Annotated in this window: 112 protein-coding genes, 16 tRNA genes and 2 rRNA genes (2 of these 130 only partly in view); 84 read left to right on the forward strand and 46 right to left on the reverse strand. The window is 43.0% G+C overall.

Annotation, left to right across the window (positions count from 1 at the left end; all coding sequences use genetic code 11):
- The 18 genes from LG330_RS06675 to LG330_RS06760 all read left to right on the forward strand — a co-directional run.
- Positions 1-458, forward strand: a 23S ribosomal RNA gene (locus tag LG330_RS06675); it begins 2,469 nt to the left of the window's first position.
- 239 nt (positions 459-697) lie between these two features.
- Positions 698-813: ribosomal RNA gene (gene rrf, locus LG330_RS06680) — 5S ribosomal RNA — on the forward strand.
- A 5-nt stretch (positions 814-818) separates the two neighbouring features.
- Positions 819-893: transfer RNA gene (locus LG330_RS06685), tRNA-Asn, on the forward strand.
- A 1-nt stretch (position 894) separates the two neighbouring features.
- Positions 895-986, forward strand: a tRNA-Ser gene (locus LG330_RS06690).
- Between the two features lie 15 nt (positions 987-1,001).
- Positions 1,002-1,076 (forward strand) — tRNA-Glu (locus tag LG330_RS06695).
- A gap of 18 nt (positions 1,077-1,094) precedes the next feature.
- Positions 1,095-1,170, forward strand: a tRNA-Val gene (locus LG330_RS06700).
- A 21-nt stretch (positions 1,171-1,191) separates the two neighbouring features.
- Positions 1,192-1,265 (forward strand) — tRNA-Met (locus LG330_RS06705).
- Positions 1,266-1,271: 6 nt separating this feature from the next.
- Positions 1,272-1,347 (forward strand) — tRNA-Asp (locus LG330_RS06710).
- A 62-nt stretch (positions 1,348-1,409) separates the two neighbouring features.
- Positions 1,410-1,485 (forward strand) — tRNA-Phe (locus tag LG330_RS06715).
- Between the two features lie 6 nt (positions 1,486-1,491).
- A tRNA-Thr gene (locus tag LG330_RS06720) sits at positions 1,492-1,567 on the forward strand.
- A 7-nt stretch (positions 1,568-1,574) separates the two neighbouring features.
- Positions 1,575-1,658 (forward strand) — tRNA-Tyr (locus tag LG330_RS06725).
- 5 nt (positions 1,659-1,663) lie between these two features.
- Positions 1,664-1,737, forward strand: a tRNA-Trp gene (locus LG330_RS06730).
- A 19-nt stretch (positions 1,738-1,756) separates the two neighbouring features.
- A tRNA-His gene (locus LG330_RS06735) sits at positions 1,757-1,832 on the forward strand.
- A 5-nt stretch (positions 1,833-1,837) separates the two neighbouring features.
- Positions 1,838-1,912, forward strand: a tRNA-Gln gene (locus LG330_RS06740).
- 7 nt (positions 1,913-1,919) lie between these two features.
- Positions 1,920-1,994, forward strand: a tRNA-Gly gene (locus LG330_RS06745).
- 11 nt (positions 1,995-2,005) lie between these two features.
- Positions 2,006-2,079, forward strand: a tRNA-Cys gene (locus LG330_RS06750).
- A gap of 62 nt (positions 2,080-2,141) precedes the next feature.
- Positions 2,142-2,226: transfer RNA gene (locus tag LG330_RS06755), tRNA-Leu, on the forward strand.
- 6 nt (positions 2,227-2,232) lie between these two features.
- Positions 2,233-2,306: transfer RNA gene (locus tag LG330_RS06760), tRNA-Gly, on the forward strand.
- A 133-nt stretch (positions 2,307-2,439) separates the two neighbouring features.
- On the opposite strand, the gene LG330_RS06765 is transcribed toward LG330_RS06760, so the two are convergent.
- Positions 2,440-3,090, reverse strand: a complete 651-nt coding sequence (locus LG330_RS06765; protein ID WP_404408457.1) for a B3/4 domain-containing protein — start codon at positions 3,088-3,090, stop codon at positions 2,440-2,442.
- A 63-nt stretch (positions 3,091-3,153) separates the two neighbouring features.
- Here LG330_RS06765 and queG point away from each other — a divergent pair, with 63 nt between their 5' ends.
- The 9 genes from queG to yhbH all read left to right on the forward strand — a co-directional run bounded on the left by queG (position 3,154) and on the right by yhbH (position 10,936).
- A complete protein-coding gene (gene queG, locus LG330_RS06770) occupies positions 3,154-4,281 on the forward strand; it encodes a tRNA epoxyqueuosine(34) reductase QueG (RefSeq protein ID WP_404408458.1) in 1,128 nt (375 codons plus the stop codon).
- Between the two features lie 17 nt (positions 4,282-4,298).
- Positions 4,299-4,757 (forward strand): amidase domain-containing protein, encoded by a 459-nt coding sequence (locus LG330_RS06775; protein WP_404408460.1) that lies wholly within the window; start codon positions 4,299-4,301, stop codon positions 4,755-4,757.
- Between the two features lie 46 nt (positions 4,758-4,803).
- Positions 4,804-5,277, forward strand: a complete 474-nt coding sequence (trmL, locus tag LG330_RS06780) for a tRNA (uridine(34)/cytosine(34)/5-carboxymethylaminomethyluridine(34)-2'-O)-methyltransferase TrmL (protein ID WP_404408462.1) — start codon at positions 4,804-4,806, stop codon at positions 5,275-5,277.
- A 298-nt stretch (positions 5,278-5,575) separates the two neighbouring features.
- Positions 5,576-6,325, forward strand: a complete 750-nt coding sequence (gene nfsA, locus LG330_RS06785; RefSeq protein WP_404408464.1) for an oxygen-insensitive NADPH nitroreductase — start codon at positions 5,576-5,578, stop codon at positions 6,323-6,325.
- A gap of 306 nt (positions 6,326-6,631) precedes the next feature.
- Complete coding sequence (locus LG330_RS06790) at positions 6,632-8,527, forward strand: PrkA family serine protein kinase (protein WP_404408466.1); 1,896 nt, start codon at positions 6,632-6,634, stop codon at positions 8,525-8,527.
- 50 nt (positions 8,528-8,577) lie between these two features.
- The gene (locus LG330_RS06795) at positions 8,578-8,748 is read left to right on the forward strand and encodes a hypothetical protein (protein WP_404408468.1); all 171 of its coding nucleotides are present in this window, start codon (positions 8,578-8,580) and stop codon (positions 8,746-8,748) included.
- Between the two features lie 338 nt (positions 8,749-9,086).
- The gene (locus LG330_RS06800; RefSeq protein ID WP_156129535.1) at positions 9,087-9,257 is read left to right on the forward strand and encodes a hypothetical protein; all 171 of its coding nucleotides are present in this window, start codon (positions 9,087-9,089) and stop codon (positions 9,255-9,257) included.
- Positions 9,258-9,391: 134 nt separating this feature from the next.
- Positions 9,392-9,697, forward strand: coding sequence for a hypothetical protein (locus LG330_RS06805; RefSeq protein WP_039808175.1), 306 nt, complete (start codon positions 9,392-9,394; stop codon positions 9,695-9,697).
- Positions 9,698-9,808: 111 nt separating this feature from the next.
- Entirely contained in the window at positions 9,809-10,936 is a 1,128-nt protein-coding gene (gene yhbH / locus LG330_RS06810) for a sporulation protein YhbH (RefSeq protein ID WP_404408470.1), read from the forward strand.
- A 71-nt stretch (positions 10,937-11,007) separates the two neighbouring features.
- Here the strand turns inward: yhbH and LG330_RS06815 are convergent, their stop codons facing one another.
- On the reverse strand, positions 11,008-12,312 hold the full coding sequence (locus tag LG330_RS06815) for an NCS2 family permease (RefSeq protein WP_404408472.1): 1,305 nt from the start codon (positions 12,310-12,312) through the stop codon (positions 11,008-11,010).
- 203 nt (positions 12,313-12,515) lie between these two features.
- On the opposite strand from LG330_RS06815, the gene LG330_RS06820 reads away from it, so the two are divergent.
- On the forward strand, positions 12,516-14,156 hold the full coding sequence (locus LG330_RS06820) for a M20/M25/M40 family metallo-hydrolase (protein WP_404408474.1): 1,641 nt from the start codon (positions 12,516-12,518) through the stop codon (positions 14,154-14,156).
- 305 nt (positions 14,157-14,461) lie between these two features.
- On the opposite strand, the gene LG330_RS06825 is transcribed toward LG330_RS06820, so the two are convergent.
- Both LG330_RS06825 and LG330_RS06830 read right to left on the reverse strand, forming a co-directional pair.
- The gene (locus LG330_RS06825; protein WP_404408476.1) at positions 14,462-15,088 is read right to left on the reverse strand and encodes a nitroreductase family protein; all 627 of its coding nucleotides are present in this window, start codon (positions 15,086-15,088) and stop codon (positions 14,462-14,464) included.
- A gap of 158 nt (positions 15,089-15,246) precedes the next feature.
- Positions 15,247-15,777 carry a flavodoxin family protein gene (locus LG330_RS06830; RefSeq protein WP_404408478.1) on the reverse strand — a complete coding sequence of 177 codons (531 nt, stop codon included), beginning with the start codon at positions 15,775-15,777 and terminating at the stop codon, positions 15,247-15,249.
- A gap of 181 nt (positions 15,778-15,958) precedes the next feature.
- Between LG330_RS06830 and wrbA the strand changes: the two genes are divergently transcribed.
- The gene (gene wrbA / locus LG330_RS06835; protein WP_404408480.1) at positions 15,959-16,570 is read left to right on the forward strand and encodes an NAD(P)H:quinone oxidoreductase; all 612 of its coding nucleotides are present in this window, start codon (positions 15,959-15,961) and stop codon (positions 16,568-16,570) included.
- Positions 16,571-16,610: 40 nt separating this feature from the next.
- Here wrbA and LG330_RS06840 read toward each other — a convergent pair whose 3' ends face one another.
- The 3 genes from LG330_RS06840 to LG330_RS06850 all read right to left on the reverse strand — a co-directional run bounded on the left by LG330_RS06840 (position 16,611) and on the right by LG330_RS06850 (position 18,456).
- Positions 16,611-17,477, reverse strand: a complete 867-nt coding sequence (locus LG330_RS06840; RefSeq protein WP_404408482.1) for an RluA family pseudouridine synthase — start codon at positions 17,475-17,477, stop codon at positions 16,611-16,613.
- Between the two features lie 77 nt (positions 17,478-17,554).
- Complete coding sequence (locus tag LG330_RS06845; RefSeq protein WP_404408484.1) at positions 17,555-18,028, reverse strand: thioredoxin family protein; 474 nt, start codon at positions 18,026-18,028, stop codon at positions 17,555-17,557.
- The gene (locus tag LG330_RS06850; protein WP_404408486.1) at positions 18,025-18,456 is read right to left on the reverse strand and encodes a disulfide oxidoreductase; all 432 of its coding nucleotides are present in this window, start codon (positions 18,454-18,456) and stop codon (positions 18,025-18,027) included. Before LG330_RS06850 ends, LG330_RS06845 begins: the two co-directional genes overlap by 4 nt.
- Before the next feature lie 200 nt (positions 18,457-18,656).
- Between LG330_RS06850 and LG330_RS06855 the strand changes: the two genes are divergently transcribed.
- The 5 genes from LG330_RS06855 to LG330_RS06875 all read left to right on the forward strand — a co-directional run bounded on the left by LG330_RS06855 (position 18,657) and on the right by LG330_RS06875 (position 25,236).
- The gene (locus tag LG330_RS06855) at positions 18,657-20,198 is read left to right on the forward strand and encodes a GNAT family N-acetyltransferase (RefSeq protein ID WP_404408488.1); all 1,542 of its coding nucleotides are present in this window, start codon (positions 18,657-18,659) and stop codon (positions 20,196-20,198) included.
- Between the two features lie 191 nt (positions 20,199-20,389).
- Positions 20,390-22,120 (forward strand): phospho-sugar mutase, encoded by a 1,731-nt coding sequence (locus tag LG330_RS06860; RefSeq protein WP_404408490.1) that lies wholly within the window; start codon positions 20,390-20,392, stop codon positions 22,118-22,120.
- Between the two features lie 250 nt (positions 22,121-22,370).
- The gene (locus LG330_RS06865) at positions 22,371-23,480 is read left to right on the forward strand and encodes a GAF domain-containing sensor histidine kinase (protein ID WP_404408492.1); all 1,110 of its coding nucleotides are present in this window, start codon (positions 22,371-22,373) and stop codon (positions 23,478-23,480) included.
- 11 nt (positions 23,481-23,491) lie between these two features.
- Entirely contained in the window at positions 23,492-24,145 is a 654-nt protein-coding gene (locus tag LG330_RS06870; protein ID WP_404408494.1) for a response regulator, read from the forward strand.
- Between the two features lie 110 nt (positions 24,146-24,255).
- Positions 24,256-25,236, forward strand: coding sequence for a zinc-binding dehydrogenase (locus tag LG330_RS06875; RefSeq protein ID WP_404408496.1), 981 nt, complete (start codon positions 24,256-24,258; stop codon positions 25,234-25,236).
- A gap of 36 nt (positions 25,237-25,272) precedes the next feature.
- Here the strand turns inward: LG330_RS06875 and LG330_RS06880 are convergent, their stop codons facing one another.
- Positions 25,273-25,872, reverse strand: a complete 600-nt coding sequence (locus tag LG330_RS06880) for a PepSY domain-containing protein (protein WP_404408498.1) — start codon at positions 25,870-25,872, stop codon at positions 25,273-25,275.
- A gap of 134 nt (positions 25,873-26,006) precedes the next feature.
- Between LG330_RS06880 and LG330_RS06885 the strand changes: the two genes are divergently transcribed.
- From LG330_RS06885 to LG330_RS06895, 3 genes are all read left to right on the forward strand, one after another.
- Positions 26,007-27,362, forward strand: coding sequence for a SpoVR family protein (locus tag LG330_RS06885; protein ID WP_404408500.1), 1,356 nt, complete (start codon positions 26,007-26,009; stop codon positions 27,360-27,362).
- A gap of 116 nt (positions 27,363-27,478) precedes the next feature.
- Positions 27,479-28,117 carry an FMN-dependent NADH-azoreductase gene (locus LG330_RS06890; RefSeq protein ID WP_404408502.1) on the forward strand — a complete coding sequence of 213 codons (639 nt, stop codon included), beginning with the start codon at positions 27,479-27,481 and terminating at the stop codon, positions 28,115-28,117.
- An 86-nt stretch (positions 28,118-28,203) separates the two neighbouring features.
- Positions 28,204-28,674 carry an NUDIX hydrolase gene (locus LG330_RS06895; RefSeq protein ID WP_404408504.1) on the forward strand — a complete coding sequence of 157 codons (471 nt, stop codon included), beginning with the start codon at positions 28,204-28,206 and terminating at the stop codon, positions 28,672-28,674.
- A 32-nt stretch (positions 28,675-28,706) separates the two neighbouring features.
- Here the strand turns inward: LG330_RS06895 and LG330_RS06900 are convergent, their stop codons facing one another.
- The 6 genes from LG330_RS06900 to LG330_RS06925 form a co-directional block, all read right to left on the reverse strand.
- On the reverse strand, positions 28,707-28,835 hold the full coding sequence (locus LG330_RS06900; protein ID WP_404408505.1) for a hypothetical protein: 129 nt from the start codon (positions 28,833-28,835) through the stop codon (positions 28,707-28,709).
- Positions 28,836-29,067: 232 nt separating this feature from the next.
- The gene (locus LG330_RS06905) at positions 29,068-30,543 is read right to left on the reverse strand and encodes a SulP family inorganic anion transporter (protein WP_404408507.1); all 1,476 of its coding nucleotides are present in this window, start codon (positions 30,541-30,543) and stop codon (positions 29,068-29,070) included.
- A gap of 250 nt (positions 30,544-30,793) precedes the next feature.
- The gene (locus tag LG330_RS06910; protein WP_404408509.1) at positions 30,794-32,476 is read right to left on the reverse strand and encodes an alpha-glucosidase; all 1,683 of its coding nucleotides are present in this window, start codon (positions 32,474-32,476) and stop codon (positions 30,794-30,796) included.
- Positions 32,477-32,879: 403 nt separating this feature from the next.
- Positions 32,880-34,235, reverse strand: a complete 1,356-nt coding sequence (locus LG330_RS06915) for a hemolysin family protein (RefSeq protein WP_404408511.1) — start codon at positions 34,233-34,235, stop codon at positions 32,880-32,882.
- A gap of 245 nt (positions 34,236-34,480) precedes the next feature.
- Entirely contained in the window at positions 34,481-35,383 is a 903-nt protein-coding gene (locus tag LG330_RS06920) for an aldo/keto reductase family oxidoreductase (RefSeq protein ID WP_404408513.1), read from the reverse strand.
- 1 nt (position 35,384) lies between these two features.
- Positions 35,385-35,666, reverse strand: a complete 282-nt coding sequence (locus LG330_RS06925) for a hypothetical protein (RefSeq protein WP_404408515.1) — start codon at positions 35,664-35,666, stop codon at positions 35,385-35,387.
- Positions 35,667-35,761: 95 nt separating this feature from the next.
- On the opposite strand from LG330_RS06925, the gene kynU reads away from it, so the two are divergent.
- Together kynU and kynB are read left to right on the forward strand one after the other, a co-directional pair.
- The gene (gene kynU, locus LG330_RS06930) at positions 35,762-37,039 is read left to right on the forward strand and encodes a kynureninase (protein ID WP_404408517.1); all 1,278 of its coding nucleotides are present in this window, start codon (positions 35,762-35,764) and stop codon (positions 37,037-37,039) included.
- A 12-nt stretch (positions 37,040-37,051) separates the two neighbouring features.
- Positions 37,052-37,669, forward strand: coding sequence for an arylformamidase (gene kynB / locus LG330_RS06935; RefSeq protein ID WP_404408518.1), 618 nt, complete (start codon positions 37,052-37,054; stop codon positions 37,667-37,669).
- Positions 37,670-37,698: 29 nt separating this feature from the next.
- Here the strand turns inward: kynB and LG330_RS06940 are convergent, their stop codons facing one another.
- On the reverse strand, positions 37,699-38,133 hold the full coding sequence (locus LG330_RS06940) for a low molecular weight phosphatase family protein (protein ID WP_404408520.1): 435 nt from the start codon (positions 38,131-38,133) through the stop codon (positions 37,699-37,701).
- A 177-nt stretch (positions 38,134-38,310) separates the two neighbouring features.
- Here LG330_RS06940 and LG330_RS06945 point away from each other — a divergent pair, with 177 nt between their 5' ends.
- Complete coding sequence (locus tag LG330_RS06945) at positions 38,311-39,561, forward strand: dicarboxylate/amino acid:cation symporter (protein ID WP_404408522.1); 1,251 nt, start codon at positions 38,311-38,313, stop codon at positions 39,559-39,561.
- A 76-nt stretch (positions 39,562-39,637) separates the two neighbouring features.
- Positions 39,638-39,811: a twin-arginine translocase TatA/TatE family subunit gene (locus tag LG330_RS06950; protein WP_404408524.1), complete on the forward strand. Its 174-nt coding sequence runs from the start codon at positions 39,638-39,640 to the stop codon at positions 39,809-39,811.
- A gap of 119 nt (positions 39,812-39,930) precedes the next feature.
- Here the strand turns inward: LG330_RS06950 and LG330_RS06955 are convergent, their stop codons facing one another.
- The 3 genes from LG330_RS06955 to LG330_RS06965 form a co-directional block, all read right to left on the reverse strand.
- A complete protein-coding gene (locus tag LG330_RS06955) occupies positions 39,931-41,331 on the reverse strand; it encodes a cryptochrome/photolyase family protein (protein WP_407936088.1) in 1,401 nt (466 codons plus the stop codon).
- A 12-nt stretch (positions 41,332-41,343) separates the two neighbouring features.
- A complete protein-coding gene (locus tag LG330_RS06960; protein WP_404408528.1) occupies positions 41,344-41,913 on the reverse strand; it encodes a TetR/AcrR family transcriptional regulator in 570 nt (189 codons plus the stop codon).
- 132 nt (positions 41,914-42,045) lie between these two features.
- Positions 42,046-42,195, reverse strand: a complete 150-nt coding sequence (locus LG330_RS06965; protein WP_404408530.1) for a hypothetical protein — start codon at positions 42,193-42,195, stop codon at positions 42,046-42,048.
- A gap of 669 nt (positions 42,196-42,864) precedes the next feature.
- On the opposite strand from LG330_RS06965, the gene LG330_RS06970 reads away from it, so the two are divergent.
- Together LG330_RS06970 and LG330_RS06975 are read left to right on the forward strand one after the other, a co-directional pair.
- A complete protein-coding gene (locus LG330_RS06970; RefSeq protein ID WP_404408532.1) occupies positions 42,865-44,622 on the forward strand; it encodes an ABC transporter ATP-binding protein in 1,758 nt (585 codons plus the stop codon).
- On the forward strand, positions 44,619-46,631 hold the full coding sequence (locus LG330_RS06975; protein ID WP_404408534.1) for an ABC transporter ATP-binding protein: 2,013 nt from the start codon (positions 44,619-44,621) through the stop codon (positions 46,629-46,631). The genes LG330_RS06970 and LG330_RS06975 overlap by 4 nt, the downstream gene beginning before the upstream one ends.
- Before the next feature lie 413 nt (positions 46,632-47,044).
- Here LG330_RS06975 and LG330_RS06980 read toward each other — a convergent pair whose 3' ends face one another.
- Positions 47,045-47,662 (reverse strand): NAD(P)-dependent oxidoreductase, encoded by a 618-nt coding sequence (locus LG330_RS06980; RefSeq protein WP_404408536.1) that lies wholly within the window; start codon positions 47,660-47,662, stop codon positions 47,045-47,047.
- Positions 47,663-47,808: 146 nt separating this feature from the next.
- Between LG330_RS06980 and fumC the strand changes: the two genes are divergently transcribed.
- Complete coding sequence (gene fumC / locus LG330_RS06985; protein ID WP_404408538.1) at positions 47,809-49,197, forward strand: class II fumarate hydratase; 1,389 nt, start codon at positions 47,809-47,811, stop codon at positions 49,195-49,197.
- Between the two features lie 67 nt (positions 49,198-49,264).
- Here the strand turns inward: fumC and LG330_RS06990 are convergent, their stop codons facing one another.
- The 4 genes from LG330_RS06990 to LG330_RS07005 all read right to left on the reverse strand — a co-directional run bounded on the left by LG330_RS06990 (position 49,265) and on the right by LG330_RS07005 (position 51,928).
- Positions 49,265-50,362 carry a sn-glycerol-3-phosphate ABC transporter ATP-binding protein UgpC gene (locus LG330_RS06990; protein WP_322422063.1) on the reverse strand — a complete coding sequence of 366 codons (1,098 nt, stop codon included), beginning with the start codon at positions 50,360-50,362 and terminating at the stop codon, positions 49,265-49,267.
- A 109-nt stretch (positions 50,363-50,471) separates the two neighbouring features.
- A complete protein-coding gene (locus LG330_RS06995) occupies positions 50,472-51,389 on the reverse strand; it encodes a helix-turn-helix domain-containing protein (RefSeq protein ID WP_404408540.1) in 918 nt (305 codons plus the stop codon).
- A gap of 98 nt (positions 51,390-51,487) precedes the next feature.
- Complete coding sequence (locus LG330_RS07000; protein ID WP_322422060.1) at positions 51,488-51,667, reverse strand: hypothetical protein; 180 nt, start codon at positions 51,665-51,667, stop codon at positions 51,488-51,490.
- Between the two features lie 54 nt (positions 51,668-51,721).
- Positions 51,722-51,928 (reverse strand): DUF5342 family protein, encoded by a 207-nt coding sequence (locus tag LG330_RS07005; RefSeq protein WP_404408542.1) that lies wholly within the window; start codon positions 51,926-51,928, stop codon positions 51,722-51,724.
- A gap of 158 nt (positions 51,929-52,086) precedes the next feature.
- Between LG330_RS07005 and LG330_RS07010 the strand changes: the two genes are divergently transcribed.
- Positions 52,087-53,241: a DUF445 domain-containing protein gene (locus tag LG330_RS07010; RefSeq protein WP_404408544.1), complete on the forward strand. Its 1,155-nt coding sequence runs from the start codon at positions 52,087-52,089 to the stop codon at positions 53,239-53,241.
- 70 nt (positions 53,242-53,311) lie between these two features.
- Entirely contained in the window at positions 53,312-53,674 is a 363-nt protein-coding gene (locus tag LG330_RS07015; protein ID WP_039808276.1) for a YlbF family regulator, read from the forward strand.
- A gap of 42 nt (positions 53,675-53,716) precedes the next feature.
- On the opposite strand, the gene LG330_RS07020 is transcribed toward LG330_RS07015, so the two are convergent.
- Complete coding sequence (locus tag LG330_RS07020) at positions 53,717-55,009, reverse strand: protoglobin domain-containing protein (protein WP_404408546.1); 1,293 nt, start codon at positions 55,007-55,009, stop codon at positions 53,717-53,719.
- Positions 55,010-55,265: 256 nt separating this feature from the next.
- Here LG330_RS07020 and LG330_RS07025 point away from each other — a divergent pair, with 256 nt between their 5' ends.
- Entirely contained in the window at positions 55,266-56,054 is a 789-nt protein-coding gene (locus LG330_RS07025) for an enoyl-CoA hydratase (RefSeq protein ID WP_404408548.1), read from the forward strand.
- Positions 56,055-56,089: 35 nt separating this feature from the next.
- Here the strand turns inward: LG330_RS07025 and LG330_RS07030 are convergent, their stop codons facing one another.
- Positions 56,090-56,275: a YhzD family protein gene (locus LG330_RS07030; protein WP_404408550.1), complete on the reverse strand. Its 186-nt coding sequence runs from the start codon at positions 56,273-56,275 to the stop codon at positions 56,090-56,092.
- A 140-nt stretch (positions 56,276-56,415) separates the two neighbouring features.
- Between LG330_RS07030 and LG330_RS07035 the strand changes: the two genes are divergently transcribed.
- The 4 genes from LG330_RS07035 to LG330_RS07050 all read left to right on the forward strand — a co-directional run bounded on the left by LG330_RS07035 (position 56,416) and on the right by LG330_RS07050 (position 59,941).
- The gene (locus tag LG330_RS07035) at positions 56,416-57,312 is read left to right on the forward strand and encodes an ABC transporter ATP-binding protein (protein ID WP_404408552.1); all 897 of its coding nucleotides are present in this window, start codon (positions 56,416-56,418) and stop codon (positions 57,310-57,312) included.
- Entirely contained in the window at positions 57,305-58,570 is a 1,266-nt protein-coding gene (locus LG330_RS07040; RefSeq protein ID WP_404408554.1) for an ABC transporter permease, read from the forward strand. Before LG330_RS07035 ends, LG330_RS07040 begins: the two co-directional genes overlap by 8 nt.
- A gap of 180 nt (positions 58,571-58,750) precedes the next feature.
- Positions 58,751-59,698, forward strand: coding sequence for a 3'-5' exoribonuclease YhaM (gene yhaM, locus LG330_RS07045; protein WP_404408556.1), 948 nt, complete (start codon positions 58,751-58,753; stop codon positions 59,696-59,698).
- 60 nt (positions 59,699-59,758) lie between these two features.
- Positions 59,759-59,941, forward strand: a complete 183-nt coding sequence (locus tag LG330_RS07050; RefSeq protein WP_404408558.1) for a sporulation YhaL family protein — start codon at positions 59,759-59,761, stop codon at positions 59,939-59,941.
- A 410-nt stretch (positions 59,942-60,351) separates the two neighbouring features.
- On the opposite strand, the gene LG330_RS07055 is transcribed toward LG330_RS07050, so the two are convergent.
- Positions 60,352-61,281, reverse strand: a complete 930-nt coding sequence (locus tag LG330_RS07055; RefSeq protein ID WP_404408560.1) for a peptidylprolyl isomerase — start codon at positions 61,279-61,281, stop codon at positions 60,352-60,354.
- Between the two features lie 178 nt (positions 61,282-61,459).
- Here LG330_RS07055 and LG330_RS07060 point away from each other — a divergent pair, with 178 nt between their 5' ends.
- Together LG330_RS07060 and LG330_RS07065 are read left to right on the forward strand one after the other, a co-directional pair.
- Positions 61,460-61,546: a YjcZ family sporulation protein gene (locus LG330_RS07060; protein WP_039808298.1), complete on the forward strand. Its 87-nt coding sequence runs from the start codon at positions 61,460-61,462 to the stop codon at positions 61,544-61,546.
- 30 nt (positions 61,547-61,576) lie between these two features.
- Positions 61,577-61,675: a YjcZ family sporulation protein gene (locus LG330_RS07065; protein WP_404408562.1), complete on the forward strand. Its 99-nt coding sequence runs from the start codon at positions 61,577-61,579 to the stop codon at positions 61,673-61,675.
- Between the two features lie 155 nt (positions 61,676-61,830).
- Here the strand turns inward: LG330_RS07065 and LG330_RS07070 are convergent, their stop codons facing one another.
- From LG330_RS07070 to LG330_RS07095, 6 genes are all read right to left on the reverse strand, one after another.
- Entirely contained in the window at positions 61,831-62,019 is a 189-nt protein-coding gene (locus LG330_RS07070; protein WP_404408564.1) for a hypothetical protein, read from the reverse strand.
- Positions 62,020-62,110: 91 nt separating this feature from the next.
- Positions 62,111-62,671, reverse strand: a complete 561-nt coding sequence (locus LG330_RS07075; protein ID WP_404408566.1) for a DUF3267 domain-containing protein — start codon at positions 62,669-62,671, stop codon at positions 62,111-62,113.
- A 169-nt stretch (positions 62,672-62,840) separates the two neighbouring features.
- Complete coding sequence (locus tag LG330_RS07080; protein WP_404408568.1) at positions 62,841-63,428, reverse strand: HTH-type transcriptional regulator Hpr; 588 nt, start codon at positions 63,426-63,428, stop codon at positions 62,841-62,843.
- Positions 63,429-63,642: 214 nt separating this feature from the next.
- Positions 63,643-64,020, reverse strand: a complete 378-nt coding sequence (locus tag LG330_RS07085) for a YtxH domain-containing protein (protein ID WP_404408570.1) — start codon at positions 64,018-64,020, stop codon at positions 63,643-63,645.
- A gap of 363 nt (positions 64,021-64,383) precedes the next feature.
- Positions 64,384-64,902 (reverse strand): tryptophan transporter, encoded by a 519-nt coding sequence (locus LG330_RS07090; protein ID WP_404408572.1) that lies wholly within the window; start codon positions 64,900-64,902, stop codon positions 64,384-64,386.
- Between the two features lie 101 nt (positions 64,903-65,003).
- A complete protein-coding gene (locus tag LG330_RS07095) occupies positions 65,004-65,426 on the reverse strand; it encodes an HIT family protein (RefSeq protein ID WP_404408574.1) in 423 nt (140 codons plus the stop codon).
- A gap of 287 nt (positions 65,427-65,713) precedes the next feature.
- Between LG330_RS07095 and LG330_RS07100 the strand changes: the two genes are divergently transcribed.
- Together LG330_RS07100 and LG330_RS07105 are read left to right on the forward strand one after the other, a co-directional pair.
- Positions 65,714-66,463 (forward strand): ABC transporter ATP-binding protein, encoded by a 750-nt coding sequence (locus LG330_RS07100; protein WP_404408576.1) that lies wholly within the window; start codon positions 65,714-65,716, stop codon positions 66,461-66,463.
- Complete coding sequence (locus tag LG330_RS07105) at positions 66,447-67,670, forward strand: ABC transporter permease (protein WP_404408578.1); 1,224 nt, start codon at positions 66,447-66,449, stop codon at positions 67,668-67,670. Before LG330_RS07100 ends, LG330_RS07105 begins: the two co-directional genes overlap by 17 nt.
- Positions 67,671-67,709: 39 nt before the next feature.
- Here the strand turns inward: LG330_RS07105 and LG330_RS07110 are convergent, their stop codons facing one another.
- Complete coding sequence (locus LG330_RS07110; protein WP_404408580.1) at positions 67,710-68,885, reverse strand: amidohydrolase; 1,176 nt, start codon at positions 68,883-68,885, stop codon at positions 67,710-67,712.
- A 129-nt stretch (positions 68,886-69,014) separates the two neighbouring features.
- On the opposite strand from LG330_RS07110, the gene LG330_RS07115 reads away from it, so the two are divergent.
- From LG330_RS07115 to LG330_RS07130, 4 genes are all read left to right on the forward strand, one after another.
- Positions 69,015-69,611, forward strand: coding sequence for a phosphatase PAP2 family protein (locus LG330_RS07115; RefSeq protein WP_404408582.1), 597 nt, complete (start codon positions 69,015-69,017; stop codon positions 69,609-69,611).
- Positions 69,612-69,704: 93 nt separating this feature from the next.
- Entirely contained in the window at positions 69,705-70,514 is an 810-nt protein-coding gene (gene liaF, locus LG330_RS07120) for a cell wall-active antibiotics response protein LiaF (protein WP_404408584.1), read from the forward strand.
- 9 nt (positions 70,515-70,523) lie between these two features.
- Positions 70,524-71,567, forward strand: a complete 1,044-nt coding sequence (locus LG330_RS07125) for a sensor histidine kinase (protein WP_404408586.1) — start codon at positions 70,524-70,526, stop codon at positions 71,565-71,567.
- A gap of 1 nt (position 71,568) precedes the next feature.
- Positions 71,569-72,207: a response regulator gene (locus LG330_RS07130; RefSeq protein ID WP_404408588.1), complete on the forward strand. Its 639-nt coding sequence runs from the start codon at positions 71,569-71,571 to the stop codon at positions 72,205-72,207.
- 152 nt (positions 72,208-72,359) lie between these two features.
- Here LG330_RS07130 and LG330_RS07135 read toward each other — a convergent pair whose 3' ends face one another.
- Positions 72,360-72,872 carry an antibiotic biosynthesis monooxygenase family protein gene (locus LG330_RS07135; protein ID WP_404408590.1) on the reverse strand — a complete coding sequence of 171 codons (513 nt, stop codon included), beginning with the start codon at positions 72,870-72,872 and terminating at the stop codon, positions 72,360-72,362.
- Positions 72,873-73,143: 271 nt separating this feature from the next.
- Between LG330_RS07135 and hemE the strand changes: the two genes are divergently transcribed.
- From hemE to hemY, 3 genes are all read left to right on the forward strand, one after another.
- Positions 73,144-74,175 carry a uroporphyrinogen decarboxylase gene (gene hemE, locus LG330_RS07140; RefSeq protein ID WP_404408592.1) on the forward strand — a complete coding sequence of 344 codons (1,032 nt, stop codon included), beginning with the start codon at positions 73,144-73,146 and terminating at the stop codon, positions 74,173-74,175.
- Positions 74,176-74,265: 90 nt separating this feature from the next.
- Complete coding sequence (hemH, locus tag LG330_RS07145) at positions 74,266-75,195, forward strand: ferrochelatase (protein WP_404408594.1); 930 nt, start codon at positions 74,266-74,268, stop codon at positions 75,193-75,195.
- A 41-nt stretch (positions 75,196-75,236) separates the two neighbouring features.
- Complete coding sequence (hemY, locus tag LG330_RS07150; RefSeq protein ID WP_404408596.1) at positions 75,237-76,643, forward strand: protoporphyrinogen oxidase; 1,407 nt, start codon at positions 75,237-75,239, stop codon at positions 76,641-76,643.
- Between the two features lie 24 nt (positions 76,644-76,667).
- On the opposite strand, the gene yhfH is transcribed toward hemY, so the two are convergent.
- Positions 76,668-76,796 carry a protein YhfH gene (yhfH, locus tag LG330_RS07155; RefSeq protein WP_404408598.1) on the reverse strand — a complete coding sequence of 43 codons (129 nt, stop codon included), beginning with the start codon at positions 76,794-76,796 and terminating at the stop codon, positions 76,668-76,670.
- 174 nt (positions 76,797-76,970) lie between these two features.
- Between yhfH and LG330_RS07160 the strand changes: the two genes are divergently transcribed.
- The 3 genes from LG330_RS07160 to LG330_RS07170 all read left to right on the forward strand — a co-directional run bounded on the left by LG330_RS07160 (position 76,971) and on the right by LG330_RS07170 (position 80,452).
- Positions 76,971-77,735, forward strand: a complete 765-nt coding sequence (locus LG330_RS07160; protein WP_404408600.1) for an MBL fold metallo-hydrolase — start codon at positions 76,971-76,973, stop codon at positions 77,733-77,735.
- Positions 77,719-78,711, forward strand: coding sequence for a lipoate--protein ligase (locus LG330_RS07165; RefSeq protein WP_404408602.1), 993 nt, complete (start codon positions 77,719-77,721; stop codon positions 78,709-78,711). Before LG330_RS07160 ends, LG330_RS07165 begins: the two co-directional genes overlap by 17 nt.
- Positions 78,712-78,898: 187 nt before the next feature.
- Entirely contained in the window at positions 78,899-80,452 is a 1,554-nt protein-coding gene (locus LG330_RS07170; protein ID WP_404408604.1) for a fatty acid--CoA ligase family protein, read from the forward strand.
- Positions 80,453-80,784: 332 nt separating this feature from the next.
- Here LG330_RS07170 and LG330_RS07175 read toward each other — a convergent pair whose 3' ends face one another.
- Together LG330_RS07175 and LG330_RS07180 are read right to left on the reverse strand one after the other, a co-directional pair.
- Positions 80,785-81,036, reverse strand: coding sequence for a hypothetical protein (locus LG330_RS07175; RefSeq protein WP_404408606.1), 252 nt, complete (start codon positions 81,034-81,036; stop codon positions 80,785-80,787).
- Positions 81,037-81,041: 5 nt separating this feature from the next.
- Positions 81,042-82,670, reverse strand: a complete 1,629-nt coding sequence (locus LG330_RS07180) for an ABC1 kinase family protein (RefSeq protein WP_404408608.1) — start codon at positions 82,668-82,670, stop codon at positions 81,042-81,044.
- Positions 82,671-82,815: 145 nt separating this feature from the next.
- On the opposite strand from LG330_RS07180, the gene LG330_RS07185 reads away from it, so the two are divergent.
- Positions 82,816-83,592 carry an enoyl-CoA hydratase-related protein gene (locus LG330_RS07185; protein WP_404408610.1) on the forward strand — a complete coding sequence of 259 codons (777 nt, stop codon included), beginning with the start codon at positions 82,816-82,818 and terminating at the stop codon, positions 83,590-83,592.
- A gap of 105 nt (positions 83,593-83,697) precedes the next feature.
- Here the strand turns inward: LG330_RS07185 and LG330_RS07190 are convergent, their stop codons facing one another.
- Positions 83,698-84,255, reverse strand: a complete 558-nt coding sequence (locus LG330_RS07190) for a helix-turn-helix domain-containing protein (RefSeq protein ID WP_404408612.1) — start codon at positions 84,253-84,255, stop codon at positions 83,698-83,700.
- Positions 84,256-84,366: 111 nt separating this feature from the next.
- Here LG330_RS07190 and LG330_RS07195 point away from each other — a divergent pair, with 111 nt between their 5' ends.
- The 4 genes from LG330_RS07195 (at position 84,367) to LG330_RS07210 (ending at position 86,671) form a co-directional block, all read left to right on the forward strand.
- Positions 84,367-85,086, forward strand: coding sequence for an AzlC family ABC transporter permease (locus tag LG330_RS07195; RefSeq protein WP_404408614.1), 720 nt, complete (start codon positions 84,367-84,369; stop codon positions 85,084-85,086).
- Positions 85,083-85,385, forward strand: a complete 303-nt coding sequence (locus LG330_RS07200; protein WP_404408616.1) for an AzlD domain-containing protein — start codon at positions 85,083-85,085, stop codon at positions 85,383-85,385. Before LG330_RS07195 ends, LG330_RS07200 begins: the two co-directional genes overlap by 4 nt.
- A 75-nt stretch (positions 85,386-85,460) precedes the next feature.
- Complete coding sequence (locus LG330_RS07205) at positions 85,461-86,279, forward strand: YihY/virulence factor BrkB family protein (RefSeq protein WP_404408618.1); 819 nt, start codon at positions 85,461-85,463, stop codon at positions 86,277-86,279.
- Complete coding sequence (locus tag LG330_RS07210; protein WP_404408620.1) at positions 86,279-86,671, forward strand: thiol-disulfide oxidoreductase DCC family protein; 393 nt, start codon at positions 86,279-86,281, stop codon at positions 86,669-86,671. Before LG330_RS07205 ends, LG330_RS07210 begins: the two co-directional genes overlap by 1 nt.
- Positions 86,672-86,840: 169 nt before the next feature.
- Here the strand turns inward: LG330_RS07210 and LG330_RS07215 are convergent, their stop codons facing one another.
- The 3 genes from LG330_RS07215 to LG330_RS07225 all read right to left on the reverse strand — a co-directional run bounded on the left by LG330_RS07215 (position 86,841) and on the right by LG330_RS07225 (position 88,125).
- A complete protein-coding gene (locus LG330_RS07215) occupies positions 86,841-87,242 on the reverse strand; it encodes a hypothetical protein (RefSeq protein ID WP_404408622.1) in 402 nt (133 codons plus the stop codon).
- Between the two features lie 126 nt (positions 87,243-87,368).
- A complete protein-coding gene (locus tag LG330_RS07220) occupies positions 87,369-87,743 on the reverse strand; it encodes a hypothetical protein (RefSeq protein ID WP_404408624.1) in 375 nt (124 codons plus the stop codon).
- Between the two features lie 142 nt (positions 87,744-87,885).
- Positions 87,886-88,125: an IDEAL domain-containing protein gene (locus LG330_RS07225; protein ID WP_039808385.1), complete on the reverse strand. Its 240-nt coding sequence runs from the start codon at positions 88,123-88,125 to the stop codon at positions 87,886-87,888.
- A 208-nt stretch (positions 88,126-88,333) separates the two neighbouring features.
- Between LG330_RS07225 and LG330_RS07230 the strand changes: the two genes are divergently transcribed.
- Positions 88,334-88,972 (forward strand): competence protein ComK, encoded by a 639-nt coding sequence (locus LG330_RS07230; RefSeq protein ID WP_404408626.1) that lies wholly within the window; start codon positions 88,334-88,336, stop codon positions 88,970-88,972.
- Here LG330_RS07230 and LG330_RS07235 read toward each other — a convergent pair.
- Positions 88,912-89,307, reverse strand: coding sequence for a hypothetical protein (locus LG330_RS07235; RefSeq protein ID WP_404408628.1), 396 nt, complete (start codon positions 89,305-89,307; stop codon positions 88,912-88,914). The two genes, LG330_RS07230 and LG330_RS07235, sit on opposite strands and share 61 nt — an antisense overlap.
- Positions 89,308-89,469: 162 nt before the next feature.
- On the opposite strand from LG330_RS07235, the gene LG330_RS07240 reads away from it, so the two are divergent.
- The 11 genes from LG330_RS07240 (at position 89,470) to LG330_RS07290 (ending at position 107,340) form a co-directional block, all read left to right on the forward strand.
- Complete coding sequence (locus LG330_RS07240; RefSeq protein ID WP_404408630.1) at positions 89,470-91,449, forward strand: S9 family peptidase; 1,980 nt, start codon at positions 89,470-89,472, stop codon at positions 91,447-91,449.
- Between the two features lie 412 nt (positions 91,450-91,861).
- Complete coding sequence (locus LG330_RS07245; RefSeq protein WP_404408632.1) at positions 91,862-92,566, forward strand: TVP38/TMEM64 family protein; 705 nt, start codon at positions 91,862-91,864, stop codon at positions 92,564-92,566.
- Positions 92,521-93,072 (forward strand): signal peptidase I, encoded by a 552-nt coding sequence (lepB, locus tag LG330_RS07250; protein ID WP_404408634.1) that lies wholly within the window; start codon positions 92,521-92,523, stop codon positions 93,070-93,072. Before LG330_RS07245 ends, lepB begins: the two co-directional genes overlap by 46 nt.
- A gap of 282 nt (positions 93,073-93,354) precedes the next feature.
- Complete coding sequence (gene addB / locus LG330_RS07255) at positions 93,355-96,798, forward strand: helicase-exonuclease AddAB subunit AddB (protein ID WP_404408636.1); 3,444 nt, start codon at positions 93,355-93,357, stop codon at positions 96,796-96,798.
- Positions 96,795-100,466, forward strand: coding sequence for a helicase-exonuclease AddAB subunit AddA (gene addA, locus LG330_RS07260; protein ID WP_404408638.1), 3,672 nt, complete (start codon positions 96,795-96,797; stop codon positions 100,464-100,466). The genes addB and addA overlap by 4 nt, the downstream gene beginning before the upstream one ends.
- A 31-nt stretch (positions 100,467-100,497) precedes the next feature.
- Positions 100,498-101,658, forward strand: coding sequence for a DUF418 domain-containing protein (locus LG330_RS07265; RefSeq protein WP_404408640.1), 1,161 nt, complete (start codon positions 100,498-100,500; stop codon positions 101,656-101,658).
- A 67-nt stretch (positions 101,659-101,725) separates the two neighbouring features.
- On the forward strand, positions 101,726-102,634 hold the full coding sequence (locus tag LG330_RS07270) for a fumarylacetoacetate hydrolase family protein (RefSeq protein WP_404408642.1): 909 nt from the start codon (positions 101,726-101,728) through the stop codon (positions 102,632-102,634).
- Between the two features lie 378 nt (positions 102,635-103,012).
- Positions 103,013-103,384 carry a YisL family protein gene (locus LG330_RS07275; protein WP_404408644.1) on the forward strand — a complete coding sequence of 124 codons (372 nt, stop codon included), beginning with the start codon at positions 103,013-103,015 and terminating at the stop codon, positions 103,382-103,384.
- Between the two features lie 158 nt (positions 103,385-103,542).
- A complete protein-coding gene (locus LG330_RS07280) occupies positions 103,543-105,057 on the forward strand; it encodes a phytoene desaturase family protein (protein WP_404408646.1) in 1,515 nt (504 codons plus the stop codon).
- Positions 105,054-106,532, forward strand: coding sequence for a phytoene desaturase family protein (locus LG330_RS07285; protein ID WP_404408648.1), 1,479 nt, complete (start codon positions 105,054-105,056; stop codon positions 106,530-106,532). Before LG330_RS07280 ends, LG330_RS07285 begins: the two co-directional genes overlap by 4 nt.
- Positions 106,510-107,340, forward strand: coding sequence for a phytoene/squalene synthase family protein (locus LG330_RS07290; protein WP_404408650.1), 831 nt, complete (start codon positions 106,510-106,512; stop codon positions 107,338-107,340). Before LG330_RS07285 ends, LG330_RS07290 begins: the two co-directional genes overlap by 23 nt.
- A 44-nt stretch (positions 107,341-107,384) precedes the next feature.
- On the opposite strand, the gene LG330_RS07295 is transcribed toward LG330_RS07290, so the two are convergent.
- The 4 genes from LG330_RS07295 to LG330_RS07310 all read right to left on the reverse strand — a co-directional run bounded on the left by LG330_RS07295 (position 107,385) and on the right by LG330_RS07310 (position 112,481).
- Positions 107,385-108,767: an ammonium transporter gene (locus LG330_RS07295; RefSeq protein ID WP_404408652.1), complete on the reverse strand. Its 1,383-nt coding sequence runs from the start codon at positions 108,765-108,767 to the stop codon at positions 107,385-107,387.
- A gap of 22 nt (positions 108,768-108,789) precedes the next feature.
- Entirely contained in the window at positions 108,790-109,131 is a 342-nt protein-coding gene (locus LG330_RS07300) for a P-II family nitrogen regulator (RefSeq protein WP_404408654.1), read from the reverse strand.
- Between the two features lie 200 nt (positions 109,132-109,331).
- Positions 109,332-110,672 (reverse strand): MATE family efflux transporter, encoded by a 1,341-nt coding sequence (locus LG330_RS07305; RefSeq protein WP_404408656.1) that lies wholly within the window; start codon positions 110,670-110,672, stop codon positions 109,332-109,334.
- 60 nt (positions 110,673-110,732) lie between these two features.
- Positions 110,733-112,481, reverse strand: coding sequence for a glycoside hydrolase family 13 protein (locus tag LG330_RS07310; protein ID WP_404408658.1), 1,749 nt, complete (start codon positions 112,479-112,481; stop codon positions 110,733-110,735).
- A 266-nt stretch (positions 112,482-112,747) separates the two neighbouring features.
- Here LG330_RS07310 and LG330_RS07315 point away from each other — a divergent pair, with 266 nt between their 5' ends.
- Together LG330_RS07315 and LG330_RS07320 are read left to right on the forward strand one after the other, a co-directional pair.
- The gene (locus tag LG330_RS07315; RefSeq protein WP_404408660.1) at positions 112,748-114,025 is read left to right on the forward strand and encodes an extracellular solute-binding protein; all 1,278 of its coding nucleotides are present in this window, start codon (positions 112,748-112,750) and stop codon (positions 114,023-114,025) included.
- Between the two features lie 93 nt (positions 114,026-114,118).
- Positions 114,119-115,343: the 5' portion of an ABC transporter permease subunit gene (locus tag LG330_RS07320; RefSeq protein ID WP_404408662.1), read on the forward strand. Its footprint extends 86 nt past the window's final position; 1,225 of the gene's 1,311 nt are visible here — the first part of the coding sequence; its start codon is at positions 114,119-114,121; the stop codon falls past the right edge of the window.

The raw sequence follows: 115,343 nt of genomic DNA on the forward strand, positions 1-115,343 counted from the left end.
CCCCGGGGATAACAGGCTTATCTCCCCCAAGAGTCCACATCGACGGGGAGGTTTGGCACCTCGATGTCGGCTCATCGCATCCTGGGGCTGTAGTCGGTCCCAAGGGTTGGGCTGTTCGCCCATTAAAGCGGTACGCGAGCTGGGTTCAGAACGTCGTGAGACAGTTCGGTCCCTATCCGTCGTGGGCGCAGGAAATTTGAGAGGAGCTGTCCTTAGTACGAGAGGACCGGGATGGACGCACCGCTGGTGTACCAGTTGTCATGCCAATGGCATCGCTGGGTAGCTATGTGCGGACGGGATAAGTGCTGAAAGCATCTAAGCATGAAGCCCCCCTCAAGATGAGATTTCCCACACGTAAGTGGTAAGATCCCTGAAAGATGATCAGGTAGATAGGTTCGAGGTGGAAGCATGGTGACATGTGCAGCTGACGAATACTAATCGATCGAGGACTTAACCAATATAAGAAAGTGGAAGCGACTGGTCAGCTTTGAGAGCTGGTGGAAGCCTGAATGGATGAGACGTCAGTCTCAAACAGGCAGGGTGAAGCAGCCGAAAAGCCAGGAGCTGAAACTGGACTAGGTTGATTCTCGGCAATCCCTTACTTTGATGAACGTATCCAGTTTTGAAGGCGCGAAAAAGTGTTGCATTAACCTTCAAAAAGTGTTATAATAGTACTTGTCGCCGAGTTGCGATATAGTCTAGTGATGATAGCGAAGAGGTCACACCCGTTCCCATGCCGAACACGGAAGTTAAGCTCTTCAGCGCCAATGGTAGTTGGGGGTTTCCCCCTGTGAGAGTAGGACGTCGCTAGGCAATATTCCACAGTAGCTCAGTGGTAGAGCAATCGGCTGTTAACCGATCGGTCGTAGGTTCGAGTCCTACCTGTGGAGCCAAGGAGAGCTGTCCGAGAGGTCGAAGGAGCACGATTGGAAATCGTGTAGGCGGCTACCGCTGTCTCAAGGGTTCGAATCCCTTGCTCTCCGCCATTGCATACATACTCTGGCCCGTTGGTCAAGCGGTTAAGACACCGCCCTTTCACGGCGGTAACACGGGTTCGAATCCCGTACGGGTCACCATTTAAAATTTAATCCCATGGAGAATTAGCTCAGCTGGGAGAGCATCTGCCTTACAAGCAGAGGGTCGGCGGTTCGAGCCCGTCATTCTCCACCATTCTTTTTAACTTTATATCGTCGCGGGGTGGAGCAGTTCGGTAGCTCGTCGGGCTCATAACCCGAAGGTCGCAGGTTCAAATCCTGCCCCCGCAATTACCTGGTCCCGTGGTGTAGCGGTTAACATGCCTGCCTGTCACGCAGGAGATCGCCGGTTCGATCCCGGTCGGGACCGCCATTTTCAACTCACAGTTGAAAAATACTTATTTACATAGTAAGATAGAAAATGCTTAAATATTTGGCTTTGTAGCTCAGTTGGTAGAGCAATGGACTGAAAATCCATGTGTCGGCGGTTCGATTCCGTCCAAAGCCACCATTTGTTGCCGGTGTAGCTCAACTGGTAGAGCAACTGACTTGTAATCAGTAGGTTGGGGGTTCAAGTCCTCTTGCCGGCACCATTCATATGGAGGGGTAGCGAAGTGGCTAAACGCGGCGGACTGTAAATCCGCTCCTTCGGGTTCGGCAGTTCGAATCTGCCCCCCTCCACCATCCATAGGGGCATAGTTTAAAGGTAGAACAGAGGTCTCCAAAACCTCCGGTGTGGGTTCGATTCCTACTGCCCCTGCCAATTTTAAAATTTCATTACGGCGATTGTGGCGAAGTGGTTAACGCACCGGATTGTGGTTCCGGCATTCGTGGGTTCGATTCCCATCAGTCGCCCCATATATTGGGCTATAGCCAAGCGGTAAGGCAACGGACTTTGACTCCGTCATGCGTTGGTTCGAATCCAGCTAGCCCAGCCATTTTTTTGCGGGAGTAGTTCAGTGGTAGAACACCACCTTGCCAAGGTGGGGGTCGCGAGTTCGAATCTCGTCTTCCGCTCCATTTTTATTTTCGGCGGTATAGCCAAGTGGTAAGGCACGGGTCTGCAAAACCCTTATCACCGGTTCGAGTCCGGTTACCGCCTCCAAATATATTAAATAATAGCGATTTGTAATATATGCATGAGTATGATAAGGTTCATACTATCATGCCGATGTGGCGGAATTGGCAGACGCGCACGACTCAAAATCGTGTTCCTTCGGGAGTGCCGGTTCGACCCCGGCCATCGGTACCAGCATACGCGGGTGTAGTTTAGTGGTAAAACCTCAGCCTTCCAAGCTGATGTCGTGAGTTCGATTCTCATCACCCGCTCCAACATACATAACCAACGCAGTGTTTCGTTTAACTAAAACGAAGCGTTGCGTTTTTTTATGTGTTTAAACCAAATATAAAAGCCCCATGCAGAATGAGGCTTTTTGATAGATCTAGTTTGGATGATATAATATATTTAAATAATTTGTGATGTGGCAGTACCGCCATTTACCTGTATAAACATATGCTTTAATGAATCAAGCAGCTTTTCCTGGTCCTCAGTTGGCAGGGAAGGTCTGAAGTAGATAATGTGTATTGCTTCAGTTGTCTCTTTGCTTACTGCAGTTCTGACTGAATCAACGCTTGGGCTGCCGAATGGTCCAAGATCATCAGCAGCGATAATCAGGTTTTCAGCAGAATTTTCTCTGCCGTTTAAGCCTTCAAACTGCTCCTGTTTGCTGCCGACTCTGATCTCAACTGGGCCTCTGATCTTTTCAGCATCATATATGCCTAGCGGCGTTTCGTATTGCAGGGAAAAAAAGTTGTTCAGATCGACTGCTGAGTTAGCACTCGGCAAATAGTTTTGTTTTGAAATTCTTCTGAGAAGTGCTTCGGTACTTGGTCTGTATCGGTTAGGATCTTTACCAAAATGTTTAAATAATTGTCTCCATTCAGTAATTCCTTCAAAGTCAGCCGGCTTTTTATCTTTCAGGTCAAAAAATAGTGATTCCTGAAATAATTGGAGCCGTCCTTTTAGCATTTGAGGTGATTCACTGACGGTGACGTTTCGATAATGAATAATGCCAAATGAATAAGATGATAGTGATGAATGAACTGAAACTTCCATACGGTGGTCAACTCCTTTTGTATGCATTCAGTTTAACATTTCCATATAGAAAGGGGGATTAGAATGAATTATGATGCGTTGAAACAGGAAATTATTGATCATGCTGATGAACTGGGCATTGATAAGATCGGCTTTACAAGCGCAGATTTCTTTTCCGATCTGAAAGGGAGGCTGATGAGACAGGAAGCGCTCAATTATCAGTCAGGTTTTGAAGAAAAGGATATTGATAAGCGCGTAACTCCCTCTTTATTAATGCATGAGCCTAAATCAATTATATCGATTGCGCTTGCTTATCCTTCTAAAATGAAGGATGCACCTAAAAGTAAAAAGGGAGAGCGCAGAGGGGTTTTCGCAAGAGCGTCGTGGGGAGAGGATTATCACACGGTTTTGCGAAAAGCGCTTGAGCGTCTTGAGCAGTTTATACAGGAGAGAGTGCCTGATGCGAGGATGAAGTCGATGGTTGATACAGGGGAGCTTGTTGACCGTGCTGTTGCTGAAAGAGCAGGGGTTGGCTGGAGTGCAAAAAACTGTTCCATTATCACGCCTGAGTTTGGTTCTTACGTTTTTTTAGGTGAGATGATTACAAATATCCCTTTCAGTCCGGATGAACCGATGGAAGATCAGTGCGGTGATTGTAACTTATGTGTCGATGTGTGTCCTACAGGTGCGCTTGTGCAGGGAGGGCAGCTTGATGCAAAAAAATGTATTGCGTTTTTAACTCAGACGAAGGATTTTCTCCCTGACGAATATCGTTCGAAGATTGGGAATAGACTCTACGGATGTGATACGTGTCAGACAGTATGTCCTAAAAATAAAGGAATTGATATGCATATTCATCCAGAGTTTGAGCCTGATCCGGAGATTGCCAAGCCGCTTCTTGAGCCGCTGCTGTCGATCAGCAACAGGGAATTTAAAGAGCAGTATGGTCATGTATCGGGTTCATGGAGAGGTAAAAAGCCGATACAACGTAATGCGCTGATTGGACTTGCTCATTTTAAGGAAGCTTCAGCACTGCCATCTATTTTTGAGGTGATGCAGCATGATGTGCGTCCGGTTATGAGAGGGACAGCTGCCTGGGCAGCAGGCAAGATTGGCGGGGAAGAAGCTGAACAGATGCTGTTAAAGCAAAAAGATGTTGAACAGGATGAAGAGGTGTTAGAAGAGATCGAAAAAGGCTTATCACTTTTGTAAGTGAAAGGTGTGAAGGGATGTATAATGGTGCACTTGCCGCTGCCTATGCTGAAGAGTGGTGGAACAGGAGAAATCCTGCATTCCCTGCTTTTCCGGTAGACTGTACGAACTTTGTATCTCAGTGCCTGCTTGCCGGAGGCCTTGAGATGAGAGGGTATCCTGACCGGTATAATGGGTGGTGGCTTCAGGGTGGACAGTGGAGTCTAAGCTGGGCTGTTGCACATTCGCTGCGGTGGTTTTTAGAAGAGGCGGCTGAGAGAGTGTCAGATGCTTCAATGCTTCAAGTTGGTGATGTCATTTGTTATGATTTCGAGGGTGACGGGGGAGTAGATCACACGACGATTGTGACGTATGTTGATCAGGGTGTACCTTATGTGAATGCACATACTAATGACAGCCGGAGAAGATTGTGGACATATAGTGATTCAGCAGCTTATACTCCATCAATCAGGTATTATTTTTTTCACCTTTCATGATAGAATAGATAATGGCTCAGCCGAAATACATGATGAGGTGAAGACATTGGGATTACACGTTGTATTATTCCAGCCGGAGATTCCTGCTAATACAGGTAACATTGCACGTACATGTGCAGCGACTGGTACATCATTACATTTAATTAAGCCGCTTGGCTTTTCGACAGACGATAAAATGCTGAAACGCGCAGGTCTTGATTATTGGCAGCACGTTGATATTCATTACCATGAGTCACTTGAAGACTTTTATCAGGCGAGTGAAGGCGGAGAGTATTTCTATTTGACGAAGTATGGAAAACAGCCGCATTCTACTTTTGATTACAGTAATCTGGAGAAGGATTTTTATTTTATTTTCGGACGTGAAACTTCAGGACTGCCTGATGAAGTCATCGAAAATAACAAAGACCGTGCACTGCGTATTCCGATGAATGAACACGTACGCTCATTGAATCTATCGAATACAGCAGCCATTCTCGTATACGAAGCGTTAAGACAGCAGAACTATCCTTCACTTGGGTAAAGGAAACATATAGTATATGTTTAGAAAAAACTTTTGAGTATTAAAAGCGCATATAGTGCAGCGAAGCGTAAGGCGGCGACTCCGGGACGATAAGTTGGAAGCTGAGACCCCGCAAGGCAAAGCCTGAGGAGGCTCAGCAACAACCGTCCGGAAAGCGTCCGCCTGAAGCGCAGCGAAACGGTTATAAAGAAAGGATGAGATCTCACTCTCATCCTTTTTTCAATGCTTAATATTTGAACGGCTGACTAAGAAAACGCTACACTTAAACACAGTTAGACTCAGAAAGGTGGAAAAAAGCGTGAATCAGACAATCGAAACGATGTTAAATCACCGGTCAGTCAGGAAATTTAAAGATGAAAAACTGTCACCTGAACAAATTCAGATGATTGTTGAGGCTGCTCAGATGGCTTCTACATCAAGCTTTATACAGGCCTATTCTATTATTGGTGTAACGGAGCCCGAAAAAAAGAAGAAGCTTGCTGAACTTGCAGGTGGACAGGATTATGTATCAGAAAGCGGACATTTCTTTGTATTCTGTGCTGATTTATACAGACACTCATTGATCGGTAAGTGGGAAAATGCAGATGTCGAGGATTCAATTACTTCGATGGAAAAGTTTATGGTTTCTGTCATTGATGCATCTCTTGCAGCGCAAAATGCAGCGGTTGCGGCTGAATCTATGGGGCTTGGCATTTGTTATATCGGAGGACTGCGAAATAACCTGCCGGAGGTATCAGAACTGCTTGAAACACCGGAGCACGTGATTCCGCTGTTTGGCCTGACGGTCGGTGTGCCGGATCAGGAGACAGCTGTTAAACCAAGAATGCCATTTCAGTCCATTTATCATGAAAACAGCTATAGACATCAAGAAAATACAGTAAAACAGGAGATGGATGAATATAATGAAGCGATCTCAGCCTATTATCATGAGCGGACTTCAGGAAAAAGAAATGATAAGTGGACAGAGCAGATGGCAAACATGCTTCAAAGAAAAAACAGAATGTATATGAAAGAGTTTGTAGAAGAAAAGAATTTTGCGAAAAAATAACTAAAAAAAGCTGCATAGGCAGCTTTTTTTAGTTATTTTTAGTTTTGCCCGGCTTATCGTTATAACCAGCTGTAAAGATTGCTGCAAGGAATGCTACACAAATACCTAAAATAAGTACAGTACCCATCTCAAATACCTCCCGGATAAAAAGTATGAATCAATTTCATATACATTTAAGTATACATGAATCCTTCTCAGAAAGAAATGACTGTCATGTGAATTAGCAGATTTCATTTAGTTGTGTGTTCATGAATACAGGTTGTTCTGCATACCGTTTTATATGAAGGTGAGGAGGGGGAGAATCAGATGGATATGTTAAAACGGGTAGCAGACTATCAGCTTGAAGAATCGTTGCTTAAGTGGGAAGGGACCTTCTCTGATTACTTAGTGATGTTAAAAGATAAACCCTGGGTTGCACAGTCGGCACATTCGCGAATTTATCATATGATTAGAGATGCAGGAACAGATACGATTAACGGCAGGAAAAGTTACCGTTTTTTCAATCGTCATTTATTTGGACTTGAAGAAGCACTTGAAAGGCTGGTGGAGGAATATTTTCATCCCGCTGCAAGAAGGCTTGATGTAAAAAAGAGAATTCTTTTATTGATGGGACCGGTAAGCGGCGGTAAGTCCACGCTCGTTACGCTTTTAAAAAGAGGGCTTGAACAATATACAAGAACAGACCGCGGCGCCGTGTATGCAATTAAAGGATGCCCAATGCATGAAGACCCGCTGCACCTGATTCCAGAAGCGCTGCGGGAGGATTTCTTTAAGGAATATGGTGTGCGGATCGAAGGGCATTTATCACCGTTAAATATGATGAGACTTGAAAAAGAATTCGGGAACAGAATTGAGGATGTTCCGATTGAGCGGGTGTTTTTCTCAGAGGATAAGCGGACGGGTATTGGCACATTCAGTCCATCTGATCCGAAATCGCAGGACATCGCTGATCTGACGGGCAGTCTCGACTTTTCTACTATCGCAGAGTACGGTTCTGAATCAGACCCGCGGGCATACCGCTTTGACGGGGAATTAAATAAGGCGAATAGAGGGCTGATGGAGTTTCAGGAAATGCTGAAGTGCGATGAAAAGTTCTTATGGCACTTACTTTCACTGACACAGGAAGGAAATTTTAAAGCAGGAAGATTTGCTTTGATTTCGGCTGATGAAATGATTGTTGCGCACACCAATGAAACGGAGTATCGTTCATTTATTGCAAATAAAAAGAATGAAGCACTTCACTCCAGAATGATCGTGATGCCAATGCCTTATAACCTGAGAGTATCTGAAGAAGAAAAGATTTATGAGAAGCTGATCGCACAAAGTGATGTGGCCGATGTTCATATTGCACCGCATACGCTGCGCACAGCAGCTGTATTTACCGTTTTAACACGACTGAAGGAACCAAAGCGGAAAGACATTAATCTGATTAATAAAATGAAAATGTATGACGGTGAATCAGTTGAAGGCTTTGGCGAATCAGATGTAGAAGAGCTGAAGCGGGAACACTCAGGTGAAGGGATGGAGGGGATTGATCCACGTTATGTGCTGAACCGGATCTCTTCAACGATTATTAAAAAAGAACTCACATCGATTAATGCGCTGGATGTGCTCAGGTCTTTAAAAGAGGGATTCGATCAGCACGCATCCATTTCAAAAGAGAGCCGGGAACATTATTTAACATGTATTTCACTCGCTAGAAAAGAATTTGATGACCTTGCCAAAAAAGAAGTGCAGAAAGCATTTGTCTACTCTTATGAAGAATCAGCTAAGACGCTTATGGATAACTACCTCGATAATGTTGAATCCTATTGTCATAAATCAAAATTAAAAGATCCTTTAACCGGTGAAGAGATGCATCCGGATGAAAGATTAATGCGTTCAATTGAAGAGCAGATCGGCGTGTCTGAGAATGCGAAAAAGGCATTCCGGGAAGAGATTCTGATCAGAATTTCATCCTTTGCAAGGAAAGGGAAGCGGTTCGATTATCAATCGCATAGCCGGTTAAAAGAAGCGATTCAGAAAAAGCTGTTTTCTGATTTAAAGGATGTCGTCAAGATTACGACGTCCTCTAAAACGCCTGATGAACTTCAGTTAAAGAAGATGAATGATGTCATCGCAAGGCTGATTGATGAGTATGGGTATAACTCTGTCAGTGCGAATGATCTGCTGAGATATGTCGGTTCGCTGCTGAACAGGTAACGTTTTTCAGCTGTGAATGCAGGGTATATTCACAGTAGAGGTGAATTGACATGATAAAGAAACATGAACACGATAAAAATGACGTTCCCGATAACAGCTCCATGGCAAGTGATCTGGAAGAAATGGATCAGCTTGGACGCCAGATGGAGAAGATGCGCACAAATGAACAATTGAAAAAGCATCGGGAACCCGGTACTGAACAGTATGAAGAAGAGGAGTAAGCCGCCTCTTCTTTTTTATTTTGGCTGAGGAAGAAGCTGCATAATTGGATCATGTCTCGAACTTTTTGAATCATCTCCCGGAATTATTGTATTACATACCAGGATAATTGAACTTTTTGCGGTGTCTGAGGGATTTTATGAAACATCCCAGCACTTTATTGTATCATCACTCAGATTAATTGAATCAGCTCCCCGCTTAATTGAACGGCCATCAAAGCCTGATTCCGAACTTGTATCAGTACGTCACATATTGACCTGAACACCTGCTTCCACTTTTCTTTATTTGACCGAATTTTCAAATAATGATACAATAGAAAAAAATTCGGAGGGGATTTTTTATGCCAGGCAGAGAGTATTTTAAAGAGCTTGAGCCGGTAAATGGGAGCATGGCGAGCACGATGGAGGAGCTTGTGATGCTTGGAAAGCAGATGGAGAAAATCCGGTCAGGCGGGGAATTGAAGTCGAGTAAGAAGCTTTCGGATCCAATTCAATATGAAGAAAAGTCTTAAAAATAACCAGTCATAAAAAAACTGGTTATTTTTTTTTGAAACTTTTTCTGATGACATACGTATAAGAGGTATGAATTGAAAACAGCCATTATGACATTATATGATAAGAAAATGAAGAAAGGACTTGATAGCTGATGAGAATTTCCACAACGATGAAATGGATCACAGGTGGACTTGAAGCGTTTTTTGCGATTCCGGTCTTAGGCGGAATTATTATCCTCGGTACTTCATGGGCACCGCTTGGGATTATGCTTGCGCTCCATATTGTTACACTCGTATTTGCAGCGCGTGATTATACATCGAAAACAGGGAGTATTTTTGGGATTGTGACTTCAGTAGTCGGTGTTGTGCCGTTTCTCGGGTTTGTTATGCACGTTGTAACAGCTGTGATTCTGCTGCTGGATGCATCACGTTCTACAGCCGAGGAAAAAAGCATTTAAAAGGCCTGTTTTTACAGGTCTTTTTCTTTTGGACTCTTTTTCTTAAATTCTGATGAAATAATCTGAGTGTTCTTTCATACAATGAAGAAAAGGAAAAGGGTGGAGGCAGTTATGCAGGGTTCTATCGTATCAAAGGAAGACTGGTCCCTGCATCAGCAGGGCCAGGAGGATCAGGTCAGGCACAGCCGGAAAATTCAGCAGGCCATTAAAGACAGGCTTCCTGAGCTGATCACAGAAGAAAATGTCATTATGTCAGACGGGAAAAAAGTTGTGAAGATTCCGGTTCGTTCACTGGATGAATATAAAATCCGTTATGATCATTCAAAAAAGAAGCACATTGGACAGGGAAATGGCGACAGTGAAGCAGGGGATATCATCGCAAGATCCGGCAAGGAAAGCGGCAAACAGGCGGGTTCTGATCCTGGAAAAGATTATGTAGAAGCGGAAGTATCAATTGAAGAAATTGAAACAGCGTTATTCAGCCAGCTCGAACTTCCAGATTTTAAGCAAAAAGAAGAAGTGGACGCTGCAAAAGAAGGTATTCAGTTCACCGATATCAGAACAAAAGGTCTGACAGGTAATATTGATAAAAAGAAAACCATGATGACTGCATTTAAGCGAAATGCAATGAACGGCGAAGCAGGATTTCACCCGATTCTGCCTGAAGATATCCGCTATAAAACGTGGACTGAAACGAAAGAAAAAGTATCTAAAGCGGCTGTGATCGCAATGATGGATACAAGTGGATCAATGGGCATGTTTGAAAAGTATATTGCAAGAAGCTTCTTTTTCTGGCTGGTCAAATTTTTAAAGCTTCATTATTCACACGTGGAGATCAGGTTTGTATCGCATCATACAGAGGCAAAGGAAGTAGAAGAAGAGACCTTTTTTACAAAAGGTGAAAGTGGCGGTACAATCTGCTCCTCTGCTTACCGGAAAGCGATTGAGATCATTGAAAGTGATTATCCAGTTGAGCGATATAATATTTACGCTTTTCATATTTCAGATGGTGATAATCTTACATCAGATAATGAAAGATGTCTGCCGCTGATCAAACAGTTAGCAGAATATTGCAACATGCTCGGCTACGGCGAAGTCAGCCAATACCACCGGCAGTCATCCCTTATGTCAGTCTTTGCAAAATCTGAACAGGAAGACATCAGAACATTTATCGTCAGAAGAAAAACCGAAGTACTGGATGCACTGAAGTACTTTTTAAGTAAAAAGCTGAGTGTTTAATTGATCAGATTGACTTTTTATATAAAAAAGGAAGATAACGCTGAGTTGGCCCGGCGTTATCTTCCTTTTTGTTAGTGCGGTAAAAATACCAGCTGATAAGCAAATAAAATGGCAAACAGATACACAAGGAAATGAACCTCTCTCCATTTACCTTTTACGACCTTTAAAATTGGATAAGAAATAAATCCAAGAGCAATCCCTGTCGCTATACTCGATGTCAGCGGCATGCTTAAAATAATCAGGAATGCAGGGAAAGCTTCATCAATCTCGCCCCATTTTATATGCGAGATACTGCCCATCATCAGGCTTCCGACAATAATCAGTGCAGGAGCTGTAATCGCTGCTACACCTGAAACTGCGCCAACAAGCGGTCCGAAAAAGGCAGCTACGATAAATAACCCTGCCACAGTAACGGTTGTCAGCCCGGTACGTCCGCCTGCCGCGACGCCTGAAGAAGATTCAATATAAGCTGAAGTAGGACTTGTCCCGACCATCGCTCCAGCTGTAGCAGCAATAGAATCTGCAAGCAGGGCCTGTCTTGCACGCGGCATCGTTTTACCCTTCATCAGGCCGGCCTGCTGCGCAACGCCAATCATTGTCCCTGTTGTATCAAAAATTGTGACAAGCAGGAATGAAAAGACTACTGCGAATAGCCCGTACTGAATGACATCTCCAAATGCTGCGATCGGATTTGAAATAATGATGCCTTCAGGAAGACTTGGAATTGCAACAACTCCGTCAAACTTGAGCTGACCTGTAAAATATGCAACTGCTCCGGTGAAAATCATACCGATAAATAGTGCGCCGTTTACATTTAGCGCCATGAGAATCAGTGTAACAGCGAGTCCTGTGAAAGCTAAAATAACAGTTGATGAATGAAGGTCGCCAAGTGCCACCAGGTTGTCCGGGTGAGCAACAATAATACCGGTCATTCTCATCCCGATAAAAGCAATAAACAATCCGATTCCGGCAGTGATCCCGTGCTTCAGGTTGTCGGGAATCGCTTCAATCAGTTTTTTTCTGAATGAAGTTAAAGAAAGAATGGTAAAAAGTACACCTGCAACGAATACTGCCGCAAAAGCTACTTCATACGTGATATTTGTATTGGTGCCTACTACTGAGAAGGCGAAATATGCATTTAACCCCATTCCGGGTGCGATCGCAATCGGATAATTGGCCATCAGTGCCATCCAGAGTGTTCCGATGACGGTTGCGATAATCGTTGCCAGAAATACCTGGTCAAACGGTACACCTGCACTTGATAAGATAATCGGGTTAACGACAACAATGTAAACCATTGTCATAAATGTTGTGAATCCTGCAAGCAGCTCTGTTTTGACAGTTGTATTATTTTCTTTTAAATGAAAGCGAAACATCAAATCAGTCCTTTATTAAAATACGAACATTTTTTAGCACAAGTTATATAATATTCGTTTATAACGTTTGATTCAACCTTTTTTAACGAATTCACATAATAAACTTTTTGTGGTTGGATTTTGCAGATCATTTTACAGTCATCGGCTTTCAATCATAGCGCCGATCCATTAAGATGAATGAAAAGACAGCAGGGGGTTATGAGATGTATCAAGAAATCCAGCATTTATCTGCTCCTGAGCAGGCCGAACTGGTTACAAGAAAACTGATTGAGATGAAAAGCTATACAGGATCTCAAGGGGAAGTACATAAAGTTGAACAAATATATGAATGGATCCGCACGTTTCCATATTTTAAAGAAAATCCTGATCAGGTGTGGATTCAAAATATAAAAGATGATCCATTCCAACGGAAAAATGTGTGGGCAATGCTTCCAGGGAAATCGGCTAAAACAGTATTGTTCCACAGCCATATTGATACAGTAGGTACTGAGGATTTCGGGTCAATCCAGCATATGGCGCATCACCCGGACAAGCTTGAAGAATTTTTTAAGGATTTTCCCGGCGATTATCGTGTAAGGCAGGAAGCAAATTCAGGGGAGTGGCTGTTTGGCAGAGGGTCTCTTGATATGCAAAGTGGGGCGGCAGTACATCTTGTCAATCTCCTTCAGTTTTCAGGAGAGGAGCGAGATGGGAATATGCTGTTTCTATTTAACCCGGATGAAGAAAGTGAACATGCAGGGATGCTCGCAGCGCTTCATGAGCTGGCACGGATGAAGCAGGAGAAAAAGCTGGATTTTGTGGCTGCAATTAATAATGACTTTATTGCGCCGATGTATGATGGCGACAGAACGAAATATATTTACACCGGTGCAGCGGGTAAAGTGCTGCCATGCTTTTATATTTACGGAAGGGAAGCGCACGTAGGAGATGTGCTCACCTCGATTGATCCTACGCGCATAGGTGCTGAACTGAACAGAAGGATCAACCAGAATATTGACCTGGCTGAAGACCTGGACGGTGAATATGTGCTGCCGCCGGCGTGTCTACATTTTAAAGATGATAAAAAAGATTACAATGTGCAGACAGCGATCAGTGCACATCTGTATTTTAACTATTTTGTCTTTGAACAGACTGCACAGGATGTAATGGAGAAGCTCAGGAAAATTGCGATTGAAGCAGTGTATGAAATCAGCCGTGAAAGTACGAGAAAGTACAGCGACTTCAGAAAGAAGCATGGTTTCCCGCCAAGTGACTGGAATTTCCAGATGGATGTCAGTACATTCAGTGAGCTTGAATCATCTCTAAGGGCGCAGGGGATCGATGTAGAAGGACCATTAAATGAAATCATTAAAAAGTACAAGGGGAAAGATAAGCGTGAAGCGGCATTCGCACTCGCAGAGAAGCTGCAGCAGCTTGATCCTGAAAAAACTCCGCGCGTACTGATGTTTTTTGCACCGCCATTTCTGCCGCACAATTATTTAAGTGATAAAAATGAGCACGGAACAGATATTATGCAAAAACTTGAAAAGCACTTGAAGGACACGGGCGAGGCTGAAGGGGAGGAATTCGTCACTAAACGATTTTTCCCGTATTTAGCAGACGGCAGCTTTCTTTCTCTTCATGAATCAGAGGAAGCGATTGAGATGCTGAAGAGAAACATCCCGAGAATGCAGGATCTTTATCCGGTACCAATTCATCTGATCAGGGAGCTGAATATTCCTTCTATTAATATCGGCGTGTATGGCCGTGATGGTCATAAGTGGACAGAGCGGGTGTATAAGCCGTATACGTTTGGTGTACTGCCGGGGCTGATAAAGCGGTTTGCGGAGGATTTGGTCAGATAGAGGGAGTGTTCATTTACGGGTGTTGTGTCCTTTATCCGGTGTTTAATTATGCAGAGGGGTGATGCAATTAACTTGAGTGCTGATTCAATTGTCTGCACCAAAGATGCAAATCGCTGTCTCTCATAGACCGGTGTTGCAATTAACCTTTAAAATGATGCAATTATTCCCGGCGCTGATACATAAAGCTTCAGCGCTGAACCAATTAAGTCACAAACAGCTGCCGGTTCAACTGTCATGAAATGCCTATTAAATATCCAATCCTATAAAAAAGAGGGTGAGACACAGTGTCTCACCCTCTTTATACATTATACATACTCAACTAACTCATCAATATTAATTCTTTCAGACTTACGTGCTTCCTTCGCTGCTTTACCGACTGTAATCAGCATCACAGGGACGTAACGGTCTGAAATCTCAAATTCCTCGATCAGCTGAGCGTCGCTAAATCCGCCGATTGGACAAGTGTCCCAGCCTTTTGCTTTAGCAGCAATCATGAATTGCATCGCTGCAAGTGATGCATTAGAAAAAGCTGCGTCGCGTGCAAACTGTTCGTTTTCATATGCGCCCTGGATCTGTCCATTCAATGCTTGCTTAATCTCCTCAGACATTGCGCCTGTTTCAACAGCAGGGTCGAATACCGCATCAACATTTTCATTTGCTCTCAGATCACCAAGAACGGCAATCACTGCTGATGCGTCTGTAATCTGCTGCTGGTTATAAGCAATCGGCAACAGGCGTTCCTGGGATTCAGGATTATGAAAAGCAAGGAACTTCCAGTGCTGAAGGTTCCATGCTGATGGGGCCTGTCCCATCGTCTCTAACAGTTCATTCAGCTCTTCACGGCTGATTTCAACTTCATGATCATACTCTTTAGTCGCTCTTCTTTCAAAAAGGACATCTAATACGTTTTTTTCCAAAGTAGTTGCTGACATGATAAAAAACCTCCTGGCATTCACATTCTCTATTTGAATCGGTTACTTTTAGTTATTAGTAAACAGTGCCTACTATAGTATAAGCAAATGGTGGTTGTCAAGGAAATCAGGTGCAAAAAAGCTTCTGCAGCCTTTCAACAGGTACAGAAGCTGATATGTTAGTTGAAGAAATGCTCAAGGTGGTTTAACCTGTCACTATTATTTGCGTCACCGGGTTTTCTTGCTTCACCGATAAAGTATTTTTTGAAATCCATCCCTGTGAATTCAAATATGTGTCTGAACTGAAGAATCAGCGGCAGGCCTTTCAGGTCAACCTGGTCCCCCCCACACGTAATCACATATCCCGGCTTCCCGGAGATACGTTCCTTAAAATTCAGTTCAGGGTCACGCATCGCCTGAGACCACCTGTCAATAAATGTTTTCATATAGCCGCTCATCCCATACCAGTATAATGGTGTGGCAAAAAGGATTTCATCTGCTTCAAGCATTGTTTCAACAACTTCTGCGTGATCATCCTCAACAGGATCAAATCCATTTTCATCATGGCGCTGATCATGAATCTGCCGAATGGTTTTTTCTCTCAAACGGACCCACTTCACATCTCCTTTATATGAATCAGCAGCTTTTGCAGCAAAATACTCAGAGTTACTGTTTTCGCGGGAGCTCCCACTAATAATTAATAAAGTCACAATTATCATCCATCCTTTCAAACAGATTCTACATCTTACTCATTCTATGATAAAGCAATCAGTCTGATACTTTGAAACTGAGATTTTTGAAACTATGTTTATAAAAGAAACTAAAAGGTAATAACATAAAATGTGAATTAGTTTTCAGAAAATTATACCAATGAAAAAGGGAGAGTGTTCAATGTCTAACGTAAAATTAGCAATTATTTATTACAGTTCAACAGGCACTAACTATAAGCTGGCGAAATGGGCAGAGGAATCTGCAAAGGAAGCGGGCGCAGAGGTTAAAGTACTTAAGGTTGAAGAAACCGCTCCACAGCAGGCAATTGCTTCAAATCCTGCATGGAAGGAACATTATGAGGAAACAAAGGATGTTCCGGTTGTAACACTGAATGACCTGGAGTGGGCTGATGCTTATATCTTCAGCATTCCTACACGTTACGGCACAATGCCGGCTCAGATGAAGAATTTTATTGATACAACTGGCGGCTTATGGTTTAACGGTAGGCTTGTCAATAAAGTAGTAAGTGGAATGAGTTCAGCTCAGAACCCGCATGGCGGTCAGGAAGCGACGATCCTGAACCTGTATACAACGATGATGCACTGGGGTGCGATTATTGCAGCACCTGGTTATTCAGATCCGGTTACGTTTGCTTCCGGTGGTAACCCGTACGGCACAAGTGTAACGGTTGATCAGGATGGGAACATGAAAGAAGATGTGACTGACGGCGTGAAGTATCAGGCGAAGCGCACGATTGAAGTGGCTAAATGGGTTAAAGCAGGAAAAGAATAAGCAAAAAAAGCAAAGGCCGGTGTGCCTTTGCTTTTTTATGTTATTTAAAATATAGCGGAGCAGGTGCATCTGCAGTGATCTGTTGAAGTGTAAACGGATGTGTGAAAACCAGTTTTTTCGCATGCAGTGCCTGATGTATAAATTGTTTGACAGTAGAACCATAGAGCGTATCTCCTGCGATCGGATGACCTATGGAAGAGAGGTGTACCCTGATCTGATGGGTGCGTCCGGTTTCAAGGTTCAGTTCAACTAAAGACAAATTTTTATCCACGTTATAAGAGATCACTTTAAAGTGTGTAACAGCCTTCTGACCTCCCGGAGACACGCGCCTTCTGACAGGATGGTGCCTGTCTTTACCGATTGGCTGACTGATGGTTCCATGCGGCTTCATTTTATCTTCTGCCAGCGCAATGTATGTCCTTTTAATCATTCTTTTTTCAAGCAGTTGATCCAGTAATGGTTTGATTGCCGGATGCTTGGCAAAAAGAATAGCACCTGTTGTGTCACGGTCGAGTCTGTGAATTGGCTGTGCGTAGCCTATATGATCTAATGAGAGTAAATAATGAACGACTGCATTTTGAAGAGTCTTCTTATCTGAATCATCATTAGGATGCGTATCTAGGCCTGCTGGTTTATTGACCACTACCAGATGCTCATCCTCATACAGCACCTTAATCTCATGATTCCATGCAGGAGCGGAAGGCGAGGCTTCATACTCAAACGAAACTTCATCCCCTTCAGATAAAGGATCCTTCCAGGGCTTAAGGGCTCCATTGATTAAAATACTTTTCTCCATCCGCCATTGATGAATCGTTTTCTTGCTGAAAGCGAGATGATCTTTTAATAAAGCATCTAACGTGTATCCATCCCATTTTGCGTGAATCTTTATGGAAAAACGTTCTTTCATCTATACTGCTCCTTTCTGTCATAGAAATAAAAAACTGCCGGGAAATCATCAGTAGTGATCCCCCGGCAGTTAATAATCTATTCTCCAGTTACATTGCGCTCAAAGAATGCTCTGTAATCCTCTTCGGTTGCTGCACCGACAATACCATCTACTGCTTCTCCATCTTCGTAGTAAATCAACGTTGGTGTTGACTGAATGCCGTATTGGTTCCATGAATTATCAAACTCAAGTAAATTATGCTGAAGCATATCAACGTTCATTTCTTCTGCAAGTGGAGCAAGTATAGGTGTTGTCTCCTGACAGTATTGACAGGTAGGACTGAAAAAGTAAACAGTAGTCGGTTCCCCACTTGAAATGCGTTCCTCCAACTCTTCGGGTACAACCTGATTTTGATAGTTCTCATCATCCAGCAAATCAATTGTTGCCTGGTTCAGGTTATCTTTCCCATAAGGATTATCCTCAGTAGCAGTTGAATTCTGCATATTCGTGACCAGGGCGATTGCTGCGAAAATCAGCACAATAACACCGCCGAAAATTAAGATTTTTTTCATGATTGTGTTGCTCCTTTCGATTGCTTAAGAATCATCAGACTTAAAACAAAAATAATGGTAAAGGCAGTCAGTGCCAAAAATGGGATGGTGATAAACCCTGCCCAGTTAATATATTCCCCTGTACATGGGACTCTGCCGCATGCTGGAGCAGAAGCTGAGAGTGCATCAATCTTCTGAATGCTGTAATGGTAAATCGATATACATCCGCCGATTCCTGAAAGAACAGCAGAATAAAGTGCAGCTTTTGCATCTTTTCTAACGATTGCAATGAGTAAAATGATTACAATCGGGTACATAAAAATGCGCTGATACCAGCATAGCTCGCATGGTTCAAATCCTCTGATCTCTGAGAAATATAAGGAGCCCATTGTAGCAGTAAAAGCGGCAGCCCATGCAGCAAAAAGCATGTTTTCTATCTTTTTGGTCATCATGACGCCTCATTTCGCTTGAAAATCTCTTGTCATTGAAGATTGTAAAATTAAAAAGGCAATAATTCAAGCAGAGATCATGCATAAACCTTAAAAACAGATTGAATATGTCTAAAATTTGGCATGAAAAGACTTACAGCTGTTATTATTATATATTGGGTTTATAATTAAAAGTAACTATGTGCTTGAGGAGTGAAAGGATGTCTGAAAAACTTGATTTGTCTCAATTTGAGAAAAAGATGATCATTCGTAAAATGATTTATGCGGATATAGATAAAATTATTCATATGCAAAAGCTTTGCTTCCCCGGCATGCAGCCATGGAAGAGCGAGCACCTTGAAAGTCATCTGGACATGTTCCCGGATGGCCAGCTTGTTGCTGAGCTGGATGGGGATATTATTGGTTCATGTTCAAGTCTGATCATTAACTTTGATGAATATGATGACCGTCATACATGGGATGATGTAACGGATGAAGGGTACATTACGAATCATAATCCTGACGGGTACAATCTTTATGGCATTGAAGTTATGGTACATCCAGATTTCCGCCGGATGAAGGTCGGGCACAGATTATATGAAGCAAGAAGAGAGTTAGCAAGAGAATTCAACCTGAAAAGTATTATTATCGGCGGAAGAATTCCGAATTACCATAAATACGCAGGGGAAATGTCTCCACGTGAATACGTGGATTCTGTTCAGATGCATAAAATCTACGATCCGGTGCTGTCTTTCCAGCTGATTAATGGTTTTACACTGATGCGGATTAACCCGAACTATCTGCCGGATGATAAGCAGTCAAATAAATATGCAACCCTGATGGAATGGAACAACGTGGACTATCGTCCAAAATCAAAGAGACACTTTAAGACGAGTCACCCTGTGAGAATCTGTGTTGTACAGTACATGATGCGTCAGATCGACTCATTTACTGACTTTGCAAACCAGGTTGAATACTTTACTGACGTAGCTTCAGATGCACAATCAGATTTCGTTGTGTTCCCTGAGATTTTCACGACACAGCTGATGTCATTCCTGAATGAGAAGTCTCCTAGTATGGCCGTAAGAAAGCTGACGGATTACACGGAAGAATACATTGAACTCTTCACTGATCTTGCAGTAAGATACAACGTCAATATCATTGGCGGCTCTCATTTTGTGAAAGAGGAAGATGATGAGATTTATAATATCGCTTACCTGTTCAGAAGAGACGGCACGATTGAGAAGCAGTACAAGCTTCATATCACGCCAAACGAACGTAAATGGTGGGGGATCAGCCCTGGAGATAAAGTCAGAGTATTTGATACAGATTGCGGTAAAATTGCGATCCAGATCTGTTATGATATTGAATTCCCTGAACTTGCACGTATTGCGACAGATATGGGTGCGAAAATTATCTTTACCCCATTCTGTACAGAAGATCGCCAGGGTTACCTGCGCGTAAGATACTGTTCGCAGGCACGTGCGGTTGAAAATCAGATCTATACAGTCATTTCAGGTACAGTCGGCAATCTGCCGGAAACTGAAAACATGGATATTCAATATGCACAATCAGCGATCTTTGCACCATCCGACTTTGAATTTGCACGAGATGGCATTGTCGGTGAAACAGATCCGAACCTTGAAATGGTGATGATTGGGGATGTCGATCTTGAAATTCTCAGACGTCAGCGTCAGGGCGGTACAGTGCGCCAGCTGAAGGACCGGAGACATGATATTTACTCGATTGATTATAAAAAGTAAATGTAATTGTTAAAAAGGTTCAGTGATTAATAAGGAGGAGGGATGGTATGAGACTCCTGTGGAAAATGATCGTCCGCGGAAAGAGAGTACCTTCCCTCCTCTTATTTTCAACATATTCTTTTCTGACTTTTCAATATTCAACAGTCTGAGTGCGTGCTACAATAGTAAAAAGCCAAAACGGAGGGGATTTTATGAGCGTACAAAACACGTATAACAAATGGATAACTTTTGAAGGGCTGGATCAGGAGCTGCATGCAGAACTCGCTGCAATGAAAGGCAACGACAAAGCAATTGAAGATTCATTTTATAAAAACCTTGAATTCGGTACGGGTGGCATGCGCGGTGAAATCGGTGCCGGAACAAATAAAATGAACATTTACACAGTCCGTAAAGCAGCAGAAGGGCTGGCGAAATACATAGAAAAAAATGGGGAAGAAGCGAAAGATAAAGGCGTAGTGCTCGCATATGACTGCCGCAGAAAATCTCCTGAGTTCTCCATGGAAATTGCTCGTACACTTGCTTCGCACGGAATTAAAACATACGTATTTGAATCACTCAGATCAACACCTGAGCTTTCTTTTGCCGTCCGTCATCTTGGAACATTTATGGGCGGAATGACGACAGCAAGTCACAACCCTCCTGAGTATAATGGATTTAAGGTATACGGTGCTGATGGTGCCCAACTGAATCTGAAGGACGCGGATGATGTGATTGATGAGATCAATCTGATTGAAAATGAGCTTGATATTCAGGTGAAGCCTGTTGAAGAGCTAAAACAAGCAGGACTGATTGAGATCGTTGGTGCTGAAGTAGATGATGCATATGCAGAACATCTGATCACTGTATCTGAAAAGCCGCAAATGGCGAAGGAATCAGATCTTAAAGTTATATTTTCTCCGCTGCACGGTGCATCTAATATAATGGTTCAGCGAGGACTGAAAGCCCTTGGTTATGATGTACATGTTGTAGCAGAACAGGAGCAGCCGGATTCTGAATTCCCTACGCTTAAATCTCCAAATCCTGAAGAGCCAGGTGCATTCGAACTTGCGATCAGAGACGGGAAGAAAGTGAACGCGGACCTTCTTATTACAGCTGATCCGGATGGTGACAGACTTGGACTGGCGGTACAGGGCCCTAACGGAGAATATACGCTGTTAACAGGAAACCAGACAGGCGCGATCCTGCTTGATTACCTCCTTGCGCGTAAAAAGGAAAAAGGACAGCTGCCTGAGAATGGCCGCGTGTTCAAAACGATTGTCACATCTGAAATTGGCAGAAAAGTAGCTGAGCATTATGGTGCTTCAGTTGAAGATGTGCTGACTGGATTTAAATTTATTGGTGAAAAAATTAAAACGTATCAGGCATCAGGAGAACACGAATTCCTATTTGGCTATGAGGAAAGCTACGGCTATCTTGTAAAAGAATTCGCACGTGACAAAGATGCGATTCAGGCTGCACTGCTTGCAACAGAAGCGGCTGCATATCACAAGGCAGAAGGTAAAACGCTTTATGAGGTGCTTCTAGCCATTTATGAGCAGCATGGTTATTACAAGGAAGACCTTGAGTCAATCACAATGAAAGGGAAGGATGGTGCTGAAAAGATTCAGTCACTATTAACTTCCCTCAGAAAGACACCGCTTGAAGAAATCGCAGGACTTTCAGTAGAATCGCAGGAAGATTATTTAACTTCTTTACGCCGTGATACGAAAGAAGGCGCAGAATATAAAATCAACCTGCCATCTTCGAATGTACTGAAATATTTCCTTGAAGACGGCTCATGGGTATGTGTCAGACCAAGCGGCACAGAACCAAAAATAAAATTCTATTTCAGCGTAGTCGGCTCATCACTTGAAGACAGTGAAGAGAAACTTGAAAATATTAAACAATCCTTTATGGAGAAAATTAAGGCTGAATTGAACTGATAGCAATCAAGAGGTTGAGACTCAAAATGTCTCAGCCTTTTTTTGTCCAGCTCCAGGCGCTAGCTCTTCGGGTCATAAGCCACGATGAGAAAATGGGAAAGGTCACCCATTGCTCTCATCGTATCTTATGCTTGTCGGGGCTGAACGCCTGCTTCCGCTTTTCTTTTCAGCCTTTTGACCGAACAGGAATGATTAGTACCTGCAAAGTCTATGACTTATAATAAAAGCAACAGAAACAGGCGGTGAGACAATGAACGATCCATCACACGTAACTATCCTGAAAGAAATTGCTGAGCTTTTAAATGAAGAAACCGAGCTGGAATCGATGCTTCAGGGATCACTTGAGAAGTTTCTTGAAGGTACAGATTTTCATACAGGCTGGGTCTTTTTTATAGAAGATGACGGGAAGCATGCATTAATCGCTCATGAAAACCTTCCTGACATTCTGACTGAGCAGGATTGCCTTTATATGAAAACGGGCGGCTGCTGGTGCGTTAACCGTTTCAGACAGGGAAGGCTGAGAAAAGCTTCAAACATCATAGAGTGTAAGCGGATTACAGAAGCGATTGACCGCAGTAAGGAAAACCCTGAAGGTATTACGCATCATGCCACTGTGCCACTTCAGTCGGGTAATGAACGCTTTGGTTTATTAAATGTGGCGACCCCCGGCAGACGGGAATTTGAAGCGAATGAGCTCGCGCTGCTTGAATCTGTTGCGTTTCAGATCGGATCAGCAATCAAGCGGATACAACTGACGAAAAAGGAACAGGAAGTTGCGCTGATGCAGGAACGTAACCGTCTGGCGCGTGACCTTCATGACTCTGTTAATCAGCTATTATTTTCAATGACGCTCACAGCAAGAGGCGGAGCAGAAATGTCTGAGGATCCTGATGTAAAAGAAACGTTCCATGGGCTTCAGTCGCTGGCTCAGGAAGCCCTTACTGAAATGAGAGCACTGATCTGGCAGCTTCGTCCAAAAGGAATGGAAGGCGGACTGACTGAAGCGCTTAATGGTTTCGCTGATATGCTTGGACTGAAAGCGACTATTAAAATCGAAGGCGTATTGAACCTGCCTGCTAAAGTGGAAGAAACCATTTTCAGAATCGGTCAGGAAGCCATTACGAATTGTAAAAGACACGCTGGTGCAGATGAGATCTATATCTGGATTGATTCTGCGTCTGACAAAATCGAAATGACAATTCGTGATTTCGGAAGGGGCTTTTACCCGGATCACGTAGAAAAGCTTCCATCAGTGGGGATCTCGAGTATGAAAGAAAGAACAAGGTTATTAAATGGTGACTTTTCACTTAAAAGTCACCCGGCTGAAGGAACTCAAATTAAGATCATATTGCCTTATTAGGAGGTACGCAGATGTCGATAAAATTACTGATTGCTGACGATCATCACGTAGTCAGAAGAGGACTCGTATTCTTTTTAAAAACACAAAAGGATATTGAAATTGTTGGTGAGGCTAAAAATGGGGTTGAAGCAGTCGCACTGGTGAAGAAATTCCAGCCTGATGTTGTATTAATGGATCTGGTGATGCCTGAAATGGATGGTATTGAAGCGACACGGGAAATTAAGCGGGCACTTCCTTCAACAGAAATCATGATGCTAACAAGCTTTTCAGATCAGGATCACGTCGTACCGGCCATTGAAGCTGGAGCGGCAGGATATCAGTTAAAGGACATTGAACCTGATGAACTTGCAGACTCAATTCGGAAGCTTGTGAACGGGGAAAATACACTGCATCCCAAAGCGACGAGTCATCTTATGACAAGGGTGAATCAGGATGAGCCATCCCCACATGAAGTCCATCAGCTGACAAGAAGAGAAAAAGATGTGCTGCTTGAGCTAGCAAAGGGGAAAAGCAACAAGGAAATTGCATCTTCGCTTTTTATTACGGAAAAAACAGTTAAAACCCATATCTCAAACCTTTTTTCAAAGCTTGAAGTATCAGACCGTACGCAGGCTGCACTATATGCAGTCAGACACGGGCTCGCTTCACCAGAGAGAAAATTTTAAAACTGCGTATTAGCGCAGTTTTATTTTTTTCAAAAAGTCTTCACAGTCGACTGCCGGATTATTCCCACTCTATATTGGGTAACATCAAAGAAAGACAGGAGGAATGTGAAGTGAAAGCATTACTTTTAAAAGATAAAGGTACGTGGCGCGATATGAAGGTTGAAGAGATTGATCAGCCGGTGCCTGCTGAAGATGAAATTCTGGTGAGAGTAAAAGCGGCAGGACTCAACCCGGTTGATTATAAAACCGGTGAAAACGGCTCGCCTGCCTGGAGCTATCCGCATATTCTCGGGCTTGATGCAGCAGGAGACGTAGTGGAAACGGGGGCCACAGTAAGCGGGATACAGCAGGGGGACCGTGTAGTCTTTTTAGCTGACATGTCTAAAAAAGGTGCATTTGCAGAATATGCTGTGGTTAAAGCTCATACAGTTTCAAAGCTGCCTGAAGGTGTTTCCTATACGGATGCTGCGGCATTGCCGGTTGCAGCTTATACAGCTTATCAGGCACTGTTTTACAAGCTTCATATTCAAAAGAACAAGTCGATTCTCATTCATGCTGGTGCCGGCGGTGTGGGAGGCTTTGCGATTCAGCTTGCGAAATATGCCGGGCTTAGAGTCATCACCACTGCATCAGAAGAGAATCATGATCATGTAAAACAGCTCGGTGCTGATTTTGCAATTGACTATAACAAGGATGATTTTGTAGAGAAAACAAAGGAATTTACAAATGATTTAGGTGTAAACTACGTGCTTGATACAGTTGGCAGGGAAAATGCAACAAAGTCACTTGAAGCACTTGCGTATAATGGGCAGATTGCTTTTATAGCGGGACAGCCTGAAATGAATGATTCCATTTCTTTTGCTCATCCGATTTCTTTCCACCATGTAGCGCTTGGCAGCGTCTACCAGTCGGGGAATCGTGAGGAAGAAGCTACACTTAAAGCAATTGGAGACCATCTGGTTGAACTTCTTGCAAAAGGTGAAATTAAAAGTCTGGTCGAGCAGGTCATCCCGCTCGAAGAAGCGCCAAAAGGACTTGAACAGCTGGAAACGAGAAAAGTAAAAGGAAAAATTGTTGCAGAAATAAGCTGAGGACCGGGAGCTTTCTAAGCTTCCAGTCCTGTTTTTTTAGTCATCGAGTTCCATATCAAGGATGTCACCTGTTACTGCATCAATATCAAATTCAGCTTCCCGATCGCCATTTTTCAGTTCGATTTCATAAATCATCCTGCCATCGTCATCATCCAGTTCGATTTCTTCAAGTTTCCCATTGAATTCAGCTGTAGCAATATCGAGCGCTTCCTGTTTGCTGAGCAGATCCCCTGTATTGGCATAAGCGTTTCTGTCGTCATCATCGTCCCAGTCCGTTTTACTTCTCAGAATTTCCCCGGTCACTGCATCCATATCAAGGTCCACTTCTTCCGGTCCATTGTCAATATCAATATCATAAACCATTCTGCCAGTTTCCCGTTCAAGCTCAATGCTCTCTACAACACCTTCAAATGCTGCAAGTGCTTTCTCTTTTGCCTCTTCAAGAGATAGAAGTTTTTCTTCTGACTGACGATCTTCCGGATTTGTCTGTACTGTCTTTGTTCCTTCGGTAACTTCAGTCCTTTCAAACTGATCCTGGATACCGACTGTTTTAAACTGATCAGCTACGGCATTCGCACCAAACGCCCCGCCAAGAATGACTGTTCCTGCAATCGTACCAATTAATTTTCTGTTCATGTTTGACGCCTCCTTATGTTGTTCTTGACTATATCTTACCCGGGCAATCTTAAAGGAGATGGGGAGGAAGATTAGAAATTAATGAGAATGAGGTGTTTTAAAAGAGAATAGAGTATAGAAAGGAGGCGACCTGAGTGGAATCAAAAGAATTAGCCAGAACGATCGGTGAAGTAACGGAGATTGCTAAGGGGTTTGGTCTCGACTTTTATCCAATGCGCTATGAGATTTGTCCGGCATCAGTGATCTATACATTCGGTGCTTACGGAATGCCATCGCGCTTTTCTCACTGGAGCTTTGGAAAGCAGTATCACAAAATGAAAATGCAGTATGATCTTGGATTGAGCAAAATTTATGAGCTCGTTGTGAATACAAATCCATGCTATGCATTTCTCCTGGATACTAATACATTGATTCAGAATAAATTAATTATCGCCCACGTACTTGCGCATAGTGACTTTTTCAAAAACAATGTACGCTTCAGTAAAACAAATAGAGATATGATTCAGCAAATGAGTGCAACCTCAGAGCGCATTAAAGCATATGAAAAACAATATGGTGTTGAAAAAGTGGAGGATTTTTTAAATGCCGTGTTAGCAATTGAAGAGCATATCGATCCGCTGCTTTTTAAAACAGAGAAGCCGGTGGACGAAAAGCCACTGATGAAGTATAAAGAGCCTTACAGTGATTTATGGGATAAAGCAGCAGAAGAGAACGAGCCGCCAAAGAAAAAAAAGTTCCCTGAGCAGCCTGAGAAAGACCTGATGCTGTTTATTCAGTCTCACAGCAAGGAACTTGAGGAGTGGCAGCGGGACATTATGACGATGGTGCGGGAAGAAATGCTGTATTTCTGGCCGCAGCTCGAAACGAAGATTTTGAATGAAGGATGGGCCACATACTGGCATCAGAAAATCATGAGGGAGCTTCCATTAACTGAAGAGGAAACGATTGAGTATGCAAAATTAAACGCAAGCGTTATTCAGCCGTCGAAAACGTCAATTAACCCGTATTATCTTGGATTAAAGCTGCTGCAGGACATAGAAAAGAAGGAAGATAATCATCAGAATGCTATGAAAAAGCTGTTTGAAATACGTGAGCTTGAATCCGATCAATCCTTCATCAGAAACTACTTCACGAAAGAATTCTCAAGGCAGGAGGATCTTTACTTATTTCAGCAGTTTGGAAAGGATTATAAAATAACAGATAAGGATTTCGAAGCGGTTAGAGATGAGCTGGTTCAGTCAAGAGTGAACGGAGGATTTCCATGCCTTTATGTTGAAGATGGGGATTATTTAAAGAATGGGGAACTTTATATCCGTCATGCTTATGAAGGCACAGAGCTTGATGTTCAGTATCTTGAGAAGGTACTGCATTATGTTTATCAGCTGTGGGGGAGAACGGTCCATTTTGAAACGGTGCTAAATCAGAAGACTTTCTTGTTTACCTGCAGCGGCCGAGGGGTATACAAAAAACAAGTTGAATATACAACTTGAGCAGATCAGTTGAATTGATCTGCTTTTTCATTTAATATTACTCTGTATTCAAGATAATTAAGAATATGACTTTCGTTAATAGTAATAATTTTTTAAGAAAAGGAGTTTTTTACATCATGAAAGTACTAGTCGTAAAAGCAAACAACCGTCCATCAGATCAATCAGTTTCTGCAAAAATGCACGATCTTTTCCTTGAGGAAATTAAAAATAATGAAGAGATTACAATCGATCATGTAGATCTATACAATGAAGAATTGCCTTATATCGGACAAGATTTCCTGGCAGCACAGTTTAAGTCAGTAGAAAGTGCACCGTTAACAGACGCAGAAAGCAAAGTCCTGACAATTGCGAACAGCCATCTTGAACGCTTCAAGCAGGCAGATGTTGTTGTATTTGCATTCCCGCTGTGGAACTTCACAGTGCCTGCAGTGCTGCATACGTATATGGACTACCTGTTCCGTTCTGGAGAAACATTCCGCTATACTGCTGAAGGTCCTCAGGGATTAATGGGAGACAAGCGGGCGATCCTGCTGAATGCAAGAGGCGGAGACTACTCAGCACCAGCAATGCAGGGAGCTGAAATGAGTGTGAATTTTATTAAAAATGCTCTTGGGTTCTTTGGAATTCAGCAGCAGACTGATGTGATTATTGAAGGTCATAATCAGTACGTGGATCGTACTGAAGAAATTAAAGAAGAAGGCTTTAAGCGTGTAGTTGAAGCTGCGAAAGATTTAAGCGCAGTCGCTACGCGATAAAAAAATGACAGTTCCGCACCTTAGCGGAACTGTTTTTTTATTCGATTGAGTACGTTATGATCAATTTAACAGGGAGTGATTTTGCGATGAACTATATTCAGAAATTAAGAGAAAAAATTGGTCACGATCCGGTTAACCTGGTCGGAGTGACGGTCCTTGCTTTTAATGAGTCGGGTAATATTCTGCTTCAAAAAAGGCCGGATGATATATGGGGTCTGCCGGGTGGGTTAATTGAACTTGGAGAAGCAACAGAACAGGCTGCAAGAAGAGAGGTTAAGGAAGAGACGGGCATTGAAGTAGGAGCGCTCGAACTCGTGACTGTATTATCAGGAGAAGACTACTACGTGAAACTGCCGAATGGTGATGAGTTCTATGCCATAACTGTCGTTTACTACACAAAAGACGTCTCTGGAGTACCTGAAGCTGACGGGATCGAAACGATGGAGGCAGACTTTTTCCCGCCGAACGAATTACCTGAAGGGATCAGCCCAAGAATCAAAAAAATGCTGAGAGATTCAGCAGATCAGTTATCGGATTTTGGTAAAAAAGAAAATTAAAAAGCCTTCCGGGATAACCCGGGAGGCTAACGTTATATAAGCATATGCAACATGACTGCCCCAATTCCAAGTCCTAAAATAAAGTAATTCTGAATACCGCCGGGCTTTTCCTCGCGTGACGACACCTCGTCCAAACGCTGAAGCAACTGATCCATTTTCAATAAGATCCACTCCATTCATTTAACGGTATCATCATTATATACATTTAGGAAAGCGCTTTCAAGTTATACAGAATACTCTTGAATTAAAATGATATGTTAAAGATCATTGATACTTCTGCACAGCTGGTGATTGAAACGTTCGTCCTCGGAAAGCGTCCTCTTTCGTTGCAATCAACAGCCATATTAACAACGCCAAATAAAGAATCCCCGGAAAGTTATCCGGGGATTGGAATCAATGTCCTGACGAGTTTATGTCAGGTCGATTATATACAGAAAGCTGATCAACCAGTCTGTTACTTTCTTTATTTAAACCGGTCAGTTTAACTTTAGCGCCATTTTGCTGAATCTTAATGGCAACCTTATCAACAGCATTAATCGCTGAATCATCCCAGAGATGGGCTTTTGTAAAATCAAGGATCACTGTATCCATACCATGTGGATCATAATCAATCTCTGATACGAAATCAGTTACAGAAGCAAAGAAAATTTGTCCTTCAACACGGTACGTAACCCGTGATGCAGCTTCATCGATTTCTTTTTCAATGTAAACTTTTGAAATTTTTGATGCAAAGAAAATGGCACTCAATAATACGCCTGCAAGCACGCCTTTTGAAAGGTCATGGGTTATGACAACAGTAGCAACCGTTACAACCATTACAGCAGCATCAGATCTTGGTACCTTATGAAGGCGTGTAAGTGATCCCCAGTCAAATGTACCGATTGATACCATAATCATCACGCCGACAAGAACAGCCATCGGAATCTGAACAACAACGTCAGTCAGAATCATGATCAGTCCAAGCAATACAGCACCTGCAGTAAATGATGACAGTCTGCCGCGTCCGCCTGATTTCACATTAATCACAGCCTGGCCGATCATCGCACAGCCTGCCATACCACCGAAGCAGCCTGTAATCATATTGGCAATACCCTGACCGCGCGCTTCTTTATTCTTATCACTCGGTGTATCAGTCATATCGTCTACAATTTGAGCTGTCAGTAATGACTCAAGTAAGCCGACAATCGCAAGTGAAATAGAGTAGGGAAGGATAATCATCAATGTCTCAAATGTGAATGGGACGTTTGGAATTAAAAATGATGGAAGGGTCTGAGAAATCGTTCCCATATCTCCTACCGTTTTTGTTCCAACGCCTGTAATCATGACAAAAGCCGTCACAACAATTATGGCAATCAGCGGTGAAGGAATTGCTTTAAAGAACCTTGGCACGATATAAATAATTGCCAGTGATACGGCAACAAGTGCGTACATTAACCAGCCGGCACCTTCAAACTGCTCCAGCTGTGCCATGAAAATTAAGATCGCAAGTGCATTCACAAATCCGATCATGACAGAATTCGGAATAAAGCGCATCAGCTTACCAAGCTTTAACACACCCATGATCAGCTGAATCAAACCTGTCAGAATCGTTGCAGCAAATAAATACTGTAATCCGTGATCCGCAACAAGTGTCACCATAAGGAGTGCCATTGCTCCGGTAGCGCCTGAGATCATTCCAGGACGGCCGCCGATAAAAGCAATCACAACAGCAATACAAAAGGCAGCATAAAGTCCAACCATCGGGTCAACACCTGCGATGATTGAAAAGGCAATGGCTTCCGGTATTAATGCAAGGGCTACCAGTGTACCGGACATCAAGTCCCCACGCACATTACCGAACCATTCCTGTTTATATTTAGTTAAATCCAATTCCAAAATCTCTCCTTTAAATGTATTTTGCGACTTTTCACTCTCAGAAAAGTCAGGTCCGTTTATAACGAGAAGAATTATAGCATGTTTAAGACCTGTTAAAAAATTGAATGTAAGCGTATATATTTATTGAATTCTATCAAATACTCTTATTATCAGAAGAATACTATGATAGTTATTAAAATTGTCATAACATCATTTGAACAACTGTACATAAAAAAGACTGCCCCGAAAGGACAGCCTTTTAAAATCAGGATAATTTATAAACGCGTGCTTCATAAGGTTTTAAGACAATTGTTGACGTATCATCATGCGTTGTCACAGGAAGGTTATTCAGCATCAGATTGTCAAAGCTTAATGTGAAATCAAGATCATCACAAATTGCATCCTTTGTAGAAAGGTTTGTGAAAATCACAACCTGCTCATCTTCAAGTGTTCTTGTATACGCATAGATCTGGTGGTGCTCATCAAGGATCAGGTCATATGTGCCGTATGTGAACACTTCATTGTTTTTCTTCATTTCAATCATACGCTTGTAAAATGATAGAACTGAATCCTCATCCTTCAGCTGATCTTCAACGTTAATCTCCTTATAATTCGGATTCACTTTCATCCATGGTAAACCGGTAGTAAAGCCAGCCTGCTCATCACTTGACCACTGCATCGGCGTTCTGCTGTTGTCACGTGAAGAAGCCCATAGAATCCTCATTATATCATCGTGCGGCACGCCATCTTCACGGCGGATACGGTACAGGTTCTTTGCAGAGACATCATCATAATCATCAATTGAATCAAACTGAACGTTTGTCATACCGATTTCCTGCCCCTGATAAATAAATGGAGTACCCTGCATCAGGAAATACATCGCAGCCATTGATGTTGCACTTTCATACCAGAATTCATCATCGTTACCCCAAGTAGATACAACACGAGGCTTATCATGATTTTCGATGAACAATGCATTCCATCCATTGTTTTCAAGACCCTTTTGCCATCTTGTCAGCACTTTCTTGAGTTCAACGATATCAAGCTGAAGATTCGTTTCAGCGTCCCACAGTCCAAGATGTTCGAACTGAAAGATCATATCCATTTTTCCTTTTTTCTCTCCAACCCACAGATCCGCTTCATCAATTGATACACCGTTTGCTTCACCGACAGTCATGACATCGTACTGACCGTAAGTTTTTTCCTTGAACTCTTTTAAAAGAGGCTGAATGCCTTTTTGGTTCATGTGCATATCAAAAGAAGAGACGTACTTTTTCTTTTTAGGGTTTGGCATATCCGGAAACTTTTTGCGCTTTTTAATATGACTGACTGCATCAATTCTGAAGCCGTCAATTCCTTTATCAAGCCAGTAATTGACCTGATCATAAATGGCCTGGCGTGCATCTGAATTTTCCCAGTTTACATCAGGCTGCTTTGTTGAGAAGACGTGCAGGTAGTACTGATCTGTCTTTTCATCATATTCCCATGCAGATCCGCCGAAAATACTTTCCCAGTTATTCGGCTCAGCAATCGTTTTGCCTGATTTATCTTTTTTACCATCGCGCCAGATATACCAATCACGCTTCGGGCTGTCTTTAGACTCACGTGATTCAACAAACCATTGATGCTCATCACTCGTATGGTTAGGAACAAAATCAATGATCAGCTTCATATCACGCTTGTGTACTTCACTCAGTAATGTGTCGAAATCTTCCATGGTCCCGAAATCGTCCATAATGGCCTGGTAATCTGAAATATCATAACCGTTATCATCATTAGGTGACTGATACATCGGACAGATCCAGATCACATCAATCCCTAGTTCTTTTACGTAATCAAGTCTCTGTACAATTCCCTGTAAGTCGCCGATTCCATCACCATTTGAATCCTGAAAGCTTCGTGGGTATATCTGATAACCAACGGCTTCTTTCCACCATATTTTTTTCATCTATAGGCACCTCCATAATTTATGCAATCGCTTGCACTGTCATTTAAATAAAATGCCTTGACTGCAATGCGCTAAAATGGCTGCAATACAAAGCGGTAAAAATCTGTTTTTTTATACCCGTTTATTTTACCTTCTCCGGGCTGTTTAAGCAATGATTATTTCAATAACCATATTAAAAAAGAAAGAGAAGGAGAGGCAATTTCATAGAAAGCAAACTAGTTTTATCCGCTATCTTAGTGCAGTGAAGCGGAAGGCGGCGACTCCAGCGTGAGGAGCCGGACAGGTGAGACCCCGCAGGCGCGAAGCGTTGAGGAGGCTCACCGCCGGCCACGCGGAAAGCGTCCGCCTGAAGCGCAGCGAAACGATTAAAAAGCCTGACACATTCATGTGCCAGGCTTAACCTTTATAATGCTTCAGTTGTTCTGATCGAAGGGGAAGGAGCAGTTTCAACCTCAGAAACCTCTTCTTCAGAAAGCTTCCAGACTTCAAGGTAGAGGATATGATAACCCTCTATATCGTTCACTCTGAACACATGACCTTGTTCGTAAATCTCATCTCCAACTTCAGCGTTAAAGTTACGCGTCATAAACCATCCGCCAATTGTATCAACATCCTCTTCATCAATATCGATGTTAAGAAGTTCGTTCACACTCTGCACGAGTACCTTGGAATCAAGAATAAAATGGTGCTCATTAATCTGCTGAACATCAGGGATTTCATCCGCATCGAACTCATCCTGTATTTCTCCAACAATCTCTTCAATAATATCTTCCATTGTCACAAGACCTGATGTGCCGCCGTATTCATCAAGCAGAATCCCCATGTGCATCCTGTCTCTCTGGAATTTATGAAGCAGCTCGTGGATCGGAATACTGTCAATGACCTGAATAATCGGATGTGTAAATTCAGATACAGTACGTTTTCCATTCTCCTGATTTTCAATAAATGCAGTCATCAGTTCTTTCATATTAATCATGCCAATAATATTATCTCTGTCACCATCTTCAGTAACAGGATAACGGGTATACTGCTCTTCTTTCATGACTTCAAATACTTCAAGCAGTGTAAGGCCGCTGTCCACACTTGCAATTTCTGTTCTTGGGACCATGATTTCTTTTGCAACCCGCTCATCAAATTCGAAAATTTTATTTACGAATTTATATTCTGATTGATTAATTTCACCACTTTTTAAGCTTTCAGAAAGAATCATGCGTAATTCTTCTTCTGAATGCGCAGCATCATTTGAAGAAGCATGCTTTAAGCCAAGCATTCTTGTCAAAAGACGTGCAGATCCATTTAAGAATCTGATAAAAGGATAAAGGATGCGATAAAACCAGATTAATGGCGATGCAAACATCAGTGTAATTCTCTCAGCCTGTTGAATGGCGATAATCTTAGGGGACAGTTCTCCTATTACAACATGCAAAAATGTAATAAGTGAAAATGCCAGTACGAAAGATAAAGCAGGTGTCCATGAAAGGTCGAAGCCTGCAAATAATGGCGCGATCATCGCTGCGATGACCGGTCCACCGATCCAGCCGAGTGCCAATGCAGAAACTGTAATACCAAGCTGGCACGCGGATAAATACTCATCGAGATTATCCATTACTTTCTTTGCATTCGCAGCTTTCGGATGCCCTTCCTCAAGCAGCTGGTCAATTCGCGTAGACCTGACCTTTACAATTGAGAATTCAGAAACTACAAAAAATGCAGTACATGCAAGTAAAACAACGACCAAAATTAAATTGTCTATCTCCAATGATGCGAGAGCATTCCCTTAAGCGGAAAGCTCTCTTCCACCTCCTGTGAATGTTAGTGTAAAGGCATCAGAGATCATTCCGTCAGAATGGAGGTCCAATGAGAACCTGACTCTTTGCCTTATTACCTTTGACTAATTGAACAAGTATACAGTTCAGGTTCATAACCCCATCGGATTTCCTCCATTCTCATCTTAATTGCCTATATTCTACCACAGTCAGCAAATTTTTTACTACTTCATTTCACTTAAGGTACATCATGTCCGAGTACAGCCTGATAAATCGTGAACCATTGATGTGGATCCATGCTGAATTTCTGAGCATTTACAGCTGAATGGATCCGCTCAATTTTTCCGGATCCGGCAATCACGGAAATATTGGCAGGGTGAGCAAATAACCAGGCATAAATGACTTCATCCAGCTGGTCAGTCCCGATCTCACTGCCGATTTCCTGCAGTGCAGCACGGATTCTGACGGCTTTATCATCCTCACCTGTTAAAATCTTTCCGCCTGCAAGAGGAGACCAGGCCATCGGTGGTGTGTTCTTTTCAAGTGTCAGATCAAGCGTGCCATCTTCGAAATTTTCCAAATGATAAGGGCTAAGCTCAATTTGGTTTGTGCACAGCGGCAGATCCACATATGACTGAAGCATATTGAACTGACTTCTTTTAAAGTTCGACACACCAAAGTTCTTTACTTTACCTGAGCGGTGAAGTTCGTCAAGCGCTTCCGCTGTTTCTTCGGGGTTCATGAATGGGTCAGGTCTGTGAATTAATAGCAGATCAATCGTATCGACTGAAAGGTTTTTCAGTGACTGTTCAACTGAAGATAGTATATGTGCCTTGCTTGTATCATAGTGATGACTTCTGTGAGCCGGGCGGTTAGGAGATTCAAGAACAATCCCGCATTTCGTTACGATCTCCATCTTGTCACGAAGAGATGGTTCAAGCGCCATTGCCTCACCAAATAGCGCTTCACACTGATAACCTCCATAAATATCTGCATGATCAAACGTTGTAATCCCTGTTTCCAATACTTCTTTAATCAGTGTCAGGCGTTCTTCCTTTGAAAGGTTCCACCCGGACAGGTGCATCATCCCGTGGACTGTTTTTGAAATAGATAAGTCTGGTGTCAGTTGTATTCTCTCCATATTAATAACCTCCATTTTGATAAGTGATGTAGCGCATGGTAAATAAAATAAAAATAATGGCAATCAGCCTGATGATATATGATTCAGCTGTAATGCCAACCAGGTATAAGAGTGAGATCAAAATTGACATATTCAGCATTTGAATGCGGTTCTCTGACATGGCTGCATTCATCGACAAAAGTATAAGGAGCGGAAGTATGTATAAAACGGCTGCTGATATGGCCGGTTCAAGTACCAGGATAGGGATAAAGATCACGATGAATCCGATTCTGATTTTATGCACCTGATCTCTTCCTCCTGACTTCGCAAATCAATATGCTTTCCTGTATGATAATATCATACAAATTCAATCAGCATATACAATAGGGGGCTTACATAATGAGTTTTACATTTGATCTGAATGAAGCAGAACGATTCGATGAAAAAGACGAATTGACAGCGTTCCGGAATGAATTCTTTCTGAAAGAAGGGCAGTACTACCTAGATGGTAACTCTCTTGGTCTGCTATCTAAAAAAGCAGAGAAGACTGTACTGGACTTACTTGAGAGCTGGAAGAACTACGGAATTGAGGGATGGATGGAAGGAGAGCACCCATGGTTCACTTTATCTGAATCACTTGGAGAAAAGACAGCTCCATTAATTGGTGCCAAGCCTTCTGAAGTAATCGTGACCGGTTCAATCACAGTCAACTTACATCAGATGCTGTCTACTTTTTATCAGCCGGAAGGAAAGCGGACAAAAATCGCAGCTGATGAACTGAATTTCCCGTCAGATATATATGCACTTCAAAGTCAGATTGAATTGAAAGGACTAAAGCCTGAAGTCGAGCTCATTAAAGCGGGGTCCGCAGATGGCGTAACGCTAACCGTTGAAGACATAGACCGCGTATGCACAGATGAAACAGCCGTTTTATTACTGCCCTCCGTTTTATACCGAAGTGGCCAGCTTCTTCCTATTAAAGAGATCACAAAGCGCGCACATGAAAAAGGAATACTTGTCGGATTTGACCTCGCTCACTCGATTGGAGCAGTGCCGCATCAGCTTCACGACTGGGGCGTGGATTTTGCCGTCTGGTGTAATTATAAATACATGAATAACGGTCCCGGTGGAACAGGGGGACTGTTTATACACGAAAAGCATCATACCCGCATGCCCGGTTTAAAAGGGTGGTTTGGTTCAGATAAAGAAAAGCAATTTGATATGGGACATACATTTACTAAAGCCGACGGGGCAGGTGCTTATCAGATCGGTACACCGAATATTTTATCAACGGCACCGCTGATCGGCAGCCTGGCACTTTTTGAGGAAGCAGGTATTGAAAGACTGCGCAGAAAATCGCTCCACCAGACATCCTATATCGCACGATTTGTTGATCGGGAACTGAAGCAGTTCGGGATAAAGCAGGTTACACCATTAGCTGATGCAGATAGAGGCGGTCACATTGCTCTGCAACATCCTTACGCTGCAGGCATTTGTAAGGCGATGAAGGCTGAAGGGATTATCCCGGACTTCAGAGCACCGGATATTATCAGACTTGCACCGGCTGCATTTTATACAAGCTACAAAGATCTTTATGAAGCCATGCAGCTGATCAAAAAGATGATGAAAGAAGAAACATATAAATCTTATTCTAATGAACGAAATGTCATTGCATAAGGAGATGTTCATATGAAATTGATCGATATTACGATGAGTTTAAGCAGCGGCACGCCAAATTGGCCGGGAGACACACCATTTCATTATGAAGTCGCGTGGCCTATGGAGGAAAGCGGGTCCGTCAATGTAGGAAAGATCGAAGCAAGTACCCATATCGGCACCCATATAGATGCGCCATTCCACTATGATAACAAAGGAAAAAAGACAGATGAGCTGGAACTGAACCGCTACTTCTCTAAAGCTGTTGTAGTTGATTGTACCGGTCTAAGTGAAATTACATCAGAGCACATACAGTTTGATGAAAAGGGAGTAACAGCTGTTCTGTTTAAAACTGCCGCCTGGACCAACCGTGATGAATTTCCTGAAAAAATCCCTGTATTGAATGAATCAGTGCCAGCTTATTTAAAAGGTAAAGGAATCAATTTAATCGGAGTGGACCTGCCATCAGTTGATCACCTGGAAAGTAAAACCCTGCCGGTACATCGCGCACTTTATGAGCAGGACATAAATATTTTAGAGGGAATTGTGCTTGATGAAGTAGAGGAAGGTCATTATCAGCTGATTGCCCTGCCGCTTAAAATTAAAGGCGGGGATGGCAGTCCTGTCCGCGCTGTACTCGTTTCAGTATAAAAAATATCCTCTGCTTCTGAGGCAGAGGATTACACAGCTGACGCTGAGAGATCTTTTTCAAGTTCGCGGATCTTAAGTGCGATTTCGTCGCATATTTCCTGAAACATTGCCCATTTAACAAAAGGGTCTTCAGCACGCTTTGCCGGATTTACAATGTTCCAATTAATCACTTTATCCGAGAATGAAGGGTGAATGCTGATCGCTTCATCCTTTTCCGGATCCTGTATAATGACAATCACATCCGCTTTCCTGAGGTCGCTTTCACTTATGCGATACGGAGTAATCGATGCTATATCTATACTGATTTCTTGCATTGCCTGTAAAGTGAAAGGGTTCTTTCTGGCACCTGCCCATCCAGCACTTTTAAATACAGTGCCCGGGATATACAGACGGGAAGCCCATCCTTCAGCGATTGAGCTGCGTTCATGGTTTGCTGATATAAAATAAATGTATCGATCGGCCATACAAACAGCTCCTTTCATTTCTTCTTATATAATTCACTATACCCATCTATTTTAAATTATATGCACATAGACCTGTTTTCCGGCGCATTATTTGATTTATGACTGGTTAGCAGGTAAATTATTGGGGGTATACAGTAAAAAACAGAATGCTTAAAATATGAAGATGGAGGACACGATATGAAGCTCAATCTGACCGCTAAAATACTCATCGGCTTAGTGCTAGGTATTATTGTCGGCCTGGTATTAAATATATTCGCATCTGACTTATTTAATACATTAAATACATATGTGTTTAATCCACTGGGGGAAATCTTCCTCGGATTAATCAATATGCTTGTTGTGCCAATTGTTTTCTTCTCACTGGTACTCGGTGTGGCGGGGCTTGGAGATACGAAAAAACTTGGCAGAATGGGCGTAAAAACAATTCTTACCTTTCTGACAACCACCGCAATCGCAATCACGATCGGGTTGACACTGGCATCAGTCATTCAGCCGGGAAGTGAATCACTCTTTTCACAGGAAGAAAGAGATGCGGCCGAATTTGAGGAAAGTGAAACGCCATCTGTAGGTGAAACACTGCTAAATATTATCCCTGAAAACCCTGTTATGGCGATGGCAGAAGGTAATATGCTACAGATAATTGCATTTGCCATTTTTATCGGTTTTGCCATAACGGTGCTTGGAGATAAGACGAAAGGTGTTTATCAATTATTTGAACAGGGCAATGATATCATGATGTTCCTCGTTGGAATCGTTATGAAGTTTGCTCCATATGGCACGTTTGGCCTGATTGCTTCAGCACTTGGAGAAGCAGGACTGGATTCATTACAAAGTATTTTGATGTACGTACTCGTGGTTTTACTCGCACTTCTTATTCATGCAGTGATCACATATGGATCAATTATCATGTTCCTTGCGAAAAAGAGCCCGGTCTGGTTCTATAAAAACTTTTTCCCGGCTATGACAGTCGGATTTAGTACATCATCAAGTAATGCTACATTGCCGATCTCAATGGAAACTGCCCAGAAGGAATTAAATGTATCAAAACCTGCAAGTTCATTTGTTCAGCCGCTTGGCGCAACAATTAATATGGACGGTACAGCAATTATGCAGGGGGTTGCAACGATTTTTATCGCTCAGGTGTATGCAGTAGACCTAACATTTGTAGAATTGTTGACTGTTGTATTGACTGCAGTACTTGCCAGTATTGGAACTGCCGGTGTGCCGGGTGTTGGAATGATCCTTCTCGCAATGGTACTCACATCAGTTGGACTGCCAGTTGCCGGTATTGGATTAATTATAGGAATAGACAGAATCCTAGATATGACACGAACAGCAATCAATATTTCCGGTGATGCAGCAGTAGCACTTTTTGTATCTGAATCTGAAAAGAAAAGAAAAATTAAAGAGCAGCGCGGAGAAGCGTAATTCACAATATCTCCACTCGCATTTCATCAAAAAAGATGTATACTGAGAGCAAGAAGAAAAGAAGGGGTAGTGTACAATGAACCTCGGATTTGGTGAAATATTAATTATTTTTTTTGTTGCTCTAATCGTGTTTGGCCCATCAAAACTGCCGGAGCTCGGCAAAACAGCCGGTAAAACACTTTATGAATTTAAAAAAGGCATGAACTCAGTTTTGAAAGATGAGGAGCCTAAAAAGCCGTCCCAGAAGTGATTGGGACGGCTTTTTATATTTTTAGGCGGCGCAGCGGGGACGGAGTTGAGTGCGCCACTTTTAGAATGATTACAAAAACAGCTCACTGAACTCCGTCCCCAGTGAGCCGCTTAATAAAATCACTTCTTCACCTCATCATATCGATCAAGTGCACGCTGCCTTGCAGCCTTATGATCAACAATCGGCTCAGGATAATCTACGCCAATTGTCACACCAGCCTTTTCCAGGACATCTGCTGGAGCGCTGGAAGGATCGTGAAGATGTTTTAGAGGCATATTTTTGAGCTCGGGTATCCATTTTTTAATGTAGTTGCCATCAGGATCAAATTTCTCTGACTGGGTTGTTGGGTTAAAGATTCTGAAGAACGGGGAGGCGTCTGCTCCGGAACCGGCAACCCACTGCCAGCCCATGACGTTATTTGCAACATCAGCATCAACAAGTGTGTCATCGAACCAGTCGGCACCTTCTCTCCAGTGAATCAGTAAGTCCTTTGTCAGGAATGATCCGACAATCATTCTGACCCGGTTGTGCATATAGCCTGTGGACCATAGCTCTCTCATTCCGGCATCGACAATTGGAAAGCCCGTTTTACCTTTTTTCCATGCTTCAACCTGATCCTTTTCATCCATCCATTTGAACTTTTCAAATTGATCATTCATCGGATCCGTATCGGTTTCAGGGAAATGGGTGATCAGTGAGTAGGCAAAGTCCCGCCATACCAGCTGTCTTAGAAATGGTTCTCCGGCCGCTTCAGCATTCTTCTTAATTGAATGGTATACACTTCTGACTGAAAGCAGCCCGAGTGCGAAGTAAGGTGATAGTGCAGAACTGGCTTCTTCTGCAGGGAAATCACGCTTATTTTTATATACTTTCAGCTTTTTATCCAAAAAGGTATGAAACCGTCTGACGGCTGCTTCTTCAGAAGGTGTCCACCTTTTTTCCATGCCGTCAGTCCAGTTGATTTCAGGAAGCAGGTTCAGATCTTCGATAGGTAGTGAACCTTTTTTGTTGAATGAAACCGGCTTAATTTCCTTAACAGATGGAAGTGCCTGTGGGATTTCATGCTTTTGCAGTGCTTTATAAAATGGGGTGAAGACTTTGTAAGGTTCCCCGTCCTTCTTTTTGACATTCCATGGTGGAAGAAGAAGCCTGCCTTCGTAAGTATTTACATCAAGACCCTGCTCATGGAGTGCTTCACCAATTTCACGATCCCGGTTGAAAACTGCAGGCTCATACTGACGGTTCCAGTGTATCGCTGAAATGTCATATTCACTGATGAGACTTTTAAGTATTTTTTCGGGCTTACCTTTTGCGATATAAAGCTTTCCTCCCACTGATTCAAGCCGTTTTTGAAATGATGTAAGTGCATGGTGAAGAAACCACTTTTGCGCTGAGCCAATCTTTTCACCCTCATCAAAAATATAAACCGGCAGTACTTTGCCGGCTTCCGCTGCGTGATATAAGCCCGGATTGTCATGAAGACGCAGGTCTTTTCTAATCCATACGATAGAAGTCATCATACCGCTCCTTTATCAGGTAGTAATCCCGTTTTCGATCATATCAAATAACATTTCCGCCCATTCTTCCTTAGGTATTCCCTCAGAATTATAGATTAAAACGGATTGGAATAACACTCCGGCGATCAATGAAGAGGGAAGGTTAGCCCTAATTGAGCCATCTTTTTTAGCTTTTTCGATCAGGGTCATCAGCAGCTGAAACAACCTGCTTGATTGGGCATCAAGCTGCTCAAGCTGTTTTTTTACTTCAGGAGATGCACTTTTATCAAGTGAAGGTCTCATTTTTATCATGTCATACACCTGGGAATATTCCATGAATAAATAAAGCAGGTCCTTCAGTGTCATAAAAGCGTCAGACTGCTGACTGAGCATGTCCACTTTCCTCATAACCTGATCCATTAAATCAGTCATATAATCAACGATCAATTCATCTTTATTTTTGTAGTATTCATAAATTGTGCTTCTCGCCACATCAAGGCGCTCTGAAAGGGCCTTGAAGTGGAATCCTTCATAGCCTTTTTCGAGGAGAAGCTTTTCTGTTGCGTCCATCAGTTCTGTGATGTTCATTTTTCTTTGTCGCGCCATATGTACTCATCCTTTAAGATCGTCCTGTATTCAGTATATCGGAAAATAGGGGAGATGTGGGAAATGAAGCGGTTTAAAGGGGAAGTGTCATGAAAAAGAACCCTGATTGCTCAGGGTTCCGATACGTACTGCTTAAAACATCGGGAGAATATAATTAATTAAGAACCATAAGATACCGATAAAAATAATGATGTAAGCAGCATATTTAATAAATGTTGCACCGACAAGCCCTCTGTCGGTTTTTTGTTCTTTTTGTACTTCAACTTTGCGTTCGTCTGCCATTTTAATTTACCTCCTGATTATCCAATCAGATTGATTAAGAAGAAAATAACAACGATTGCACCAATGATCATTAGAATTGTACGTAACATGGTAACGCCTCCTTATCGTAAATAAAAACTAGGTGTTTAATAGTAAGATACCCATAGGAGGACCCTGCAAACCAGGATTGATCGATTTTGCAAATAAAAAGTTTAAGGAATATGCCGCTGAATAAACCCTGAATAAATCTTCAGTGATTTCTGGAAAATATATTGACAACGTTCAGATGGTAGTTTATTCTAATGATGTTCAAAGAATGGACAAAAAATCGTACAGAAAGGAGCTGTGTGTCATGATCATCATTAAACTTAAAAAACATTCTGTAAAACTGAATAGCACGCAGCGAACTTTTTTCTGACGATCTGAATGGTTGATTGACTGGTAAAGGTGTTGTCTGCGTATGCAGTCAGCGCCCTTTTTTAAAGCATACCCTGCTTTTTTACAGGCGGGGTATGCTTTTTTATTGCCAATTTTTAGTTGTTAACAGTTTGAGCTGTTTTCATAAATACGTATTTCAGGAGGAATGATGAAGATGAAAAGAATTTACACAGACATGATTAAGGCGGGTTACAAGGTGGCTTTGGATAGTGGGTAGCCTGTCTCTTAAAGAAATAAAGGAGGTGTCCACAGATGTTTGATATTTTTATCAAGCTCGGCTGGTTTTTTAAAGAGCATTGGAAACGTTATACAGTGGCAATCGGTTTACTCTTGATTGCGAATTTATTTGAAGTTGTGCCCCCATTTCTTGTGGGGATGGCCATTGATGATATTTTTATGGGTGAGCTAACACAGGATCTTTTAGTACAGTACCTGTTAATATTGGCTGGAATCGGTGTAGTGACGTATATCCTGAATTATGTCTGGCAGTATTTACTTTTTGGCGGTGCACACCAGATTGAGCGCCGGCTTAGATCGATGTTTATGGGGAAGCTCCTTCAGATGACACCCGGGTTTTATGAAAGAAACCGTACAGGTGACCTGATGGCAAGAGCTACCAATGATTTAAAAGCAGTGTCAGTTACGGCGGGTTTTGGGGTATTAACATTGATTGACTCCACTGCCTACATGCTGACGATTCTTTTAACCATGGGATTTCTCATTTCATGGGAGCTGACGCTTGCTGCGGTGCTGCCACTGCCGATCCTTGCATTTGTCATGAAAATTCTCGGCAAGAAAATTCATGAGCGTTATATGATCGCGCAGGATGCGTTTGGGGATTTGAATGACCGTGTACTTGAATCAATCGCCGGGGTCCGGGTCATCAGAGCATATGTTCAGGAAAGAAGGGACGAGGAGCTGTTTCATCAGCATACAGAGGATGTTTTTCAGAAAAATATCCGCGTATCGTTTATTGATTCGCTTTTTAACCCGCTGACAAAAGTGCTGACCGGAATCAGTTATATGATTGGTCTTGGATATGGTGCGTATCTCGTATTTAATCAGGCAATTACGCTTGGTCAGCTGGTATCTTTCAACGTCTATCTTGGCATGCTGATCTGGCCGATGTTCGCGATCGGTGAGCTGATCAATATTATGCAGCGCGGGAATGCGTCGATGGACCGTGTGAACGAAACGCTAAGCAGTTCACCGGAAGTAATAGAACCGGCGCATGCGGCAGCTGTCACCACAATGAACAGCATTGAGTTTCGTGATACAGCCTTTCAATATCCATCTTCAAATGTTCAGAACCTGAAAAACCTGAATATCAGGCTGATGAAGGGTCAGACACTAGGGATCGTTGGAAGAACGGGAAGCGGAAAAACAACCATTGTAAAACAGCTGTTAAAAGAATATCCGGCTGGAGCTGGTGAGATTTCAGTGAGCGGTACCGGTTTGCAGGATCTGCAAAAAGATCAGTTATTATCATGGGTTGGCTACGTGCCACAGGAGCACGTTCTGTTTTCAAAGTCAGTCCGTGACAATATCTTATTCGGTGCAGAAGATGCGACAGAGGAAGAATTATTAAAAGCGATTAAAATGGCTCATTTTGAAAAGGATCTTGAGATGCTGCCTGATGGACTTAACACAATGGTTGGAGAAAAGGGAGTCGCTTTATCAGGCGGACAGAAGCAGCGGATTTCAATTGCACGCGCGTTAATTAAGGATCCGGCATTGTTGATTCTCGATGATTCATTATCTGCCGTTGATGCAAAAACTGAAGCAGCGATCTTAGAAAATATTAAAAATGAAAGAAATGGAAAGACAACAATGATTACGACACATAGACTGTCTGCAGTTGAACACGCTGACTGGATTGTTGTCATGGATAATGGTGAGGTCATTGAAGAAGGTGTCCACACAGATCTACTTAAGAAAAAAGGCTGGTACTTCGAGCAGTATGAGCGCCAGCAGGTAGAAGCGTCACTTTTAGAGGAGGTGCAACCATGAGTGTAGGAAAACGTCTCTGGCAATACGGACTAATGTATAAAAAGACAATACTGGTTGCGCTTGTCATGCTGACGATCTCAGTAGCAGCTGAGCTTGCAGGTCCTTTTATCGCGAAAAAAATGATTGATGATCATATTCTCGGTATTGAAGAGACGTGGGTAGAAACAGCTGAATCACAGGATGCTGTATCGTATAACGGCACATTTTATAAGAGAGAAGCGTATTTAAATGAAGGTGAGCAGGCTGGAAGTGAAGCGCATATTTATCAGATCGGTCTGAACTTTTACTTTGTGAATGATCCGGTTGAAGCGGAGGGCGAGCGTAACTATGCAGATGGACAGCTGACTTTCGGCTCCGGCGAGGATGCAACAGCATACCCTGCTGAAGAGCTGACAAAGTCTGAGGTATTTGCTTTTTACACTCCTGAGATCCCGAGAATGATCTGGCTTGTCGCGCTTTATTTCGGACTGACAGTTGTTGCTGCAATCTTTCATTTTGGACAGGAGTTTCAGCTTCAGCGTTCAGCAAACAGGATTATTCAAAAGATGCGTACGCAGGTATTCAACCACATCCAGCGCCTGCCGATCAATTATTTTGATGATCTCCCTGCCGGAAAAGTTGTCGCGAGGATTACCAATGATACTGAAGCAATCAGGGAACTGTACGTGCAGGTGCTTGGTCAGTTTTTCCACAGCGGCGTCTATATTACAGGTATCTATATCGCGCTCTTTATCCTTGATCCGAACCTCGCTGCGATCTGTCTTGTATTACTGCCAATCTTATATATCTGGATGCTTTTGTACCGGAAATATGCATCGGTCTATAATCAGACGGTCAGATCCAAAGTAAGTGAGATCAATGCTTCCATTAATGAAGCGATTCAGGGGATGAGCATCATTCAGGCTTTCAGAAGTGAAGGCCGAATCCAGGAAGAATTCGAAGAAAAAAATACAACGCATTTTCAGTTCCAGAACAAACTGTTAAACCTGAATGCACTGATGTCACATAACCTGGTGAATATTCTGCGTAACCTTACATTTGTAGCGTTCATCTGGTATTTCGGCGGCGCAGCGCTGACAGCTGAATCCGTTGTAACAGTTGGTGTGCTATATGCGTTTGTAGATTATCTGACGAGGTTATTCCAGCCTGTCACCGGAATCGTGAATCAGCTTGCAAATCTTGAACTTGCGCTTGTAGCGGGTAAACGGGTATTTGAGCTGATGGATGAAGACGGGGAAGAAGTAAGAGATGAAAGAATTGAGCGTCTAAAAGGGCATGTTGTATTCAATGATGTGTCATTTGCTTATAAAAAAGAAGACTATGTATTAAAAAACCTGTCATTTGAAGCGAAGCCAGGGCAGACAATCGGACTTGTCGGACATACCGGTTCCGGTAAGTCATCGATTATGAACCTGCTATTCCGCTTCTATGACTGTCAAAAAGGGGAGATTCTCATTGATGGACAAAACATCAAAGAATTACCTCGGCAAACCATTCGCGATCACATGGGCATTGTACTCCAAGATCCATATCTCTTTACAGGTACAATTGCATCCAATGTCAGCCTCAATGATCCTCGAATATCAAGGGAAAGAATAGAGGAAGCACTGAAGGCTGTCGGAGCAGACCAGGTGCTGACAAACCTGGAACAGGGAATTGATGAACCTGTTATCGAAAAAGGAAGTACATTATCTTCAGGTCAGAGGCAGCTGATCTCTTTTGCTAGAGCACTAGCCTTTGATCCTGCGGTACTTGTACTTGATGAAGCAACATCAAGTGTGGACACTGAAACAGAATCAGTTATTCAGCAAGCAATGGATACGTTAAAGACGGGCAGAACAACCTTTATTATCGCGCACCGTCTGTCAACGATCCGCAATGCAGACCAGATTCTCGTATTAGACCGCGGACATATCGTCGAACGCGGCACACATGATGAGCTGATGGAAAATCGGGGTAAATATTATCAAATGTACGAACTGCAGCAGGGAAAACAGCAGGCAGGATAATGCTTGTGGATGCTGCATAAATTCAAAAAAGCTCGGGACAAAATATTGTCTCGAGCTTTTTAATCGTTTCGCTGCACTTCAGGCGGACGCTTTCCGGAAGGAGGTTGCTGAGCCTCCTCAGCCTGCGGCTTTCGGGGTCTCAGCTTCCCTCTAATCGTCCCGGAGTCGCCGCCTTCCGCTCCGCTGCACTAAGGTTGGTTTTCAGAAATTAATTAATTGATGATTTATCTGCATTCAAAAAATCTGTGATGAAATAACACTCAGCTGACCTGTGGAGTGGGGGACGGAGACTCCCGCCCCAGGAAAGGACAGGTGAGATCCCGCAAGGCGAAGCCTGAGGAAGCTCACCGGCCGGGGGCAGGAAAGCGCAGTCCCCCACGGAACAGGTCAGCGATTATAAATCACAATTAAACTTAATAAGTAATCCCAACCCGCTCCCGCACATGCTCACTATTTAATAGAAGAGAATACGCAAAATCCCCCGTATCATACATCGAAATACTCGACGGCTCATCCGGCAGTGTATTCACTTCTGTCCGGTAAGTACCAACCCGTTCCCCATCCGGCAGGTAAGTCGGACAGACAACAGTCCAGTCAAGTCCCGCTTCCTTTAACATCAGAAAAGCTCTGCAATGATCTTCAGCAGCTGTACTCAGGCGTCTGTTTGATTCAGATGAATGAAAACGGAACTTACCAGGCTCTCTTTTTGAATCAAGTATACCTGCCGTTCCAATGGTAATAATACGTCTGCTCCCGTATTTTCTCATCGCAGGAAGGATATGAATCATTGATTTCGTCAGTGCATCATTTTTATCCGTTCCGAGTGCACTCACAACAGCATCCGTTCCTGAGATCGTTTTTTCAACGTCTTCTTTTACAGATGCATCACCCAGTATGTAAGTCAGGTTGGAATGGTTACTTTTAAGTTCAGGATCGCGAACGAGTGCCTGTACCTGGTGGCCATCTTCTAAAGCGCGTTCAAGAATGACACTCCCGACTCTGCCTGTCGCGCCAAATAATGCAATGTTCATCATAAAACCTCCTGTCTATTATCGTTTAATTTAGTGTAGCTTACTTCTCATTTTTGGGAAAGATAATTGATTAAGGGAGTGTAAGTGAGTTAAGTTAAGGGAAATGTTACAATATTCATACAATCATTTGGAAAGGGGATTTGAATATGAATTTTCGTACTGAGAGAGATACATTAGGTGAGGTGCAGGTACCTGCAGATAAACACTGGGGAGCGCAAACGCAGCGCAGTCTTGAGAACTTCCCGATTGGCATTGAAAAAATGCCGCTTGAAGTCACATACGGTTTTGCTGAACTGAAAAAGGCAGCAGCTGTTGCAAACTTTGACCTTGAAAAACTGTCTTTACATAAGAAGAATGCAATTGTAAAAGCATGTGATGAAATATTAAACGGAGAGCTTGATGAGCATTTTCCGCTGTCTGTCTGGCAGACTGGAAGCGGCACACAGTCTAATATGAATGCGAATGAAGTCATTGCGTTCAGAGCGAATCAATTCCTGTCTGATCAGGGCGTGGATGAAAAGGTTCATCCGAATGATGATGTGAATATGTCTCAAAGTTCAAACGACACATTCCCGACAGCAATGCATATTGCCGCTTACCGGGCAGTATGCAGTAAGCTGATTCCGGCTTTAAATAATCTGACTGATACGTTTTATCAGAAAGAAAAGGAATTTTATGAAGTTATTAAAATTGGAAGAACACATCTTCAGGATGCTACGCCGCTAACACTGGGGCAGGAAATCAGCGGGTGGCGTGCGATGCTTGAGCGCTCTAATACAATGATCCAGGAAGCGAATAAGCATATCCTTTCTCTTGCGATCGGAGGAACAGCAGTCGGTACAGGCATCAACGCCCACGCGGATTTTGGAGAGCGTGTAGCAAAACAGCTCGTGCTGCAGACAGGTTTTCCTTTCTATTCATCAGATAATAAATTTCATGCGCTGACCAGTCATGACGAGATTGTGTATCTTCACGGGGCATTAAAAGGTCTTTCAGCTGATTTAATGAAAATTGCCAATGATATCAGATGGCTTGCAAGTGGACCGAGAAGTGGAATTGGTGAAATTACGATACCTGCAAATGAGCCCGGAAGCTCAATTATGCCAGGGAAAGTCAACCCGACACAAAGTGAAGCGTTGACGATGATTACGACTCAGATCATGGGCAATGACGCAACAATCGGATTTGCTGCGAGCCAGGGGAACTTTGAATTAAATGTCTTTAAGCCTGTGATTATCTATAACTTCCTTCAATCCATTACGCTGCTTGCTGATGGTATGAATACATTCAACGATAAGTGTGCAGTTGGAATTGAAGCGAACCTTGATATTATTGCAAAACACGTAGAGAACTCTTTAATGCTTGTTACAGCATTAAATCCTCATATCGGTTATGAAAAAGCCGCTGAAATTGCAAAGCTTGCTTTTAATGATGAATCCACCTTAAAAGAAGCTGCAGTTAAGACGGGGTACCTGAATGAAGAACAGTATGATGAATGGATTCAGCCGCTTAACATGGTCAATATCGACCGTTAATGACTAGAAAAGGCCCGCTCAAGCTTTGAGCGGGCCTTTTACTATATGGTTAAAGGGGGTAACCAACTTATCGGATGCGCTGCTCAGTTTCCACATCAAAGAAATGGCACTTGTTCAGGTTGAAAGCAAGCTCAACTTTTTGTCCTGCTTTAATATCTGAACGTGAATCAACGCGTGCTACAAAGTCCTGATCGCCAAGCTTAGAATAAAGCATTAGTTCAGCACCTGTAAGCTCAGAAACTTCAATGTCAGCAAGGAATTTAGATCCTGCAGCTGATTCGATGAATACTGGCTCATCGTGAATATCTTCAGGGCGTACACCCAGGATAATATCTTTTCCAACGTAATTCTGATTACGAAGTGTTTTCATTTTACCTTCAGGAACCTGAAGCGTCTGACCTTTTACTTCAAATCCTGCATCTGTCAGCTTACCGCTGAAGAAGTTCATTGCCGGTGAACCGATAAATCCGCCAACAAATACGTTTTCAGGATTGTCATACACTTCTTTAGGAGATCCAACCTGCTGGATCACGCCATCCTTCATAACAACGATACGTGTTGCCATTGTCATCGCTTCAGTCTGATCGTGTGTTACGTAGATTGTTGTTGTCTGAAGACGCTGGTGAAGCTTCGCGATTTCAGCACGCATCTGAACACGAAGCTTTGCGTCAAGGTTTGAAAGCGGCTCATCCATAAGGAATACTTTTGCATCACGAACGATTGCACGCCCAAGTGCAACACGCTGACGCTGACCACCTGAAAGTGCTTTTGGCTTACGGTCAAGAAGCGCTTCAAGACCAAGGATCTTAGCAGCATTTTTTACACGCTTATCAATTTCAGCTTTATCGAATTTACGAAGCTTCAGTCCAAATGCCATGTTGTCATATACACTCATGTGAGGGTATAGTGCGTAGTTCTGGAATACCATTGCGATATCGCGGTCTTTTGGAGCTTTGTCATTTACACGCTCTTCGTCAATATAAAAGTCACCTTTAGAAATTTCCTCAAGACCGGCAACCATGCGAAGTGTTGTTGACTTACCGCAGCCAGATGGACCAACGAATACGATAAATTCTTTATCTTTAATGTGTAGGTTGAAGTCAGATACTGCTGTTACATCTTTATCATAAATTTTGTAGATATTCTGCATTTTTAACTCTGCCATGTTAATTCCTCCATTATGTACGAAATGTACGTTTGATATAGTGTTATTGTATCTCTCAATGTAAGCCTTTCCAATGGACAGATTGCACAAAAAAAGAACCGGTCATTCGTCACAATGACCAGTCCTCATTATTTGAGATTCTCTGATTCCACTCAAGGCAGGCAAAATAAGCAATTAGGCCGCCGTTAAACGTCTTAATATCAATGCCTGCTTTTTCACTGAATTTATCCAGTCTGTATTGAAGACTGTTACGGTGCATATATAACAGCTTGGCAGTAGAGCTGACATTTGAGAGGTTTTCTACAAAGCTTTGTATGATCTTTGGCAAATCACGTTCCTGATCAAACAGTTCGAAAATCGCTGCAAACAACGTATCTTTTTCAAAATCTGAAAAACGGTTCATCAGATTGATCGGCATCACATCAAATAATGAAAGTACTGATCTCTTTGATTCAAAAGGAATATGACGTTCAAACCAGGCTCTTTCCATCTCAAGCATTGTCTTCGTATTCGCGCCTGAGCTGTGAAAAGATCCAGCAAAGAATGTCACTTTCATCTCCAGGTCATTTTCAATGGCCTGGGCAGCTGAAGCAAGTTCATCAAGCGCTAATGTATCTTCCGTCTGAGGCTCAATGACAACGCCGCTGTATTCATCCGTCTGAATCACAATGGCAACATCCGAAAACACATAATGGAGCGCCTGCTCACCTTCAGTTTGAAAAGGGGAATCACTGATATACTGCACCATTCTGAAAACCTTACCCGGTTCATAAGGGCATTTCGCGTTTTCTTCTGAAAGAAACCTGAGCCATTTTCCTGCGGGACCTGAAGGAGGGACAGCAGATGGCGTTAATATAATTGAAAGTAATTCTTTCTCTCTGTCTGAAAGAGCGCTTTTTGAAAACCCAATGAACTGGTCGGCAGCCGGATCACGGTACCAGGTGAAATAATCATACTCTTCCGGTTTAACCTGATCGGGCTGCTTTGCCTCAGGAAACATTTGTAGGATCGAACGAAATGCTGACAAAAAATCACCCTGTTTCTATGTATGAATGCATTTAAAATAGCACGATTCTTTTCATTACACAACAAAACGGCCATCACGGCCGTTTTGTCAGCCGGCAGTTAATCTGCCGGCGGGGCTTCAGATTCTAAATCTCTTGCTTCCTCGATGTTTGTCCTGTGACCATAGCGGAACACACTTCCTCCCGCCATTCCTTCATTAATAAAACGGTCTACATCCATTGCAGCTTCATCTCGGCCTTCATAGGAAGTATCCGGAAGAAAAGACAAATGACGCTTCATCGAAAGCACCCCCTGATTCATAATATATGTGAATCAGGTCATTCATATACAAAGCTAATCGCCATAAACATGGAAAAGCATCAGGTCATGGATCTGCTGAATGACTTTGTCCTGATCTTTTTCAGGTGCTGCAGAGGTCCATTCTATTTTTCCGTTTTTATGATAAACCCCCTGTACCTGTTCTCCCATATATGTAAATGAAAAACGCCAGCCGGGTAAATCCTTTGAATATAATTTCTGATATTGAAAATGCTGAATCATTTTTCTTCCCCTTTAACTCGTTTTCACCAAGTATAGCATGAATGAAATAGAAACCTGAACATAATCTGAATGGAGGAGAGGGCAGATATTTCAGCATGTTGAAAGGGTCATTCAAACCATTGGAACCAGATTCTGCTATACTGTACAGGAAGAGTATAGTGGAAGGTGAGATTATGGATATTGTCATTTTATTATTAATCATGATGACGGTCGGAGCAGTTATTGGAGGCTTTACAAACAGTCTTGCAATCAAAATGCTTTTCAGACCGTATAAACCGGTATATATAGGTAAGTGGCGTGTGCCATTTACCCCGGGCCTGATCCCGAAAAGAAGAGAAGAGCTCGCCCGTCAGCTTGGTCTGATGGTTGTGAATCACTTGTTAACAGCTGAAAGTCTGAAGGCGAAATTCCTGAATACCGAAAAGGAAAAAGCACTGACAGCGTGGCTTCAAAAAGAAGGCAGTAAGGTATTTCAGATCGATGATTCAGTGGAAACTGTACTGAAGCGCTTTGATCTTGAATCCCCGGTCCCATACCTTGAGCGGACAATGGACAGCTGGATTGAAGGACAGTATGAACAGTTAAAAGAAAAATATATGTTTTTAACCTTGCGTGAAACATTGCCTGTTCAGTGGCAGGAACGTCTGGATCGTAAAGTGACAACAGTCAGCACGTACATTCTTGAGAAGGGTGAGGACTACTTCGCTTCTGAAGAAGGAAAAGAAAAAGTTCAGACAATGATTGATGATTTCCTGAAAACACGAGGCACGCTTGGCAGTATGGTGCAGATGGTGATGGGAAATACGTCGCTTGCAGATAAAGTTCAGCCTGAGATCATAAAATTTTTGAAACATCCTGGAACACATGATATACTCGAACAGGTTTTGCACAAAGAGTGGGAAAAAGTGAAGGATTGGCAGTGGGAACGGGCATTTTCGATTGTCACTGACCGTGATCTCGTTATCCGGCTCCAAGGCTTATTAAAAGAACGTATGAACCTGAATGAATGGATGGACAAACCGTTCGGCAGTGTCATTCAGCCGCTTGAGAGCAGGCTGATAGAAGACTTAATCCCAAAAGCGTCATCAAAAGCCAAAGATATACTCATTGAACGGATTGAGGGTATCCTTGCAAAGATGAAGCTGCAGGAAATTGTCAGGGAACAGGTGGATTCATTCGAGGTGTCTCGCCTCGAGGAACTTGTGCTCGGCATTTCAAGAAGGGAATTTAAAATGATCACCTATCTTGGTGCGCTGCTTGGCGGATTAATTGGACTTGTTCAAGGGGTTTTTGTGTACCTAACCGGTCTCTAAAACAAATAATGTTTAAGACTGATTTTAGAGGGCAAACATGAAAGAGCGATTAACTTAGGAGGTTTTACGAATGGCAGTAAATCTGTATGATCAGGCAAATGAACTCGAAAGTGCAATTCGTCAGAGCGAGGAATTCACTCAACTAAAAGAAATGTATGACGCTGTAAACAGCGATGAGTCAGCGAAAGGGATCTTTGAAAACTTCCGAAACATCCAGCTTTCATTACAGCAGAAGCAAATGAACGGTGAAGAAATTTCTCAGGAAGAAATTGAGCAGGCACAAAAAACTGCTCAGCTTGTACAGCAGCATGAACTGATTGCTAAGCTGATGGAAGCTGAACAGCGTATGAGCATGACAATTCAGGAACTGAACAAAGTGATCATGAAGCCACTTGAAGAGCTTTATGGCGCAATGGAAAATAATGAGCAGTAATATTTAAAGCCGCTTACAGGTCAACGCCTGTAAGCGGCTTTTTTAAGCTCTTTCCTCAAGTGAGGCAGCAGCATCTGCAACGCCTGCTGCTTTTTCTGAAATCTCATTCAGCGTAATCACAAGACTGCTCACGTCAGCATCAACCTGAGAGTTCTGGCTTTTAAGCTCATTCATAACAGCCATAATCCCCTCAAAAGACTCACTTGTCGAAATAATGCTGTCTCGTTCAGACCGGAAGAGGTTTTTCAGTTCAAGAATTGACCCTTCAATTGTTTTTGTCTTCACATTCGTATCCTTCAGCAGATCATAAACCTGTGACACTGATTCCTTTGTATTTTCAGCAAGCTTTCTTACTTCATCAGCTACTACTGCAAACCCTTTTCCATGCTCACCAGCACGGGCAGCTTCAATTGAAGCATTTAGAGCAAGCAGGTTTGTCTGATCAGCAATTGAAGTTACCATGTTGGCAACCTCAGAGATCTGGCTGTTTAGATTGTTAAGCTCTATGATATTTTGTTCTGTTGACTGCATTTTATTAGAAATCTGTTCACTTTCTTTTTTCGTCTGATCAAGACGTGACTGTTCTTCACCTGTTTTATTTTGAAGCTCAGTCGCCACCTGTGAACCATTTTGCGCACGACTTGAAAGCTGACCAAGCGCTTCTTTCATCTGGCGGACATTTTCACTCGTTGCGCTGCTATTATCAGACAGAGTAGCTGCACTTGTTCTCAGCGTATGAAGCAGCTCTTCCAAGTGATTTTGATCAGCCATCAGCTTCTTCTGAAATTGATTTTCATATGCTTCAAGTACGATTTGCATTTCAAGATTTAAGATCTTTGAAATGGCGCGTATCAGACTGAATTTATCTTTTTCATTAAAAGGAAGCGTCTCAGTCATATCGATAAATGAATTCAGCAGATCCTGAAAAGCGGCAATATACCATTTAGGATCAAGCCCGATATGCAGATGAACTTCAGCAATCCGATTTCTTTTCATAATAAACTGCTGATCAATTTTACCGCTGAACATTTCCTGAATGTGAACAGTCAGCGTTTTTTTCAGGCGTTCAATCGAACTGTGCTCTTTGATAATAGACAAAAGCTTTGGCTCGTGACCGATTGTTTTATAAAAGTGAGAGACAATCTGCTCAATATTTTCAGTTACATATGGTTTAAAAGCCATCAGAATTTGCAGATCATACGTTGAAAACGAAATCATACTCAGCTGTTTTGGTGTTGTAATTTCTTTTGGTAGATCAATTTTCACCTGATCCTTAAATCTGTCTGCAACGACAGTCAAATCAATTTTTTTCTCTTTAGTTCGTGCCCACATCATCTAAATCGTTCCTCCTTAAATATCCTCTGTAAGTAATATCGTCTGAACCCATTCAGAATTTATATGTAAATACAAATAAATCTCATAGATCCATTATACTACCAAGTATAAATATTTGGGTATAAATTCTCTGTTTTTATAAGAGTAAATGATTTTATATGAGAATATTAAACCAATTTCCAAATAATAAAGGATATTCAGCTCGTGATAGGGAATAAGTGAACGGAGATTCATTTTAGGGGATGGAGTGATTTATATGAATAAGCAGTATGAAACATTAAAGGTTGAAGTGCAGGGAAATACAGTCTGGCTGACGTTCAACAGACCGGAAAGTCTAAATGCACTGAACCTGCAGTTAATGACTGACCTGCAGGATGCACTGAATGAAATTAAACGGGATGCAGACCTGCAGGTGCTTGTATTAAGCGGTGAAGGAAAAGGTTTCTGTTCAGGCGGAGATATTAAAGCGATGCTAAAGATGAATGGTGAAGAAGAATTTCAGCATTTTATGAAAATCATCAATGATCTTTCAGTTACGCTTTACACAATACCTAAAATCACTGTCAGTGCAATTCATGGTGCTGCAGCAGGTCTTGGTCTCAGCTTAGCGCTTTCAACGGATGTCATTATTGCGGAAGAGCAGAGTAAACTCGCGATGAACTTTATCGGTATCGGTCTTGTGCCGGATGGTGGGGGACACTTTTTCATGCAGGAACGCCTCGGCACGCAAAAAGCGCTGCATACAATCTGGCGCGGAGATATTCTGAACGGGCATGAAGCCTATTCTCTTGGACTGATTGAAAAAGTGACTGCTGAAGGACGCGTGAAGGAAGAAGCAGAAGGGTTTGTACAGACGATTAACCACAGCCCGGTGAAAGCCATGATGGAATCAAAGTCGATCTTAAGAGCCAGCAGAAAAGCACAGCTTGAAGAGATCCTTGAAATGGAAAAAGAAGCACAATGGAGAATGAGGCAGACAAATGACCATATGGAAGGCATCCAGGCATTTACTGAAAAAAGAAAGCCTGTATTCAAAGGGAATTAAAAAAGCGGGGCGCTAATGAAGCGTCCCGCTGTTTCTTATGTATGAAATACAACTAACTTACCACGTGGTGATACGACACGGTGGGTGTGATCAAGCATGCCTTCTGCTTCAAGACGCTTTTCCCCGATCGTTTTAGCTTCCTTATCATTTTCTGCTTCAAAGGAATCCTCAAAAAGCAGTTCCCCTTTTTTATCAAAAGCTGTGATCTTGTAAATATCCATTTCATTCATCTCCTTTTTGTCCGTATGTTTATTATTACATAGCAGCTTCATCACGTGAAGTAGAGAAATTCTGAAAAAAATGAACCTTTTCTCAAGCTTTTCCGTATAAAATAGAGGAACAGGCAAAAGGGGGAATTGTCATGTTGAAAATTGACAGCGTTACAAAAAGATTTGGCACACATACAGCCGTTAACAACCTTTCGCTCACTATACCTAAGGGTGAAATGTTCGGCTTTCTTGGTGCAAATGGAGCAGGTAAAACAACAACCTTCCGTATGATTCTCGGATTAATAGACACGACTGCTGGGTCAATCAGCTGGAACGATGAATCAATCGGCTATCATACAAGTCAGCAAATCGGGTATTTGCCGGAAGAAAGAGGCCTTTATCCAAAAATGAAAGTAAATGAGCAGGTCGTCTATTTGGCAAGGTTAAGAGGGATGGATAAAAAAGCCGCTGAAAAAGAACTGACCGGATGGCTTGAAAAATTCAATATCCCTGAATATGAAAATAAAAGAGTAGAGGAACTGTCAAAAGGAAATCAGCAGAAAATACAGTTTATTACTTCAGTTATACATAAACCAGATCTGCTCATTCTTGATGAGCCGTTCAGCGGCCTTGACCCTGTTAACGTTGAGCTATTAAAAAAAGCGGTTGATGATCTGAAAACCCAGGGCACGACCATCGTATTTTCGAGCCACAGAATGGAGCATGTTGAAGAGCTTTGCGAAAGCCTGTGCATTATTCATAAAGGTGCTCCAATCGTGCAGGGGAAATTAAATGAGATCAAAAGGGACTTTGGCAAAAAGAACTTACTCATCAAAGCCGATTTTGACCTAGCCGGACTTGAAGCGCTGTCTGGCGTTGTGAAAGTGAAGAAGCTGATTGGTGGTGCGGAGCTCCAGATTGAAAATGAAGAAGTATCGCAGGATATCCTGTCTTTTCTTCAGCCAAAAGGATTTATCCGTCAGTTTTCACTGGAAGAGCCTTCACTGAACGATATCTTTATTGAAAAGGCGGGTGCTTCCTATGAATAGATTCGGTTTAATTCTTGCGAAGTCTTATATGAATAAAATCAAATCCAGATCCTTTATTATCACCACAATCATTTTCACGTTGGTTATTATTGGCGCAACCAACTTCCAGTCGATCACTTCACTTTTTGACGCAAATGGAGATGGCGGGGAAGAGCAGTGGCAGGTCGTCGTCTATGAGGAAGAGACAGATATTGCTGATAACCTTTCTGCTCAGATGGCGATCCTGAACCAGTCAATTGAGATCACAAGAGGGGAAGAACCCCTTGAAGAACTTGAAACCCAGCTTGAAAACGGAGAATTTGATGCGCTGCTTACAGTAAATGCTACAGAAGTGGGCAGATTGCAGGCTGAATATTTATCAGCTTCACTCACAGCAAATTCTTACTCAGGCGATCTTCAGGCAGCGCTGCAAACGATTCAGTCTAATATGGCTGCAAACCGTTTATCTTTAAGTGCTGATGAGTTGGCGACACTTAATATGCCGGTTTCATTTTCTCAGTCAGCTTACGTTGAGTCTGCAAAATCAGCTGAAGAGCTTGATCAGGCGAGAGGGCTCGTATATGTACTCATTTTCGTTATTTACATGTCGGTACTGATCTATTCCATGATGATCGCGACAGAAGTAGCAACTGAAAAATCATCGAGAGTAATGGAAATTCTGATTTCCAGTGTACCTCCGATTCAGCAGATTTTTGCGAAAATCCTGGGAATTGGGCTTGTCGGCTTGACGCAGATTCTGATCTGGGCAGTTGTAGGAACACTATCGGTTAATTTAAGCGGGGATGCTCTCGAAGGCGGAATATATTCCTTGTTTGACTTCTCTGCAGGATCAATCAGTACGATTATTTATGGCATTGTATTTTTTATTCTCGGCTATTTTCTTTATGCAACGCTGGCAGCTTTCCTTGGATCACTAGTCAGCAGAACAGAAGATCTTCAGCAGGTGCTGATGCCTGTCAATATTCTGATTGTTGGTGGCGCTCTTTTAGCGTTTTACGGGCTTGCATCACCGGAAGCAGGATTTATTACCGTCACATCCTACATCCCATTTTTCACACCGCTTGTGATGTTTACAAGAGTGGGGATGCTGAATATCCCGTTTTGGGAGCCGGCCATTGCCATATTACTAACGCTTCTGACGATTTTAGTGTTAGGATGGTTTGGGGCAAAGGTATATAGAGGAGGCGTACTCATGTACGGGAATTCCTCATCACTTAAAGATATAAAACAGGCAGTTAAATTATCTAAAAAAGAATAATCATACAACATCATTGAGATAGCCGGTGCAGGTGCCGGTTATTTCTATTTATGTTCAGGTGAGATCTGTTATAATGTAGGAACAAGTGTTCTTTTTGAAGAGGATCCAATGAACGATTTATACAGCGTGATTAAAAATAAATCTCAAACAATATAAACCAGATAAAAGGAGAGGTTGCAGATGAAAGGCATTACTTTTTTAAATCCGGGAGACCCAGTCGACCAGTATCTGCTTGTTAAACAAATGACAAAAGGTGTAACCACTGCTGGAAAACCTTTTTTAACATTAATTTTTCAAGACAGAAGCGGGGACATCGAAGCAAAGCTGTGGGACGCAGGCGATGAGGAAGAGCGTAAATATCAGCCTCAGACGATTGTAAAAGTAGCGGGGGAAATTCATAATTACCGCGGCAAAAATCAGCTGAGATTAAGGCAGATCAGACCAGCTTCAGCGCAGGATAACGTGAAAATGGGCGACTTCCTGGAAACAGCACCACTGTCAATCGAGTCAATGACTGAAGAATTAACACAGTATATTTTTGAAATGAAAAATCCGGTGATTCAGAGAATTACCCGTCACCTGCTGAAAAAATACCAGAAGTCATTTATGGAATATCCTGCAGCAACGAAAAACCATCATGAATTTGTTTCAGGTCTCGCTTTTCACGTTGTGTCGATGCTGAGACTTGGAAAGTTCCTTGCTGAACAATATCCTTCTTTAAACAAAGATTTACTTTATGCAGGGATCATCCTGCACGATATGGGGAAAGTGAAGGAGTTATCAGGAGCCGTATCAGCGACCTATACACTTGAAGGAAATCTGCTTGGACATATTTCAATCATGGTAAACGAAATTGCTGAAGCTGCAAAAGAGCTTGAGATCGAAGCTGAAGAAGTGCTGCTGTTACAGCATATGATTCTTTCGCATCACGGTAAAGCAGAATGGGGTTCACCAAAACCGCCGATGCTCATGGAAGCTGAAATCCTTCACTATATTGATAATATTGACGCGAAAATGGTGATGATGGACAGGGTGATCAGCAGAACGAACTCAGGAGAATATACTGAAAGAGTATTTGCACTTGAGAACAGATCATTCTACCGTCCGCATATGTACGACCAGGACTAGTCATAAGCTTGTACGCGCCTGCATAGAGTAAAGTAAGAATTCAGTGCAGGAGGCGTATAGATGTTTCCAATATGGATTGACCTTGCAATTGGAGGGGCCGTGCTCAGCCTTGTGATGTTTGTCAAAACCGCTTATCAGGATAAAAAGCAGGAAAAAGACTTTATTGAAGAGCATGGAAAAACTTATATTCAGCGCATGCTGAAAGAAAAGAAAAAGCGTGTGTCAGCTGAGTATAAAGATTAAAAAAAAGCGGGAGGCAGTGATGCCTTCCGCTTTTCTATGTCCAGCTCCAGGCGCGAGCTCTTCGGGTCATAAGCCACACATCGGTAAACGGGAAAATCACCCGTTATCCGATGCGCGTCTTATGCCTGTCAGAGCTGGACGAGCGCCTTCCGCTTTTCTCTGTGTCCAGCTCCAGCAGGCAGACCCTCGAGTCATAAGCTGCGATGAGAACATGGGGGTAAGTCGCCCATTTTTCTCATCACATCTTACGCTTGTCGGGTCTGAACGCCTGCTTCCGCTTTTCTCTGTCCAGCTCCAGGCGCGAGCTCTTCGGGTCATAAGCCACACATCGGTAAACGGGAAAACCCCCCGTTATCCGATGCGCGTCTTATGCCTGTCAGAGCTGGACGAGCGCCTTCCGCTTTTCTTCATTAAGACTCAGTATCTTCGGTCTCATCTTCAACTGGCTCTTCTTCAGCAGCCGGTGCTTCTGGCTGTGAAAGGAACGCATCGAATGTAGCTTCAAGATCTTCATCTTTAATATCAATGTCAGCTTCTCTCATCATTTCCTGAATCATCGCGCTTGCCTGCGTCTGATCTGCCTTTGCAAGCTTCAGGTCATGCTCGATGTCAGCCTGCATATCTTCAAAGCTGCCGATATCTGCTTCACGCGTTTCAGTTACTTCAATAATGTGCCAGCCAAAGCTTGACTCAACAGGTTCGCTGATCACATTCGGCTCAAGGCTGAATGCAGCATCTTCAAATGCCGGATCCATATCTCCGGCGCTGAAGAATCCAAGTTCGCCGCCAGTTTCCTGTGCAGCAGGTTCAGTTGAAACTTCACGTGCGAGCTCAGCAAAGTCAGCTCCATCTTCAAGCTGCTGCTTCACATCAAGCGCAGTTTCTTCGTCCTGTACAAGAATATGTCTAGCATTTACTTCTTTTTGCATCTGTTCGTACTTTTCCTGAACTTCTTCTTCAGTTACTTCTACATCTTCAATTAAAGCTTTTTCCTGAAGGAGGTTCAGTTTAATTGTGTCACGGAACGTATCTTCAGTGTAACCCTGCTGTGACAGGATCATCTCAAACTGTTCCTGACCACCATATTGTTCTTTCATTGATTCCAGTTCAGCGTCTACTTCTTCGTCTGATACTTCATATTTATCCTGAAGAATCTGCTCGAGTACCATCATCTGAAGTGCCTGCTCTCCAACAGTTGTCTTCATCTCCTGGTATAATTCTTCTTTCGTAATATCTCCGGCATTCGTTGATACGACTACTTCACTTGATTCTTCATCACTGCATGCTGCAAGAGCTGCCACACTCAGTGTTAATGAAGCTGCTGCAATCCACTTTTTCATGTATTTCCTCTCCTCACGATCTCTCTATGTTGTAAAAAATCTACAAAGCATACTATAACATATTTCCCCAAACCTTAGTATTGTTTTCACGATCATTCCTTTTTTGCAAAAGATAAGCGTCCAGCCCATCCATCTTAAAAACAAATTGAATACCATACATAAGAAAGGAGGGGTCTCCATGTCATGTGGTAAAGGAGGAGGGTTCGCGTTAATCGTCGTTCTGTTTATCCTCCTTGTGATTGTTGGCGCAGCCTGGCTATATTAAAAATTTATAAAAAGAAAGGGGGACATCAACATGTCTCACGGACACGACAAAGGTTATAACGGCGGAGGATTTGCTCTACTAGTCGTACTATTCATCCTCCTCATCATCATCGGAAGCGCATGGTTCTAAGAAAAGCGTAGGTGAGCGTTTAGGGGCATACATGTTGACCTGAAGCGCAGGGAAACGATTAGAGAGGCTAAAACATTATATTTAGCCTCTTTTTTAATAATCAAAAAAGATGCCATCGCAGGCACCTTTATTAGCTTACATATTAGTTTTCATCATTACGTATACAAAATCTCCACGTATGAAGACAGAAGTAAAATCAGGATCAGAATATTGATCGTACGGAAGACTTTTGGCTGCCGTTCGTTCGGAATTTCCTTCTGCTCACATAGTCTATTAGTCATTCGATTAATGGCATAAATAATAAATACGGTAAACACGATAAATAATCCAATTACGGTAAGCATGTTCGCCCTCCTCGTCTATAAGTACTACAATAACAAAAATCAGACATAAATAACAGAGTCAGCTGTTAAATATGTCTGATTCATCACCTTTTTAGATGCCTGGGTATTGTGTTTCCTTTACAGGAACGAGTATTTCATACCCATCATCGTCCTCTTCAATAAAAGCACCTTTAGGAGATTTAAACAAAGATCTCGCATAAAGGAAGTCTACCAGGCAAATCCCCGTATGATAAGCAATCAAAATCGTAAAATAGTGTGCGTACCCAGGGAAAAGAGTAGTTGCGTATAACAATACGCAGTTAATTAGAATAAATGGTGAGACAAGCGCCATGATAAAAAACACCTTTGGAATCGGCTTGTTCACTCTCACAGACATAATTGGTACACAAAAGAACTGAAATCTGGTCTTTAATTGGATCAGACTTATAAATCCCGCAAGCGGAAGTGTATGAAACACTTTATGAAGCGGGTATATCAGAAAAAATCCAATTGCAAACCATAGAAAATACTGATCATACATTGGTTGGTCAAAAATTAATTGTATTGATACGTGTAAAAATGAAAAAACAGTCAGGACCAAAATCGCAGACAGAAAAAAGATACGGTAAAATCCGTATTGTTTCTTAACATTGATTGATTTCCAGCAATGCAACACGATCGCCTCCGTTCATGACGATTTTAATAAAAGCTACGAGAGCTACTTTACTCTCATCTGCAAGAAGTTGCAATAGGTAAATGAAAAAATTAATATTTAATTGTCCAAAACAAAATCCTGTCATGAAAAAAGGAGGAAGAGCCCTTTTCATGACAGGATTGTGCGGTTAAGGTGATGCGATCTGTTTGACCGGATCAGCCGTTCTACTTTTTCTAATTTTCCCTTCAACTTCTGAAAACTCAGTTTCAATATTATTAAATGAAGTTTCAAAGATTTTCATAAAATCATCACCGTAAATATTCTTTACGATCGCCATGACATCCATCATTTCCGGGAATTTTCCGTAAATTTCGCGAAGAGGGGCAGCACCTTCAAAGACTGAATGGGTATCAGGAGAGTAGTTCTCCATTAATTCAAGGAGCAGGTTGTCGCCTTCTTCAGTCAGTTTGATATAAGTGTTGCGCTTATCGTTTTCGCGCTTAGAGAATTCCAAATAGCCTCTTTCTTCAAGCTTTTTTGAAAAGTTAAAGGCTGTGGATACATGCATGACGCCAAACTTGGCAACGTCTGAAATGGATGCACCCTTTAAATGATAAGCGATCCAGAGGATGTGGTGTTCATTGATATTTAGGTCATACGGCTTAATCCAGTTTTGCCAGTCTTTCTCGATTGCTTTCCATAATGCCTTGCTCAGCTGGGCCATCCGCTGGCTGAAAATCATTGCCTCTTTCATAGAATATAATTTATCATCCATTGCTACACCTTCTTTCATAAAAGATTTTAGAGTAATAGGAATATTAGTTCAGTTTCAAACATTATAGCAATAAAGTAAAACGAATGAAAGGTAAGAATAAATTAAATTTTCTAATAAAACTGTTTTACCCTTACGAGGTAAGGTAAAAGGGGGAAGGTTTTAATAGAGATAAATTTTTTGCAAAAGAAAAAACAGCCCGAGGGCTGTTTTTATATTAGCTAGGTTGAGGTTCCTTGCTATCCTGATTAATTGTTTTTTCAAGTTCTTCCATCGTGGACTGAATCGCAGCAAGCTCTTCCTGAAGATTGTTGATTGCAGGATCAGCCTCACGTTTCCACGCCTGGATTGAATCCTTCAGTTCTGCTGCCACAACACGAAGTGATTCTTTGCTTTCTTTAGAAGCGTCTGCGATTGATTCCTTCACAATCTGAAGATTCATCTGCAGTTCGAGCATATGCTCACGCCAGTTCTCTTTTGTATTTTTAATCGTGCCACGCAGTTCTTCACCTGATTGAGGAGCCGATATAAGTGATGCTGCTGCTCCTGCCGCTATTCCGACAACCAAGCCAAGTGAAAATTGTTTGAAATTCATCCCAACCACATCCCTTTTTGTATTTGTATTCTTATTGTATATAGTAATTCATAAACTGTCCAAAGTATTCATGGACAGGAGGAATCATTTCGTGGTGTATTTGAAGGTCATCCTAACCATATGTATGGTGATCTCCTCGGTGTTATTGATGTTATGCACAGCAGATCTGTTTAAAAGACCGTTATATCCACCAAGAAGAAAAAAGCTTCAAAGATTACTGATTACAGTTATCAGCACGCTTCTACTATGTATTTTAACCTATTTAGTTTGGAGATAAACCTGCTGAATCAAAGCGTTGCACTTATTTCAGCCGTGAAAACAAAAAAGCTGCCCCCTTTTTAAAAAGGGAGCAGCCCAGCAGGTTCAGGCAGCAGATTCGACCAGATTTGACCGTCTCATAATTGCCCGTGCAACAGGATACATAACAGCCATTAACAGACCATTCACCACGATTGCAGGAACAACTGCTGAAAGTGCAAGTGCCATAATCGGACCGGGAAGGCCTACAAGAAGTGCGGCAGATCCAAGGAAGATTGTTCCTGAGATCAATGTGCCGACTGCTGCAAGTACGCCGGCTCCTGCAGGCTTACCTGCAAGCTTTCCAGCGAGAAGAATGATTCCATAAAAAGCAAATGCCGTGATCGGCTTATCAATTACATTCGGCAGGAATCCTCCCGGGAATGTTGTTGTAAGACCTGATAAAATACCTGTTGCCAGACCGATCAGCAATACATTTTTAACACCTGGGAATAATAGAATACCAAGAAACATCATTAGTAATGACATATCCGGCTTCATTGTCAGTGTCCCTGGAATTAACAGGTGTAATGCTGTACCCATCCCTACAAAAAGTGCTAGTGCTACGAGTGTTCTCGTGTTCATAACTCATCTCTCCTAAGCTAGACTAATTTTTTTCCTGACATGTCCTCGTGACTGTCAGCGAAAATTAGCATTATTATATCACGGCTGAATCTTATTTCCTACTAATTAATTTTTGCAGCAATGGCCGCTGCCATCTCACTGCGGTCATCATTAGAATAATCGTCTGTATGTACTTCCCATACCGGCTTGAAGCCATCCTGCTCACCGTGACGCGGAAGAATATGAAGGTGATAATGGAAGACACTCTGTCCTGCAAACTCACCATTGTTATTAAGCAGATTTACACCCTTCAGATCATAAGTATCGCTGATTGCATTCGCAATCTTAGGGACCACTGAAAACAGATTTGCAGCGATTTCAGGTGTCAGTTCATGCAGATCTTTTTTATGTGTTTTCGGAATCACAAGCGTATGACCTTTCGTCACCTGACTGATATCAAGAAAAGCATAGACATGCTCATCCTCATATACTTTTGCTGATGGAATCTCACCGTCAATAATCTTACAGAAAATGCAGTCGCTCATATTCTTCATCCTTTCATCAGTAAATTAAGTTTATTCTACCATAGTAAGCTCAGTTGTATGCTACAATGCTGTCATTATATAGTTAATACTAGATCGGGCAATCATTTAAAATTTGCCTATAAAAAACCATCTCAGTAACATGCACAGCGTTGATCGCAGAGGAAGGCGGCGACTCCAGCGGCGGAGAAGGGGCTCACCGCCCGGCCGCGGAAAGCGTCCGCCTGGAACGGAGATCAGACGCCATCGTATCCAATGCAAATATCCGAGAATTGGAAAGGAAGAAATTCATGTCATTATTAGAAATCAAAGATCTGACCGGCGGGTATACAAGGCGGCCGGTGTTAAAAGAGATCAGCCTTGAAATGGAGCACGGCAAAATTGTCGGCTTAATCGGTTTAAACGGAGCTGGTAAAAGTACGACGATTAAACATATTATCGGTCTGATGGAGCCGCACAAAGGTACAGTGGCTATCAATGGGCTGCAGCTGAAACAGAACGCTGATGAATATAGAAAGCAATTTTCATATATACCTGAAGCGCCGATTTTATATGATGAATTGACGCTTGAAGAGCATTTAAGAATGACAGCGATGGCTTATGGGATTTCAGAAAAGGAATATGAACAGAGAGTGCCTGATCTGCTTAAAAAATTCCGGATGGAAGGGAAGCTGAAATGGTTCCCGGCCCACTTTTCAAAAGGGATGAAGCAGAAAGTGATGATTATGTGCGCGTTTTTAATCAACCCGAGCCTTTACATTATTGATGAACCTTTTGTCGGGCTTGATCCGCTTGCCATTCAGTCGCTTCTTGATCTAATGGAGGAAATGAAGGCAGGGGGAGCCGGGATTTTAATGTCTACACATATCCTGGCTACTGCGGAGCGGTACTGTGACTCATTTATCATCCTGCATGATGGAGAGATCCGGGCACGCGGGTCACTTGAAACACTAAGACAGGAATTCCAAATGCCTGAAGCTACACTTGATGATATTTATATTCAGCTGACAAAGGAAGAGTCCAATGAAACACGTTCATGATCTCTGGTCAGCAAGACTGTCTGACTACCAAAAAGAACTTCAAAAATATATGCGCTACATTTTTAACGGGCACCTGATGTTTGTCCTGATTTTTGCAGTAGGCGGCGGAGGATATGTATACAGTAACTGGGTCAGCACGCTTGATGACACTTTTCCTTCCGGGATTTTAATTGCTGCTGTCATTGGACTGGCTGTGACAATGAGTCCGGTTTATACGTACCTGCAGGAGCCTGATAAAGTCTATCTAACGCCTCTTGAAGGGCAGATGAAACGGTATTTTGTGAATGCACTGGTATCAAGCTTCTTTTTCCAGTCCTATATCGTGCTCGTTCTGCTGGCTGCTGCCATGCCTTTATATGTGCAGACAACCGGCGCAGCGTTTTCGGATTTCGTCTGGCTGCTCGGCATGATTCTTGTCCTGAAGGGTTGGAATCTGATCATGAGATGGATCATGTTAAGGTATCAGGAGCCTTCCAATCATTATATAGATCTTGGTATCAGAGGCATTCTGAATATTGCTTTTCTGTGGTCAGTATTTGCAGACGTACCAGCATTTCTTTCGATCCTTATTGCTGTCCTGATGATCGGCTATCTGATGGCATTCATGATGCTGACAAAAGAGAAGTCGTTAAAATGGGAATTACTGATTGATCTTGAAAATGCGAGACTGCACCGGTTCTACCGTTTTGCAAATCTGTTCACTGATGTTCCGCACCTGAAAGGACAGGCTAAGCGAAGAAAGTGGATGGATCCTTTCCTGAAGACACCGGAGCTGAATCCTGCTGCTACATACAGTTACCTGTATACAAGAACGTTCCTGCGCTCTGACGAGTATTTTGGTCTGTGGGTAAGGCTGACGATTATTGCAGGAATCATTATCGGAGGTGCGGACAACCTTTGGCTCAAGGTGATTACAGCACTGCTGTTTCTTTACCTGACAGGATTCCAGCTGATTCCGCTGCTGAAAAAGCACGAGCTGAAAATCTGGCCGGATCTGTATCCGGTAAGTGGCAGTCTTCGTCATGATTCCTTTAAAAAGCTGCTGATGAGAATTCTGATTGTGCAGGCAATGCTGTTTACAATCATCAATCTTGCAAAGCTTGATCTTTACGGCGCAGGCATTACAGCAGCTGCTTCAGTTGCATTCGTCATTATGTTTGTATCCATGTATGTACCTGCTCAGATTAAGAAGCACCATATTAAATAGAAAAAAGCTGCTCCCGAATGGAGCAGCTTTTTTAACGGATTAATTTTCGTTATGGTATTGAATGGCTGCGTTACCCAGCGTTTTTGCTGCAATCAGCATTGCTTTTTCGTTAATATCAAATTTCGGGTGATGGTGTGGATAAGGAACATCTACTCCCTCAGGTTTAGCGCCAGTAAAGAAAAATGTGCCGGGTCTATGTTCAAGGTAGTAGGCAAAATCTTCACCGCCCATTTGCATCTCACTTTCAACTGCAGTAACACCAGGCATTTCATTGACAACCCGTACAAGATAGTCTGTTTCTTTTTCATGGTTTACAACAGCAGGGTATCCTCTGACGTAATCATATTCATACGTGCAATCTGTAGAAATGCATGTGCCTTCTGTGATACGGCCGATCTCTTTTTCAACGAGATCACGTACTTCAGGGGCAAATGTTCTTGCTGTACCGATCAGCTTGGCAGAATCTGCAATGACATTAAATGCATTTTCAGCGACAAATGACCCGACAGAGACAACAGCTGACTCAACAGGATTCACACGTCTTGCAGCAATTTGCTGAAGTGACGTCACAAGCTGTGAACCTGCTACGACAGCGTCCTTTGTTTTGTGTGGCTGAGCACCGTGGCCGCCTGCGCCTTGAATTTTGATTTCAAACCGGTCGGCTGCTGCCATAATAGGACCGGTACGGTATTCGATATGACCAAGTTCACCGGTGACCCACAGGTGTGTGCCAAATACTGCGTCCACGCCATCCAGACAGCCGTCTTCAATCATACTGATTGCCCCGCCCGGCGCATATTCTTCAGCATGCTGGTGAATCATCACGTAAGTTCCAGGCAGTTCTTCTCTCAGCAGATGAAGTGCTTTTGCCAGATGAAGAAGCGTTGCTGTATGTCCGTCGTGTCCGCAAGCATGCATCTTTCCGGAAATTTTAGATTTATAAGGAACGTCTTTTTCATCCTCGATTGGGAGTGCATCAAAATCAGCGCGTAAAGCGACCGTTTTACCTGGCTTACCGCCTTTGATAACAGCGGTTACCCCATTTCCACCAACACCTGTTTTCACTTCAACACCAAGCTCTTTATAAAAAGCTTCAATTAAAGCAGGCGTTTCTTTTTCCTCAAAAGAAAGCTCAGGGTGCTGGTGAAGGTGACGGCGAAGCGTAACCATATCATCGTAGTAGGAATCTAACAGTGAAAAAAGTTTTTCATTCATATGTATGCTCCTTTCATAATCAAACCATTTAATGATGACTCAGTATATCACGGGACCCGAATTTTTTCACTCTTTTGACGACTCACCCGATACTATATAATGGTAGCAGGCAGGGAGGAGGGGAATAACGTGAAAAAATGGTTTTATCCACTTGCAGCTGTGACATTTGCAGCAGCAGTTTTGTTAGTAATTAACTTAGATGACGGGTTAAATGGTATTGATCAATTCGGTGCTGAATTCTTCAGTGAACTGGACTTTTTATTGTTTTTTGGTTTTCTTGGTGGAGAGTGGTTTCTGGCCACTATCAGTATCGCAGCAGTTCTTTATTTATGGTTCAGACGGAATCATTATCTTGGAATGATGATTGTCCTGCTTGCAGTCGGTGGAGGCAATTACTTGAATAAGCTGATCAAAACGCAGACTGAAAGACCACGGCCTGATGGACTTAATGAAGGGTTCAGCTTTCCAAGCGGCCATGCGATGGTCAGTATGATTGCTGCGATTGTTATTATTTATCTGATTACTGAAAAGTCAGGTGATGCAGCAGGGCAGGCACTGATGTTAGCTGTTGGCATTCTGATTTCCGTGCTGGCAGGGCTGAGCAGGCTGCCGGATGAGGCGCATTATTTTACAGATGTAATCGGTGGGTGGCTGCTTGGCTATACGTACGCCATTTTTTGTCTGGTTGTATATGAATACCTGATGAAAAGGCGTGCCTCCGCCTGAGGACTGAGGAGGGCTCCTTCCTCTGATGCTTTATGAAAGCAGGCAGGCACTTTAGAATAAATAAAAAGTGCCTGACAGAAAGGTTGAGATGAAATGGAAGGAGTTAATAAAAAGCAGTGGGGGTGTGCAAGCTTTCTGCTCGTATTCGGGCTGCTGCTTCTAATGCTTAATCTCGGTTTACTGCAGCTTGAAGGTTCCGCTGCAGGACTGATTATTCCTGTCATTTTACTGATTATCGGAATTGCACAGCTGATTAAATTCTTTACGAAAAGAAGAGGAATATTAAGCGGTCTGATTTTTTCCGTATATGGGGGACTGTTAACAGCAGCGTTTTTCTCAGAAGACATTGCGTTCGGCTATAGTGACATTTGGCGTCTTTGGCCGCTATTGCTCATTGGATTTGCCATTTCACTGATCACAAAAAGAAGCTCGATCCAATTCAGTTACGGTGAGCCGAGAATGGGTGGCAGGAAAGAAGTGAATCAGCACGGGGATCACCGTGAAAAAACATTCAGGTTTGAAAATAAAACACATGTTAAGCACGCGATGAGTATTGGGAATGAAAAATTCACTTCTGAAAACTGGGCACTCGAGAATATGAAGCTGAATAAATCAGTCGGTAATTATGTATTTGATCTGAAAAAAGCGTTTATCTCTGAAGGAGAGACACAGCTTGATGTGTCTGTCAGAATCGGCAATATTAAAATGACTGTCCCGGAAGAGCTCAGCGTTCATATCATTTCTAATGTAGCGGTCGGTGAAAATGTGCTTTTTAACGAGCGGACGGACGGAACTCATGCGAGAACGCTTCATTTCCGTTCTGAAGATTATGAAACAGCACCAAAAAAGGTAAAGGTCATATTGGATGTTAATGTCGGATCCATCAGAATCGACAGGATTTAAGGAGGAGCCATGATCAGAGTAGCGAGTCTTAATCACTGGTTCATTTTGCAATATTTCAGATTCACCTTATATGGTGCAATTCTGCTGTTTACGATTTTGCAATTATATATTTTTCTTTCTCCAGACCCTTTTCTTCATACTGCTGCTTCACTTGGTGTTGTGGGCATTACATCACTCGTATTTTTCATCATGTCTATCTATATTGGTATTCGCTCAGGAAAAATTATGCGCCAGCGCATTCATGAGATGACTGCATTCGTTGCAAGACTTTCGTCAGGTAAATCCGGCGAAACCATGGAGATCCATGAAACGGATGATATCTCTGTACTTGAAGAAGCATTAAATGAACTTTCAATTAACATAAATGAACAAACGAAATCTCTGCAGCGGGTCTCCAGTGAGCGATTAAATCTTGAAAAGCAGGCTCAACAGGCCGCAGTAATTGAAGAACGTCAGCGTCTGGCAAGAGACCTCCATGATTCCGTCAGCCAGCAGCTGTTTGCATTGAACATGCTGTCATCCGCTTCAGTCCGCATGCTTGAGACCAATCAGAAAGAAGCAGGGAAGCTTGTCCGTCAGGCAGCGGAAATCGCTGAAAAAGCGCAGGGTGAAATGAGAGCGCTTCTGTTACATCTGAGACCTGTTGATTTAAAAGGTGAATCCCTGTCAACAGGACTTGAAAAGCTTGCATTCGAGCTTGAACAGAAAACACCAATCACGTTCTCATTGCAGCTTGAACAGATGGAAAAGATCCATGAAAGTGCTGATGAACACCTTTTCAGAGTCGTACAGGAAGCTGTCTCAAACATTCTCCGCCACGCAAATGCCACCGAAATTACAATCAGAACTGAAGTGAAGGGCTCATCCTTCTACCTTTTCGTCGGTGATAATGGAGACGGCTTTGACGTGACAAATAAAAAGTGGACATCATACGGATTACAGACAATGAAGGAGCGCTGTGAAGAAATTGGCGGTCAGTTTGAATTGCGTTCAAAAGCAGGCGAGGGCACATATATTAAAATCAGAATTCCGATTATGGAAGGAGGAGTGTAATATGACAAAGGTAAAAGTTATGATTGTAGATGATCATGAAATGGTCAGACTCGGTATTAAATCCTATTTGCTGACTGAACCAGGTATTGAATTTGTAGGGGAAGCCGTGAACGGAAAAGAAGCTGCCGTACTCGCTGAAAAAACAAAGCCTGATGTGATATTGATGGATCTCCTGATGGAAGGCGGCACAGGCATTGATGCGACGCGTGATATTCTGAGCTTTTTACCTGATACGAAAATCATTATTCTGACAAGCTATTATGATGATGAACAGGTTTTCCCCGCGCTTGAAGCAGGTGCACACAGCTATATTTTGAAAACCTCTTCCGCCTCCCAGATCCTCGACACTGTGTATAAAGCTGCGAGGGGTGAGTCTGTCATTGAACAGCAGGTGGCAAGTAAGCTGATGAACCGCTTCAGAACGAAAGAAAGAGTACTTCATGAGGATTTGACGGAAAGAGAAATGGATGTATTGAAGTGTCTCGGAGACGGGCTCACGAATCAGGAAATTGCAGATGAGTTATACATAGGGATTAAAACAGTAAAGACGCATGTGAGCAATGTGCTGAGTAAGCTTGAAATCAGCGACCGCACACAGGCGGCGATTTATGCAAATCGTAAGGGGCTGCTGAGGAAGTAGTGTTTTACATTATTTAGGCGTATCACTGGGGACGGAGTTCAGTGGTTCATTTTTAGAATGATTCTAAAAATGGAACACACAACTCCGTCCCCGCTGTGCCGCTTATACAAAAAGACCACGCTCACAACAAGCGTGGTCTTTCTATACTTTATTTACTGCTCTGTCTGCCCGACATACTTCGTCACAAACGACGAGCGTGGGAATATTGATTTCTGATGATCAATTCCTTCTGACGTGCCGCGTTTTGCGTGTGCTTTATTATATGACTGGGACGTCTGCCAGTCTTTAAATGATTTCTCATCATCCCATTGAGTCAGGACTACATACGTATCTGAATCAACTGGTCTTAATACACGGATCGCAATGAATCCAGGCTCTTCTTCAATCAGTCCTGCACGGTTTTTAAAGCGGTGTTCAAATACCGGACGGCCCTCATCTGATACAGGAATGTTATTAAAGACGAAAAAGCCGTTTTCAGTCAGGTGACCGGATTCTTCAAACACTTCATATTTTCTCGGGCTGTTAAAGAGTGTATCTCCTTCAGTTTCATGAACTAACAGCGCGGTATCCTCCCCAAGCATCTGTACCATTGTTTCGTTTGGGTTTTCCTCCTGAAACTTATGTAAAAAGTCAGGCGTCCCAAAAGTCATGTAAATTTTCTTCATCACAATTCCTCCTCGACTCATTTATGTTCCTTACCATTTCGATTTCAGTTTTACGCTGACTACAATTCTATTTATACCCTTTTTCAGCCCCGTTAACCACTTCAAAGGCTTTTGATCGTTGAGAAAAGAGGAGATTTTATGACATTTACGGGTGTCTGGTATACACTGATATAGAAAAGGGCTATAGTTAAAAACGGATATCAAGAGCGAAGAAAAATTAGCAGATTTCTGTAAAATAACTAGCACATTTGAAAGGTGGATTACACTCGTTATGAGTTCATTTAATGATACGTTTTTAAAGGCAGCAAGAGGAGAGGCAGTCACGCATACACCTGTCTGGTATATGAGGCAGGCGGGCCGCTCCCAGCCTGAATACCGTGCGATTAAAGAGAAATACTCTTTATTTGAAATTACCCACCAGCCGGAGCTTTGCGCGTATGTAACAAGATTACCGGTCGAAAATTACGGGGTGGATGCTGCGGTACTTTATAAAGACATTATGACGCCGCTTCCTGCGATCGGTGTGGATGTTGAGATCAAGTCAGGCATTGGTCCTGTTATTCATAATCCGATCAAATCTGTTCAGGATATTGAGAAGCTTGGTATGATCGAGCCTGAAGCGGATGTACCTTACGTGCTTGAAACGATTAAATTACTGACAACTGAACAATTAAACGTGCCGTTAATCGGCTTTGGCGGTGCACCATTCACGCTCGCAAGCTATATGATCGAAGGCGGACCATCAAGAAATTATCATAAGACAAAGGCGTTTATGTATCAGGAAACAACTGCATGGCATGCATTGATGGACAAGCTTGCTGAGATGACGATCCGTTACACAACTGCCCAGGTTAAAGCAGGAGCGGGTACCATCCAGATGTTTGATTCATGGGTAGGGACGTTGAACGTTCAGGACTACCGCACATACATTAAGCCGCACATGGAAAAAATCTTTGCAGCACTAAAAGAGCTTAATATACCACTGATTATGCACGGCGTTGGTGCAGCTCATCTTGCAAAAGACTGGAATGATCTGCCGCTTGACGTGGTTGGTCTTGACTGGAGACTGTCGATTGAAGAAGCGCGTGAAAAAGGCGTAACGAAAACCGTTCAGGGTAACCTTGATCCGTCACTATTACTTTGTGACTGGGATATTATTGAAAAGCATGTAAAACCAATTTTAGATGCAGGCATGAAGCATCCAGGGCACATTTTTAACCTTGGGCACGGCGTATTTCCTGAAGTGCAGCCTGACACGCTGAAAAAGCTGACGGCATTCGTTCAGGAATATACTGCCCGCTAACACATTTAAAAAGCAGATCATTGGAAGCTTAAAGGCTTGTCTGCTACAACAATAGAGAAGCACAAATTTTGCTAATGAGGTGGAATAGACATGTCAAAGAAAAAAATGGGCCTTCTTGTAATGGCTTACGGTACGCCATATTCAGAAGATGATCTTGAACGTTATTACACACATATCAGAAGAGGCAGAAAGCCATCTGAAGAGTTACTTGAAGACTTAAGAGACCGATATAATGCAATCGGGGGTATCTCACCACTTGCACGCATTACAGAGGAACAGGGCACTGCCCTCACTGCACGCCTGAATGAAGTACAGGATGACATTGAATTTGTCATGTATCTTGGTCTGAAACATATTGAACCGTTTGTGGAAGATGCAGTAGATGAAATGAAAAAAGACGGTATTGAAGAAGCAGTTTCAATTGTACTCGCACCACACTTTTCATCGTACAGCGTAAAATCATACAATAAGCGTGCAAAAGACCGTGCTGAAGAAGTCGGCGGACCATCAATTACTTCTATTGAAAGCTGGTACGATGAGCCGAAATTCATCCAATATTGGTCTGAAAAAGTAAAAGAAACATTTGACAGCATGACTGATGAACAGCGTGAAAAAGCAGTGCTGATCGTATCGGCGCACAGCTTACCTGAAAAGATCCTTGCAGGAGGCGATCCATATCCTGACCAACTGCAGGAAACAGCAGACCTGATTGCGGAGCAGGCCGGGGTTAAAAACTACGAAATCGGCTGGCAGAGTGAAGGAAACACACCTGATCCATGGATCGGACCTGACGTTCAGGACCTGACAAAGGATCTGCATGAACAGCATGGCTATACTGCATTCGTCTACACCCCGGTAGGATTCGTATCCGATCACCTGGAAGTACTTTATGATAACGACTACGAGTGCAAGGTTGTAACAGACGAGATTGGTGCTGACTACTTCCGTCCGGAAATGCCGAACACACAGCCATTATTTATTGAGGCAATGACAGATAAAGTAATGAAGACATTAGGTTAAGCTTATATTGAAAATCCAGTTTACAGAAAGTGATGATTACTGTGACACAGTCAAAGCGGAAAATTGTCATTGTTGGCGGCGGGATCACAGGTCTTGCCGCAGCATACCGGGCACAGGAAAAAATAAATAACGAACAGCTGGACGCAAGTATTACAATCATTGAAGCCAACCACCGTCTCGGTGGGAAAATCCAGACAGTGGTACAGGATGGCTTTGTGATTGAACGCGGACCGGATTCATTTCTTGAGCGCAAGAAAAGTATGGGGCGGCTGATCAAAGACGTTGGGCTGGATCACAAGCTGGTACCTAATGCGACAGGCCAGGCATTTATTTTAGTCAATGATAAGCTGCATCCGATGCCAGGCGGCGCGATCATGGGCATCCCTACTCAAATCAAGCCTTTTCTGATCACAGATCTGATCTCATTAACTGGTAAGCTGAGAGCTGCCGGCGACTTTGTTCTGCCTAAATCAGATCATCGGCAGGATCAGTCGCTCGGCACATTTTTCAGAAGAAGACTTGGAAATGAAGTGGTTGAAAATCTGATCGAGCCATTATTGTCCGGTATTTATGCAGGGGATATTGATCAGATCAGCCTTCAAGCCACTTTTCCACAGTTCGGGAAGCTTGAACAGGACCATAGAAGTCTGATTGCAGGTATGAAAAAGACTTCACCTGCAGCAAAGAGAAAGCCCGGTGCTAAAAAACAGAGTATGTTTTTAACGCTGTCTACGGGTCTTGAATCACTTGTCCAAAAGCTTGAATCATTGTTAACGGACTGTGAAATGTTAAAAGGAACCAGGGTTGAATCAATCAGCCGTGGTGAGAAATATACGCTGTCCCTGAACAACGGGACTGAAATTGAAGCTGATTCAGTGATTTTCACCGTGCCTCACTATACTGCAGGAGCAGTTTTCGGAGAATCAGGACTATTAAGTCAGATCGAAGAAGTTCCGGCTACTTCTGTTGCAACAGTCGCAATGGCTTTTGACAAAGATGAAGTAGAGGATATTCTTGATGGCACAGGCTTTGTAGTATCAAGAAACAGCGATTATACGATTACAGCATGTACCTGGACGCATAGAAAGTGGCCGCATACGATTCCTGATGGAAAAGTGCTGCTCAGATGCTATGTAGGCCGCGCAGGAGATGAAACTGTCGTAGATCTGTCTGACGACCAGATTGAGAAAATCGTCATTGATGATTTAAATAAAATCATCAAAGTGAAAAGCAGGCCAGACTTTACAATCGTCACCCGCTGGAAAAAAGCAATGCCACAATATACAGTCGGTCACAGAGAACGAATGGCTGATGTCAGAACAAAGCTTGAAAAAAGCTACCCGGGTGTTTATCTCGCGGGCGCTTCCTACGATGGAATCGGATTGCCTGATTGTATTGATCAGGGGGAAGCAGCAGCTCGTCAGGCACTTAACTTTATAGAACAATAAAAAAAGCGCCGATTGGCGCTTTTTTTATTGTGTTCCTACACACTTGCTGCAGACAGTTGTATAAGCTTCAGCCTGCTCTTCCATATGTTCTCCACAAGATGCACATTTCTTTGGCGGCAGGTTTCTGAAGAATTCCATTACGTTTTCAAGCATGATCATCAGCCTCTCTTTTATGTTTTGTACTAGTACTAATTTGTTGTTATATGTATTGTATTATAACAGAGGATGAAAAGTCAAGGAATATTCTGAAAAAAAGAAGATAAGTGAAAAGATATTTTTTTTGAAGTATAGTAAAAGGTAGAAAACGCATAAGAGGAGGCTTTTGTCATGCAGATAACCGTTGTGGGATTTTGGGGAGGCTACCCGGCTGCAGGTGAAGCGAGCACAGGTTATTTAATTGAAGAAGACAATTTCAAGCTGTTACTTGATTGTGGAAGTGGTGTACTAGCACAGCTGCAACGCTACATTTCACCTGAAGAGCTTGATGCCATGCTGATCACGCATTATCATGCAGACCATACAGCTGATATTGGCGTCCTGCACCATGCACTGCTGATTCAGCACTTTCTGCAAAACAAAGATTTTCACGTGAAAGCCTTCGGGCATACTGAAGATCAGCAGGGTTTTGAGATGCTTCAATATAAAGATCAGATGAGCAGTGAAGCCTATCATCCTGATCAGTCACTTAACATTGGTCCTTTTACAGTCACCTTTTTAAAAACTACCCATCCAGTGCCGTGTTATGCTGTACGTATTGAGAGTGAGTCAGGTACGATGGTATTTACAGCAGACTCTGCTTATCAGGAGTCGTTTATTCCTTTTGCAAAAAATGCAGACCTGCTTATTGCTGAGTCTAATTTTTATAAGGGAATGGATGCATCAGGAGCAGGGCACATGACCAGTACTGAAGCTGCAGAAATCGCGCATCAGGCAGGAGTGAAAACACTGATACTGAGCCATCTTCCTCATTTTGGCGACCTGAATCAGCTGCTTGAAGAAGCACAGGAAGTATACAGTGGTGAAACACTGCTTGCATCATCAGGACTGACCATTACATATCAAGGAGGAAAATCACATGTTATTCATCGATAATAAAGGAATCACGGATCCAAAAATTAACCTTGCGATTGAAGAGTATGCACTAAAGAATTTAAATGTAGAAGAAGAATCTTATCTATTGTTCTATATTAATAAACCATCCATTATCATTGGTAAAAACCAAAATACGATTGAAGAAATCAATACAGATTATGTTGAAAAAAACAATATCCAGGTCGTTCGCAGGCTCTCAGGCGGAGGAGCAGTCTATCATGATCTCGGTAACCTGAATTTCAGCTTTATCACTAAAGATGACGGTGAAAGCTTTCATAACTTCAGAAAGTTCACTGAGCCGGTTGTAGATGCATTAAACCAGATTGGTGTTCCAGCAGAGCTTAAAGGAAGAAACGACCTGCTTGTCGGAGAAAGAAAAATTTCAGGTAACGCTCAGTTCTCTACTAGAGGAAGAATGTTCAGTCACGGGACACTTATGTTTGATTCAGAAATTGATCATGTCGTTTCCTCACTTAAAGTCAGAAAAGACAAGATTGAATCAAAAGGAATTAAATCAATCAGAAGCCGTGTTGCTAACATTTCTGAGTTCCTTGAAGAAAAAGTAACGATTGAAGAGTTTAAGCAGCTCATTCTGCGTCACATATTTGGAAGTGAAGAAGAAATTAAAGAATATGTATTGACTGAAGAGGACTGGAAAAAGATCCATGAACTTTCTGAGCAGCGCTATCAGCAGTGGGAGTGGAACTTCGGAAAATCACCAAAGTTCAACCTGCAGCACTCACACAGATTCCCGGTAGGCAGCATTGATGTTCGTCTTGATGTAGAAAAAGGCAGCATTGAAAACTGCAAAATCTATGGCGACTTCTTTGGGGTTGGCGATGTAAGTGAAATAGAACAAAAGCTGATCGGCACACGCTATGAGCGCGCAGAAATTGATAAAGCGCTTGAAGGTGTGGATTTGCAGCATTACTTTGGAGATGTTGATCGTGAAGAGTTTATTGATTTATTATACTAAGCTTAAATTAAAAGAGACTGGGCCATTGTCCAGTCTTTTAATTTCCACTCAATGAAAGCGTTATCTTGATTACCACACGTCACTCCGTTATAATTAGTGTGAATATTCGCTTCTTTGTGATCTTTAATGAATGACTGTTCATTCACAAAAGCGGACATATAACCAAACGTAAAAGGGGATGGATTGGTTGAATTTATCAGATCGTTTACAGGAGGCTGCTGAGCAGTTTGCCGGCAAAACCGCCTATCATTTTCTGGATCAGTCAGCTACATATGCTGAACTGAATGGCGCTGTGAATAAAATGGCTAATTACTTTGACAGCATTGGCATCAAAAAAGGGGACCACGTAGGACTATTGCTCGGAAACTCGCCGCATTTTGTGATTGCGATGTATGCAGCACTCAGAACAGGGGCTACAGTGATCCCGATTAATCCGATTTATACACCGGATGAAATTGCTTATATCATTCGTGATGGGGATGTAAAAGCAATTGTTGCACTTGATCTGCTGCTGCCACTGATTGAAAAAGCACATGCAGCACTGCCTTCAGTTGCTCATTACGTTGTATGTGAGACAGAGCAGGGAACGGCTGAAAAGCTTGAAGCACTTCCTGAAGAAGTAAAAGGAAAAGTCATTGCTTTTACGCAGGCAATCGGCACACAGCAGCCTGTATTTAAAGGACCTGAATTAAATGAAGATGATACAGCCATCATTCTTTATACTTCCGGTACAACAGGGAAGCCAAAAGGCGCTATGCTTTCGCATGAAAACGTTTACTCAAATGCGAAGGATGTAGCTGTATACCTGAATATCACCAGAGATGACCGCGTCGTCACAACGCTTCCGATGTTTCATGTATTTGCGTTAACAGTTGTGTTGAATGCACCGCTGATCAATGGCGGAACAATGCTGATTGTACCAAGATTCAGTCCGAAAGATGTATTTAATGTTGTTGAAAAACATAAAGCAACCGTATTTGCAGGCGTGCCTACAATGTATAACTTCCTGCTTCAATATCCTGAAGCGGACAGTAATAGCTTTGAAAGTGTGCGTCTCTGCATTTCAGGGGGAGCATCACTGCCTGTTGCACTGCTTGAAAACTTTGAAAATAAATTCAATGTCAGAGTTTCAGAGGGTTACGGCCTGTCTGAAGCAGCACCGGTTACGTGCTTTAACCCGCTTGACCGGGATCGAAAAGCCGGCTCAATTGGTACATCGATTACAAATGTTGAAAATAAAATCGTCAATGAGCTTGGCGAAGAAGTACCGGTTGGTGAAGTGGGCGAACTGATCGTAAAGGGACCGAATGTGATGAAAGGCTATTACAAAATGCCTGAAGAAACAGAAGTGACAATCCGTGACGGCTGGCTTTATACAGGCGACCTTGCGAAGCAGGATGAAGAAGGATACTTCTATATCGTTGACCGTAAAAAGGATATGGTCATTGTCGGCGGCTACAACGTGTACCCGCGTGAAGTGGAAGAAGTTCTATACACGCACCCGGCAATTGTTGAAGCTGCAGTCGTAGGTGTGCCGGATCCAAACTTCGGTGAAGCTGTACATGCATATGTTGTCTTAAAAGACGAGTCCGTCACAAAAGATGATCTGCTGGCATTCTGTGCTGAAAAGCTTGCGAAATACAAGGTGCCGACAGTGATTGAATTCATTGAAGAGTTACCGAAGAATACAACGGGGAAAATTTTGAGAAGAGCATTGCGTGATCAGGTGAAGCAGTCGTAGGACTTTATATGAATGGGAGGAGACAGGGGGGACCTGTCTTCTTTTTTGTATGGTATGAAACCGGCGTTCAATTGTGGGTGGAGGTGATTCAATTAATTTGGGTGATGGTACAATTATTCTTTCCAGTGAGTCAAATCCATAGCTTTAAAGAGGGAATGAGTCAATTAATCAAAGAGATTATTCAATTCCACGTACCGCTGAACCATATATGATCACCCATGATCCAATAAATAGAATGGCCGTTATGCGAAGATAGTCAGAGCGGCAGAAAACCTGTCATATAAAATGAAAACACTCCGCCAACCCATGACGGAGTGTTTTCACGAACCACCTTACAAATTGGGTTTCTTATATCCTGAAAAGAATCTCAGAATCAAATTAAAAGGAAACAGGATCGGATAACCGGCAACATCCGCTTTTCTCAAAAATTCAATAAACGAAAGCTTGACCTGACGCTGCTGCTGAATTTTTTCTTTATTTCCGCGGACGGTTACTCTGTAGCCATCTTCAAGTCCTTCAAGCTTAGCCTCAAAAGGTCCCTTTGAACCTTTGCGTTCACGTTCTACTTTTGGTTCTTCCGTCATGTTCTTCACTCCTCATAGTCAGTCTGGATTTTTTGGGATATTGTTCTCACCCGAATCAGGCCGAATAAGGTAATCAATCCGGCACCGCCGGCAATCAGCCATTCCTCGAGAAAGACTGCGCCGTGAAGGGCAGTAAATGGAATCAGTGTAAAATACACGGCTTCTCTTCTTCTGCCGGCAAGGTCTTTCATGCGGCTGTCTTTCTTCCGGTATGCTTCCATTGATCTTCTGTAGCGCTTTGGTTCTTCTAATGCATCAAGTATTTTTGAAGGGAAAGACAGGTAAGGCTGAATCGTTCTCAGCACAGTTTGTCCAATAGTCCCCTCACCGCCACGGTCAGCAGTCCAGCGGACAATTGTTGGGCGTGCCATTTCGATAAAGTCAGCTTCAGGATAGATCGTATAGATGACACCTGTAAATGTTGAAAGTGCTCTGCCGAAGAATGCGAATTCAGTTGGGAGCTGAATCGGCTGTGTTCTGACGATATCCTGAACATCCTCAAGCAGCTTTTCCATCATCAGGCTTTCTCCGTCCTGCCAGTCACCGCTTTTATAGACTGCGACAACTCTTTCCACAATTTCCTCTAAAATATCCTTATCTGCTGATGGAAGAAGAAACTTCATGTCTTCAAGGGCACTGACCACTTCTCCGTAACGTTCAAAGATGACACCTTCAACTGCGCGCTGTACAGCTTCTGCGTCATTTTTCCGAATGATGCCCACCATACCAAAGTCAATCAGGACAATCGTGCCGTCTGATTTAATTAAAATGTTGCCGCCGTGCGGGTCTGCATGGAACATTCCTTCATTTAACAGCTGATCTACAAATAACAGAAGTAATCTTTCGGCAAGGTCCTCACGATTCAGACCGTGCTTATCAAGGAAGGAAAGGTCCGTTATCTTTGAACCTTCTATCCATTCCATGACGAGTACGCGGCGGGTTGTATACTCTTCGTAATACCTTGGAACAATGACGCCTTCAGTGTCTTTAAAGCGTTCTTCAAAAGCCACACCGTTTTGCAGTTCTTTCTTAAAGTTCAGTTCATCACCAATGACATTGACCATTTCACTGTACAATGCATCAAGGTCAGCCTGCTTCCCGAACTTCGTAAATTTCTTGGCAAGCCAGATGACGATTTTCATTGCTTTAAAATCCGTGCGGATAATATAATCAATCCCCGGCCGCTGAACTTTTATTGCAACAGAATCACCGTTATGTAGCCATGCGTGATAGACATCTCCAATAGAGGCAGAAGCTACAGGCTTTTCTGAAATTTTATGGACCATTTCGCCATAATCGGTATTCCATTCATCTTCAATGACTTCTTTCGCTTTTTCCCATGGAACGGGAGGCACGCGGTCAGTTAAGCCTTCTAGTTCAATAATAAACGAGCGTGGCATAATATCAGCCCGTGTTGATAGGAATTGACCGACTTTAATCATAAGTCCTTCAAGCTTTAATGAAGTCTGTTTATATTCCCGGGCCTGTTTGCCGGCCAGGTCAGACCATTTTTTCTCAACGGAAGGATCCCACCTGCCCCGGTATCTGCGGTTGAAAAAATACACCTGCAGAAAAAACTTAACAGCCATCGTTACAATTTTATAAATGCGGTAAGCAGCTACTTTTTTCGTCACAAACACCTTCTCTCATGCCCTCACTCAGCTAATTACAGTTTACCACGCGGGCTTAAAACTAAACGGATATGAATGTGCAGGAAGCGTGAACGAGTGCTACAATATGTAAATGAAAGTGCTTACATATTTTGAGGAGGATTCAGTCATGGAAACGATAAAACTTGAACAGAAAAATGGGATTGCAACGATCACTTTAAATCGTCCGGAAGCAATGAATGCATTTAACTATCAGATGCTGTCAGAGCTTGGGCAGACAGCTGAAGCTTTAAGGATTAATCCAGACGTCAGAGTTGTTGTGATAAGAGGTGCAGGGGATAAAGCCTTCAGTGTCGGAGCGGATCTGAAGGAAAGAAAGACGCTTACTGAACAGCAGGTAAAGCGGAATATTTATAAAATTGGAGAGGTATTCAGTACGATTGAAGCACTGCCGCAGCCTGTTATTGCCGAGATCAATGGACATGCTTTTGGAGGCGGAATGGAGCTTGCGCTGGCGTGCGATTTCAGAGTAGCGGATAGTAAGGCGAAGATGGGACTGACTGAGACAAGCCTTGCGATTATTCCAGGGGCAGGAGGTACACAGCGGCTTCCAAGAATCATAGGAGAAGCAAAGGCGCTCGAACTGATTCTGACTGCCAAACGATTTACCGGGGAAGAAGCGTATGAATATGGACTGCTGACGAAGGCTGTTGACCAGGCCACTCTGCATGATGAAGTGCTGGCGCTCGCTGAAGCGATACTTGCAAATGGACCCGTCGCTCTTCAACAGGCAAAGTATGCAATTAAGGCCGGTATGAATACGGACCTTCAGACGGGGTTAAAGATTGAGAGAAAAGCATATGAGATTACGATTCCGACAGAAGACAGAGTAGAAGCGCTGATTGCCTTTTCTGAAAAGAGAAAGCCTGAGTTCAAGGGGAAGTAAATCGAGTGGGAGTAAATTAGTGAGGTGTCAGGAAAGAGTGGATGTGGCGGGGTGGGGACCATATAAAAAATGCATGGTCCCCTTAAACGCAGTCAGATTGGAGGATTATCCCTCTGTATAATGGATCACCATTTGACAGACTGTGCGGTCATTCCCCTCATTCTTATAATCATGAGGCTGGTCCGCCTTAAAGCGAATAGAATCACCGCTTTTTAAAATGTAGTCTGTACCTGCAATGATCATAATCAGTGCGCCTTCAATAACAGTCATATATTCTTCCACTCCGCTGCCATGGCTTTCACTTTGATAATGACAGCCCGGGTCCAGTTCCACCCTATAGCCTTCCCACTGTCTGACAGGATCAAATGTGAAGATCGGATAGACCCGATATCTGCCGTGATCTTCCTCGAGCATTTCAACTGTCTCAGCACGGATGACAGTAACGTCACTTACTGGCGCAGCGAGCAGGGAAGAAAATGATATTTTTAAACCGTTGGCAATTTTCCAGATCGTGCCGACAGAAGGGTTTGCATCACCGCGTTCGATTTGACCGAGCATGGCTTTACTGACGCCGGTTAATTGCGCAAGTCTGTCCAGTGACAGATCCCTGTTTTTTCTCAGCAGCCGGAGATTACCTCCGAGCTGTTTTTTAATTTCATCCAAAAAATTCACCTCATCGGGTTGTTTATTATAATGTACATTTGTATAATATAATAAATTGTCTTGTTGAATTTATTGTAAACGATTCACGCTGAAAGAGAAAGGGGTTTAATTATGCAAATGGCTGCAGTCAGTGAACAGAAATCAGGCTTCAGAGCCGGCATAAAAGCAGGGGTCAGTATCGCTGTGGGCTATTTGCCGGTTGCACTTACATTTGGACTGCTTGCAAAAACGACGGGGCTTACTTTATTTGAATCAGTATTAATGAGTCTGCTTGTGTTTGCGGGGGCTGCACAATATATTTCATTATCACTGATCGCAGCAGGCGCAGGAGCTGCTGTGATTATTTTTAATACATTTATCGTTAATATCAGGCACTTTTTAATGTCAGCTTCTTTAAATGAAAAGATGGAGCCTGAAACGCGTGCGAAAAAATCGATTTATGCGTTCGGTCTGACAGATGAAACCTTTACTGTTATTGCGACCAGGGAAGGAAAGACGACAACCGGCTTTGCATTCGGGGTGATGCTGATCGCCTACGGAAGCTGGGTTATAAATACCGGTATCGGTCACGTAATCGGGGCCAGCCTTCCTGAGTTTCTGCAGCAGGCAATGTCAATCGCGCTTTATGCGATGTTTGTCGGTCTCTTAGTTCCTTCCTTAAAGAAAGAAATGAAGGTTGTCTATCTTGCGGGACTTGCTGCTGTGTTAAACAGTGTATTTACATTAAGCGGACTGCTTGATACCGGCTGGGCAATTGCTGCATCGACGCTGATCTCTGCCATGGCAGTTGAAGTCATGATGGGACTCAGGAAAGGGGCTGAGCTCAAATGAATATGATCCTGATTATTATCGGTATGGCGATTGTGACGTATATCCCGCGTGTGCTCCCGCTGACTGTACTTGAAGGAAAAGAGCTTCCTCCGTTTTTTCAGAGTGTACTGAAAAACATTCCTTACGCAGTACTCGGTGCACTTATTTTTCCAGGCATTTTATTTATACAGGACGATATCTGGTTTGGCATTGCCGGCGCAGCGGCTGCATTTTTGCTTGCATTTTTGGGGGCGGATGTCATGATTGTTGTGCTTGGGTCTATTGTATTTTTATCAGTATATATGCTGATAGGCGGCTAACGGATTAATTTTTCTTCAATAAGGGAAAACATAAGGGCAGTCAGCAGACCCTACGTGTTTTTGGAGGAGAAAAAGATGTTTAAAAACAGAATAAAGTATGCAGGAAGCCGGTTTTTTAAAGAGGGCTATTATGATCATGCTGCACAGACAGCTTATTATTTTATGCTGTCATTATTTCCTTTTTTAATCATGGTCGTTTCAAGCACCAGCTTTTTACCGTTTACATCGAATGACCTGATTGAAGTCATCAGACCGTATGCGCCTCAGGAAACGTATGGCCTGATTGAATCAAACTTAACAGCGATTCTGGATTCAGGGCAGGGAACGATTATTTCAATCAGTTTTCTGTCTACAATGTGGCTTGCTTCAATGGCCATTCAATCACTGGTCCGGTCATTAACGGATATTTATAAAATTAAGAGGCGCGAAAGCTATTTAAAGGGCCTGGTTAGCGACTTTTTCCTGACAATCGGCTTTGCTCTGATTTTACCGCTGACGATTTTGATTCCTTTAGTGGAAAATGTGGTTCAGCGAATCGCGGAAGAGACCTTTTTATTTGAGGCGGACTGGCTCGTATTATGGACGCCGGTCAGGTGGGGAATTGGTACCGTCATTTTGTTTGTCTTCTTTTGGGTGCTCTACAGGCATTTGCCTAAGCACGGACTATCGTGGAAGGACGTGCTTCCCGGTGCAATATTCGCCGTGATTTTCTGGCAGCTGATCTCTGAAGGGTTTTCTCTTTTTGTCGGCTATGGAAATTACCGTCAGCTATACGGTCAGCTGGCATCTGTCGTGATTATGATGATCTGGTTCTACCTGACAGCTGCTGTATTGCTGTTTGGCGCTTTATTAAATGTGTATGGTAAGGAAGGTAAGGAAAGGGGAAGTGAATAATGTCAGCTGTTGTATTGTTCGATGGTGACTGTAATGTGTGTGACTGGAGCGTTCAATTCATTATGAAGCATGACCGTGCCGGCTACTTTCACTTTGCATCGCTGCAGGGGGAAGTCGGACACAAAATGCGCACGACATTTGACGTGCCGCCAATGATTGATTCTGTACTGCTGGTCGAGCAGGACAGGCTATATACGAAATCTGACGCTGCGCTGAGGATCTGCCGGTCACTCGATAGCCCGGTGAAGTTTTTATCACTGCTGCTGATTGTGCCGCGGCCAATCCGTAACCTGGCGTATGATTCCTTTGCAAGAAACAGATTTCACTGGTTCGGGAAAAAGCAGTCGTGCAAGCTGCCAACACCTGAAGAAAGACGCAGACTGATTGATTAGTCTGCGTTTTTTTAATGAATTTCAAAATCGTGCCGGATCATTCCTTCGCTTTCCGCGGACGAACGTTTGAGCCTCCTCAGGCAGAAGGGCACTGCCTTCCGGGGTCTCGCACGATCGTTTTTCCGCAGGAGTCTACGGAATGATCCGTCACTTTTATTACTTTTAGAAGTCAGGTGTTTCTTTCTTGTTTGTCATACATATCTTCAAGGGTCAGGTAGCCTTTTGATTTTTTGAGCGGGACTCTGTATTCGTAGCAGTAGTCTTCTAAATGGTGGAAGAGGTCTTTATCGTTATATTTATAGAGCTTTGGGGAGTGGCCTTTATAAGTCTTGATGACATCGGCTTTCGCTGACCAGTTCTCGTGTGTGAATTGTATCTGGCTGACGTCTGAGTGATTCAGCTCTCTTCTGCGAATAGGCCAATTCATCAGAAATGTACGATGAATCAACTTGCTGCCCTGGATTGAAAAGGTGTAGTGGGTAAACAGAAGTAGAAAGTGATATAGCATGACAGCCATGAAAACGTAGCGCCAAAAAGTTTCGTCCCATGAGAAATTAAGAAAAACAGCCATAAAGAACTTTCCTTAGCTTCTGTGGATTCTGATACATCTCTTTTTTGCATAATGTCCTCCTGTCAATCAGTCGTGCTTCAATTCTACCATAACTGGAAACTGGTGGAATTAAAAAAAGAAGGCATCTCAGCCTTCTTTTTTGTCGCTTTGAATGGGTGTGTAGTTTTTAGCACGGAACTGATCCTTCAGCAGCTGGATGCTTAAAATGAGGCATAGCATACCAGTCAGCCAGATCAATCCTGCCACGCCAAGCAGAAAATGAATTTCATCTGATACATTTTCAACTGTAGGGTCATTGAAACCACCGCTGAGGCCCATAAAGAATACAATATAGGCAATCATCGTCAGACCAAGGTGGGCAGCCAGCCATAAAAAAGCAGTTTTCATACGCGGAGCGCGTCGGATTGAATAAAGTACAAAAATAATTGCGGCAATCACGGCTGCAACGAATCCCCATTCGATGATGAGCAGGAATGTGCTGTTCAGTTCTTCAGTCAGCATGAGCGGGCTCCTTATCATGAATTGTTTTAGATATGTCTATTATTCATGATTTTTGCCTGAAATGCCACTCTGGAACGGGCAATTTTGTGACAAAAGTTGAACCCCCTGCATATTTGTTGCCTGTTTGCAGGGGGCTCAAGTACTACACACCGTGTGTGTCCTCTAATGTATTTAATTCTGCTGAGTACTTCATAAAAGCGTCTTGATCTTTGTTATCTAACGCTTCATTAATAGCTGTTACAAGCTGTTCCTTGCGATGACGGACCAGAATTTCATTTAATACCATGTCCACGTAAATCTCCATCATCGTCATTTCACTGGATTGTTTCTGAGGGACGGTTGACTCATTCATAAACTCTGCGAACGATTTGTTGTTTTCCATCTTCATCACCTCTGCTACTTTTTTTCATTATAGAGAATATCAGCGATAATATCAACAGAAAGTTTTAAATTTTTAGACAATATGAATTTAAAGCAGGATTTATACCAGATTGTTCGGGACGACACGAACATATTTGATAAAAATTATGTATACATCTGAATGATATTTGGTATATGATAATCCCATAAAAATATAAAGGAGTGATAAAATGGAATTTATGACAGCCCAGGAAACATACACTGTCAGTGCAAGTACAATGATTTTAGAACCGAGGATTGAAGATGGCGGTTTAACAGGAACGATTATTCATGAAAAAGGAAGATTACCTTTTGCAGTCGATATGAAACCAATGGAGATTATGGAGCACTCGTGTTTATATTACTTCTCATCCTACGAAGGACGCAAAACCTCATCAAGATTCCTCACCAGCTTCAGTCATAAGCCTCCCATCGTTGTTGATCCGATATCAGATATTTATTTCTTCTCGACCCATTCCGACTCAAATAAGAAAAATTATTGGATTGCACTCAATCACGTTGTCAGTATGGAAAAAAATGATGATTTGAGCAATGAAACAACACTTACTTTGTCAGGAGACAGAACGATTACACTTCCAATCTCACGGCGCGCAACGCATCTGCAGTATTTGAAAGCCTCAGTACTCTCCCTTAAGCTGCATCAAAACATCAATGAGATCCGTGAAAAGTCAGAAGACACCTACAAGTCGAGGCTGAATAAGAAACGCTTTGGGTTTGCTGAATACCTCGACAGAATTGAACACGCAGATCATGAACGGATCAACCCTGATGACGGTGGCGACAGCGACTTTAAACGGCCGATCAAATAATATCTCAGCAGATTTTCAACGTGATTTCTGAGCCGTGGATTGAAATAGTTATGCTGTTCTTCATAACCCTGGTACACAAAAAGATACATGGTGAAAGCTTCATCAGATTTTAATTTTACGACCTTCATATCGTGATCTCTCATATACTTTTTCAGGGTTGCAAGCTCACGCTGAACGGCAATCATCGTTTCTTCAATTAATTCAATATAAGGTCTCGGGAGCTTCACACCACTCTTTTCAATCACAATCTGATCACGTTCAAGAATCTTCAAAACCATCGGCAGGTAAAAAGCATTCTCCAGCCGGTCCCGATCCTCACCTGGAATCTTTGTCATTGAAATCTCCTCCTGTATAACGAACGTGTGTTCTATATCATTTTACACAGATTTTCTGAATTTACAACTGGATTATGTTTGCATTATTCACAAATAAATCTGATAATAGAACAAGCGGTTTATCTCGAAAGCCGAAATATCTGATTTATCGGAGGAGATTTCATGACGCAAAAGCGCAAAATCACAGCAGAAGATCTGTATAAAATCGAATCACTGACCGATCCGAGATGGTCACCGGACGGCAAACATATTTTATTCGTCAAAACACATATCAATGAAGAACATACATATTCATCAAACTTATTTTTATATGATCAGGAAAGCGAAGAGCTGAACCAGTGGACATACGGAGACAACAGAGTGTCCTCTCCAAGATGGTCACCGGACGGCAGAAAAGTCGCATTTGTCTCAAACCGCTCCGGAAAAAACCAACTCTACGTTTTACCTGTCAGCGGCGGAGAAGCAAAACAGGTAACTGATATCGAAAACGGGGCAGGGAATCCGGTCTGGTCACCGTGCAGCGGAAAACTTGCTTTTACAGTATCACTTGAGCCGGAAGATGCATTGAATGAAGAGAAGAAAAAAGAAGATGAAGATAAAAAGCTGAAGCCATTTGTCACAGATTCAATGAAATACAAAGCAGATGGTGCAGGCCTGCTTGATGATAAGAAGCAGCAAATCGCCATCATTGATCTGAAAACAGAAGAACTGCGTCAGCTGACAAAAGGGAAAGACAGCTATTCACCATTTGCATGGTCACCTGACGGAAAGCAGCTTGCTTACGCAACAGATGCTGACGCAGAAGATAAAGATTTTTCATTTAACAATGAACTGTATCTTTATAATCTTGAAGATGACAGTAAAGCGCATATCAGGACAGCTGAAGGCTACGTTGGATTTGCAGCCTGGTCTCCTGAAGGCGATCAGCTGGCATTCACCGCTTCAGGCAGAACGTATGAAAATGCAACGCACACTGAGCTTTGGGTATGGAACCAGTCATCCGGTCGTGCTGAGTGTCTGACCGAAGGAATTGATGCACCGGTCGGCGATTTTGCAATTGGTGACATTCAGCAGGGAGCAAGTGTACAGGGTGCTGTCTGGGCTGATAATAACAGCCTTTATTTCGTTATTACAGATCAAGGGAACGTCAATCTGTATTACGCTTCAACTGAAGGAGAAGTATACCCGGCTTACGAAGGAAACCATCACGTATACGGCTTTGATGTACATGGTGATTCACAAAAAATAGCTGCTGCGATCAGTACAACGGAAAATCCAGGAGATCTTCATGTGATTCATGTTCCATCAGGAGAAGCGAAGCAGGTGACGCACGTGAATCAGCAGCTGCTTGACGAAGTTGAAATTGTAGCGCCGGAAACGGTCTCTTATGAAAGCACAGACGGATATACAGTCCACGGCTGGTTTATGAAGCCGGCAGGTTATCAAGACGGAGAAGATGCACCAATGATTTTAAATATTCATGGCGGACCGCATGCCATGTATGCCAATACGTTTTTCCATGAAATGCAGCTGCTTGCATCTCAAGGCTATGCAGTGCTGTATACAAACCCGCGCGGAAGCCACGGCTACGGTCAGACCTTTGTTAATGCAGTCAGAGGTGATTATGGCGGAGGAGACTACCGTGACCTGATGGCAGCAGTGGACGGGGCGCTTGAGCAGTTCGACTTCATTGATCGCGATCGTCTGGGTGTGACAGGCGGAAGCTACGGCGGATTTATGACGAACTGGATCACAGGCCATACAGACCGATTTAAAGCAGCAGTCACGCAGCGCTGCATCAGTAACTGGATCAGCTTCTACGGTGTCAGTGATATCGGCTACTACTTCAGCGAGTGGCAGATCCAGGCGGACCTTGGCGATATTGATACACTCTGGAAGCACTCGCCGCTTGCCTATGCAGACCAGATCAAAACACCACTATTGATCCTGCACAGCGAAAACGACTACCGCTGCCCAATCGAACAGGCAGAACAGCTTTACATTGCTCTGAAAAGAAAAGAGAAAAAAACACGCCTTGTCAGATTCCCTGAATCAGACCATAACCTCTCAAGAACAGGAAAACCTGAACTCAGACTCGAAAGACTGAATCACCTGACAGGCTGGATGAATGAGTATATTTAAATAATGAAATTGTCACAATGAAAAATTAATTTTTGAATGACATCATATTAAAATACAGTGAAATGATTAGAAAACCCGAGACAAACTGTCCGGGTTTTTTATTTTAACTTTGTTAAAAATCATTGTTGTTTCTGCACAGCTGATGATTGGAGCGGAAGGGGGCGACTCCTGCGGCAGGAAGGGACGTGTGAGACCGAGCATGGCGAAGCCTGCGGGCTCACCGCCCGGCCGCGGAAAGCGTCCCCCTGAAGCGGAAATCAACAGCCAACTTTAACAAAGCCTTATTTTTGAGTTGTCATAGTTTGTACAAAACATAATAAGGGAAAAATATAGCCGTAATAGGCGGTTTTTTCCGGATTATGCTATACTGATAAAAAATAACCGCCAGTCTATTGACCAGAGGAGCGTTTGAATGACGTTGGAAACTCTAGAAGCATGGTTTACACTTGAAAATCTTCGTGAATTAATTGCAGAGTATCGGGCATTCGGACCGCTGATCGGCTTCCTGCTGCCAGTGATCGAAGCATTTTTACCTTTCCTGCCGCTCGTTGCTTTTGTGGTGGCAAATGCGAATGCATATGGTGTTCTCTTCGGTATACTGCTCTCATGGGCAGGTGCTTCAGTAGGCGCGCTAATGGTCTTTTGGCTGCTCAGACGCTTTGGCCATCTGAGGCTGTTTTACTTCTTAAGTAATCAAAAGCAGATCAGGAGACTGACTACCTGGGTGGAACGGCATGGATTCGGTCCATTGTTTCTGCTTCTGTGTTTTCCTTTCACACCGTCAGCGCTGGTTAATGTGGTAGCGGGGTTATCACGTATCAGCATTATGCAGTATATGCTGGCTGTTGTTACAGGAAAACTTGTCATGATTTCTACGATTTCATTTATCGGTGCAGACATTGTTTCACTGATTAGAGAGCCGATTAAAACTGCGATTGTGCTTGGCGCCATCGTTGTCTTATGGCTCGTTGGGAAAAGAGTAGAGAAAATGATCAATAAAAAAATGGAACGTGACATATTGATGCACGAGCGTCATAGAAAGTCTGCCGGGAATGAAAGGTTGGAGAATAGATGGAATCGTGGAAAAAAGAAAGCTTCGAATGGCTCAAAGCATTAGCAGTAGGAGTCGTCATTGTACTTGTAGTCCGCATTTTTCTTTTTTCGAATTATGTTGTAGAAGGTGTATCCATGCAGCCGACACTGCAGGATGGCAACAAGCTGGTTATTAATAAAATCGGTTATCAGATCGGGGAATTCGACAGATTTGATGTGATCGTTTTTCATGCGAGTGAAACAGAAGATTATGTAAAAAGAGTGATCGGCCTACCCGGGGATGAAATCTCTTACGAAGACGATCAGTTATATATTAACGGAGAGTACTATGAAGAACCGTATCTTGAAGAATTCCGTACAGGTGAAGGCCGCCTGACAGGTGATTTTACACTTGAAGAATTAACAGGTGAGTCAGAAGTGCCGGAAGGTCAGCTGTTTGTACTTGGAGATAACCGTCAGGAAAGCCTCGACAGCCGTATATTCGGCTTCATCGACCAGGACTCAGTCGTTGGCAAAGTCAACCTCAGATACTGGCCGCTGAACGAACTTGATGTAAGATTCTACGAATAAAAGCTTTTGTGGTAATAGTTTTACAAACAAAGCTGACCCTCGGAGAGCAGGAGTAGACTCCCGCCCCAGTAAGGGACAGGTGAGACCATACGGCGAAGCCGGAGGGCTCACCGCCCGGGGGCAGGAAAGCGAAGTCCTGATCGGAGAGGGTCAGCGGCTATCCAATGCAAAATAATTGTAAGAGCTATCCAATTGGATGGCTTTTTTCATTTCCCCATCACTTTTCATTAACAGAGAGTTGTAAGATAATAGCTATATGCAAATGACAAAGGAGGCACAATCATGCCGCTTATGATCAAAACAGGACGTTCCGGAACCGGTAAAACAGATCGTCTCATGAGTGAAATCACCGCTAAAGTCAAAAACGATCCGTCAGGTGATCCCATTCTTCTGATCGTACCTGAACAGATGACCTTCCAGTCAGAATACCGCCTGGCAATTGAAACCGGCGGGATGGTCAGGGTACAGGTGCTCAGTTTCACGCGGCTTGCCTGGAGAATTCTTCAGGAGACAGGCGGCGCCGCGCGGATACATATTAATCATACAGGTGCCAGCATGCTTGTCAGAAAGCTGATCAATGAACAGAAGGAGCAGATGGTCATGTTTGGCCGTGCTGCAGGGAAGCATGGCTTTGTCGGTCATGTAGAGAAAATGCTGACTGAGTTCAGAAGGTACTGCATTCAGCCGGAGGACCTGCTTGAAAAAACCGCTGAAATGAGTGAAACCGCTCCAAAAGCACTGCTCGATAAGCTAAAGGATATTGAACGGATTTATGCAGGATTTGATGAGCAGTTGAAAGACAGATACATAGATTCAGAGGATTATTTAAGGCTACTTGCTGAAAAAATCAAAGATTCGGATCTGCTCAGCCGCGCAGACATTTATCTCGATGGCTTCCACAGCTTTACACCACAGGAATATCTGGTGATTGAAAAGCTGCTCACTCAGTCGAAATCAATGACAGCAGCCGTCACAGCAGATCTGCATTCTCCCAATCCGCTTCTGTTCAGACAGACAACGGATACAGTCAACAGGTTAAAGGAAATTGCAGCATCAGTCGGAGACAAAGCAGAAGTGATCCAGTCAGAAGACAATGAAAAGTATAAAGGAAAAGGACTGTCCCATTTAGAGCAGTCATTTGAAAAGTACGGCGCTGTATACAACGGACAGGCTGATATGACGATCATTGAAGCAGCAAACAGAAGAGCAGAAACTGAAGCTGTGGCGCGCGAGATCAGAAAGCTTGCGAGAAACGAAGGATACCGTTACAAAGATATCGCTGTACTGACCCGCAACGGTGATGCGTATCATGAAATCATTGAACCGGTATTTAAAGATTATGAAATTCCTTATTTTATAGATAAAAAGCGAACGATGCTCAATCACCCGCTGATTGAATTTATCCGCTCTGCAATTGAAACCGTTACAAAACACTGGCGTTATGAAGCAGTATTCAGAGCTGTGAAAACGGAGCTTTTGTACCCGGCAGCAGCAGATCATGAGCTGCTGCGCGGTCAGATGGACAGGCTTGAAAACTATGTGCTTGCACAGGGAATTCACGGTGACCGCTGGAAAAAAGAGTTTTACTATAAGCAGTTCAGAGGGCTTGATTTTGTCAGGGTACCCCAAAATGACGAGGAAAAGCTGATTCAGGATGACCTGAATGCAGCAAGGGAAATGATTACTGCGCCACTTGACCGGTTTGAAGAGCGCCTGAAAACATCACAAACCGTTCATGATTATTGTGAGGCTGTGTTTATTCTGCTTGAAGAGCTTGAAGTGCCTCTAAAGCTTGAGGAAATGTCAGCAGCGGCTGAAGAAAAAGGTGACGTGGAAGCTGCTAGAGAGCACGATCAGGCATGGGATGCTGTTGTAGAGCTGCTTGATCAGTTCGTTGAAATCACCGGAGAGGATAAAATGCCGCTCCAGGAGTTCAGCGAGATTCTGGACTCCGGAATGGAAACACTTGAATTTTCACTTGTGCCGCCTTCGATTGATCAGGTGATTATCGCAGACCTTGAACTTTCAAGACTGCCGGCAGTATGTGCATCATTTGTGCTTGGTGTGAATGATGGCGTAATGCCTGCGAGAATGCAGGATGACGGGATATTAGCTGAAGATGACCGGATTTTTATGGAGCGGGCAGGCATGCAGCTGGCACCTGGTACAAGGGAAAAGCTGCAGGATGAAGATTTTGTCGCTTACCGTGCGTTTACCTCTCCGTCTGACAAGCTTTATATTTCTTATCCGCTTGCAGATGAAGAAGGAAAATCACTGATCGTTTCACCTTATATTAAAAAGGTCACAGACATTTTACCGGAACACCGGTACATGCTTGCTGTCAATGACCCGGTGGAAGTGCCGGGTGATCAGCAGCTTGATTATATCTGTCACCCGCTTCCGACTGCATCGTTTATGACATCACAGCTTCAGCAGCTGAGAAAAGATTATCCGGTTACAGAAACTTGGCGTGATGTTTATAACTTTTATGTCACAGATCCTTTCTGGAAGCAGGAAAGTAAGCGCATATTATCCGGGCTGTTTTATGAAAATGTTGCAAATCCCCTCTCAAGAGATACAGCAGAGAGTCTGTATGGCAGTTCATTGATGACAAGCGTGTCGCGTATTGAGCGGATGAACAGCTGTGCGTTCCAGCATTTTTCCAGTCACGGACTGAGACTGCATGAACGGAGTATCTTCAGACTGGATGCGCCGAATATCGGAGAGCTGTTCCATGCAGCCCTCAGGTGGATTTCTGAAGAGCTGCTGCAAAAAGGGATCAGCTGGAAGAGTCTGAACAAAAAGCAGTGCGCAGAGCTTGCGTATCAGGCAGTGAGCCATATCGGTCCGCAGCTGCAATATGATATTTTAAACAGCTCAAATAAATACCGCTATATAGCAAAAAAGCTGCAGGCGGTTATACGCCAGGCTTCCTATATATTAAGTGAACATGCAAGAGCGGGTGACTTTGAACCGCTGAGAGTAGAGCTTGGATTTGGTCCTGGTCAGGAGCTGCCGCCACACCGGATTCTCTTAAGTGACGGGGATACGATGTCACTGCAGGGAAGAATTGACCGGGTGGATCAGGCCAGAAGTGACGGCAAGGTTTATTTGAGGGTCATCGATTACAAATCAAGCGTCAGAGACCTTGATTTTACTGAAATGTATTATGGTCTTTCGCTTCAGATGATGACGTATCTTGATGTGGCCATGTCAAATGCACCAAAGCTGGTACAGACTGAAGCAGAGCCTGCAGGCGTGCTGTATTTCCATCTGCATAATCCGGTTGTAAAAACGAAAAAACCGATGAGTACAGATGAAATGCAGGAGGAGCTGCTCAAAAAGTATAAAATGAAGGGTCTGGTCCTTGGTGATCAGGAAGTTATCAGGCTCATGGATACGACGCTTGAAGAAGGAAACTCTTCTATTATTTCTGCCGGACTGAAAAAAGACGGGACGCTCCGTTCGAACTCGAAAACGGCAAGCAGAGACCAGTTTGATCATATGAGAACCCATACACGCTCCATGTTCCGCTCGGCAGGTGACAGAATTAAAGCGGGGGATGTTTCCATTGATCCTTACGAATATAAAAAGAGAACGCCCTGTCAGTTCTGTTCATACCGTTCTGTATGCCAGTTCGACCCGGCGCTTGAAAAGAATAAATACCGTTCACTTAAGCCCAAAAAGGCTGAGGACTTAATCAGGGAAGGAGGGGACAGCGAATGATACCTGAAAAACCTGCACACGTTACATGGACCGATGAGCAGTGGCGTGCCATCTTTGAAAAAGGCAGTGATATTCTAGTCGCTGCCGCTGCCGGGTCGGGGAAAACAGCAGTGCTTGTAGAAAGACTGATTCAAAAAGTACTTGATACCGACCATCCGACTGACATTGATGAACTGCTGGTTGTAACATTTACCAATGCATCAGCTGCTGAAATGAAGCATCGGGTAGGAGAAGCGCTTGAAAAAGCACTAGCTGAAGATCCTGAATCAAGACACTTAAGAAAACAGCTGACGCTCATTAATAAAGCGTCAATTTCAACTCTTCACTCATTTTGTCTGGAGGTTATTAGAAAATACTACTATCTGATCGATATAGATCCGGGCTTTAGAATTGCTGATGCTACAGAAGCTGAGCTTTTAAAGGATGAAGTGGTTGAAGAGATCCTTGAGCAGGAGTACGGCATAGAAGATAACCATTCTTTTGTTGAGCTCGTGGAGGCTGTAACAAACGACAGAAGTGATGATGCACTTCATCAGATGATCAGAAAACTTCATACGTTTTCGCGCTCGCATGCAGATCCCGACACCTGGCTTGACGGAATTGTAACGCTGCATAAGACCGAACAGGTTCAGATTGATGACCATCCGCTTGCTAACTATGTATTATTCCACGTTCAGCTTGAAGCTGAAGGCGCGATGGAACTGATTAACCTTGCACTTGATGCTGCGCGTAAGCCGGGCGGACCTTATCCGAGAGCGGTAAACTTTGAGGATGACCTCAGACAGCTCAATGAGATTCGCCATGCTGCGGGGTGGAAGGAAGCAGAAGCGGCTGTCTCCAATTTTTCAATGGGGAGACTGAAGCCGTGTAAAGGTGATGACTTTGATGAGGACCTTATAGAGCAGGCGAAAAAGTGGCGTGATCAGGCGAAGAAAATGATCAATGATTTAAAAGACGGATTTTTCGTCAGAAGCCCTGAACAGCTGATTGAAGATATGAATCAGATGACTGGCAGGCTCTCAACCCTTATTGAACTCGTCAGAAAGTTTGAGAAAGCATTCAAGTCAGCAAAAGAAGAACGCGGACTGGTAGACTTCAATGACCTGGAGCATTTCTGTCTTGAAATCCTGCGTGAACCTGATACAGGAGAGCCGTCCCAGGCAGCCTATCACTACCGTAATCAGTTTAAAGAAGTACTTGTTGATGAGTACCAGGATACCAATATGGTACAGGAGACGATTTTGCAGCTTGTGAAATCCGGCGGTGAAAAGGACGGGAATCTCTTTATGGTTGGAGATGTAAAGCAGTCCATTTACCGCTTCAGGCTGGCTGAGCCGAATTTATTTTTAGGGAAATACCGGACATTCCAGCAGGAGGGAAGCGGTCAGAAAATCGACCTTGCCAAAAATTTCAGAAGCCGTCCGGAAGTACTTGACGGGGTCAACTTTATTTTCCGTCAGATTATGGGTGAAATGGTCGGAGAGATTGATTATGACAAAGATGCAGAACTGATTCCGGGAGCGCCTTATCCTACAGACCTTACAGTGCCGGTCAGATTCGCAGTTATTGATCAGGCGGATGAGGAAGCGCCTCAGGAAGAAATGCCTGAAGAAGTGATGGATGAGAAAGAGCTTGAGCGTTCAACGCTTGAAGCGCGCTATATGATCAAAGAAATACGCGGAATGATTGATGGCGGCAGACAGATCTATGATGTGAAAAAGAAGCTTTACCGTCCGCTTGAATACAGGGACATTGTCATTTTAACAAGATCAATGACATGGACGCCGGATATCATGGATGAATTCAGACAGGCGGGCATTCCCCTTTATGCGGATCTTTCAACTGGTTATTTTGATGCGACAGAGGTTGCGATTATGGTATCGCTGTTGAAAATCATTGATAATCCGATTCAGGATATTCCGCTTGCATCAGTTCTAAGGTCCCCGATTGTCAGATGTACAGAAGAGCAGCTGGCGAAAATCCGGAAAGCGGCCCCTAAAGGGACTTTCTGGGACGCACTTCAGGCTTATATGTCCTCAGATAATGAAGATACAGCGCTGAAGGAAAAGTGTTCATGGTTTCTAATCTCTCTTAGAAGCTGGCGGGCATATGCAAGAACGGGTGCCGTATCAGATCTTGTCTGGCAGCTATTTAGAGATACGCAGTTTTATGATTTTGTCGGAGGACTTCCGGGCGGTAAGCAGCGCCAGGCAAACTTAAGAGCACTATATGATCGTGCAAGGCAATACGAATCCACCTCGTTCCGCGGGCTGTTCAGATTCCTTAGATTTGTTGAGCGGATGAGAGACAGAGGCGATGATCTTGGTGCTGCCAGAGCACTCAGCGAACAGGAAGACGTCGTGCGCCTGATGACCATTCATAAAAGTAAAGGGCTTGAGTTTCCTGTGGTCTTCATCTCAGGGATGGCAAGGCAGTTCAATGAAATGGACTTAAGAGGCAGCTATCTGCTTGATAAGGATTTTGGTCTGGCGCTGTCATATGTTGATATTGAAAACAGAATCAGCAGTACAACCCTTCCGCAGATGGCTTTTAAAGAGAAGAAGCGGCTTGAGAACCTTGCTGAGGAGATGCGCGTGCTTTATGTGGCAATGACGCGTGCAAAAGAAGAGCTGATTTTAATTGCGACGGTGCCGGATGCAGAAAAGCTAAAAGAAAAGTGGTCACTGTCAGGATCATATAAGTCCTGGCTCCTCCCTGACTTTACAAGAAAAGGTGCCAGATCTTATGCAGACTGGGTAGGCCCTGCACTTACCCGGCATCCGCATGCGATTCACTCCGTTTCATCAGGACTGATTGAAGATCCGTCGGTATGGGAGATGCAGCAGCATCACAAGCAGCTTTTCAATCAGGAACAGAGGAAAGAAGAATCAGCTGCAGAATGGCTGACGTATGTCAGAAATCATGAGCCGGTTCCAGGAGAAAGTGAACACCATGAAGACATCATGCATCGTCTGAAATGGCACTATCCTTATGAGAAAGCTGCGTTGGTCAGATCAAAGCAGTCAGTTTCTTCTATTAAACGCCAGCACGAAACGCTGGATGAAACTGGCGCAGATACCATTGTGAAGCCTTCAAAAAAGTTGTACGGGCGCCCGGCTTTTCTTCAGCAGGAGAAAATGACGGCAGCGGAAAAGGGAACAATTATGCACACTGTCATGCAGCAGGTACCGCTAAGTAAAGTACCTGAGCGTGAAGAGATTAAGTCACTCGTTGCAAGCCTCGTTGTCCGGGAAATTTTAACGGAAGAACAGGCAGAAAGTGTGAGAGTCAATCACGTCGCTGCATTCTTTCAGTCAAGGCTTGGAAAAAGGATGATTCATGCTGCAAACGTCAGACGTGAAGTACCGTTTACGTATGCTGCAACACCTGCTGAAGCTGGGATTCAGCTGAACGTGGATGATCCGGTATTGATCCAGGGTATTGCAGACTGCCTGTTTGAAGATGATGAAGGAATTGTTCTGCTTGATTACAAAACAGATTATGTTGACCGATCAGACCCTGATGTGAAAGACAAGCTTGCAGAACGCTACAGACTGCAGCTGTCACTTTACCAGCAGGCACTTGAAAAAAGCTTAAACAGAAAAATTGATGAAGTGTATTTATACTTCTTTAATGCTGATTTAACAATCAAATTAAAAGAGAACTGACCTGAAAAATGGTCAGGCGGAGGGATATGCTTTGAGTTTACAGCCGATTGACTCACAGCAGAGAATGCATAACCTTGATGTGATCAGGGGCTTTTCTCTGCTTGGGATTTTTATAGTGAATATGATTTCGTTTCACTCACCCTTTTATTATTACGATCCGTACTCATGGTGGGGCGATTCGATTAACCGACCGACCTACTGGTGGATTGATGTATTTGTCCAGGCGAGCTTTTACCCGATCTTTGCGATGATGTTTGGAGCTGGGCTTGCAATTCAATTTATGAGAGCTTCTGAAAAAGATACGAACTTCACTTCATTTGCGATAAAAAGACTGATCGTTCTGCTTGGAATCGGAATAGTTCATGCATTTTTAGTCTGGTCAGGCGATATTCTGATCACGTATGCAGTAACTGGTTTTATACTGATCTGGATGCTTAAGCTGAGCGGGAGAATGCTGTTGATATTAGGGTTTATTGTATACCTGCTGCCGCAGGGGCTTTTAACAGGCATCATGTTTTTAGCTGCAATGGTGGATCCTACTTCTGTAACCTACTTTAGCTCTGTACAGGATATTGAATCCTCAGTTGCAAACTACGGAAACGGAACATTTACACAAATCTTCGGTCAGCGCCTTAATGATTGGCAGCACGGAAACAATGCAGCTGGATTTATTTCCATCATGATTGTCATATTGCCCCTCATGATGATCGGGGCAGGTGCAGCCAAGCTGAGATTGTTCCAGCGTGCTTCTGAAAAGAAAGCGATGCTTGGAATCTTAACTGTTCTTTTCTTAGGCGCAGGTCTTGCATTGAAAACTGCTCCTTACTGGGGTGAGCAAAATCTGACGTACGTCTTTACGCAGGACTACGTTGGCGGACCGCTTGTCGGAATGGGGTATATGACCCTGCTTTTACTTGTTATGACTGCACCTGTATCAGTAAAGCTGCTTCAGCCACTGGCAAAAACAGGACGGATGGCGCTGACAACCTATCTGACACAGTCTGTCATTGGAACGCTGATTTTTTATAACTATGGATTCGGCTTATACGGGGAAGTCACGCTTGCGACCGGAACGCTGATCGCACTCGGGGTATTTGTCATGCAGGTGATCTTCGCAGAACTCTGGTTATCAAAATTCAGTCAGGGACCTGTTGAGAGATTATGGAGAAAACTGTCGGATTCCAGAAAATAAAACTGTTAGAATAGAAGAAAAAATGTATAATAGAAGGACAATTCAGATTTTAAGGAGTGTACATTCAATGAAATTTCTATCTTTCCGTTTTGAAGACAAACTACTTTACGGTGTCAAAGTAAAGCGAGAGGAAGCAGCATGGAACATTGTCCGAATCCACAAAGAGCTGATTCCGAATGAAAGCGTACCTGCAACACTGATTGAAGGTATTCAAAGCGGAATGGAATTACAGGAGACAGTCAGAAAATGCATTCGTGCCGCTGAAGAAAGTGATCACGTTTCACGATACAAAGTAAAATTTGACGACCTGGTATGGGAAGCACCGGTACCGCGTACTCCTAAAAATGTAATGTGCATCGGAAAAAATTATCGTGACCACGTACTTGAGATGGGATCTGAAAAAGATATTCCTGAAGAACTGGTTGTCTTTACAAAAGCATCAACTTCCATAACAGGTGATAATGCCTTGGTTCCTTCATATGAGGAACTGACTGATCAGCTCGATTACGAAGGTGAACTTGCCATTGTCATTGGAAAAAGAGGAAAGAACATTCCTGAAAAGCAGGCGATTGACTATGTATTCGGTTATACAATCGTCAATGACATTACAGCAAGAGACCTGCAAAGCAGACACAAACAGTTCTTCCTTGGAAAAAGTCTTGATGAAACGTGTCCAATGGGTCCATTCCTTGTGTCAAAAGATGAAATCCCGCACCCTCACAAGCTGAGCATCGTAACAAAAGTAAACGATGAAATCAGACAGGACGGGAACACTGCCGATATGATTTTCTCAATCGAAGAAATCATCTCAACGCTTTCAAAAGGCATGACTTTAGAGCCGGGTGACGTCATCGCAACCGGCACACCAGCCGGCGTAGGAAAAGGCTTCAACCCGCCAAAATTCCTTAGAAAAGGCGACCAGATCAAAGTCTCCGTCCAGGGAATCGGCACATTGACAAATGAGATTGGTGAATAAGTATTTATCCAAAATAAAATAATGTATTGTAACGCATGTTCAAGGTCTTATTTACAAACTTTGAACATGCGTTTTTATATCCTGATACATTGATTATCATATTTCTCTACAACGATTGTCCGCTAACCCCAGCTGGTCCTTGTAGTGGAGGGCGAAGACTCCCGCCCCAGGAAAGGGACAGGTGAGACCTCGTAATGCGAAGCATTAGAGGGCTCACCGCCCGGGGGCAGGAAAGCGCAGCCCTCAACGGAAAGGACCAGCGTTTTTAAGAACATATCATAATAAAATTCATCACTCCGACAATGTTTTCAGCGACCGCTACCAGGGAATATGGTAGCATATAGATAGTTCGGTATTTAGTTTCAGGGAGGTTAGGGAATGTTAAATAACACACACTTACACATTACAACATGGGTACTTGGAATCGTGCTTTTCTTTATTGCGCTTGCGCTAATGAAGGGAGCCAATGCAAAAGGTGCTAAGATTGTACATATGATTCTGCGTCTGATGTATGTGCTCATCATCTTCACTGGCGGCTGGTTATTTTTCCAGTTCTCAGCAAATGATGCTGCGCTATACGGCGTGAAATTTCTGCTTGGAATACTTGTGATCGGGTTCATGGAAATGATTCTCGTTCGTACGAAAAAGCAAAAGTCAGTTAAAGTTATGTGGATATTATTGGTCGTTGCGCTGCTGGGCACACTTTATCTTGGGTTCAGTCTGCCGGTCGGCTTCAATTTCTTCGGTTAAAAGTCGCTTATTAAGCGGCTTTTTTCTATATATATATTCAATACCATATTCAAAATTGTATTCAATCCGACACCTGTGTATACTATAAACATCAACTATCTGTATAATATTTGAACAATCAATGTACAATGCAAATGATTGAGGATGGAGGCTGTTTTATGACCCGTTCAATTGCAATTATAGGGGCTGGACCTGGCGGACTGGCAGCGGCAATGCTGCTCTCTTCAAAAGGTTATGAAGTAAACGTATACGAAAAACATCCGTTTGTCGGAGGAAGAAACAGTTCTTTTACAATGAACAATTATACATTTGATGTTGGACCAACATTTTTGAGTATGCCTGAAATTGCTGAAGAGATTTTTCAGGAGACAGGAAAAAACCTTCACGATTATGTAGATCTCATTGAACTGCCGATGATGTATGAACTGGTATTCAAAGATAAAAATGTAAAAATGTATAGAGATCCTGACAAAATGAAAGAGCAGATACAAACCTATTTTCCTGGTGATGAAGAGGGCTATGACCGGTTTATGGATGATACCCGCAGAAAAATGGATGCGCTTCGTCCAATTCTTCAGAACAAAATGGACCGCTATACTGACTACTTATCACTGAGAGTGCTTAAGGCACTGCCACAGCTTTCACTCGGTAAAAGTCTGTATGATGTATTAAGCAATTACTTTAAGCATGAGGAATTAAAGCTTGGCTTCACATTTCAGGCAAAATATCTTGGCATGTCACCGTGGGAATGCCCAGGAGCATTTTCGATTCTGTCATTTATGGAACACGAGTATGGCATTTTCCATCCAAAGGGAGGCGTCAATCAGCTTTCAAAAGCAATGGCTAAAGCAGCAGAAGAGCTCGGGGCAAAAATCCACCTTGGAAATGGTGTGAAGCAACTTCACATTAACAATCAAAAGGTTGTAACAGGCTTTGAACTTGAATCAGGTGAGCAGATTGAAGCGGATGAAGTGGTTATTAACGGTGACGTTTCACATGTCATGACTAATCTGGTTAAAGGGAATCACCTTAAAAAGTTCAGTGAACCTCAGCTGAATAAAAAGAAATACTCCTGCTCCACTTTTATGATTTATCTTGGTGTGGATAGGGTTTATGACCTTCCACACCATACGATTTCATTTGCTGAGGATTATAAAAAGAATGTAGAAGAGATCATGCAGACGCAGCTGCTGTCAGAGGACCCGTCAATCTACATTCAAAATGCTTCAGTGACTGATCCAACGCTTGCACCTGAGGGGAAATCTGCATTATATATTCTGGCGCCTGTTCCGAATAATCTCAGCGGATTAGACTGGGATCAGCAGGAGCAGACATTCAGGGATCTCGTGCTTGATTCGATTGAAGCAAAAACAGCATTTAAAAACCTGCGTGATCATATTGAAGTTGAACGCATCATCAGTCCGAAGCACTGGGAAATTGATTTTAATGTTTTTAAGGGTGCGACATTCAGTATGGGCCACCAGCTTAGCCAGATGATGGCACTTCGCCCGCATAACAAGTTTGAAGAACTGAAACATACCTGGCTTGTTGGCGGGGGTACACACCCTGGAAGCGGTTTGCCGACGATTCTGGAATCAGCGCGTATTACATCGAACCTGTTGATGAATCAAAAAAGAAATCACACAGGAAACGAAAGTGGTGAGGCGGGATGAGAGTTTCCATCATAGGCGGTGGAGTAGGCGGTATGATGTCTGCCCTCCTTTTAAAACGAAAAGGCTTTGATGTAACGCTTTTTGAAAAAGAAGAAAAGCTTGGCGGACGTCTCGCATATCATACACACGGTGAATATAAGATTGATAAAGGCCCGACGATTGTACTGTTACCTGAGATGCTGCAGTCCCTGCTTGACGAGGCAGGGGTATCAAGAGAGGATTATGAATTGATTTCATGTGATCCGCTGTATGATCTGCATTTTGCTGATGGCACTACTTATACAAAGTATCGGGATAAAGAAGATCAGCTGGAAGAAATTAACCGTGTATTTCCGGGTGAGGAGGCAGGCTATCTCCGGTTTATGAAGGATATGCAGATGCGGTTTAATGAAGGTAAGCCAAGGTTTTTAGAACAGTCATTTCTAAAACGCTGGGATGCGCTTCAGCCTTCAACGATCAACTCCCTGCGTAAATTAAACGCATTCAGGTCAGTTTCAAAACAGCTTCATACGTATTTTAATGATGATCGTCTGAAAACGGCTTATGCACTGCAGACACTGTATATTGGCGGCAACCCATTCCAGACTCCGGCCATTTATTCACTCGTTTCCTACAGTGAGCATGAGCATGGGATTCATTATTTAAAGGGAGGATATGCCAGACTTGCAGAAGTACTCGAGAAGAATATGATTAATGCAGGTATTCGAATTATCAAGGGTGCGAATGTTGAGAAAATTACAATCAATTCTGGAAGAGCTAACGGTGTCCTGTATAATAGTAAGTACGAACCATCAGATGCAGTCGTACTAAACGGGGACTTCCCGATTTCTGAAAAACTGGTTAATAAGCAGGGAAGGCAATACCAGCCTTCATCAGGATGTCTTCTAATGTACATGGGACTGGATGGCACCTATCAGGACAAAAAAATGCATCAGTTTTATTTGAGTAAGAACTTCGAAAAAACGATGAATGAAATTTTTAAAGAGAAAAAAATACCTGAAGATCCTTCTTATTATGTATTTAATCCTTCAGTAACAGATTCGAGTCTGGCGCCTGACGGGAAAAGTGTTTTATATGTGCTGATCCCGGTGTCTTCGGAAATTGAAGACCATTGGCAGGAAGTCAAAGGTGCACTATCTGAAAAAATCCTTCACTCTATGGAACAGTCAGGATTCGATTCGCTGAGGGAGCGGATTGAATGGCTGGATATCAGAACGCCTGACGAAGCGAAGCAGGAAGGGTTATACGCTGGCGGCAGCTTCGGGATTGCGCCTGCATTGTTCCAGTCAGGACCGTTCAGACCACAGTTTCAACCTTATCCGGATCTCGCCAATGTATTTGCAACGGGTGCTTCCACTCACCCTGGTGGCGGTGTGCCAATTGTCATGCAGGGGGCTAAACTATTAGCTGACGGGTTGAACAGGAAGTTTAATAGAAGGGAGAGATCAGCAGATGGAACTGGCAACAGCCTATAAGGAATGTGAAAAAGTCATTAAACTTCATTCGAAAACGTTTTATCGTGCCTTTTCAATGCTCCCGGCTAAAGAAAGAAAAGCAGTGTGGGCGATTTATAACTTTTGCAGGACAGTCGACGATATTGTGGATGAAAGTGAAACACCTGAAGCAGAGCTTGCAGCCTTTGAAGCAGAGTTCGAGCGTTTTTTAGCAGGGGTCAAACTTGAAGGTTCATGCTGGATTGCGCTGGCTGACGTTTTCAAACGCTACGATATGAATGTACAGGCCTTCAGGGATATGGTGAAAGGTCAGAAGATGGACCTTTCTCACAGAACGTATCAAACCATAGGTGACGTACTGGACTATTCCTATCACGTGGCAAGTACAGTTGGGCTGATGCTGCTTCCGGTACTTGCGCCTGAAAACGAAAAAATGCTGAGAGACAGCGCTGTGAAACTTGGTTATGCTATGCAGATCACCAATATCCTGCGGGATGTGGGAGAGGATCTGGATCGCGAACGCGTGTATCTGCCTGCTGAAGTGATGAACCGCCACGGCTATAATGAATCTTTACTGTTTGAAAAGCAGGGAGGAGAGTCATTTATTAATACATGGGAAGAGATGGCGGTTATGGCGGAAGGTTATTATGATGAGGCATTGGAAAATATTCACCTTTACCCGCCTGCCAGCAGAGTGCCTGTAAAGGGAGCGTCGGTTTTATACCGCGCGATTCTCGATCAGGTCAGAAAGAATGATTATAATGTATTTTCAGAGAAAAACTATGTACCAGTCAGTGAGAAAGATAAATTGCTATCATCCTATTCGTAAAAAGAGCATCCGTTGATTTAGCGGATGCTCTTTTCAATGTGGTCCTATACGCTCTTTTTCAATACCTTTTTCTTTTGACCTGCTTTCCCCAGCTCATCAAGTCGTTCTACCAGGCTGCCTGAAAGTGCAGCGTTTCCTATAGAAGTTGAAGAAACAAGAGACTCTTTTAATTCGTAAGCATTTGATCCATGCTCAGCATAATCGAGACCAGTGATTTCTTCTTCACGTGACACGCGAATTCCGCCAAGAGATTTCAAAGCGAACACGACAGCACTTACCGCAAAACCAGTCCAGAGGATGACTGCACCTACACCGATTGCCTGCACACCAAGAAGTGCAGCGCCGCCGCCATAGAATAGTCCGTTAGCAGTATCGAAGAATCCAACAGCAAGCGTACCCCAGATTCCACAGACACCGTGAACTGCGATCGCGCCAACCGGGTCATCTTTCTTCAGGACTACATCGATAAAACGGATACCTTCAACAAGAATGACACCTGCAACAAGACCGATAATAACCGCACCAATTAATGATACGTTTGCAGTCCCGGCTGTAATTCCGACAAGACCACCAAGTGCTCCATTCAATGTAATAGAAGGATCGATCTGTTTGAATCTGATTTTTGTATACAGTGCAGAAGCAATGACACCACCTGAAGCCGACAGAAGGGTTGTAGAAATAACAGATGGAACAAGTGATGGATCTGCTGCCAGTGAGCTTCCTCCGTTAAATCCAAACCAGCCGAACCAAAGGATAAATACACCCAGTGCACCAATTGGAATATTGTGGCCTGGAATCGCATTGACTTTTTCCCCCTCATACTTTCCAATACGGGCCCCAAGGAATGCTACAGCTGCAAAAGCACCAACTGCTCCTGTTAAGTGAACGACTGTAGAGCCTGCGAAATCAACAAATCCAAGCTCGGAAATCCAGCCGCCACCCCACACCCAGTGACCAACCACCGGATAAATCGCACCAGTCATCAGCACAGTAAGAATTAAGTAGCTGCTTAATTTCATTCTTTCTGCGACTGCACCAGAGATAATCGTTGCGCACGTAGCTGCAAATACAGCCTGGAATAAGAAGAAACCAACATCTTCTACCCCTGATAAAGCAAATCCTGTTGTTCCGAAGAATCCATTAGAGCTTCCGAACATAATCCCATAACCGACCAGGAAGTAAAGTACTGAGCCGATCGAGATCGTCAGGATATTTTTCAGGAGTATATTCAATGTGTTTTTAGCACGGGTAAATCCTGATTCAACCATCGCGAAACCTGCATGCATAAAGAATACTAAAATTGCTGCAATCATTACCCACATTGTATCTAATGAAAACTGTACACTTTCTGCTGTAACTGGCGCTGCATAAGCACTAGTTGTCACAAGACTGCCGAGTGCAGTTACTGATAAGATTTTCTTCTTCATGATTTAAACACCTCCGGATTTTTTAAAGGACAGCCTGTCTGCCACGTTCGCCACTTCTGATTCTGATAATCTCTTCAATAGGAGAAATGAAAATTTTACCGTCTCCGACTTCACCGGTCGCACACGCTTCAATAATTGCATCAACAATTTCATCTGTACGGTGCTCTTCAGTCACCATCTCCACCTTGACCCGTGACACGAGAGGTAATTCGTAAGAGGTTCCTCTGAATGCGCCCTTTTTCCCTTTTTGGTTCCCGCAGCCTGCAGCTTCAAATACTGTGAGACCATTGATGCCGAGATGGACCAGCTTTTCACGAAGTTCCTGGAAAACCTCCGGACGGACAATCGCTTCAATCTTTTTCATTTTTATCCTCCTTGAATTCAATGTTAGATTACCTATCATCAATTATATGTTAGGTTTTCTAACACTAAAGTTATTATGTTAATAATAATATTCAGAAAATTAAACAATTGCAAGTGTTTTTTTAAAAAAATCTCTTTTTGTGTAAGCTTTCCTAACATGAAAAAAGCTCTCACATAAGTGAGAGCTTCAATGAAAGCGTTTTATACTTGGGCGAACTTTTTTTGCATCCAAATCCTAGATCGCCATCTTCTTAACATGAGAATACCCCTGAGCCATTCATCTAATATAAATGCAATCCATATTCCAATCAGACCGAGACCGAACACGATACCTAACAGATAAGCAAACAATACTGCGACGCCCCACATGGATAAAATACCAATATAGACTGGAAACTTTACATCGCCCGCAGCTCTCAGGGAGTTGATCATCACAAGGTTAAAGCTTCTGCCTGGCTCTAAAATAATAGTCAGGTAGATCAAAACTGAACCTAAAAATAAAATATCTTCATTTGCCGTAAAGATCCCGAGCAGTGTTTCTGAGAAGATCGAAAATAATACTGCCATACCAAATGAAATATAAATGGCGATTTTTAAACTTTTAATACCGCGTTTATAGGCTTCCTCAATTTTGCCGGCACCTACCATGTGGCCGATCAGAATCTGACTTCCCTGACCAATTGAAATAGCAAACAGAAAAATGAACATCATAATATTCAACGTATAAACTCTCGTTGTGATCGCTTCTGTCCCAAGTGAAGCGATAAATGCTGTGATTACAAGCTGAGATGCATTATAAGACAGCTGTTCGCCTGCTGATGGGATTCCGATTTTTAGCAAATTCTTCAAATGGGCGAAGGGAAGTTTAAATAAAGTTAAAAATGGCAGTCCGCCATCAATACGTTTGACCAGCAGGATAAACAATACAATTAAACCTAAGAATCTGCTGATTGCAGTTGAATACGCCACGCCTTCAACACCAAGTACTGGGAACCCGAACGCTCCGAAGATCACGATATAGTTTCCGAGTACATTGACAATATTCATTCCCAGAGTGACGTACATGGCATCCTTTGTGAAGCTGTAGCTTCGGAGGACTGCGCCGAGTGTCATTATCACTGCTTGAATAAATGAGAGTCCGCCAACAATCTGAAGATAGATCGTCGCCTCAGGCAGTAATTCGGGAGGTAGATCCATCATGAGGAGAATTTTGTCATCAAAAATAAAGAGCAGAATACTCAAAATCAGACTGAACAACAAGTTTGCAGCAATCGACACAACGGCAATCTCGGCAGCACTTTTTTGTTTCCCGGCTCCAAGGTACTGGGCAACAAGAATAGAAGTACCGGTTGCGACAAATCCGAACATCACGATGATCAGTGCAAGAATCTGATTGGAGATCCCGACTGCTGCAACACTGTCATCTGAATATTGACTGAGCATCAGTGTATCTGCATTACCCATTAACATATGAAGTGAAATTTCAATAAAGATCGGCCAAGTCAGTGCAAACAGTGTTAATTTTTTTGTGGAGCTTTTCAAGATTAGACCTTCTTTCCGGTTATACACAATCAAAGACTGAGGCAGGGCCCCAGTCTTTTGTTAATGAACTTTAACCATTTTAATTTCCTGCGGTTTTAAAGTGAATTTTCCCTTTTTCCATTTATGCGCTTCTCCGCTCATTAAGTCAATGGTTTTTCGTTTATTTATTGAATAAGGTACTTTAACTGTCTCTTTTTTATCAGACAGGTTGATTAGAATCAGCACTGCTGACTGTTCATTTTCTCTCTTTAATATCAGCGTATGTTCGCTAATATCATAAAATGAAAGATCACCGTCATTTGCCAGGAGCGGTTCGCTTTTGCGAAGTGAAATCAGTTTCCTTGTAAAATCCAGCAGATCCCGGTTTTGATAAAGCTCATCCCATTCCATACATTTTCTGCATCCCGGATCCATCCCGCCGGATAGTCCGATTTCATCGCCGTAATAGATACACGGAGTGCCATAATAAGATAATAATAGCGTCATAATCTGTTTTACCCGCTGATCGTCTCCGTCACATTCTGTAAGAATTCTTGGTGTGTCATGACTGCCCACCAGGTTAAAAGCAGCACGGTTAACAGGTGAAGGATACATGTATTGAACCTTAGTCATATTTTCAACAAACGTTTTCACTGAAATTGAGCGCTTGGCAATCAATTGAAGCGCATTAGTTGTGAAAGGATAATTCATGACAGCGTCAAACTGGTCTCCCTGCAGCCAGGGGATTGAATCGTGCCAGACTTCACCAAGAATAAAAAGATCCGGGTTGATCTTTTTAACTTCTGTCCTGAACTCACGCCAGAATACCTGATCCACTTCATTTGCCACATCAAGACGCCAGCCATCAATATCGAATTCACGAGCCCAGTAACGCGCGGCTTCAAGAAGATAATTTTTTACTTCCGGATGTTCTGTATTCAGCTTTGGCATCATATATGTAAAAGCAAAGGTGTCGTAATTCGGTTCAGGTGTTGTCTGTACGGGAAAATCCCAAATATGGAACCAGTCTTTATATCTTGAGTTTTCGCCTTTTTCAAGTACGTCCTGGAATGGAGGGAAGAAAAAGCCGCTGTGATTAAATACGGCATCGAGCATGACCCTGATCCCACGCTTTTTACATTCAGCGATCAGTTCTTTCAGTTTATCTTTATCACCGAAATACTGATCGATTTCAAAATAATCAATCGTATCATATTTATGATTAGAAGAAGCTTCAAACAGCGGAGTGAAATAAATGCCGTTTATACCGAGATGCTCGAGGTAATCCAGATGATCAATTACACCCTGAAGGTCACCACCAAAAAAGGAGTCTCTTTTCGGGTCTTCACTGCCCCACGGAATGGTCGCTGGGGGATTCAAAGAAGGGTCTCCATTTGCAAAGCGTTCTGGAAAGATCTGATACCATACAGTGTTATGTACCCATTCAGGCGATTCAAATAAGTCGGCCTGATTCATGTATGGCATGCAGAAATATTCTCCGATGTCTTCAGGAGGGGCAGAGTGGAAGTTCTTCTCTCCGTAAAAGATACTTTTCTTCTTATTAGATAGTATAAATCCGTATCGCAGGCGGTGGAAAGGAGGGATCAGGTTAATCTCCCAGTAATCGTGCAGTTCGTCAGAGCCTGCTAGTTTCATATCGAGTTCAGAGAAATTCCATTTATGATTGGTCCAGTCATAAGGGTCGCCGTGCACAAGCTGTACATGCTGAATATCATTCTTTGCGGTTTTTAATCTGATCTGCATTTCATTTTTATTAACTGAGTAGGCCATCGAGCGGTCAGCGCGATGGTGAATAGCTGCTTTATTCATCTGATAGGAGCCTCCTGTTGAGTTGAATTGATTACAACATTATGCCAAAGAGAAATTCCTGTCAATCAGACAGTTGCGAAATATTTTCGTCACATTTTGCAAAAACTTTGAAAAAAGTATTGTAATCTTTTAAATTCTGATTATAATAAAAGTAGGTTGTGCAATCGTTTCCACAGAATAATGTAAGCGTTTAAGTTTTTATTTTTTTGCATGTTGTGCAAACGGTTGTACAGACAAATGAAAAACACCTTTAGGAGGGGTCAATGTTGAAAAAGTATCTATCGTTTTTTGCAATGGTACTACTATTAATTGGAGTCCTTGCAGCTTGTGCACCGGATCGTGAAGAGTCTGGCGGTTCTACTGATGACAGCGGGGGCGGAGATTCAGAAGAAACAACTGGAGATCAGCCAGAAACACTTAGTGTATGGGTAAATGATAATGAAGATCAAAAAGCAGTACTTGATACACTTTTTGAAAAGTACACTGAAGAAACTGGAATCGAAATTGATGTAACACCAATGAACATGTTAGATCAAATTGAAGCGCTTAACCTTGATGGTCCTGCAGGTAACGGACCTGACCTGTTCTTCCAGCCGCATGACCGTATCGGTAATATCGTCCTTCAAGGACTTGCATCACCAATCGATCTTGGTGAAGCAGAAGGTACTTACTCAGAAACAGCGATCGATGCTGTAACGTTCGATGGTGAAATCTACGGAGCGCCACTTGTAGTTGAAACTTACGGAACGTTCTATAATAAAGATCTTGTTGAAGAAGCACCTGCAACAATGGATGAGTTAATGGCAATTGCTGAAGAGCAGACAGATGCTGCTTCAGACCAGTATGGTTTCCTGATGGAAGCTGCAAACTTCTATTTCTCATATCCTTTCTTCGGCGCTAACGGCGCTTATGTTTTCAATAACGAAGGCGGTTCTTATGACGTAGAGGATATTGGTCTTAACAACGAAGGTGCTGTAGCTGGTGGAGAATTGATCCAGTCATGGTACGAAAATGGATACATCCCGGTTGAGATCAACCCTGACATTATGAACGGTCTATTCACAGACGGTAAAGTCGGTGTTGCAATCACTGGACCATGGAACATCCCGGCATACGAAGAAGCACTTGGTGAAAGCCTTGGAACTGCAATTCTTCCAACAGTTGACGGTACAAATGCTACATCTTTCGTAGGTGTTAAATCATGGATGGTTTCTGATTACTCAGAGAACAAAGATGCTGCAACAGACCTTGCACTATTCCTGACAAATGAAGAAAACTCTACAGCTTACTTTGAGGGTGCAGGTGAGCTTCCGGCGAACCAGGCAGCACTTGAAAGTGAAGCTGTAACATCAAACGAACTGATCGCATCTTTTGCAGAACAGATTCAGTATGGTACACCAATGCCATCTACTCCTGAAATGCAGCAGGTTTGGGATCCAATCAACAACGCACTTCTATTCATCGCACAGGGTGACGATGTTCAGGAAGTACTTGATGAAGCAGTACAGCAGATCCGCGATAATATCGCAACTGCACAACAATAATATTCATGACGATGGTGGATAGAAGGATTCCCTCCTTCTATCCACTCACTTTATAGAAAAGATTTTCGGAACGCTCACTAGGGAGGCGATGACATGTCAACTGCTAATCCAACAGCTAAAAAGAACCATAACCCCAAATTAGCTGTCATTCTTTCAATTCTTCTTGCAGGCTTAGGTCAGTTGTACAACCGCAGATATGTAAAGGGTACTTTGTTTATTATTCTCGAAGTTTCTTTCATCCTGACGCTTGGACAGTTTATCAATTATGGTATCTGGGGCATTATGACGCTCGGTACACTTGCAGGGACAGATCATTCAGTATTTCTATTAATATATGGACTTGTTGCACTTGTGCTAATTGCATTTGCAATTACGCTCTACATAGCGAACGTGAAAGATGCTAAAAGAGATGCAATACGCCTGAGAGACGGAGAAAAAGTACCGACGTTTAAACAGGCATTGCGTAATATATGGGATACAGGTTTCCCATATTTCTTCGTAACACCGGGCTTAATCATGCTTGTGTTTATCGTAGTGTTACCACTTATGTTTACAATTGCTTTAGCATTTACAGATTACACGCAATATAACCAGCCGCCGAGAAATCTGCTGAGCTGGATCGGGTTTGAGAACTTTGGCCGTCTTTTCTTTGGAACTGGCTCAGGGGACAGTAATATCTGGCAGGAAACTTTTATCAGTGTTTTCACATGGACAGTTGTATGGACTGTTGTAGCTACAACGCTTCAGATTGCACTTGGACTTTTTCTTGCACTGCTTGTTAATGATCCGCGTATTAAATTCAAACGTTTAATCCGGACAATTCTAATTCTTCCATGGGCAGTACCTGCTTTCGTTACGATCCTTGTTTTCGCAGCAATGTTTAACGATCGTTTTGGAGCGATAAATACGGACGTTCTCGCAATGTTTGACCTGGCCATTCCGTGGCTTCAGGATCCATTCTGGACACGCATTGCGTTAATTATGATACAGACATGGCTTGGATTCCCATTCGTTTTTGCTTTATTTACAGGTATTTTACAGAGTATCTCTAAAGACTGGTATGAAGCAGCAGACGTTGATGGTGCAAGCCGCATGCAGAAATTCAGAAACATTACACTTCCGCACGTACTATATGCAACAGCACCACTGTTAATTATGCAGTATGCCGGAAACTTTAATAACTTTAATATCATTTATCTGTTCAATGAAGGTGGACCGGCTGTACGTGGTCAAAATGCGGGCGGTACAGACATCCTGATTTCATGGGTATTTGATCTGACGTTTGAATTGAACCAATACAGTATGGCAGCTGCCATTA

Source organism: Jeotgalibacillus malaysiensis (assembly GCF_044789845.1).
Lineage (GTDB): Bacteria > Bacillota > Bacilli > Bacillales > Jeotgalibacillaceae > Jeotgalibacillus > Jeotgalibacillus malaysiensis_A.

Bases quoted from the DNA above. Each gene is read 5' to 3' on its own strand.
- LG330_RS06765 (WP_404408457.1), bottom strand. From the start codon at position 3,090: ATGGAAGTTTCAGTTCATTCATCACTATCATCTTATTCATTTGGCATT.
- queG (WP_404408458.1), top strand. From the start codon at position 3,154: ATGAATTATGATGCGTTGAAACAGGAAATTATTGATCATGCTGATGAA.
- LG330_RS06775 (WP_404408460.1), top strand. From the start codon at position 4,299: ATGTATAATGGTGCACTTGCCGCTGCCTATGCTGAAGAGTGGTGGAAC.
- LG330_RS06790 (WP_404408466.1), top strand. From the start codon at position 6,632: ATGGATATGTTAAAACGGGTAGCAGACTATCAGCTTGAAGAATCGTTG.
- LG330_RS06795 (WP_404408468.1), top strand. From the start codon at position 8,578: ATGATAAAGAAACATGAACACGATAAAAATGACGTTCCCGATAACAGC.
- LG330_RS06800 (WP_156129535.1), top strand. From the start codon at position 9,087: ATGCCAGGCAGAGAGTATTTTAAAGAGCTTGAGCCGGTAAATGGGAGC.
- LG330_RS06805 (WP_039808175.1), top strand. From the start codon at position 9,392: ATGAGAATTTCCACAACGATGAAATGGATCACAGGTGGACTTGAAGCG.
- yhbH (WP_404408470.1), top strand. From the start codon at position 9,809: ATGCAGGGTTCTATCGTATCAAAGGAAGACTGGTCCCTGCATCAGCAG.
- LG330_RS06815 (WP_404408472.1), bottom strand. From the start codon at position 12,312: ATGTTTCGCTTTCATTTAAAAGAAAATAATACAACTGTCAAAACAGAG.
- LG330_RS06820 (WP_404408474.1), top strand. From the start codon at position 12,516: ATGTATCAAGAAATCCAGCATTTATCTGCTCCTGAGCAGGCCGAACTG.
- LG330_RS06825 (WP_404408476.1), bottom strand. From the start codon at position 15,088: ATGTCAGCAACTACTTTGGAAAAAAACGTATTAGATGTCCTTTTTGAA.
- wrbA (WP_404408480.1), top strand. From the start codon at position 15,959: ATGTCTAACGTAAAATTAGCAATTATTTATTACAGTTCAACAGGCACT.
- LG330_RS06840 (WP_404408482.1), bottom strand. From the start codon at position 17,477: ATGAAAGAACGTTTTTCCATAAAGATTCACGCAAAATGGGATGGATAC.
- LG330_RS06845 (WP_404408484.1), bottom strand. From the start codon at position 18,028: ATGAAAAAAATCTTAATTTTCGGCGGTGTTATTGTGCTGATTTTCGCA.
- LG330_RS06850 (WP_404408486.1), bottom strand. From the start codon at position 18,456: ATGACCAAAAAGATAGAAAACATGCTTTTTGCTGCATGGGCTGCCGCT.
- LG330_RS06855 (WP_404408488.1), top strand. From the start codon at position 18,657: ATGTCTGAAAAACTTGATTTGTCTCAATTTGAGAAAAAGATGATCATT.
- LG330_RS06860 (WP_404408490.1), top strand. From the start codon at position 20,390: ATGAGCGTACAAAACACGTATAACAAATGGATAACTTTTGAAGGGCTG.
- LG330_RS06865 (WP_404408492.1), top strand. From the start codon at position 22,371: ATGAACGATCCATCACACGTAACTATCCTGAAAGAAATTGCTGAGCTT.
- LG330_RS06870 (WP_404408494.1), top strand. From the start codon at position 23,492: ATGTCGATAAAATTACTGATTGCTGACGATCATCACGTAGTCAGAAGA.
- LG330_RS06880 (WP_404408498.1), bottom strand. From the start codon at position 25,872: ATGAACAGAAAATTAATTGGTACGATTGCAGGAACAGTCATTCTTGGC.
- LG330_RS06890 (WP_404408502.1), top strand. From the start codon at position 27,479: ATGAAAGTACTAGTCGTAAAAGCAAACAACCGTCCATCAGATCAATCA.
- LG330_RS06895 (WP_404408504.1), top strand. From the start codon at position 28,204: ATGAACTATATTCAGAAATTAAGAGAAAAAATTGGTCACGATCCGGTT.
- LG330_RS06910 (WP_404408509.1), bottom strand. From the start codon at position 32,476: ATGAAAAAAATATGGTGGAAAGAAGCCGTTGGTTATCAGATATACCCA.
- LG330_RS06920 (WP_404408513.1), bottom strand. From the start codon at position 35,383: ATGGAGAGAATACAACTGACACCAGACTTATCTATTTCAAAAACAGTC.
- kynU (WP_404408517.1), top strand. From the start codon at position 35,762: ATGAGTTTTACATTTGATCTGAATGAAGCAGAACGATTCGATGAAAAA.
- kynB (WP_404408518.1), top strand. From the start codon at position 37,052: ATGAAATTGATCGATATTACGATGAGTTTAAGCAGCGGCACGCCAAAT.
- LG330_RS06940 (WP_404408520.1), bottom strand. From the start codon at position 38,133: ATGGCCGATCGATACATTTATTTTATATCAGCAAACCATGAACGCAGC.
- LG330_RS06945 (WP_404408522.1), top strand. From the start codon at position 38,311: ATGAAGCTCAATCTGACCGCTAAAATACTCATCGGCTTAGTGCTAGGT.
- LG330_RS06950 (WP_404408524.1), top strand. From the start codon at position 39,638: ATGAACCTCGGATTTGGTGAAATATTAATTATTTTTTTTGTTGCTCTA.
- LG330_RS06955 (WP_407936088.1), bottom strand. From the start codon at position 41,331: ATGATGACTTCTATCGTATGGATTAGAAAAGACCTGCGTCTTCATGAC.
- LG330_RS06960 (WP_404408528.1), bottom strand. From the start codon at position 41,913: ATGGCGCGACAAAGAAAAATGAACATCACAGAACTGATGGACGCAACA.
- LG330_RS06965 (WP_404408530.1), bottom strand. From the start codon at position 42,195: ATGGCAGACGAACGCAAAGTTGAAGTACAAAAAGAACAAAAAACCGAC.
- LG330_RS06970 (WP_404408532.1), top strand. From the start codon at position 42,865: ATGTTTGATATTTTTATCAAGCTCGGCTGGTTTTTTAAAGAGCATTGG.
- LG330_RS06975 (WP_404408534.1), top strand. From the start codon at position 44,619: ATGAGTGTAGGAAAACGTCTCTGGCAATACGGACTAATGTATAAAAAG.
- LG330_RS06980 (WP_404408536.1), bottom strand. From the start codon at position 47,662: ATGAACATTGCATTATTTGGCGCGACAGGCAGAGTCGGGAGTGTCATT.
- fumC (WP_404408538.1), top strand. From the start codon at position 47,809: ATGAATTTTCGTACTGAGAGAGATACATTAGGTGAGGTGCAGGTACCT.
- LG330_RS06990 (WP_322422063.1), bottom strand. From the start codon at position 50,362: ATGGCAGAGTTAAAAATGCAGAATATCTACAAAATTTATGATAAAGAT.
- LG330_RS07000 (WP_322422060.1), bottom strand. From the start codon at position 51,667: ATGAAGCGTCATTTGTCTTTTCTTCCGGATACTTCCTATGAAGGCCGA.
- LG330_RS07005 (WP_404408542.1), bottom strand. From the start codon at position 51,928: ATGATTCAGCATTTTCAATATCAGAAATTATATTCAAAGGATTTACCC.
- LG330_RS07015 (WP_039808276.1), top strand. From the start codon at position 53,312: ATGGCAGTAAATCTGTATGATCAGGCAAATGAACTCGAAAGTGCAATT.
- LG330_RS07020 (WP_404408546.1), bottom strand. From the start codon at position 55,009: ATGATGTGGGCACGAACTAAAGAGAAAAAAATTGATTTGACTGTCGTT.
- LG330_RS07025 (WP_404408548.1), top strand. From the start codon at position 55,266: ATGAATAAGCAGTATGAAACATTAAAGGTTGAAGTGCAGGGAAATACA.
- LG330_RS07030 (WP_404408550.1), bottom strand. From the start codon at position 56,275: ATGGATATTTACAAGATCACAGCTTTTGATAAAAAAGGGGAACTGCTT.
- LG330_RS07035 (WP_404408552.1), top strand. From the start codon at position 56,416: ATGTTGAAAATTGACAGCGTTACAAAAAGATTTGGCACACATACAGCC.
- LG330_RS07040 (WP_404408554.1), top strand. From the start codon at position 57,305: ATGAATAGATTCGGTTTAATTCTTGCGAAGTCTTATATGAATAAAATC.
- yhaM (WP_404408556.1), top strand. From the start codon at position 58,751: ATGAAAGGCATTACTTTTTTAAATCCGGGAGACCCAGTCGACCAGTAT.
- LG330_RS07050 (WP_404408558.1), top strand. From the start codon at position 59,759: ATGTTTCCAATATGGATTGACCTTGCAATTGGAGGGGCCGTGCTCAGC.
- LG330_RS07055 (WP_404408560.1), bottom strand. From the start codon at position 61,281: ATGAAAAAGTGGATTGCAGCAGCTTCATTAACACTGAGTGTGGCAGCT.
- LG330_RS07060 (WP_039808298.1), top strand. From the start codon at position 61,460: ATGTCATGTGGTAAAGGAGGAGGGTTCGCGTTAATCGTCGTTCTGTTT.
- LG330_RS07065 (WP_404408562.1), top strand. From the start codon at position 61,577: ATGTCTCACGGACACGACAAAGGTTATAACGGCGGAGGATTTGCTCTA.
- LG330_RS07070 (WP_404408564.1), bottom strand. From the start codon at position 62,019: ATGCTTACCGTAATTGGATTATTTATCGTGTTTACCGTATTTATTATT.
- LG330_RS07080 (WP_404408568.1), bottom strand. From the start codon at position 63,428: ATGGATGATAAATTATATTCTATGAAAGAGGCAATGATTTTCAGCCAG.
- LG330_RS07085 (WP_404408570.1), bottom strand. From the start codon at position 64,020: ATGAATTTCAAACAATTTTCACTTGGCTTGGTTGTCGGAATAGCGGCA.
- LG330_RS07090 (WP_404408572.1), bottom strand. From the start codon at position 64,902: ATGAACACGAGAACACTCGTAGCACTAGCACTTTTTGTAGGGATGGGT.
- LG330_RS07095 (WP_404408574.1), bottom strand. From the start codon at position 65,426: ATGAGCGACTGCATTTTCTGTAAGATTATTGACGGTGAGATTCCATCA.
- LG330_RS07100 (WP_404408576.1), top strand. From the start codon at position 65,714: ATGTCATTATTAGAAATCAAAGATCTGACCGGCGGGTATACAAGGCGG.
- LG330_RS07105 (WP_404408578.1), top strand. From the start codon at position 66,447: ATGAAACACGTTCATGATCTCTGGTCAGCAAGACTGTCTGACTACCAA.
- LG330_RS07110 (WP_404408580.1), bottom strand. From the start codon at position 68,885: ATGAATGAAAAACTTTTTTCACTGTTAGATTCCTACTACGATGATATG.
- liaF (WP_404408584.1), top strand. From the start codon at position 69,705: ATGGAAGGAGTTAATAAAAAGCAGTGGGGGTGTGCAAGCTTTCTGCTC.
- LG330_RS07125 (WP_404408586.1), top strand. From the start codon at position 70,524: ATGATCAGAGTAGCGAGTCTTAATCACTGGTTCATTTTGCAATATTTC.
- LG330_RS07130 (WP_404408588.1), top strand. From the start codon at position 71,569: ATGACAAAGGTAAAAGTTATGATTGTAGATGATCATGAAATGGTCAGA.
- LG330_RS07135 (WP_404408590.1), bottom strand. From the start codon at position 72,872: ATGAAGAAAATTTACATGACTTTTGGGACGCCTGACTTTTTACATAAG.
- hemE (WP_404408592.1), top strand. From the start codon at position 73,144: ATGAGTTCATTTAATGATACGTTTTTAAAGGCAGCAAGAGGAGAGGCA.
- hemH (WP_404408594.1), top strand. From the start codon at position 74,266: ATGTCAAAGAAAAAAATGGGCCTTCTTGTAATGGCTTACGGTACGCCA.
- yhfH (WP_404408598.1), bottom strand. From the start codon at position 76,796: ATGCTTGAAAACGTAATGGAATTCTTCAGAAACCTGCCGCCAAAGAAA.
- LG330_RS07160 (WP_404408600.1), top strand. From the start codon at position 76,971: ATGCAGATAACCGTTGTGGGATTTTGGGGAGGCTACCCGGCTGCAGGT.
- LG330_RS07165 (WP_404408602.1), top strand. From the start codon at position 77,719: ATGTTATTCATCGATAATAAAGGAATCACGGATCCAAAAATTAACCTT.
- LG330_RS07175 (WP_404408606.1), bottom strand. From the start codon at position 81,036: ATGACGGAAGAACCAAAAGTAGAACGTGAACGCAAAGGTTCAAAGGGA.
- LG330_RS07185 (WP_404408610.1), top strand. From the start codon at position 82,816: ATGGAAACGATAAAACTTGAACAGAAAAATGGGATTGCAACGATCACT.
- LG330_RS07195 (WP_404408614.1), top strand. From the start codon at position 84,367: ATGCAAATGGCTGCAGTCAGTGAACAGAAATCAGGCTTCAGAGCCGGC.
- LG330_RS07200 (WP_404408616.1), top strand. From the start codon at position 85,083: ATGAATATGATCCTGATTATTATCGGTATGGCGATTGTGACGTATATC.
- LG330_RS07205 (WP_404408618.1), top strand. From the start codon at position 85,461: ATGTTTAAAAACAGAATAAAGTATGCAGGAAGCCGGTTTTTTAAAGAG.
- LG330_RS07210 (WP_404408620.1), top strand. From the start codon at position 86,279: ATGTCAGCTGTTGTATTGTTCGATGGTGACTGTAATGTGTGTGACTGG.
- LG330_RS07215 (WP_404408622.1), bottom strand. From the start codon at position 87,242: ATGGCTGTTTTTCTTAATTTCTCATGGGACGAAACTTTTTGGCGCTAC.
- LG330_RS07220 (WP_404408624.1), bottom strand. From the start codon at position 87,743: ATGCTGACTGAAGAACTGAACAGCACATTCCTGCTCATCATCGAATGG.
- LG330_RS07225 (WP_039808385.1), bottom strand. From the start codon at position 88,125: ATGGAAAACAACAAATCGTTCGCAGAGTTTATGAATGAGTCAACCGTC.
- LG330_RS07230 (WP_404408626.1), top strand. From the start codon at position 88,334: ATGGAATTTATGACAGCCCAGGAAACATACACTGTCAGTGCAAGTACA.
- LG330_RS07235 (WP_404408628.1), bottom strand. From the start codon at position 89,307: ATGACAAAGATTCCAGGTGAGGATCGGGACCGGCTGGAGAATGCTTTT.
- LG330_RS07240 (WP_404408630.1), top strand. From the start codon at position 89,470: ATGACGCAAAAGCGCAAAATCACAGCAGAAGATCTGTATAAAATCGAA.
- LG330_RS07245 (WP_404408632.1), top strand. From the start codon at position 91,862: ATGACGTTGGAAACTCTAGAAGCATGGTTTACACTTGAAAATCTTCGT.
- lepB (WP_404408634.1), top strand. From the start codon at position 92,521: ATGGAATCGTGGAAAAAAGAAAGCTTCGAATGGCTCAAAGCATTAGCA.
- addB (WP_404408636.1), top strand. From the start codon at position 93,355: ATGCCGCTTATGATCAAAACAGGACGTTCCGGAACCGGTAAAACAGAT.
- addA (WP_404408638.1), top strand. From the start codon at position 96,795: ATGATACCTGAAAAACCTGCACACGTTACATGGACCGATGAGCAGTGG.
- LG330_RS07270 (WP_404408642.1), top strand. From the start codon at position 101,726: ATGAAATTTCTATCTTTCCGTTTTGAAGACAAACTACTTTACGGTGTC.
- LG330_RS07275 (WP_404408644.1), top strand. From the start codon at position 103,013: ATGTTAAATAACACACACTTACACATTACAACATGGGTACTTGGAATC.
- LG330_RS07280 (WP_404408646.1), top strand. From the start codon at position 103,543: ATGACCCGTTCAATTGCAATTATAGGGGCTGGACCTGGCGGACTGGCA.
- LG330_RS07285 (WP_404408648.1), top strand. From the start codon at position 105,054: ATGAGAGTTTCCATCATAGGCGGTGGAGTAGGCGGTATGATGTCTGCC.
- LG330_RS07290 (WP_404408650.1), top strand. From the start codon at position 106,510: ATGGAACTGGCAACAGCCTATAAGGAATGTGAAAAAGTCATTAAACTT.
- LG330_RS07295 (WP_404408652.1), bottom strand. From the start codon at position 108,767: ATGAAGAAGAAAATCTTATCAGTAACTGCACTCGGCAGTCTTGTGACA.
- LG330_RS07300 (WP_404408654.1), bottom strand. From the start codon at position 109,131: ATGAAAAAGATTGAAGCGATTGTCCGTCCGGAGGTTTTCCAGGAACTT.
- LG330_RS07310 (WP_404408658.1), bottom strand. From the start codon at position 112,481: ATGAATAAAGCAGCTATTCACCATCGCGCTGACCGCTCGATGGCCTAC.